The sequence below is a fragment of the Rhodanobacter humi genome, from assembly GCF_041107455.1.
Taxonomy (GTDB): Bacteria; Pseudomonadota; Gammaproteobacteria; order Xanthomonadales; family Rhodanobacteraceae; genus Rhodanobacter_A.
Genome location: NZ_JBGBPY010000001.1, coordinates 1,646,517 through 1,759,545, shown reverse-complemented (window position 1 = coordinate 1,759,545; position 113,029 = coordinate 1,646,517). Strand labels below are relative to the sequence as shown.

The 113,029-nt window shown below is 68.7% G+C and carries 95 protein-coding genes and 1 other RNA gene (2 of these 96 only partly in view); 51 read left to right on the top strand and 45 right to left on the bottom strand.

All coding sequences use genetic code 11. From position 1 onward, the window contains the following. Both AB7878_RS07770 and AB7878_RS07765 read left to right on the top strand, forming a co-directional pair. Window positions 1-1,911, top strand: the 3' portion of a protein-coding gene (locus AB7878_RS07770; protein WP_369493810.1) for a TonB-dependent receptor. 285 nt of this gene lie to the left of the window's left edge; the window shows 1,911 of its 2,196 coding nt (coding positions 286-2,196); the start codon falls outside the window, past its left edge; its stop codon occupies window positions 1,909-1,911. A 160-nt stretch (window positions 1,912-2,071) separates the two neighbouring features. After that, window positions 2,072-3,265 (top strand): class I SAM-dependent methyltransferase, encoded by a 1,194-nt coding sequence (locus AB7878_RS07765; RefSeq protein ID WP_369493809.1) that lies wholly within the window; start codon window positions 2,072-2,074, stop codon window positions 3,263-3,265. A gap of 78 nt (window positions 3,266-3,343) precedes the next feature. On the opposite strand, the gene AB7878_RS07760 is transcribed toward AB7878_RS07765, so the two are convergent. The 4 genes from AB7878_RS07760 to AB7878_RS07745 form a co-directional block, all read right to left on the bottom strand. Next, complete coding sequence (locus AB7878_RS07760) at window positions 3,344-4,723, bottom strand: S41 family peptidase (RefSeq protein ID WP_369493808.1); 1,380 nt, start codon at window positions 4,721-4,723, stop codon at window positions 3,344-3,346. 122 nt (window positions 4,724-4,845) lie between these two features. After that, entirely contained in the window at window positions 4,846-6,066 is a 1,221-nt protein-coding gene (locus tag AB7878_RS07755) for a murein hydrolase activator EnvC family protein (protein ID WP_369493807.1), read from the bottom strand. Between the two features lie 68 nt (window positions 6,067-6,134). Further along, entirely contained in the window at window positions 6,135-6,839 is a 705-nt protein-coding gene (locus tag AB7878_RS07750; RefSeq protein ID WP_369493806.1) for an acid phosphatase, read from the bottom strand. Continuing rightward, window positions 6,839-9,076: a TonB-dependent receptor gene (locus AB7878_RS07745; protein ID WP_369493805.1), complete on the bottom strand. Its 2,238-nt coding sequence runs from the start codon at window positions 9,074-9,076 to the stop codon at window positions 6,839-6,841. Before AB7878_RS07745 ends, AB7878_RS07750 begins: the two co-directional genes overlap by 1 nt. Window positions 9,077-9,467: 391 nt before the next feature. On the opposite strand from AB7878_RS07745, the gene gltB reads away from it, so the two are divergent. After that, complete coding sequence (gene gltB / locus AB7878_RS07740; RefSeq protein ID WP_369493804.1) at window positions 9,468-13,910, top strand: glutamate synthase large subunit; 4,443 nt, start codon at window positions 9,468-9,470, stop codon at window positions 13,908-13,910. Window positions 13,911-14,478: 568 nt separating this feature from the next. Beyond that, window positions 14,479-15,924, top strand: coding sequence for an FAD-dependent oxidoreductase (locus tag AB7878_RS07735; RefSeq protein ID WP_369493803.1), 1,446 nt, complete (start codon window positions 14,479-14,481; stop codon window positions 15,922-15,924). Between the two features lie 10 nt (window positions 15,925-15,934). Here AB7878_RS07735 and AB7878_RS07730 read toward each other — a convergent pair whose 3' ends face one another. Beyond that, window positions 15,935-16,699 carry a class I SAM-dependent methyltransferase gene (locus AB7878_RS07730; protein WP_369493802.1) on the bottom strand — a complete coding sequence of 255 codons (765 nt, stop codon included), beginning with the start codon at window positions 16,697-16,699 and terminating at the stop codon, window positions 15,935-15,937. 76 nt (window positions 16,700-16,775) lie between these two features. Between AB7878_RS07730 and AB7878_RS07725 the strand changes: the two genes are divergently transcribed. The 3 genes from AB7878_RS07725 to AB7878_RS07715 all read left to right on the top strand — a co-directional run bounded on the left by AB7878_RS07725 (window position 16,776) and on the right by AB7878_RS07715 (window position 19,055). Next, window positions 16,776-17,585, top strand: a complete 810-nt coding sequence (locus AB7878_RS07725) for a helix-turn-helix transcriptional regulator (protein WP_369493801.1) — start codon at window positions 16,776-16,778, stop codon at window positions 17,583-17,585. A gap of 52 nt (window positions 17,586-17,637) precedes the next feature. After that, entirely contained in the window at window positions 17,638-18,522 is an 885-nt protein-coding gene (locus AB7878_RS07720; protein WP_369493800.1) for a methylglyoxal synthase, read from the top strand. Window positions 18,523-18,650: 128 nt separating this feature from the next. Continuing rightward, a complete protein-coding gene (locus tag AB7878_RS07715) occupies window positions 18,651-19,055 on the top strand; it encodes a GFA family protein (RefSeq protein WP_369493799.1) in 405 nt (134 codons plus the stop codon). Window positions 19,056-19,158: 103 nt separating this feature from the next. Here AB7878_RS07715 and AB7878_RS07710 read toward each other — a convergent pair whose 3' ends face one another. Together AB7878_RS07710 and AB7878_RS07705 are read right to left on the bottom strand one after the other, a co-directional pair. Further along, window positions 19,159-20,535: a DNA polymerase Y family protein gene (locus AB7878_RS07710; protein ID WP_369493798.1), complete on the bottom strand. Its 1,377-nt coding sequence runs from the start codon at window positions 20,533-20,535 to the stop codon at window positions 19,159-19,161. A 152-nt stretch (window positions 20,536-20,687) separates the two neighbouring features. Continuing rightward, entirely contained in the window at window positions 20,688-20,957 is a 270-nt protein-coding gene (locus tag AB7878_RS07705; protein WP_369493797.1) for a hypothetical protein, read from the bottom strand. Between AB7878_RS07705 and AB7878_RS07700 the strand changes: the two genes are divergently transcribed. Further along, window positions 20,926-21,258, top strand: coding sequence for an MGH1-like glycoside hydrolase domain-containing protein (locus tag AB7878_RS07700; RefSeq protein ID WP_439653775.1), 333 nt, complete (start codon window positions 20,926-20,928; stop codon window positions 21,256-21,258). The two genes, AB7878_RS07705 and AB7878_RS07700, sit on opposite strands and share 32 nt — an antisense overlap. A 291-nt stretch (window positions 21,259-21,549) precedes the next feature. On the opposite strand, the gene AB7878_RS07695 is transcribed toward AB7878_RS07700, so the two are convergent. The 12 genes from AB7878_RS07695 to AB7878_RS07640 form a co-directional block, all read right to left on the bottom strand. Further along, complete coding sequence (locus AB7878_RS07695) at window positions 21,550-24,753, bottom strand: TonB-dependent receptor (RefSeq protein ID WP_369493795.1); 3,204 nt, start codon at window positions 24,751-24,753, stop codon at window positions 21,550-21,552. Between the two features lie 612 nt (window positions 24,754-25,365). Continuing rightward, a complete protein-coding gene (locus AB7878_RS07690) occupies window positions 25,366-26,952 on the bottom strand; it encodes an alpha-N-arabinofuranosidase (RefSeq protein ID WP_369493794.1) in 1,587 nt (528 codons plus the stop codon). Window positions 26,953-26,961: 9 nt separating this feature from the next. Continuing rightward, window positions 26,962-29,814, bottom strand: coding sequence for a beta-galactosidase (locus AB7878_RS07685; protein WP_369493793.1), 2,853 nt, complete (start codon window positions 29,812-29,814; stop codon window positions 26,962-26,964). Between the two features lie 565 nt (window positions 29,815-30,379). Further along, entirely contained in the window at window positions 30,380-30,508 is a 129-nt protein-coding gene (locus AB7878_RS07680; protein ID WP_369493792.1) for a hypothetical protein, read from the bottom strand. A gap of 70 nt (window positions 30,509-30,578) precedes the next feature. After that, window positions 30,579-31,970: a sugar porter family MFS transporter gene (locus tag AB7878_RS07675; protein ID WP_369493791.1), complete on the bottom strand. Its 1,392-nt coding sequence runs from the start codon at window positions 31,968-31,970 to the stop codon at window positions 30,579-30,581. A 147-nt stretch (window positions 31,971-32,117) separates the two neighbouring features. After that, entirely contained in the window at window positions 32,118-33,032 is a 915-nt protein-coding gene (locus tag AB7878_RS07670; protein ID WP_369493790.1) for an SMP-30/gluconolactonase/LRE family protein, read from the bottom strand. Then, entirely contained in the window at window positions 33,029-33,796 is a 768-nt protein-coding gene (locus tag AB7878_RS07665) for an SDR family NAD(P)-dependent oxidoreductase (RefSeq protein WP_369493789.1), read from the bottom strand. Before AB7878_RS07665 ends, AB7878_RS07670 begins: the two co-directional genes overlap by 4 nt. A 5-nt stretch (window positions 33,797-33,801) precedes the next feature. Beyond that, window positions 33,802-34,950, bottom strand: a complete 1,149-nt coding sequence (gene dgoD, locus AB7878_RS07660) for a galactonate dehydratase (protein WP_369493788.1) — start codon at window positions 34,948-34,950, stop codon at window positions 33,802-33,804. Next, a complete protein-coding gene (locus AB7878_RS07655) occupies window positions 34,947-35,576 on the bottom strand; it encodes a 2-dehydro-3-deoxy-6-phosphogalactonate aldolase (protein WP_369493787.1) in 630 nt (209 codons plus the stop codon). Before AB7878_RS07655 ends, dgoD begins: the two co-directional genes overlap by 4 nt. Beyond that, entirely contained in the window at window positions 35,570-36,493 is a 924-nt protein-coding gene (locus AB7878_RS07650; RefSeq protein WP_369493786.1) for a 2-dehydro-3-deoxygalactonokinase, read from the bottom strand. The genes AB7878_RS07655 and AB7878_RS07650 overlap by 7 nt, the downstream gene beginning before the upstream one ends. 7 nt (window positions 36,494-36,500) lie before the next feature. Then, the gene (locus tag AB7878_RS07645) at window positions 36,501-37,205 is read right to left on the bottom strand and encodes a FadR/GntR family transcriptional regulator (protein ID WP_369493785.1); all 705 of its coding nucleotides are present in this window, start codon (window positions 37,203-37,205) and stop codon (window positions 36,501-36,503) included. Between the two features lie 270 nt (window positions 37,206-37,475). After that, window positions 37,476-38,675 (bottom strand): glycoside hydrolase family 27 protein, encoded by a 1,200-nt coding sequence (locus AB7878_RS07640; protein ID WP_369493784.1) that lies wholly within the window; start codon window positions 38,673-38,675, stop codon window positions 37,476-37,478. Between the two features lie 346 nt (window positions 38,676-39,021). Between AB7878_RS07640 and AB7878_RS07635 the strand changes: the two genes are divergently transcribed. From AB7878_RS07635 to AB7878_RS07620, 4 genes are all read left to right on the top strand, one after another. Further along, complete coding sequence (locus AB7878_RS07635) at window positions 39,022-40,938, top strand: chloride channel protein (RefSeq protein WP_369493783.1); 1,917 nt, start codon at window positions 39,022-39,024, stop codon at window positions 40,936-40,938. 253 nt (window positions 40,939-41,191) lie between these two features. Further along, on the top strand, window positions 41,192-44,137 hold the full coding sequence (locus AB7878_RS07630) for a TonB-dependent receptor (RefSeq protein WP_369493782.1): 2,946 nt from the start codon (window positions 41,192-41,194) through the stop codon (window positions 44,135-44,137). 267 nt (window positions 44,138-44,404) lie between these two features. Then, window positions 44,405-45,991: a glycoside hydrolase family 30 protein gene (locus tag AB7878_RS07625; protein ID WP_369493781.1), complete on the top strand. Its 1,587-nt coding sequence runs from the start codon at window positions 44,405-44,407 to the stop codon at window positions 45,989-45,991. Window positions 45,992-46,022: 31 nt separating this feature from the next. Then, window positions 46,023-47,387, top strand: coding sequence for an alkaline phosphatase family protein (locus tag AB7878_RS07620; RefSeq protein ID WP_369495740.1), 1,365 nt, complete (start codon window positions 46,023-46,025; stop codon window positions 47,385-47,387). A 132-nt stretch (window positions 47,388-47,519) separates the two neighbouring features. On the opposite strand, the gene rpiA is transcribed toward AB7878_RS07620, so the two are convergent. Continuing rightward, window positions 47,520-48,161, bottom strand: coding sequence for a ribose-5-phosphate isomerase RpiA (gene rpiA, locus AB7878_RS07615; protein WP_369493780.1), 642 nt, complete (start codon window positions 48,159-48,161; stop codon window positions 47,520-47,522). 128 nt (window positions 48,162-48,289) lie between these two features. Here rpiA and kch point away from each other — a divergent pair, with 128 nt between their 5' ends. After that, entirely contained in the window at window positions 48,290-49,498 is a 1,209-nt protein-coding gene (gene kch / locus AB7878_RS07610; protein ID WP_369493779.1) for a voltage-gated potassium channel protein, read from the top strand. A gap of 168 nt (window positions 49,499-49,666) precedes the next feature. Here the strand turns inward: kch and AB7878_RS07605 are convergent, their stop codons facing one another. The 5 genes from AB7878_RS07605 to AB7878_RS07585 all read right to left on the bottom strand — a co-directional run bounded on the left by AB7878_RS07605 (window position 49,667) and on the right by AB7878_RS07585 (window position 51,608). Further along, window positions 49,667-50,134 carry an EVE domain-containing protein gene (locus AB7878_RS07605; protein ID WP_369493778.1) on the bottom strand — a complete coding sequence of 156 codons (468 nt, stop codon included), beginning with the start codon at window positions 50,132-50,134 and terminating at the stop codon, window positions 49,667-49,669. Continuing rightward, window positions 50,131-50,751: a 5-formyltetrahydrofolate cyclo-ligase gene (locus tag AB7878_RS07600; RefSeq protein WP_369493777.1), complete on the bottom strand. Its 621-nt coding sequence runs from the start codon at window positions 50,749-50,751 to the stop codon at window positions 50,131-50,133. Before AB7878_RS07600 ends, AB7878_RS07605 begins: the two co-directional genes overlap by 4 nt. Before the next feature lie 63 nt (window positions 50,752-50,814). After that, window positions 50,815-51,001: non-coding RNA, 6S RNA (ssrS, locus tag AB7878_RS07595), on the bottom strand. Window positions 51,002-51,013: 12 nt separating this feature from the next. Further along, a complete protein-coding gene (locus tag AB7878_RS07590; protein ID WP_369493776.1) occupies window positions 51,014-51,364 on the bottom strand; it encodes a cell division protein ZapA in 351 nt (116 codons plus the stop codon). Between the two features lie 4 nt (window positions 51,365-51,368). Further along, entirely contained in the window at window positions 51,369-51,608 is a 240-nt protein-coding gene (locus AB7878_RS07585; protein ID WP_369493775.1) for a TIGR02449 family protein, read from the bottom strand. A 123-nt stretch (window positions 51,609-51,731) separates the two neighbouring features. Here AB7878_RS07585 and AB7878_RS07580 point away from each other — a divergent pair, with 123 nt between their 5' ends. Together AB7878_RS07580 and AB7878_RS07575 are read left to right on the top strand one after the other, a co-directional pair. Next, window positions 51,732-52,295: a UPF0149 family protein gene (locus AB7878_RS07580; RefSeq protein ID WP_369493774.1), complete on the top strand. Its 564-nt coding sequence runs from the start codon at window positions 51,732-51,734 to the stop codon at window positions 52,293-52,295. Continuing rightward, window positions 52,292-53,632, top strand: coding sequence for an aminopeptidase P N-terminal domain-containing protein (locus AB7878_RS07575; protein WP_369493773.1), 1,341 nt, complete (start codon window positions 52,292-52,294; stop codon window positions 53,630-53,632). Before AB7878_RS07580 ends, AB7878_RS07575 begins: the two co-directional genes overlap by 4 nt. A gap of 64 nt (window positions 53,633-53,696) precedes the next feature. On the opposite strand, the gene pepQ is transcribed toward AB7878_RS07575, so the two are convergent. From pepQ to hemW, 4 genes are all read right to left on the bottom strand, one after another. Further along, window positions 53,697-55,013: a Xaa-Pro dipeptidase gene (gene pepQ / locus AB7878_RS07570; protein WP_369493772.1), complete on the bottom strand. Its 1,317-nt coding sequence runs from the start codon at window positions 55,011-55,013 to the stop codon at window positions 53,697-53,699. Window positions 55,014-55,090: 77 nt separating this feature from the next. After that, window positions 55,091-55,420, bottom strand: a complete 330-nt coding sequence (locus AB7878_RS07565) for a PilZ domain-containing protein (RefSeq protein ID WP_369493771.1) — start codon at window positions 55,418-55,420, stop codon at window positions 55,091-55,093. Further along, on the bottom strand, window positions 55,417-57,837 hold the full coding sequence (locus AB7878_RS07560; protein ID WP_369493770.1) for a DUF1631 family protein: 2,421 nt from the start codon (window positions 57,835-57,837) through the stop codon (window positions 55,417-55,419). Before AB7878_RS07560 ends, AB7878_RS07565 begins: the two co-directional genes overlap by 4 nt. Window positions 57,838-57,910: 73 nt before the next feature. After that, complete coding sequence (hemW, locus tag AB7878_RS07555; protein WP_369493769.1) at window positions 57,911-59,092, bottom strand: radical SAM family heme chaperone HemW; 1,182 nt, start codon at window positions 59,090-59,092, stop codon at window positions 57,911-57,913. 63 nt (window positions 59,093-59,155) lie between these two features. Here hemW and AB7878_RS07550 point away from each other — a divergent pair, with 63 nt between their 5' ends. Together AB7878_RS07550 and AB7878_RS07545 are read left to right on the top strand one after the other, a co-directional pair. Beyond that, on the top strand, window positions 59,156-59,386 hold the full coding sequence (locus AB7878_RS07550; protein WP_369493768.1) for an AbrB/MazE/SpoVT family DNA-binding domain-containing protein: 231 nt from the start codon (window positions 59,156-59,158) through the stop codon (window positions 59,384-59,386). Window positions 59,387-59,389: 3 nt separating this feature from the next. After that, entirely contained in the window at window positions 59,390-59,851 is a 462-nt protein-coding gene (locus AB7878_RS07545) for a type II toxin-antitoxin system death-on-curing family toxin (RefSeq protein WP_369493767.1), read from the top strand. Here the strand turns inward: AB7878_RS07545 and rdgB are convergent. From rdgB to rph, 3 genes are read right to left on the bottom strand one after another with little or no spacing between them, the layout of a single operon-like run. Then, entirely contained in the window at window positions 59,838-60,428 is a 591-nt protein-coding gene (rdgB, locus tag AB7878_RS07540) for an RdgB/HAM1 family non-canonical purine NTP pyrophosphatase (protein WP_369493766.1), read from the bottom strand. The two genes, AB7878_RS07545 and rdgB, sit on opposite strands and share 14 nt — an antisense overlap. Continuing rightward, the gene (locus tag AB7878_RS07535; RefSeq protein ID WP_369493765.1) at window positions 60,425-60,814 is read right to left on the bottom strand and encodes a VOC family protein; all 390 of its coding nucleotides are present in this window, start codon (window positions 60,812-60,814) and stop codon (window positions 60,425-60,427) included. Before AB7878_RS07535 ends, rdgB begins: the two co-directional genes overlap by 4 nt. Window positions 60,815-60,836: 22 nt before the next feature. Beyond that, window positions 60,837-61,565 (bottom strand): ribonuclease PH, encoded by a 729-nt coding sequence (rph, locus tag AB7878_RS07530; RefSeq protein WP_369493764.1) that lies wholly within the window; start codon window positions 61,563-61,565, stop codon window positions 60,837-60,839. Window positions 61,566-61,636: 71 nt separating this feature from the next. Here rph and AB7878_RS07525 point away from each other — a divergent pair, with 71 nt between their 5' ends. The 7 genes from AB7878_RS07525 (at window position 61,637) to AB7878_RS07495 (ending at window position 66,766) form a co-directional block, all read left to right on the top strand. Next, window positions 61,637-62,497, top strand: a complete 861-nt coding sequence (locus tag AB7878_RS07525) for a YicC/YloC family endoribonuclease (protein ID WP_369493763.1) — start codon at window positions 61,637-61,639, stop codon at window positions 62,495-62,497. A gap of 78 nt (window positions 62,498-62,575) precedes the next feature. Beyond that, the gene (gene gmk / locus AB7878_RS07520; protein WP_369493762.1) at window positions 62,576-63,199 is read left to right on the top strand and encodes a guanylate kinase; all 624 of its coding nucleotides are present in this window, start codon (window positions 62,576-62,578) and stop codon (window positions 63,197-63,199) included. A gap of 58 nt (window positions 63,200-63,257) precedes the next feature. Continuing rightward, window positions 63,258-64,088, top strand: coding sequence for an ABC transporter ATP-binding protein (locus AB7878_RS07515; RefSeq protein ID WP_369493761.1), 831 nt, complete (start codon window positions 63,258-63,260; stop codon window positions 64,086-64,088). Next, a complete protein-coding gene (gene mlaE, locus AB7878_RS07510; protein ID WP_369493760.1) occupies window positions 64,085-64,858 on the top strand; it encodes a lipid asymmetry maintenance ABC transporter permease subunit MlaE in 774 nt (257 codons plus the stop codon). The genes AB7878_RS07515 and mlaE overlap by 4 nt, the downstream gene beginning before the upstream one ends. A 36-nt stretch (window positions 64,859-64,894) precedes the next feature. Next, the gene (mlaD, locus tag AB7878_RS07505; protein ID WP_077484984.1) at window positions 64,895-65,761 is read left to right on the top strand and encodes an outer membrane lipid asymmetry maintenance protein MlaD; all 867 of its coding nucleotides are present in this window, start codon (window positions 64,895-64,897) and stop codon (window positions 65,759-65,761) included. Window positions 65,762-65,790: 29 nt separating this feature from the next. After that, window positions 65,791-66,468, top strand: coding sequence for an MlaC/ttg2D family ABC transporter substrate-binding protein (locus AB7878_RS07500; RefSeq protein WP_369493759.1), 678 nt, complete (start codon window positions 65,791-65,793; stop codon window positions 66,466-66,468). Continuing rightward, complete coding sequence (locus tag AB7878_RS07495; protein WP_369493758.1) at window positions 66,458-66,766, top strand: STAS domain-containing protein; 309 nt, start codon at window positions 66,458-66,460, stop codon at window positions 66,764-66,766. Before AB7878_RS07500 ends, AB7878_RS07495 begins: the two co-directional genes overlap by 11 nt. Window positions 66,767-66,837: 71 nt before the next feature. On the opposite strand, the gene AB7878_RS07490 is transcribed toward AB7878_RS07495, so the two are convergent. Continuing rightward, entirely contained in the window at window positions 66,838-67,683 is an 846-nt protein-coding gene (locus tag AB7878_RS07490; protein ID WP_369493757.1) for an MlaA family lipoprotein, read from the bottom strand. Between the two features lie 208 nt (window positions 67,684-67,891). Here AB7878_RS07490 and rpoZ point away from each other — a divergent pair, with 208 nt between their 5' ends. The 7 genes from rpoZ to AB7878_RS07455 all read left to right on the top strand — a co-directional run bounded on the left by rpoZ (window position 67,892) and on the right by AB7878_RS07455 (window position 76,041). After that, window positions 67,892-68,182, top strand: a complete 291-nt coding sequence (rpoZ, locus tag AB7878_RS07485) for a DNA-directed RNA polymerase subunit omega (protein WP_077484992.1) — start codon at window positions 67,892-67,894, stop codon at window positions 68,180-68,182. A gap of 127 nt (window positions 68,183-68,309) precedes the next feature. Continuing rightward, the gene (locus AB7878_RS07480; RefSeq protein ID WP_369493756.1) at window positions 68,310-70,478 is read left to right on the top strand and encodes a RelA/SpoT family protein; all 2,169 of its coding nucleotides are present in this window, start codon (window positions 68,310-68,312) and stop codon (window positions 70,476-70,478) included. A 106-nt stretch (window positions 70,479-70,584) separates the two neighbouring features. After that, window positions 70,585-70,968, top strand: a complete 384-nt coding sequence (locus tag AB7878_RS07475) for a RidA family protein (protein ID WP_077484996.1) — start codon at window positions 70,585-70,587, stop codon at window positions 70,966-70,968. A gap of 16 nt (window positions 70,969-70,984) precedes the next feature. Continuing rightward, window positions 70,985-73,087, top strand: a complete 2,103-nt coding sequence (gene recG / locus AB7878_RS07470; RefSeq protein ID WP_369493755.1) for an ATP-dependent DNA helicase RecG — start codon at window positions 70,985-70,987, stop codon at window positions 73,085-73,087. Window positions 73,088-73,182: 95 nt separating this feature from the next. Then, window positions 73,183-74,115, top strand: coding sequence for a nucleoside hydrolase (locus tag AB7878_RS07465; RefSeq protein ID WP_369493754.1), 933 nt, complete (start codon window positions 73,183-73,185; stop codon window positions 74,113-74,115). A 73-nt stretch (window positions 74,116-74,188) separates the two neighbouring features. Then, the gene (locus AB7878_RS07460; protein ID WP_369493753.1) at window positions 74,189-74,434 is read left to right on the top strand and encodes a type B 50S ribosomal protein L31; all 246 of its coding nucleotides are present in this window, start codon (window positions 74,189-74,191) and stop codon (window positions 74,432-74,434) included. 311 nt (window positions 74,435-74,745) lie between these two features. Beyond that, the gene (locus AB7878_RS07455) at window positions 74,746-76,041 is read left to right on the top strand and encodes a citrate synthase (protein WP_369493752.1); all 1,296 of its coding nucleotides are present in this window, start codon (window positions 74,746-74,748) and stop codon (window positions 76,039-76,041) included. A 189-nt stretch (window positions 76,042-76,230) separates the two neighbouring features. Here AB7878_RS07455 and AB7878_RS07450 read toward each other — a convergent pair whose 3' ends face one another. Both AB7878_RS07450 and AB7878_RS07445 read right to left on the bottom strand, forming a co-directional pair. Beyond that, on the bottom strand, window positions 76,231-76,917 hold the full coding sequence (locus tag AB7878_RS07450) for a hypothetical protein (RefSeq protein ID WP_369493751.1): 687 nt from the start codon (window positions 76,915-76,917) through the stop codon (window positions 76,231-76,233). Between the two features lie 210 nt (window positions 76,918-77,127). After that, complete coding sequence (locus tag AB7878_RS07445) at window positions 77,128-79,656, bottom strand: penicillin-binding protein 1A (protein WP_369493750.1); 2,529 nt, start codon at window positions 79,654-79,656, stop codon at window positions 77,128-77,130. A 297-nt stretch (window positions 79,657-79,953) separates the two neighbouring features. Between AB7878_RS07445 and AB7878_RS07440 the strand changes: the two genes are divergently transcribed. The 10 genes from AB7878_RS07440 to AB7878_RS07395 all read left to right on the top strand — a co-directional run bounded on the left by AB7878_RS07440 (window position 79,954) and on the right by AB7878_RS07395 (window position 90,839). Next, the gene (locus AB7878_RS07440) at window positions 79,954-81,012 is read left to right on the top strand and encodes a pilus assembly protein PilM (RefSeq protein WP_077485010.1); all 1,059 of its coding nucleotides are present in this window, start codon (window positions 79,954-79,956) and stop codon (window positions 81,010-81,012) included. Next, a complete protein-coding gene (locus tag AB7878_RS07435; RefSeq protein ID WP_369493749.1) occupies window positions 81,012-81,743 on the top strand; it encodes a PilN domain-containing protein in 732 nt (243 codons plus the stop codon). The genes AB7878_RS07440 and AB7878_RS07435 overlap by 1 nt, the downstream gene beginning before the upstream one ends. Beyond that, window positions 81,740-82,402, top strand: a complete 663-nt coding sequence (locus AB7878_RS07430; protein WP_369493748.1) for a type IV pilus inner membrane component PilO — start codon at window positions 81,740-81,742, stop codon at window positions 82,400-82,402. Before AB7878_RS07435 ends, AB7878_RS07430 begins: the two co-directional genes overlap by 4 nt. Continuing rightward, window positions 82,402-82,938, top strand: coding sequence for a pilus assembly protein PilP (locus tag AB7878_RS07425; RefSeq protein ID WP_369493747.1), 537 nt, complete (start codon window positions 82,402-82,404; stop codon window positions 82,936-82,938). Before AB7878_RS07430 ends, AB7878_RS07425 begins: the two co-directional genes overlap by 1 nt. 56 nt (window positions 82,939-82,994) lie before the next feature. Next, window positions 82,995-85,268: a type IV pilus secretin PilQ gene (locus AB7878_RS07420; protein WP_369493746.1), complete on the top strand. Its 2,274-nt coding sequence runs from the start codon at window positions 82,995-82,997 to the stop codon at window positions 85,266-85,268. A 137-nt stretch (window positions 85,269-85,405) separates the two neighbouring features. After that, window positions 85,406-86,401: an AAA family ATPase gene (locus AB7878_RS07415; protein ID WP_369495739.1), complete on the top strand. Its 996-nt coding sequence runs from the start codon at window positions 85,406-85,408 to the stop codon at window positions 86,399-86,401. Further along, window positions 86,398-87,345: a DUF58 domain-containing protein gene (locus AB7878_RS07410; protein ID WP_369493745.1), complete on the top strand. Its 948-nt coding sequence runs from the start codon at window positions 86,398-86,400 to the stop codon at window positions 87,343-87,345. The genes AB7878_RS07415 and AB7878_RS07410 overlap by 4 nt, the downstream gene beginning before the upstream one ends. Next, a complete protein-coding gene (locus tag AB7878_RS07405) occupies window positions 87,342-87,872 on the top strand; it encodes a DUF4381 family protein (protein ID WP_369493744.1) in 531 nt (176 codons plus the stop codon). Before AB7878_RS07410 ends, AB7878_RS07405 begins: the two co-directional genes overlap by 4 nt. Then, window positions 87,865-88,845: a VWA domain-containing protein gene (locus AB7878_RS07400; protein WP_369493743.1), complete on the top strand. Its 981-nt coding sequence runs from the start codon at window positions 87,865-87,867 to the stop codon at window positions 88,843-88,845. The genes AB7878_RS07405 and AB7878_RS07400 overlap by 8 nt, the downstream gene beginning before the upstream one ends. Continuing rightward, entirely contained in the window at window positions 88,842-90,839 is a 1,998-nt protein-coding gene (locus AB7878_RS07395; RefSeq protein ID WP_369493742.1) for a tetratricopeptide repeat protein, read from the top strand. The genes AB7878_RS07400 and AB7878_RS07395 overlap by 4 nt, the downstream gene beginning before the upstream one ends. Before the next feature lie 67 nt (window positions 90,840-90,906). On the opposite strand, the gene AB7878_RS07390 is transcribed toward AB7878_RS07395, so the two are convergent. Next, a complete protein-coding gene (locus AB7878_RS07390) occupies window positions 90,907-91,125 on the bottom strand; it encodes a hypothetical protein (protein ID WP_369493741.1) in 219 nt (72 codons plus the stop codon). Between the two features lie 22 nt (window positions 91,126-91,147). On the opposite strand from AB7878_RS07390, the gene AB7878_RS07385 reads away from it, so the two are divergent. After that, window positions 91,148-92,845 (top strand): BatD family protein, encoded by a 1,698-nt coding sequence (locus tag AB7878_RS07385; RefSeq protein ID WP_369493740.1) that lies wholly within the window; start codon window positions 91,148-91,150, stop codon window positions 92,843-92,845. Window positions 92,846-92,947: 102 nt separating this feature from the next. On the opposite strand, the gene AB7878_RS07380 is transcribed toward AB7878_RS07385, so the two are convergent. Then, window positions 92,948-93,472 (bottom strand): O-acetyl-ADP-ribose deacetylase, encoded by a 525-nt coding sequence (locus AB7878_RS07380; protein ID WP_369493739.1) that lies wholly within the window; start codon window positions 93,470-93,472, stop codon window positions 92,948-92,950. Between the two features lie 56 nt (window positions 93,473-93,528). Here AB7878_RS07380 and AB7878_RS07375 point away from each other — a divergent pair, with 56 nt between their 5' ends. The 3 genes from AB7878_RS07375 to AB7878_RS07365 all read left to right on the top strand — a co-directional run bounded on the left by AB7878_RS07375 (window position 93,529) and on the right by AB7878_RS07365 (window position 98,676). Continuing rightward, window positions 93,529-93,993: a MarR family winged helix-turn-helix transcriptional regulator gene (locus tag AB7878_RS07375; RefSeq protein WP_369493738.1), complete on the top strand. Its 465-nt coding sequence runs from the start codon at window positions 93,529-93,531 to the stop codon at window positions 93,991-93,993. Between the two features lie 209 nt (window positions 93,994-94,202). After that, entirely contained in the window at window positions 94,203-95,330 is a 1,128-nt protein-coding gene (locus tag AB7878_RS07370; RefSeq protein ID WP_369493737.1) for an efflux RND transporter periplasmic adaptor subunit, read from the top strand. Between the two features lie 232 nt (window positions 95,331-95,562). Beyond that, window positions 95,563-98,676, top strand: a complete 3,114-nt coding sequence (locus tag AB7878_RS07365; RefSeq protein ID WP_500809104.1) for an efflux RND transporter permease subunit — start codon at window positions 95,563-95,565, stop codon at window positions 98,674-98,676. A gap of 54 nt (window positions 98,677-98,730) precedes the next feature. Here the strand turns inward: AB7878_RS07365 and AB7878_RS07360 are convergent, their stop codons facing one another. The 3 genes from AB7878_RS07360 to AB7878_RS07350 all read right to left on the bottom strand — a co-directional run bounded on the left by AB7878_RS07360 (window position 98,731) and on the right by AB7878_RS07350 (window position 101,643). After that, window positions 98,731-100,167 carry a M20/M25/M40 family metallo-hydrolase gene (locus AB7878_RS07360; protein WP_369493735.1) on the bottom strand — a complete coding sequence of 479 codons (1,437 nt, stop codon included), beginning with the start codon at window positions 100,165-100,167 and terminating at the stop codon, window positions 98,731-98,733. Window positions 100,168-100,296: 129 nt separating this feature from the next. Continuing rightward, window positions 100,297-100,707 carry a large-conductance mechanosensitive channel protein MscL gene (gene mscL, locus AB7878_RS07355; RefSeq protein ID WP_077485036.1) on the bottom strand — a complete coding sequence of 137 codons (411 nt, stop codon included), beginning with the start codon at window positions 100,705-100,707 and terminating at the stop codon, window positions 100,297-100,299. Between the two features lie 249 nt (window positions 100,708-100,956). After that, window positions 100,957-101,643 (bottom strand): fumarylacetoacetate hydrolase family protein, encoded by a 687-nt coding sequence (locus tag AB7878_RS07350; protein ID WP_369493734.1) that lies wholly within the window; start codon window positions 101,641-101,643, stop codon window positions 100,957-100,959. 243 nt (window positions 101,644-101,886) lie between these two features. On the opposite strand from AB7878_RS07350, the gene AB7878_RS07345 reads away from it, so the two are divergent. The 5 genes from AB7878_RS07345 to AB7878_RS07325 all read left to right on the top strand — a co-directional run bounded on the left by AB7878_RS07345 (window position 101,887) and on the right by AB7878_RS07325 (window position 107,069). Continuing rightward, a complete protein-coding gene (locus AB7878_RS07345; RefSeq protein ID WP_369493733.1) occupies window positions 101,887-102,309 on the top strand; it encodes a YciI family protein in 423 nt (140 codons plus the stop codon). Between the two features lie 198 nt (window positions 102,310-102,507). Beyond that, a complete protein-coding gene (locus tag AB7878_RS07340; protein ID WP_369493732.1) occupies window positions 102,508-103,755 on the top strand; it encodes an efflux RND transporter periplasmic adaptor subunit in 1,248 nt (415 codons plus the stop codon). 120 nt (window positions 103,756-103,875) lie between these two features. Further along, window positions 103,876-104,562 carry an ABC transporter ATP-binding protein gene (locus AB7878_RS07335; RefSeq protein WP_369493731.1) on the top strand — a complete coding sequence of 229 codons (687 nt, stop codon included), beginning with the start codon at window positions 103,876-103,878 and terminating at the stop codon, window positions 104,560-104,562. Window positions 104,563-104,572: 10 nt separating this feature from the next. After that, on the top strand, window positions 104,573-105,739 hold the full coding sequence (locus AB7878_RS07330) for an ABC transporter permease (protein WP_369493730.1): 1,167 nt from the start codon (window positions 104,573-104,575) through the stop codon (window positions 105,737-105,739). Window positions 105,740-105,749: 10 nt separating this feature from the next. Then, window positions 105,750-107,069 (top strand): ABC transporter permease, encoded by a 1,320-nt coding sequence (locus tag AB7878_RS07325; RefSeq protein ID WP_369493729.1) that lies wholly within the window; start codon window positions 105,750-105,752, stop codon window positions 107,067-107,069. A gap of 100 nt (window positions 107,070-107,169) precedes the next feature. Here AB7878_RS07325 and AB7878_RS07320 read toward each other — a convergent pair whose 3' ends face one another. From AB7878_RS07320 to AB7878_RS07305, 4 genes are all read right to left on the bottom strand, one after another. After that, window positions 107,170-108,561 carry a short-chain fatty acid transporter gene (locus AB7878_RS07320; protein ID WP_369495738.1) on the bottom strand — a complete coding sequence of 464 codons (1,392 nt, stop codon included), beginning with the start codon at window positions 108,559-108,561 and terminating at the stop codon, window positions 107,170-107,172. 212 nt (window positions 108,562-108,773) lie between these two features. Further along, window positions 108,774-109,694 (bottom strand): drug/metabolite exporter YedA, encoded by a 921-nt coding sequence (gene yedA / locus AB7878_RS07315; RefSeq protein WP_369493728.1) that lies wholly within the window; start codon window positions 109,692-109,694, stop codon window positions 108,774-108,776. Between the two features lie 272 nt (window positions 109,695-109,966). Then, window positions 109,967-110,827, bottom strand: coding sequence for a methylated-DNA--[protein]-cysteine S-methyltransferase (locus AB7878_RS07310; RefSeq protein ID WP_369493727.1), 861 nt, complete (start codon window positions 110,825-110,827; stop codon window positions 109,967-109,969). A gap of 82 nt (window positions 110,828-110,909) precedes the next feature. Next, window positions 110,910-111,185, bottom strand: coding sequence for a hypothetical protein (locus AB7878_RS07305; protein WP_369493726.1), 276 nt, complete (start codon window positions 111,183-111,185; stop codon window positions 110,910-110,912). Window positions 111,186-111,263: 78 nt separating this feature from the next. On the opposite strand from AB7878_RS07305, the gene AB7878_RS07300 reads away from it, so the two are divergent. Next, window positions 111,264-111,620, top strand: coding sequence for a Rieske (2Fe-2S) protein (locus tag AB7878_RS07300; RefSeq protein WP_369493725.1), 357 nt, complete (start codon window positions 111,264-111,266; stop codon window positions 111,618-111,620). Between the two features lie 45 nt (window positions 111,621-111,665). Here AB7878_RS07300 and AB7878_RS07295 read toward each other — a convergent pair whose 3' ends face one another. Further along, window positions 111,666-113,029: the 3' portion of an SLC13 family permease gene (locus AB7878_RS07295; RefSeq protein ID WP_369495737.1), read on the bottom strand. Its footprint extends 454 nt past the window's final position; 1,364 of the gene's 1,818 nt are visible here — the last part of the coding sequence; the start codon falls outside the window, past its right edge; its stop codon occupies window positions 111,666-111,668.

Genomic DNA, 113,029 nt, shown 5'->3' with positions numbered 1-113,029 from the left:
CCGCTGGGCGCGGCCACCCCGGTGAACCAGGTGATCCTGCAGGCGCCTGGCGTGGTGCAGGACTCCTACGGCGGCCTGCATGTGCGCGGCGATCACGCGAACCTGCAGTACCGCATCAACGGCGTGATCGTGCCGGAGTCGATCTCCGGCTTCGGCCAGACCCTGGACGCGCGCACGATCCAGAGCGTGAGCCTGCTCGACGGCGCGCTGCCTGCGCAGTACGGCCTGCGCACCGCCGCGGTGGTGGACATCACCACCAAGAGCGGCCACGACCTCGGCAACGGCGGCAGCGTGGGCGTCACCACCGGCTCGTTCGGCACGCTGAACCCGAATGCCTCGATCTGGGGCAGCAACGACCGCTGGAGCTGGTACCTCACCGGCAATTACCTCGAGAACGACACGGGCATCGAGAACCCCACGGCCAGCCGCACGCCGATCCACGACCACACCAACCAGGTGAAGGGCTTCGGCGACATCTCCTACCTGATCGACAACGACACGCGGCTCTCCTTCATGTTCGGCGTGGCGAACAACCGCTTCCAGGTTCCGAACCGGCCGGACGCCACGCCGGCATTCGGCTACCTCGGCATCACCGATTTCGATTCGGCCGACCTCAACGAGCAGCAGCGTGAAAACACCCGCTTCGGCGTGCTGTCGCTGCAGGGCAAGCTGGGTGCGACCGATTACCAGGTCTCGCTGGGCCAGCGCTACACCAGCGTGGCCTTCGCTCCGGACCTGGTCGGCGACCTGATGTTCAACGGCGTCGCCTCGGCGGTGAGCCGCAACAACCGCGCCAGCACCTTGCAGGCGGATTTCGCCACGCCGCTGGGCGACAGCAACACGCTGCGCTACGGCGTCTACGGCAGCTTCGAGCATGCCGGCAGCGGCAACGACGCGTGGGTGTTCCCGGCCGACGCCGCGGGCAACCAGACCAGCACCACGCCGATCAACATCGTCGACAACAACCGGCTCGTGGCCAGGACCTGGTCCGGCTACATCCAGGACGAGTGGAGCATCGGCCAGGACTGGACCGTCAACTACGGCCTGCGCGGCGACACCTACAGCCTGGCCGGCCATACCGAAAGCCAGCTCAGCCCGCGCCTCGGCGTGGTGTGGCAGGCCACCGGCAGCACCACGGTGCACGCCGGCTACTCGCGCTACTTCACGCCGCCGGCCACGGAGATGATCACCACCGCCAACATCGCGAAGTTCGACGGCACCACCAATGCGGTGTCCAACCCCGGCAACGCGACGCCGCTGGGCGAGCGCGCGAACTACTTCGACGTGGGCGTCTCGCAGAACATCGGCGATGCCTGGACGCTGGGCCTGGATACCTACTACCGCGAGGTGCAGCGCCTGCAGGACGAGGGCCAGTTCGGCGCCGCGCTGGTCTACTCGACCTTCAACTACGACCGCGGCCACATCGGCGGCGTGGAATTCACCGCCAACTACAGCGCCGGCCCGCTGTCGGCCTATTTCAACCTTGCCTACAACCGGGCGATGGGCAAGCAGGTGATCACCAGCCAGTACAACTTCGCGGTGGACGACCTGGCCTACATCGCCGACAACTACATCCATCTCGACCACGACCAGACCTACACCTCGTCGGGCGGCGTCAGCTACGCCCTGACCGGCAGCACCCGGGTCGGCGCCGACTACCTGTTCGGCAGCGGCCTGCGCAAGGACGGCGCGGTACCGAACGGCGCCCACCTGCCGGCCTACTTCCAGCTCAACCTCAACGTGTCGCACGACTTCGCGTTCGACCGCTTCGGCAAGCTGCACACCCAGCTGGCGCTGATCAATGCGCTGGACCGCACCTACGAGCTGCGCGACGGCACCGGCATCGGCGTGGGCGCCCCGCAGTTCGGCCCGCGCCGCGGCCTGTACCTCAGCCTGCAGAAGGATTTCTGAGCGAAATGCGGTTGCTGCAGGAGCGCACCTGTGCGCGATGGCTCTTCGCCACGTGACGGAAAGCATCGCGCACAGGGTGCGCTCCCGCACACTGCAATGTGGAATGCGGCGCTCGCCGCATCCGCTATGCTTGCCGCGCTTTTCACTACCGGCAAGCCCGATGGCCTCCCGACTCCCCGAACCTTCCGCCGACGAGCGCGCGCATTCCGACCGCCTGCTGCGCCAGTTGCGCGAGCAGATCGCCGTGCACGGGCCGATGCCGTTCGCGCAGTTCATGGAGCGCAGCCTGTACGCGCCGGGGCTGGGCTACTACAGCGCGGGCAAGACCAAGTTCGGCGAGGCGGGTGATTTCGTCACAGCGCCGGAGCTGGGCGAGCTGTTCGCGCGCTGCGTGGTGAATGCCGTCGCGCCCGTGCTGGGCACGCTGGGCGACGAGGCGGATTTCCTCGAACTGGGCGGCGGCAGCGGCGCGTTCGCCGAGGCGGCACTCAAGGCCTTTACCGCGTCCGGGGTGCTGCCGCGCCGTTACCTGATCCTCGAACCCAGCGCCGACTTGCGTGAGCGCCAGCGCGAGCGCCTCGCCGCCGCGCTGCCGGTTGAACTGCATGCGCGCGTCGAATGGCTGGATCGTCCGCCCGAGCAGGACTGGCGCGGCGTGCTGTTCGCGAACGAAGTGATCGACGCGCTGCCTGCCACGCGCATCGCGATGAAGGGCGGCGAGGTGTACGAGGAACACGTGGCGCTGGACGGCGAAGGCCGGCTGATGCGCGTGGATCGCCCCGCCGATGCGCTGGTGGCCGGCGCGGTGCGCCACGTCGAACGCGACCTCGGCGCGGATTTCGCCGACGGCTACCGCACCGAGATCCTGCCGCAGCTGCCGTACTGGCTGCAGGCGGTGGCCGGCTCATTGGAAGCCGGCGTGATGCTGTTCATCGACTATGGCTACGTGCGCCGCGAGTTCTACCAGCCCGAGCGCCGCGACGGCACGCTGATGGCGCATTACCGCCACCACGCGCACGCCGATCCGCTGTGGCTGCCCGGCCTCAACGACCTCACCGCCTCGGTGGATTTCACCGCGCTGGCCGAGGCCGGCAACAGCGCCGGCTTCGGCGTGGCCGCCTACCTGCCGCAGGCGCAGTTCCTGATCGCCAGCGGCCTGCAGGAGGCGTTCGAGGCCGCCCAGGCCGCGGCCACCGATGAGGTGACGCGCTACCGGCTGGCGCAGGAAGTGAGGCGGCTCACCTTGCCCGACCAGATGGGCGAGCGTTTCCAGGCGATGCTGTTCGCGCGCGGCCTTGAAGTGCTGCCGCTGCCGGCGGAATTGTTGGCCGCCGACCAGGGCGGAAGGCTGTAGGAGCGGCTTTAGCCGCGACATGCCGAGGGGGGAATCGCGGCTGAAGCCGCTCCTACCCGCGTCGTCGAGGATCGCTGCCTATTTCGCCGCCGGCGTCGCCGCTGCCCCGCGCCCCAGCGCCATGCCCTTGAGCACGTTGAGCGCCTGCGCCAGCGCGTAGTCGCTGGTGGCGAGCGTGCCCTCGGCGGCGCTGCCGTCGGCGTTGATGTTGCCGCCGGCCTTCGCGTTCTCATTGGCGAGATGGTTCGGCAGGTCGGCCTCGGAGCTGATCAGCTCGGGCGCCACGTCGGCCTTGCGCACGCTGAGGTCGGCGAGCGGGATGTCGGGCCGGATGCCTTCGGCCTGGATCGAGGTGCCGTTCGGCGTGTAGTAGCGCGCGGTGGTGATCTTCACCGCGTGATCGGCGTCCAGCGGCAGCACGGTCTGCACCACGCCCTTGCCGAAGGTGCGTTGGCCGATCAGCAGGGCGCGATGGTTGTCCTTCAGCGCGCCGGAGACGATCTCGGCGGCGGAGGCGGTACCGTGGTTCACCAGCACCACCAGCGGCGCGCCGTCGAGCAGGTCGCCCGGATGCGCGCTGAAGCTCATGTTGGCGTCGGCCAGGCGGCCACGGGTGGTGACGATGGTGCCGGAGTTCAGGAAGTCGTCGCTCACCGACACCGCGGCGGTGAGCAGGCCACCGGGGTTGTTGCGCAGGTCGAGCACGGCGCCTTTCGGCGCGCCGTCCTTGGCGATCAGCGCGGCCAGCTTGCGCTCGAGGTCGGCGGCGGTGTCGCTCTGGAACTGGGTGATACGGATGTAGTCGTAGCCGGGTTCGAGTTGGCGCACCTTGACGCTGGTGATCGCGATGTTCTCGCGCGTGAGGTGCATGTCCACCGGGTTGTCGCTGCCCTTGTGCAGGATGGTCAGCGTGATCTTGCTGCCGGGCTTGCCGCGCAGCTTCTTGAACATGTCGTCCACGTTCTGCGGGTCGACCAGGGTGCCGTCGATCTTCACGATGCTGTCGCCGGGCTTGATGCCGGCGCGCGAGGCGGGCGTGTCGTCGATCGGGGTGACGATCAAGAGGCCGCCGTCCTGCTGCAGCACCTCGATGCCGAGGCCGCTGTATTGGCCGGTGGTGTCCTCGTCGAGCTGGGCCAGGCCTTCCTTGTCGAGGTATTCGCTGTGCGGGTCGAGCCCGGCGAGCATGCCGGTGATCGCGTCCTTCATCAGCGCGTGGTTGCCCACCGGTTCCACGTAGGCCTGACGCACGATGTCGTAGACGCGGCTGAAGCGGCGGATGTCCTCGAGGTCGACCTGGTTGTCGGTGGCCTTGGCGGGCGCGTTGGCGCGCACGTGGGTAGGCGCCAGCTCGGTGGGTGGTTCAGGCGCGCTCGCGGCCGGCGCCGGTGCGTTCTGCGCATGCACGAACGGCGCCGCCAGCAGCAGGGCGCACAGGCTGTAGATGGGAAACCGCATGGAACGACTCCGGGGAAGGGGATGCACCCGCCGCGCGGCAGCGGGTTTCACGCCGCCAGCCTGCGACGACGGCGGGCGGCCGTCAACGGTGCTGGCTGAACGGCTGGCCGGGCCCGGTCGGCTCAATGGCGCTGGCCGAGCCAGCTGCGGGGGTCGACCGGCTGGCCGTCGCGGCGCAGCTCGAAGTACACGCCGGTGTTGATGCCGGTGGGCGGCGCGGCGGTGCCCACGGCCTGACCGGCGGTGACCGCATCGCCCACGTTGTGCAGCAGCGCCTCGTTGTTGCCGTACATGCTCATCCAGCCGTTGCCGTGGTTGAGGATCAGCAGCATGCCGTAGCCGCGCAGGAAGCCGGCGTAGACCACCCGGCCGTTCGCCACGGCGCGCACCTCGCTGCCGCCGCTGGCGCGGATCAGCACGCCGTTGCCGTAGCGGTGCACGTCGCCCGCCGCCGGCCAGGGCAGGTTGCCGCGGATGTTGGCGCCGGCACCACCCAGCGCGATCGGTGGCGGCGCCTTGCCGCCATGCTTTTTCGCCGCGGCCTGGCGCGCGGCCTCGCGGGCGGCGGCCTCGCGCAGCGCCTGGTCGATCTGCTTCTGCAGCTTGTCGACCAGGCTGTTGAGCGACTGTTCGTCCTGCTTCAGCGCGGCCAGGCGCTGGGCCTGGTCCTGGTAGGTGGCGTCGGTGGTGGCGGCCAGTTTCTGCTGCGCGGCGCGCTGCTTGCCCAGCTGCTGGTTCTGCTGCTCGCGCTGGGTGCGCTGGGCCTGCAGCGCTTGCTGCTCGGCGGTGATCTGGGCCTCCAGTGTCTGCAGCTGGGCCAGGCTGGCCATCAGCTGCTGCACCTTCTGCATGCGGTCCTGCTGGAAGTATTTCGAGTAGACCAGCGCCCGCGCGATGCGGCCCACGTCCTCGTTGTCCAGCAGCAGGCGCAGGTCCGAGCCGTGGCCCAGCGCATAGCTGGCGCGCAGCAGGTCGGCGATCGCGGCCTTCTGACCGGCCAGCTTCTGCTTCAGCTCAGCGCGCTGCTGCTGCAGCTGGTCGAGCTGCTGCTGCTTGGCGGCGATCGCGGCGTCGGTCTCGCGCAACGCGCGCGCGGCGGCGGCCAGCGCGGTGGTCTGCTTCGCGAGTTCCGCATTGAGCTGGTCGCGGCGGGCGGCCGTGGCGGCCTGCTGCCTGCCCAGCGCCTGCACTTCCTGATGCACGTTGCTCAGCTTCTGCTTCGCCGCGGCCTGCTCGGTCTGGCTCCTGTCCTGCCATGCCTGCGCGCTTGCCACGACGAGGGCGGCGCTCAATGCCACGACGGAGAGGGCGGGGAGGCGGGCGGCGCGGATGGGGCTGGGCATCGGCCGATTATCGCCGAGCCCGCGGACGGCGGCGAGCCGCCCGCGGGCCGGTCGTTCATGCGGACGCGTCAGCGGGCCGCGGCGATGGTCGGTGCGTCCGGCAACGCCAGCGCCTTGCGCAGCTCCGCGCGCGCCGCCGCGTAGTCCGCCTGCCAGGCGGGATCGTCCAGCAGCCGGCCGCCGAGCACGGTGCCGGCGAGCCGGCCGGCTTCCACGTCGCTGGGGTAGTGCACGCCCATCACGATGCGGTGATGGGCGTACAGGTCGGCGCGCGTGAAGATCGCGGCGCGCCGTTCCGGCACCATGTTCGCCAGCAGCACCGCCTCGGTGTAGCCCAGCGTGGAATGCCCGCTGGGGTAGCTCCAGTCGTCCGGCTGCTCCTGGCTCAGCGGATGCACCGCGTGCGACACCAGCACCGGGCGCGGGTGGTGCCAGAACGCCTTCACCGTCTTCACCTCGCCCTTGTCGTAGGCCACCACGCGGGCGAAGAACGCGGCCGTGCGCGGCAACTGCTGCGGCGTGAACGACGCGCCGAACACGTCGGCGTAGCGGAACACACTGTGCAGCCGGTCGGCCTGCGCCGCGGCGATTTCCGCGGGTGTGCGGTGCGCCTGCACGGCTAGCACGCCTTGCAGGTCGCGCCGTGCCGCGGGGGAACCGGCGGCGGGCGGCGGGGGCAGCAGCGCCGCGAGATCGACCGCGGGCCCGTTGCCGTCGGCCAGTGCGGGTTGGCCGATCAGCAGCGTCAACATCAGCAATGCAGTGCGTTTCATCAGAACAGGTCCGCCGTGATGGTGAAGTTGAAGTTGCGCGCCGGGATGGTGAAGTACAGCGGCGTGCCATCCGCGCCGGTGGTACCGGCCAGGGCGTTGATGTGGGTGTTGTCGAAGATGTTGTTGAGCTGCACGCCGATCTTCAGGTCCTTCACGTCGGCGAGGTGCGGATCGAAGCGGTAGCTGGCGGTGAAGTTGGTCACCGCATAGCCGCCGATCGGCGTGTCGTCTTCCGCGTTGGCCGTGTAGTAGGTCTTGCCGACGAACTTGTCGACCAGCGAGACGTAGGCGGGGCCGTTGCTGTAGATGAGGCCCAGCGCGGCGGTCTTGTGCGGCGTGTTCGCGTTCCACGCGTTGTCGGTGGTCTGGATTGCGCGGTTGAGCGAGCCGTTGGCGTAGACGCTGAATCCGCCGCCGACCATGTATGTGCCTTCCAGCTCGAGGCCGGTGTAGTGCACGCCGCCGCCGTTGTAGAACTCGGAGATGCCGCCGACGTTGTGCTTCTGCACGAAGTTGTTGAAGTCGATCTTGTAGACGTCGCCGGACAGCGTCAGGTTGTCGTTGGTCCAGGTCGTGCCGAGCTGCCAGTTGGTGGTCTTTTCCGGAGCCACGGCGCTGTCGGAAACCGCCGGGTTGGGCACGTACAGCAGGTTGAGGTTGGGTGCGAGATAGCCCTTGGCCCACTGCGCATAGGCCGTCCAGCTGGAGCTGAACGCGTAGTGGAACGAGGCCGACGGCAGGGTGGCGTTCCAGGTCTTGGAATAGGTCAGCGGGGTGCCCGTCTTCTGGTTCACCGGCGCATCGATGCTGCGCTTGAAGTCGTTGTACTTCACGCCGCCGATGAAATACGCGTTGTCGGTGAGGTTCCACTGGTATTCGAGGTACGGCTGGATCGTGACCAGGGTGTCGTTCATCCGGCGATCCGCCGCGGCCAGCTGCAACGTCGACGCACCGGGATTGACCACCGGATTCAGCTGGTTGGTCGTGTCGTCGAATTCATACAGCCAGCGGATGTCGTCCTGGTGGTCGTACCACAGGCCGGTGCGTACTTCGCCCGGGCCGAGTTCCTTGCCCAGGCGGAAGATGTCGCCCCACGAGCGGTTCGTGTTGCGCATGTGCTGGCCGGGCACGTCGGTGGCGCTGTAGAAGGTGCCGTTCGGCGTTTCGCCGTTCGGGTCTTCGCCGTTGAAGCCGAAGTGGTTGTAGCCGTAGGTGTAGGCCTTGTTGTCGATCGTCCAGCCGTCGAACGCCGAGTGCAGGCCGACGTAGCCGAGATTGGTGTTGATCTTGTCCTGGTTGTAGCGGTAGTAGGCCTGGCTGGTCGGATCGTTGTTGAGTCCGTAGTTCACGCCGTACTCGGCGATCTGCGCCTTGGTGGCGCCGAACGGCACGTACTGGTTGAGCTTGTTTGCCATCGCGGCGAAGGTCAGCGTGGTGTTGTCGCCCAGTGGTTGCACGACCTTGGCGAACACGCTCTGGCGTCGCTGGCCGGCATAGGTGAGGTAGCCGTCCGAATCGCTGTTCTGCAGGTTGATCACGGCGCTGGTGCCGCTGTTGGTGAAGCTGCCCGTGTCGATGCGGGCGCCTTCCACGGCCGTGCCCCAGCTGCCGAGGCTGAAGTACGGGCTGATGCCGAACTGCTTCCGTGGATTGATCGAATCCACCGTGATGGTGCCGCCGAACGTGGCGTTGCCCAGCGTGCTGGCCGTGCCCGGGCCGCGATCGACCGTGACGCTGCCGGTTTCCTGGTTGGTGAAGTACGAGGTGGAGTGGTGGGTGAAGTCGTTGGAGTCCATCCACGGAATGCCGTCGAACGTCACGTTGTACTGGCCGTCCTGGAAGCCGCGGATCGAGACGACTGCCGATTCCATCAAGCCGGAGCCGTTCGGCGTCACGGTGTACACGCTCGGCGAAATGGCCGCCGCGTCGGTGTAGTCGCCGGTCGGCGCGATGTTCTCCTGCAGGTACAGGCTGCCGATGACCGATTGCGGCTCGGTCGCCAGCATCGAGCCCTGCGTCGGTGCAATGGTGCTCGCGGTCGTGGCGGCGGTCACCTGGACGGCGCCGAGGTTCTTGGCGTCCTGTGGCGAGGCGGCGGAGCCTGTGCCAGCCGCTGTCGGCGCGGGCTGCGCGGGGTTCGTGTCATCCGCGCGGACCGGTGACGCCAGCACGGCGGCGATGGCAAGGGCGAGCAGGGCGGGGCCGCAGGAACGGAAGACGGGCGTGGGCTGGGGCATGGGCGGGTCCGGAGAGTGGAAGGCGGAATGCGGTCCGGCACGCTAGGGCCCGCGCATGACAGCCACGCAACAAAAGGAAGATGCGAATCCGGGCGGCCGATCGTGAGGATTTGCGATCTGGCGGCCAACGCCAGGCACGTGCCGCGCGAACCGGTGCCGAACGGGCGCGACGCGCCTCGCTTGGTGTGGGTGCCGCGTTGCGTCCATGCAGGCCTGCCGTCGCGAGCGGCCATGCCATGACAGATAGTTGCATTTGAAATTGCATTTGGACGTTTAGAAGTCTTTGACGCGACGCAGCAATTGTGTTGTAGTCGAATCGCAAACCCTGCATCCAGCCCGGCGCCTCGGCGCCGCTGGCCTTCTGTGCCCTGCCATCCAGCGAGTGAGCAAGATGAAGCAGTCCGGTGGAACCAGCCTGTACGACGCGTCCTTTGAACACGACAGCTGCGGCTTCGGCCTGGTGGCGCAGATCGACGGCCGCGCCAGCGCCTGGGTGGTCGATACCGCGTTCGAGGCGCTGGCGAAGCTTTCGCACCGCGGCGCGGTGAACGCGGACGGCGTGAGCGGCGACGGCTGCGGCGTGCTGATCCGTCGCCCGCAGGCGTGGTTGCGTGCACTGGCGGACGAGGCGGGCATCGCGCTGGGCGAGCGTTTCGCGGCGGGGCTGGTGTTCCTCGATCCCAAGGACGCCGCCGCGACGGGCGTGCTGGAGCGGCATCTCGCCGAGGAAGGCGTGCGCGTGGCGGGTTGGCGCGAGGTGGCGGTGAACGAGGAGGCTTGCGGCCCGCTGGCCGCCGCCGCGCGGCCGCGCGTGCGCCAGCTGTTCGTGGATGCGGGCGAAGGCATGGACGAGGAAGCGTTCGAGCGCGCGCTGTTCCGCGCGCGCCGCCGCGCCGAGACCGCGCTGGCTGACGATGCGGCGTTCTACGTGGTGACGCTGACGGCCGAGCTGATCGGCTACAAGGCGATGGCCGCGCCCGGACGCCTGCGCGAGGTGTTCGCCGATCTCGTGCATCCGGCCCTGGTCGCCGACGCGGTGGTGTTCCACCAGCGCTTTTCCACCAACACCACGCCGCAGTGGCGGCTGGCGCAGCCGTTCCGCCTGCTGGCGCACAACGGCGAGATCAACACTATCCGCGCGAACCGGCGCTGGATGCAGGCGCGCGCGTCGATCTGGCGCTCGCCGCGCGTGGAGCTGGGCGACCTCGGCCCGCTGGTGCGTCAGCAGGGTTCGGATTCGGAGAGCCTCGACAACGCGCTGGAGGTGCTGCTGGCCGGCGGTCTCGACCTGCTCGCCGCGATGCGCGTGCTGGTGCCGCCGGCGTTCGCCGCGCGCGAGAACATCGACGAGGATCTCGCGGCGTTCTACGAGTATTACGCGCTGCACAGCGAACCCTGGGACGGCCCCGCCGGCCTGGTGATGTGCGACGGCCGCTACGCCGCCTGCACGCTGGACCGCAATGGCCTGCGCCCCGCACGCTGGGCGCTGTCCGACGACAACCACTTCATCATCGCCTCCGAGGCAGGCCTGTGGGACATGCCTTCGGCGCGCGTGGTGGCCAAGGGCCGCCTCGCGCCGGGCGAAATGATCGCGGTGGATTTCCGCGAGCATCGCCTGCTGCGCGATGCCGACATCGACGCGATCAACCGCCGGCGCGCGCCCTACCGCGACTGGCTGCGCGCCGGCGTGAGCTACCTGGAGTCGGACCTGATCGATCCCTCGCTGGCCGCCGAACCGCTGCCGGTGGAGCAGCTGCGCTGCTACCAGAAGCTGTACGGCCTCTCGCGCGAGGAGCGCGAGACGGTGCTGAAGGTGATCGCGGAACTCGAGGCCGAGGCTACCGGCGCGATGGGCGACGACACGCCGATGGCGGCCCTGTCGCGCCAGGTACGGCCGCTGTTCGACCGCTTCCGCCAGGGCTTCGCCCAGGTCACCAACCCGCCGATCGATCCGCTGCGCGAGAAGCTGGTGATGTCGCTGGTCACCCAGATCGGCGCGGAAGGCAACGTGTTCGAGCTCAAGCCCGAGAACGCGAAGCAGGTGCTGATCAACTCGCCGATCCTGTCCCAGCGCAAGCTGCGCCAGCTGCTGGCGCTGCCGCAGTTCGTCGACACGCCGCGCTTCGACCTGATGTACGCGCCGGAGCTGGGCCTGGAAGCCGCGCTGCGCCGGCTGTGCGAGACGGTGGCGCAGTCGGTGCGCGAGGGCAACGCGCTGGTCTTCCTCAGCGACCGCTACCCCGAGCGCGAGCAGCTGCCGATTCACTCCCTGCTCGCCACCGGCGCGGTGCACGCGCACCTGATCGAGCAAGGCCTGCGCTGCCAGTGCAATCTCATCGTGGAGACTGCCACGCCGCGTGATTCGCACCAGTTCGCCTGCCTGCTCGGCTTCGGCGCCACCGCGATCTATCCGTGGCTGGCCTACCAGAGCCTGTTCGAGCTGGGCCGCGAGGGCCACATCGACGGCGACCGGCTGGAGATCGGCCGCAGCTACCGTCGCGGCATCCGCAAGGGTCTGCTGAAGATCCTCTCGAAGATGGGCATCTCCACCATCGCCGGCTACCGCGGCGCACAGCTGTTCGAGATCGTGGGACTGGCGCCGGAAGTCGTCGCGCTGTGCTTCCCCGGCACGCCCTCGCGCATCGACGGCGCCGGTTTCGCCGAACTCGAACACGAGCAGCAGCTGCTCGCCGCCGAGGCGTGGAACGCGGCGCAGCCGCTGCGCGCAGGCGGCATCTACAAGTACATGCACGGCGGCGAGTACCACATGTACAACCCGGAGGTGATCGACACGCTGCAGCACGCGGTGCGCACAGGCGACCCGGCGGACTATCGCGCCTACGCCGACCACGTCGACCGTCGCCCGGCCTCGGCATTGCGCGACCTGCTCGCGGTGCAGCCGCTGGGCGCGCCGGTGCCGCTGGACGAGGTCGAACCGGTCGAGGCGATCCTCAAGCGCTTCGATTCCGCCGGCATGTCGCTGGGCGCGCTGTCGCCCGAGGCGCACGAGGCGCTGGCCACCGCGATGAACCGGCTGGGCGCGCGCAGCAATTCCGGCGAAGGCGGCGAGGACCCGGCGCGCTACGGCACCGAGAAGATGTCGAAGATCAAGCAGGTCGCCTCCGGCCGCTTCGGCGTCACGCCGGCCTACCTGGTCAACGCCGAGGTGCTGCAGATCAAGATCGCGCAGGGCGCCAAGCCCGGCGAAGGCGGCCAGCTGCCCGGCCACAAGGTGGACGCCACCATCGCGCGACTACGCTACGCCAAGCCTGGTATCGGCCTGATCTCGCCGCCGCCGCACCACGACATCTATTCCATCGAGGACCTCGCCGAGCTGATCCACGACCTCAAGGAAGTGAATCCCGACGCGCTGGTCTCGGTGAAGCTGGTCAGCCACGCCGGCGTGGGCACGGTGGCCGCGGGCGTGGTGAAGGCGGGCGCCGACCTCATCACCGTGAGCGGCCATGACGGCGGCACCGGCGCCAGCCCGCTGACGTCCATCAAATATGCGGGCACGCCGTGGGAGCTGGGCCTGGCCGAGACGCAGCAGACCCTGCGCCGCAACACGCTGCGCGGCCGCGTGCGCCTGCAGACCGATGGCGGCCTGAAGACCGGCCTCGACGTGATCAAGGCCGCGCTGCTCGGCGCCGAGAGCTTCGGCTTCGGCACCGGCCCGATGGTGGCGCTGGGCTGCAAGTACCTGCGCATCTGCCACTTGAACAACTGCGCCACCGGCGTGGCCACCCAGCACCCGGTGCTGCGCAAGGAGCACTTCACCGGCCTGCCGGAGATGGTGATGAACTACTTCCAGTTCGTCGCCGCCGATGTGCGCGAACACCTTGCGCGGCTGGGCGCGCGTTCGCTTGCCGAGCTGGTCGGCCGCAGCGAGCTGCTGGCGCAGCGCGCCGACGCCACGCCGGTGCGCCACGGACTGAACCTCGCGCCGCTGCTGGACGGAGCCAGCCTCGGCGCGGCCAGCGACAGCGCCTGCGCGATGGCGCGCAACCCGATGCGCGACGCCGCGGCGCTGGCCACGCGCATCGCGGCGGATACCGCGCCGCTGGTGGAGCTGGGCGAGGGCGGGCATTTCAGCTACACGATCGCGAATACCGACCGCGCGATCGGCGCGCGCCTGTCCGGCGCCATCGCGCGCCGGCACGGCGACCACGGCATGGACGAGCGCCCCATCGTGCTGCAGCTGGAAGGCGCGGCGGGCCAGAGCCTGGGCGCGTGGAACGCCGGCGGCGTGCAGATCGAGCTCACCGGCGAGGCGAACGACGGCGTGGGCAAGGGCATGGCCGGCGGCCGCATCGTGGTGCGCCCGCCCGCTGATTCGCCGTTTGCCTCGCAGGACGCCTCGATCATCGGCAACACCTGCCTGTACGGCGCCACCGGCGGCGAGCTGTATGCGGCCGGCCGCGCGGGCGAGCGCTTCGCGGTGCGCAACTCCGGCGCGGTGGCGGTGGTGGAAGGCGCCGGTGACCACTGCTGCGAATACATGACCGGCGGCGTGGTGGCGGTGCTCGGCAAGGTCGGCCTCAACTTCGGCGCCGGCATGACCGGCGGCTTCGCCTACGTGCTCGACCTCGAGCGCGATTTCGTGGACTGCTACAACCACGAGCTGGTCGACATCCTGCGCATCTCGCCCGAGGGCATGGAGCACCACATGCAGCACCTGCGCGGCCTGGTGACGCGCCATGTGGAGCTCACCGGCAGCGACTGGGGGCGGCAGGTGCTGCGCGACTTCCGCGGGCTGCAATACAAGTTCTGGCTGGTGAAGCCGAAGGCGGCGAGCCTCGCGGTGCTCGCTGAGGAACTCAGGAGGGCGGCATGATGCGCGCGCTTCAGATCTTCCCCTCTCCCCTTCGGGGGCGAAGCCATGCTGCTTGCGAGCCACTGGCTCGCGCATGGCTGAGCGCCCGAGCGCTGGCGCGAGGGCCGGGGCTTGCTTGGCGAGGAACGAGCCTAGCAACGGGCAGGGTGAGGGGCGGGTGCTCGCGACATCCCATGTCTCCCCTCTCCCGCTTGCGGGAGAGGGGTTGGGGGAGAGGGCGCTCTAGCTCTTCGCGTGGTCGCAACGAACAAGGCGGTTCCGTCCGCCTGCCGGCGGCCGGGCTACTTCTCTTTGCTTGTCCAAAGAGAAGTAGCCAAGAGAAACGACACCCCGCGCCGGCGCGCGGCGGGCGTCCTGCCCGCCGCGTCCCCTGCGGTGCTCGCCGCTCACCGGCCGCCAGACAACTCGGCCGTCCATGGCCTCATACAGTCTGGCTTTCCCCGGCGATCGGCTCCGCTCCTCGGCGCCGTCGAGGGGCCCCGGTCAAAGGCGCGGCCATCCTGGCCGCTTTCGTGCAACGGCAAAAACAACTGCGACTGCAGCAGCACAACTTCGCCCGGAGGTTCGCATGAGCGAGCACAAGCTGTTCCAGTTCCTTGACGTGCCGCGGCAGACGCCGCGGACGGTGCCGGTGGCGATACGCGTGCTGGGCTACGGCGAGATCGCTGGGGATTTCGGTGAGGCGAATGCGGCTTCGCAGTCGGGGCGCTGCCTGGATTGCGGCAATCCGTATTGCGAGCATGCCTGCCCGGTGCACAACTACATCCCGAACTGGCTGAAGCTGGTGGAACAGGGCCGCATCCTCGAGGCGGCGACGCTGATGTACGAGACGAACCCGCTGCCGGAAATCTGTGGCCGCGTGTGTCCGCAGGATCGCCTGTGCGAAGGCGCCTGCACACTGGAGCAGACCGCGTTCGGTGCGGTGACGATTGGCAGCGTGGAGCGCTGGGTCACCGACGAGGCGCTGCGCCAGGGCTGGCGGCCGGATCTCTCCGCGGTGCAGGAAACCGGCAAGCGCGTGGCCATCGTCGGCGCGGGCCCGGCGGGCCTGGCCTGCGCGGATCGGCTGCGCCATGCCGGCATCGCCGCCGACGTGTACGACCGCCAGAGCGAGATCGGCGGCCTGCTCACCTTCGGCATCCCGCCGTTCAAGCTGGACAAGGCGGTGGTGCGCACGCGCCGCGCCTTCCTCGAACAGCTGGGCGTGCGTTTCCTGCTTGGCCGCGAAGTCGGTCGCGACATCGAGTTCGGCGAGCTGGTGGACGATTACGACGCGGTGTTCGTGGGCACCGGCGCCTACACCTATGTCGACGGCAAGCTGCCGGGCCGCGGCCTGCACGGCGTGCACGACGCGCTGCCGTTCCTGATCGCGAACACCGAGCGCCTGCTGCGCGACGAACCGCCCGCGCCCGCGTTCGACCTGCGCGGCAAGCACGTGGTGGTGCTGGGCGGCGGCGACACCGGCATGGACTGCAACCGCACCGCGATCCGCCTCGGCGCGGCCAGCGTCACCTGCGTGTATCGCCGCGACGAGGCCAGCATGCCCGGCTCGCGCCGCGAGGTGGGCTACAGCCGCGAAGAGGGCGTCAACTTCCTGTTCCATCGCCAGCCGCTGGAAATCCTCGGCGACGAACACGGCCGCGCGCGCGCGGTGCGCGTGGTGCGCACCGAACTGGTCGACGACGGCCACGGCCGCCCGCGTCCGCGCAACGTCGAGGGCAGCGAGAGCGAGCTGCGCGCCGACGTGGTGATCCAGGCCTTCGGCTTCCAGCCCAGCCCGCCGGACTGGCTGGTCTCGCACGGCGTGAAGCTCGCGCACTCCGGCCGCGTCGTCACCGGCGCCGACGGCGCGCTGCCGCAGCAGACCAGCCACCCGCGGATCTTCGCCGGCGGCGACAACGTGCGCGGCGCCGACCTGGTGGTGCGCGCGGTGCATGACGGGCGCGAGGCCGCCGCGTCGATCGCGCGCATGCTGGCGATGCAGGCGGTGGACGCGGTGGAGCGCGTGGCCTGAACCTGTGCCGTCAGGCGGCGCGCGCGACCAGGGTCGCCGTATCCAGCGTGAATCCGCCGTCCCCGTCGATGGCGAAGTGGCGGCGCACCGCCTCCGGCGCGACCTGCTGCAGGCTGCGGATCGCCGCCACCCGCTCGGTCGGGGCGCGTGTGCGCGCCGTCCATTCGCCGAAGTCGCGCAGCGGCAGCCGTCGCGGGGTCAGGCTGTCGATGGCGAAACCGGCGCGCGCCAACGCGGCGGTCCATTCGGACACGCGGTAGTTGCGCACGTGCGACACGTCGCGCAGCAATTCGATCGCCTGCAGCCAGCTGTCCAGCAGCGCCGGCTCGGGCGAGGTCACGTCGATGAACACCGCCAGCCCGCTCGGCGCCAGCACGCGGCGCGCTTCGCGCAGGCCGGCGTCGCGGTCCTGCCAGTGGTGCGTGGTGAAGCGCGCGACCACCGCGTCGAAGGCGCCGTCGGCGAACGGCAATCGCTCGGCGGCGGCGTGCTGCACGGCGATGTTGCCCAGGCCGCGTTCGCGTGCGGTGGCCTGTACCGCGTCGAGCATGCTCGGCGTCGGGTCGCAGGCGGTGACCGATGCCACCAGCGGCGCGGCGCGATAGCAGACGTGGCCGCCGCCGCAGCCGAGGTCGAGCAGCCGTGCCGGCCGCCGCTCGCGCAGCAGGGCTTCGACCTGGTCGAGGTCGGCGCCGCCGGCGTGCACCGCACTGGTCACGTAGTCGGCGGCGCGCGGCGCGTACTGGTCGACGACGAAGGAAGCGTTCGGGTCCATCGAGGGTCTCCGTGCGGTGGGTGGCGCGATTCTGCGCGCGCGTCGCGGCCGGTGTAAGTTGCGCACTTATCCCGGTATGAACGCCACCCCTCACGACATCGACAGCGAACTGCGCCAGCGCCTGGCGCGTTTCCTGCGTGCGCGCCGCGAGGCGATGCCGCCGCCGCGAGGCGCTGCCGGCCGGCGGCGCACGCCCGGCCTGCGCCGCGAAGAAGTGGCCCAGCACGCCGGCATCAGCACCGCCTGGTACACCTGGCTGGAACAGGGCCGCGACATCGCGCTGTCGGCCGAGGCGCTGGCGCGGCTGGCCGAGGTGCTGGCCTTGTCGCCGGCCGAGCGCCGCTACCTGTTCGAGCTGGCGCGGCGGCGTGATCCGCACCCACCTGACGATGCCGGACACGAGGCCGCGCCGCCCGCCTTGCTGGCCGTCGTGCAGGCGCTGCTGATGCCGGCCTACGTGCTGGATCGCCACTGGCGGCGGCTGGCCTGGAACGCGGCCGCCATGCAGCTGTTCGCGCCATGGGCGGACAGCGGCGAGCCTTGCCTGCTGCGCTACATGTTCCTCGACGCGTCGGCGCGGCGCTTCATCGTCGACTGGGATGCCCGCGCCGCGCGGCTGGTCGCCGAATTCCGCGCCGACACCGCGCTGCATCCGGGCGACGCCGGCCTGCTCGCGCTAGTGGAGCAGCTCTGCGGCGCCAGTGCGGACTTCGCCGCGCGCTGGCGCCGCCAGGACGTGCTGGGGCGCGAGGGCGGCCGCCGCGATTTCGCGCATCCCGCGTGGGGCGCGGTGGCCTATGAACAGCTCACCCTCGTACCCGCCGGCCATGCCGACCACAAACTGGTGATGCTGTTGCCGTGGCCGACCGGCGCCGGGGCATCATGAGCGGCCGCGGGCTCTCTGTTTCTTCGTCTTCGTCTATGCCAGGAGTGACGCGATGCGTATGGGCCTCGCCGCCAACCAGTTGCACCACAGCCACCCTGACGCGGCGCTGTTCCGCTGGCTGCACGCCTGCGAACGCGGTATCCGCGAACTCGGGCTCGGCCTGCACGCGGTAGGCCGCACCCACGACGCGATCGTGCGTGCCGGTTTGCTGGCCGACTACACGCCGCTGCGCCGTTATCCCTACGGCCGCGAAGGCGGCCTGATGAAGCTGGTGGCCGAGGTGGTGGGCATGGACGGCGCGGCACGCACGCTGGACGGCGCGATCTACCTGATCGACCCGGTCGATCCGTCCTCGGTGTTCCCCGAAGCGGTGGCGCTCAAGCGCCAGTGCGTGATCCACGCCAAGCCCTTCCTCTCCACCGTGGCCTCGGCGCGCGACTGGATCGAGCTGGAGCGCATGCACGCGGGACTGGCGCCCGATCCCGGCGCCGACGACCTGCATGCACCGGCATCGCAGACGCTGGCGCTGATCGCCCACGACGCGATGAAGCCCGCGATGCTGGCCTACGCGACACAGCACTTCGACACGCTGTCGCGCTTTGCTCGCCGCGTGGCCACCGGCACCACCGGGCAGCGCCTCAACGAACTGGCCTGGAGCCGCGGCTGGCCACAGGGGCAGCCGTGGGCGGACCGCTACCAGAGCGGCCCGATGGGCGGCGACGCGCAGATCGCCGATCTGGTGCTGGAACGCCGCTGCCAGCGCGCGATCTTCTTCGAGGACCCGCACGTGGCCCGCCAGCACGAAGCCGACATCCAGCTGCTGGAACGCGCGGTGACCACGGTCACCGACACGGCGGTGTGCATCACCACGCCCCGGCTGGCCGCGCGCTGGGCCGAGGCGGTGGAGTTGCGGCGCAGCCGGCGGGTAGATGGCTGATCGCGCGGCGATCTGAAAGTGAATCAGGTGCCATTCTTTGGATGGCGAGATAGCGCTGGATATTGGCGACGACTCGCGGCGCGTTCGTTGACGACAGGTTTTCGCTCGATCACCTCTGCGAGGTTCCCATGACAAGCCGGATCGCTGCATGCTGTTGCGGACAGTTGAGCATCGAGGTGCAGGGCGAGACCCTGGGCGCCGGCGTGTGCCATTGCCTGGCTTGCCAGCGGCGCACCGGTAGTGTTTTTGCTGCACTGGCCGGATATGCCGCGCCCTGGAAAGTGAACGGCACCGCGACCGAATATGTGCGCACGGGCGATGCGGGTGCGTCGTTCCGCTTCTGCTTCTGCCCGGTCTGCGGCAGCACGGTATTCCACACCGAGGAGGGCAACGACGGCTGCGTGATGGTGGCCGTGGGCGCGTTCGCCGATCCGGCTTTCCCGCCTCCGCAGGATTCGGTCTACGAGTGCCGCCGGCACGCATGGGTGCAACTGCCCGAAGGGATCGCGCGCTATGAGAGGGATCCGGACTGAGCGCCCAACCTTCCGGAAATTCTCCGTCCTCGTGCACGAAGCGGCTGACTTCGTGCATGTGTTGAATAACGGTTCCAGATTCACTTGCCTGGCGTGGCTGGTTTCAGCCGGACGGAGGCTTGCCCCCGCGCGCACCGCTTCGATCTCTCTCCCTCCGTCGATGCTCCCCTTCCGCCATCGCCTTGAATCGGTTGAGCGATTGCAGCCACAGCGCGTTGCCTTCGGCCTCGTGCTCGCTGGCGCCATCGGGGATGCGATTGAACGGGATGCGCATGGGGGCGGCGTCGTGGGCAAGCGCGGCTTGCATGCCGCCGAAGTAGACCTTGTTGATGCCGTATTTCGTGTTGATGCGGTCCACCACGGCGTCGATCTGGCGCGGGTCGGCGGTCGGCGCGAACAGCGAACCGCTGGTCTGCGCGCGGTCGGCGAGGCGCAGCAGGGTGACGCTGACCGACAGCGGCACGGCGCGCGCGGGGCCGGGCAGCAGGCGGCCGCGCACGCGGCCGGCGGCGAGCATGCCCGCCAGCAGGTGCAGCAGGCCGCGGCTGTCGTCGGTGGGTTCGAAGTTGATGGCGCCTTCCCAGCGTTCGTCGTAGCCGACGTAGCGGATGCGCACCGCCATCGCGCCGGCCAGCAACTGCTCGCGGCGCAGGCGCATCGCCGCCTTCACTAGCAGTTTCTTCAGCACCGCCATCGCGCCCTCGGGGTTGCGCAATTCGGGACCGAGCACGTGCGAGTGGCCCAGCGAGCCGCGCGTGCTCGCGGCGGCGGGTAGCCAGGCGCCGCGCAGCAGGCCCCACATGCGTTCGCCTTCGATGCTGCCCCAGGCACGGCGCAGCACCAGCTTCGAGGCCGCGGTGAACTGGGGGACGGTGAAGATGCCCTCGGCATTGAGGCGAACCTCCATCGAGGCGCCGATGCCGCACAGGTCGCGCAGCTTGAGGCCATGCAGCGCCTGCGGCAGGTCTGCCTGCTCGATCACCACCAGACCGTCGGGCTTCTGCATGTCGGTGGCGGTCTTGGCGAGGAAGTCGTTCGGTGCGATGCCGACCGAGCAGCGGATCGCGCCGCCGGGCGCGACTTTCGCGATCTCCTCCTTCACCTGCCGCGCGATGCGTTCGGCTTCCGTGCGCTGGCGCTGGCGACCGACCAGCTCGCAGGCCATCTCGTCGATGGAGCCGACATGGGCGATCGGAATGGCATGGTCGATCGCCTCGATCAGCACCTGGTGCCAGTGCACGTAGCGCTCCGGCCGCGCGGCGACGATGGCGATGCCGGGGCACAGCCGCCGCGCCTCGCGCACCATCGTGCCGGTGGTGACGCCGAAGGCCTTGGCCTCGTAGCTGGCGGCGATCAGGCTGGTGGTTTCCGCCGCCACCGGCGCCACGCCCACCGGCCGCCCGCGCAGCGCCGGCACCTCGTGCTGTTCCACCGAGGCGAAGTAGCTGTTGAAGTCGACGAACAGGCTGCGCAAGGTCATGACGCGGGTTCCGGGCGGGCCGGGAGGAATAGCATGCGCCGGTCGCGCGGTGCGAGACAGGGGCGGCGCGAATCGGCGACATCGGTGGAGCCGTGGTGCAGACTGGGCAGCCGTGCAGGCGCGGGCTCATGTGGAGACACGGTTCCATGCATTCACTCAGCAAGTTTCTGGTTTTCGCCGTGGCCGTGACCATGGCGTTCAGCGCGAAGGCGGTGTCGGTGAGCCAAGCGGGTGCCGCCAAGCCATATCAGGATCTGCTCGATTTCCGAGGTGCGCCAAGCACGCCGACGGACCGTGGCTTCAACATCTTCTTCGACGCCGGTGCGTGGCAGGGCTACAGCCTGCCGAGGGTTGGCGACGGCCACGCAGGCCGCCGCGGTCGAGAAGACGATGATGGACCCGCGCAAGTTCGCCACGTCCATGCCGTTTCCCACGCTGGCCGCGGACGATCCGCGCTTCTCGCCAGTGAGGGGCTACTGGCGCGGACCGGTGTGGCTGGACCAGTCGCTGTTCGGCGTCGAGGCCCTGCGGCGTTACGGCTACACCACGCAAGCCGATGCGATGGCGCGCCGGCTGGTGCTGGACGCGAAGGGGCAGGCGAACGGGCAGGCGACGTTCCGCGAGAACTACGATCCGCTGACCGGGCAGGGCGAGCAGTCGCAGAACTTCAGCTGGTCCGCGGCGAGCTATCTGCTGCTGTTGCGGGGACGCGCGGCGAATTGAGTGCGGGTCTCGGGATGCCGCTCAGCAGGAAAACCCGTTCGCGCTGAGCGTAGCTTGCGCCAGCAATCGATGTCGAAGCGGCCGGGGAGAGTGCCCTTCGACTTCGGCCCTGCGAGCCTGCGCTCAGCGCGAACGGTGGGGCAAAAGCTGAACTTGGTTGCCAACCAGGATTTGCCAGGGAATACCGGTTCTACCTTGCCTGGTTCCGCTGATGCCGTGAGGCGGTGCAGGTTGCGTGCCTGCGTCGCCTCACGGTGAGGGTGGTGCATACCGGGATGAATTTGCCAAGCCTCAGAAGTGGACGCGTGCACCAAGCATCACATACCGCTCGGAGAAGTTCGTCGAGACCAGCTGATCGGGCCAGGTGAGGTAGTACTTCTGTTTCTCGTTGGTCAGGTTTTGTCCCTGGGCATAGAGCTGCAGGTGCTTGTTCACCTTGTACGTCACGCTGGCGGCCAGGTACGTCTGCGGCATGGCGTATTCGTCGAAGCCCGTCACGCCAAGCCAATTGGTGCTGACCAACTCCTTGCTGCGGTAGTTCAAGGCCAGTCGCGCCTGCCAGTGATCGTCCTGGTACCAGACGATGAAGTTGCCCGATTTTTCCGAGTTGCCGGGGAAGGGCACCGAATTGCCCGCCAGATCCCGCTTGCCGGTCGTGCTCGGGCTGTAGGTGCCGTTGATCTCCACGCCGGTGTGCGACAGCAGCCCGGGCAGGAAAGTGAACGCCTGCTTGTAGTCCGCCTCGACGCCATGCAGTTGGGCGCCTTCGCCCTGCACCAGGGTGGATACCGGAACGCAGCGATCGCGGACGACACCGTCGGCATCCGGCAGATTGCATTGCACGGTGCCGCTGTTTTGCACGAAGCTTGCGATTCTCATGTTGAACAGGGCGAGGCTCACCATGCTGCCTTCGTTGAAGTAGTACTCCAGCGAGGTGTCGTAATTGGTGGATTGCCACGGCTTCAGGTCGGGGTTGCCGTTGGACGACGCGCCGCTGACGGGGAGCACGTGTTGGCCGTTCGGCAGCGTGATCGCCACCGCCTCGAAGCTCTCCGAAATGCCGCCGCCCCACTGGTCCAGGGTCAACGGCATCATGTTCTTGGACATGGCGAAACGCCACGTCAGGGAGGGTGTCATGTGTACCGCGAAATTCAATGCGGGCAGCCAATAGTCATGGCTGTTGTTTGACATGACCGAGCCGCCGGCCGGCGCCATCGCGCCGTACGCCGCCGCCGATCCCGACAGGTACTGGGTCACCCCCAGGTTCATGTGGACGTAACGCATGCCGAAGTTGCCGTCGAACGGCACGCCACCGAGAGTGCCGCCGAATGCCGCCTCACCGAATGCCTTGACCGTGTGGAGCGACACGTTCCAGTTCGCCGTGGGATCCGCGCCGTGCTGCAGGCCAGGCGCCAGCGAGTTGATGAAGGCGACGGGATCCGACATCGCGTGCGGGTCCAGTCCCACGATGGATACGCCGCCCAGGTTGTAAGTGTGCAGGTGATCGCTGATCGAGGCCGGCAGGTCGGAAAGAGTTGCGTTGCCCAGCGGATTGCCGTGGAAGTAACCGACGGCGTTGCCGGCGGTGCAGGCGCCGGGTACGCCACCGCCATCCAGAATCTGGTCCGCGTACACCCAGCGCACCAGGCAGCCATTCGGGTCGCTGGCCCCGTTGCCCGCATAGAGCGGAGTCAGACCGACCCAGGAGTCGTTGTTGGCGCTGCGCACGCTGTTGGAAACGCCGGCCTTGACGGTCAGATCCGGATTGAACTCGAACGCCCCGTCGAGCTGTGCGTAGAAGTTGCCTGCCGCCTGGTTGCCGCCACTGGAGTCGAAGCCCTTGTTGACGAAGGTACTGGGATCAGTGAGTCGCGCCGCCAACCCAGGCGAAACGGAGAGGGGCTGGTCGCTGCGCATGTTGATGCCGACCACCTCGGACCCCGGCACCATGCCGGCGGGGTTGAACGGGTAACTTCCGGTCGGGCCGGGATAGTAGCCGGGGGGCAGCGTCACGCCAGGCATCAGGTGGTTGCCCCACGCCGTTCCGTCGTCCTGGACGAACTGGATGTCCGCATAGGAGTTTTCGCTCGTCGCGGTGTTGTCAGCGAGAGCCAGATGCGCGGTGAACGGACCGCCGTTGTCGTACGTCAGCTTCGCGGTGAAATTGCGTGCTGTGGATGTCGTTTGTGTCGCCGTGGACGCGCTGCGGAAGCCGCCCAGGTAGTAGTCGAAACTCTGGACCGTGTAGAACTGCTGGTTCCAGTCGCCCGCCTGGGTGCCGGTCGGTCCCGTCGGGTTGATGAAGTCGATCCCGGTGCCGCGCGCCGCGGTCGGGATGAGCGTGGCCACGTTGTGGTTCAGCCCCTCCGGGACGGTGTTGACGTCGTAGGAGTCCTGCTTCTGGTGGGTGTAGAAGCCGTCCACGTTGAGCAGAAAGCTGTCGCCCAGGCTGGCGGCAAACGCCATATGCAGGCCCAGGCGCTTGCGCTGCATGCTCGCGTCGTTGGCGGTCATGGCGCCGTCGCCGGGTATCATGAACGCGGCATTCCTGATGCCGCCCACCTCCACGCTGCCGTCCGGCAATTGCACGATGCTCGGCGGCACCGGCACCGAACCCCAGCCGGAGATGAAGCCGTTGTTCGCCGTATTGTTTGCGTCGGAGGCGTTTTCGCCGCCGATGCGGCCACCATCGTAAAACCCGTTGGAACTGTTGTTTCGCGTGAGATCCGAATACGAGGCCGACAGCAGCGCGCCCCATATGCCGCCGTCGTTGAAATTGATGGTGGTGTCGACAGTGGGTCCGTTCTTCTTGGTGACGCTGCCGCGCGCGCCCTCGGCGGATGCCGTGACGGACCAGCCGGGATTGAAATCGAACGGTTGATACGTCCGCAGATTGACGGTGCCGGAGATGCCCGAATCAAGCATGCTCGCGGTGGGCGACTTGAACACGTCCACTCCACTGAACATGGCGGCGGGGAGCGTGCCGTAGTTGGGTTGGATGGAATCGATGTTGTCGGCGGTGATGAACGGCAGGCCGTTGAGGGTCGTGCCCACTTCCGGCAGGCCGCGCACGCTGAGGCTGGTGCCTTCGCCCGCCGAGCGGTCGATCTGTACGCCGGTCAGGCGCTGCAACGAGTCGGTGATCGATACATCCGGCAGTTCGCCGATGTTGACGGCCGTAATGCTGTCTTCGATGTTGGGGGCGTTCCGCTTGATGTCGATGGAGCGTTGTTGCGAAGCCTGGATGCCCGCTGACACCGTGACCCCCTGCAGTTGAACCGCGGCCTTTTTGTTCTCTTGCTTCTTTGCCATGGTGTCGTCTTGCGGTGTGGGCGTCGTTGCCGCCGGGCCACTGGTCGTGATGGCTGCGGGCACGGTGCCGCCGGTTGCCGCCGGCGTACCTGCGCAGGCCGCACCTGCGGCCAGAGCCAGCGTCGTTCCGACAACGGCAAGCAACGCATTGCGTACGGAGTACGCCAAGAACTTCTGCTGCATTTTCTCCCTCCCACGTGAATGTCATGGTTTGTTGCGGGGCTGCGTTACTGCTGCCGCGGACGAACCCCGCATTACGGCAAGAAGCCAGTCGCACCGGATCCATCCGTGCCATGCGCGCCATCCGTCCCCGCGGACAACGCCATCAATGACATCCACATGCAAAACGCGGCAAACCAACTCGGCGTCATGGCGTCAGCGCAGCTGTGAAGGTCATCTACACATATTGTAGTATATTACGTTTATACCTCTTTTGAGGGTATGTCAAGAACGCCCTGTGCGATTTCCTCAGGGCATCGAATGAATGAGGAAGCGCGTCCCGGTCCGCGATCGGGAGGTGCGCCGCCGGTGGCGGGGCCGGCTTGCATGCGGGTCGGCTGAACAGGTTCGTCGGCGGCACTTCTAGCCTGCGAATTGCTGGTCCATGGGGAGACGAGGCGCATGCCGTGACGACATGCGCGAAGCCGTGGTGACGAGGGCGGCATGACACCGAACGGTCAGGTCTCGAAGGATCACGGCGCGCCGCGCGTGCCCGGCATTACCGTGCCTGTGGCGAGCTGCAGCGCCATCCCATCGAGGTGCCGGCGTCGAGCCGGGCACACCTCGTTGCAATGGCTATGGCTCATCCACGGCGACGACCGCGATCGACTTGGCCGGCAATTCAAAAGCTAGGCTGCCGTGCTCTGCCTGGCCGGCATAGGCGACCGGATGAATCGTGTCCGGCGCCGCGAACGTGTTGTGGCTGTCCATCTTCGGTCCGCTCAGGATCTGACCGCTGGCGGTGCCGTTCAGCCCGGTCTCGACATGCGCGCCGCGATCTGGATCGAGGTTGACCAGCGCGAGATAGAGTCTGCCGTCGGTGCCGCGCGCGACCGATGCATCGACCATCGGCAGCCGGTGCTTGCCTTCCACGTAATCGGGCCCGCTGACCGTCGCCGGGTAGGGCGTGGCGCCCTGGAACGGCACGTACATGTGGAAGACGTGGTAGGTGGGCGTCAACAGCATCCTGTCGCCATCGGTGAGCACCATGGCCTGCAGCACGTTGACCATCTGCGCGATCGTCGCGAGCTTCACCCGGTCGGTATGGCGGAAGAAGACGTCCAGCGTCAGCGCCGCCACCTCGGCGTCGCGCAACGTGTTCTGCTGGTAGAGGAAGCCGGGATGGCTGCCGGGCGCCTGGTCGTACCAGGTGCCCCACTCGTCGACGTCGAGCGCGACTTTCTTGCCCGGGTCGTACTTGTCCATGATCGCCGAATGCTTGGCGATCAGTGTGTCGATGTAGCGCGCCTTGCTCAGCGTCGTCGCCCATTCGTCCTTGCTGAAGCCGGTCGCGGATCCCTTGTGCTCCCAGGAGGGGCCCGGGATGGTGTAGTAGTGCAGGCTGATGGCACCCATCTGCCTGGCCGCGCCGCGCATCATCGTGTCGGTCCAGGCGTAGTCGGCTTCGTTGGGGCCCGAGGCGATCTTGACGAAGTCGGGCGCGCCCGGCGCCGGGTTCACGAACGTGGCGTAGCGTTTGAACAGGCTGGCGGCGTAGTCGGCGGTCATGTTGCCGCCGCAGCCCCAAAGTTCGTTGCCGTAGCCGACATACTTCAGGTTGGTCCATGGCTTGTCGCGACCGTTGGTGCGCCGCTCCTGCGCGAGTGCGGAATCGCCGCCGGCGGTCATGTACTGCACCCACTGCCGTGCATCGTAAGCCGGTAGCGAGCCCAGGTTGAGCGAGACATAGGCGTCCGCGCCCAACGCCACGGAGTAGTCCATGAACTCGTTGGTGCCGAAGCTGTTGTCGTCGGTGACGCCGCCCCAGTTGGTGTTGATTCCCCTGGGCCGCCCGGCGTCCGGACCGACGCCGTCGCGCCAGTCGTAAGTGTCGGCGAAGCAGCCGCCGGGCCAGCGGATCACGGGCACGTGCAGCGCCTTCAGCGCATCCATCACGTCGGTGCGATAGCCGTTGCGGTTGGGGATCGACGAATGATGCCCGACCCAGATGCCGTCGTAGATGCCGCGGCCGAGGTTCTCGGCGAACTGGCCTTCGACTGCCGGCGCGATCACCGGGCCGGGGTGGTTCAGGTCGATGGTCAGCCTGACATTGGCCGGCGCGCGCTGCGCGACCGCCGACCCGCACAGGGCGACGGTCGCGAGCGCGGCTAGAAGCGCTCGTTGCGTGCTGTTGTTCGCCTTCAGAGACTGCGGTCGAGACATGTCATCCCTTTACCGGATCGCCCCGACATCGACCGGCGACGTGTACGAACCGAAATTGATGAGCGAGACGGTGCCGAGGCCACCGGGTGTGGCGTCGGTCTTCCAGACGGCGATGGTGATGTCGTTGTTGCCGTGCGGGTCGATCACGCCGTTGGGAATCGGGAAGCGATGCTGCGGGCCGAGCTCGGCCACGTAGTTGCCCATCTGCCAGCCGTTGACGAAGATCGTCGCGCGGTAATGCCGACCCGGCGGATCCGTGATCTCCAGTCCCAGCGACGTGTCCTGGCCCTTGGGCAGGCTGAGCTGGATGTTCGTGCGGTACCACGTCACGCCGGGCTGGGCGGAGTCCGACGGCAGGGTCGCGGACTGCCAGTCCGCGGCAGGGCCGGGCTTGAGCGGCCAGCCCTGACGCTCGCCATACAGACCACCGAAGTTGTACGGGCCGCGTTGCGGGCTCTCGTCGACGAGCGCGCCCTGCAGGCGCCAGGTGATCGCCTTGGCGTCGGCGCCGAGCGGCTCGGCCGAGACGATGCCGCGCGCGGTGCGGTTCTCGCCGGTGGAGTTGTAGTCCTCCTCGTGGCCCATGTCGACGGTCAGGACCGAGACGACGTTGTCGCCCGGCACCAGCATCGCGGAGGGGAAGCCGAACGCGCCGAGCTCGTTGCGTGTCACGCTGCCGAGGAAGTGCCCGTTGAACCACACCGAGAAGGCGCCCGCGACGCCGCCACTCTTCACCGCGAGCTTGAGGCCCGTGGGGGCGGTGTGAGTGGCATCGACGGTGAAGTGGCCGCGATACCAGGTGTTGCCAGTATGGAAACCGTAATCGTCGGCGAACAGTACCGGCAGCGTGCCGGGCTTGGTGACGCTGCTGGTGGTGGTGCGGTTGGCGACGCGCCATTGAGAGTCGTTGAAGCCACGGGCGATCTCCGGTGCGCCGGCGCGCTGCGTCCAGTGATCGAGCTGCGGTAGCGTGACCGGTTGCGGTACCGGCAGGCTCACGGCCAAGCTGCCCGAAGCAGTGTGTGCGGCGGCGAGCGGCTGGCCGTTCCAGGTCACCTTGGTCGCGTCGCCGGCGAACAATTCCGCGTTGGCATCGCTGTCGCCATCGCCGGTCAATGCCAGCGTGCCGTCGGTGTAGTGCGCGCTGCGCAGCAGGTGCGAGCCGAGCAGCAACACGGCACCCTGCGGTGTGTCCTGTCGCCAGACGCGTTGCGTGGCCTGGTCGTCGCCGATCAGCAGCAGCAGCGGCCGCTGGCCGCCGTCGACCAGCACGCGCGCCAGGCCGTCATGCCGGTAGTCCAGCCGCAGGCCGTCCTTGCCCCAATGCTGCGTCACGTTGCCGGACAGCACCGTCACCTTCGGCTTGGCGGCGTAGTCGAGCAGGGTTTCGCCGTCGCTGCCGTGGCGACCGTAAAGCACGGCGATGTCGCGGCCGCCTATCGCAGCGTTCGTCATCAGCTCGGAGGTCGAATAGTCCATGCGCGTTGTGCCAAGCATGTAGTCGGCCAGCAGCAACTTGCTGTCGCGCCCGTCGATGGCGATGGCGGTGCCGGGCTGCTGCGGGATGTCGAACTTGCCTTCCTTCAGCGCCAGCGAGAGATGCGTGGTTTCGACGGTCGACGCGGTGGTATCGCCGTGGCGGACGAGATGGAATTGCGTGCCCGTATCCGGATTGATCCGCGCGCGGTCGACGAGAACCGGGTTGTCGAGTCGGTCGGGCGCCAGCGCATCGGTCTTGGTGATCGGCGCGACCGCGTGGAGGAAATAGCCGATCCGCTTGTCCTCGTAGTACTTGGGGTCGAACTGGCGGGCTTCGGTGATCGCGGCGCCGTAATCGTAGGAGGTGTAGTTCTGCGGGATCGCCTGCCAGCCCCACGAGGTGCCGCCGAACAGCATGTAGAAGTTCTGCGCCGTCGCCCCCGCCGCGATGTTCTCCTTGTAGAACACGTTGGCGAAGCGGTCGTTGATCAGCTGCGCGCACTTGGGGTAGCCGGGGCCGCCCCAGGGATCGAATGCGCCACCTTGGAATTCGGCGGTGAACAGCGGTTCGCCGGCGAAGTGATTTGCGGCCAAGTCCGGGGCGGGCTTCCATTGCGTCGGATGCGAGCAGTCGAAGCCTTGCGGGTAATAATCCGAACCACTGACCTGCACCGCGCCCTTGCCGCTGACGAAGGTCGCGTCGTGGTTGCCAACCAGCGGGACGGTGATGCCGTCGGCGCGCGCCTTGTCCTCGAGGTGCTGCATGTAGTCGCGGCCTGCAGGCGAGCCGTTGTAGTACTCGTTCTCGACTTGGTAGGCGATCACCGTGCCGCGCCCGTTGGTGAGCTGGTGGCGGGCGAGGACGCGGTCGATCTGCGTCATCCACTGGTCGGCCAGCTTGAGGTAGGCGGGATCGGGGCTGCGGTTCTTGACTGGCTTTTCGGTCATCCACAACGGGAACCCGCCGCTGTCGACCTCGGCGTTGATGTAGGGGCCCGGGCGGGCGATCACGTAGATGCCGGCATCACGCGCGTCGTCGAGCAGCTTGTCGACGTTGCGGATGCCGCTGAAGTCGTACTGGCCGTCGCGCGGCGAGTGATAGCCCCAGGAGAAATAGATCGATGCGGTGTTGAACCCGGCCGCCTTCATCTTCTGGAAGACGTCCGGCCATAGATCGGGGCTGGGCAGGCGATAGGGGTGGACTTCACCCGACCAGATATAGGTGCGCTTGCCGTCGATGAGGAAGCTGTACTGGTCGAAGCTGATGCGGTGATCCGCCGGGGTGGATGCCGTGGTTTCGGCGCGCACGTCGGTGGGCATGGCGGCTGCGAACGTGAGGCCGCTAGCGGCCAGCAGGAGCTTGGCCCATGGACGATGATTCATTGCGATTCTCCCCATATCGTGATCAAAAAAGCCTGGCGTGCGCCGTCGTCCTTGCCCCTGGGGCCCGGCTTCCTGCAGGCTGCATCCCCCCTGGCGTGCGCCGATGGATGCGTGTGCGCGTCAACACATGCACAAGCGATGGGCGCCGACGCTGCATGCCGAAACGGTGCGTGTGCAGCCGCTCGTCGAACCTGCGGTCCAAGTCCACCATGCCGCCGAACGCCAGGCAGGCACCGGCAGCGAAGCAAATCGGTCCTCCGGCTGTCCCGTTGCGGCGGGTGGTTTCCATGGGCCGTCTGCTCGCCATTAAATATTATTTTATGATGTAAAACTTGAGCGACGACATGTCAAGTCGCAACGCAACGGCGCGTATCGCGGCCGCGTCACGATGCGCGGGCATGGCGCGCGATTGCATCGAATGGATCGGCAGCGGGAATGCTGCAAAGGGCGGACGTGGTTCCGGAGTGCACCACTCGCGGCATGAACTGGCGCAGTTGCGACGACATACACAATCCCGCGCGGCGCTGCCGGCCTCGTCTGCCTGGGCCGGCGGGATGTCGTCGAATCAGCAGTCGCCCAGCCAGGCGAGGTCGAAGCGGACGCAGTCCGGGTTGTCGTTGCCGTCTTCCCGCGGGGTGCCGAAGCGGTCGTCCGGCAGTGCCGCCATCACCGAGTGCATCGAGAGGATCGGCATTGGGCGCGCAGCCCGCGACCCCACGCTGGCGTGCCGTCGCAACAAGCGCGCGAGCCCGGCACCGGGCAATTCACTGCCCGATCCGCCGCAGCGGCTGGCCCGCCATCAGCTTGCGCTCGATCTGTTCCAGCGTGACGCCCTTGGTTTCCGGCACCAGCCAGATCGTGAACGCGATGAACACCACGTTGAACGCGGCGTACAGCCAGAACGTCTCGGCCTGGCCGATGCCGTTGAGCAGTGGCAGGAACGAAAGGCCCACCAGCCAGTTCGCCACCCAGTTGGTGAAGGTGGAGCAGCCGATGCCGAAGTCGCGGCCCTTGAGCGGCTGGATCTCCGAGCACAGCGTCCAGATCAGCGGGCCGGCCGACATCGCGAAGCCGACGATGAAGACCAGCAGCATGACCACGGTGAAGGTCTGTTCGCCGTGGCTGTGGATGCCCAGGTGCATCATCGTGCCGACCACGCCGAGGCCGATCGCCATCACCACGAAGCCGATGTACAGGATCGGCTTGCGGCCCAGTTTGTCGACCAGGCCGATCGCGATGAAGGTGGCCAGCACGTTGACCAGGCCCACTATCGCGGTGAACCACATCTGCGATTCGGTGTTGTAGCCCATGTCCTGGAAGATGCGCGGCGCGTAGTACATCACCACGTTCATGCCGGTGAGCTGCTGCATGATCTGCAGCAGCACACCCAAGCCCACCGAGCGGCGGAAGTTGCGGTTCTGCTGGAAGAGATGCCAGCCGCGTTGCGGCGTCTTCAGCTGTTCGCTGATCTCGCCGATTTCCTTGGCGATGGCGCCGCTGCTGCCGAGCAGCTTGCGCAGCACTTGCTCGGCCTCCGGCTGGCGACCCTTCATCATCAGCCAGCGCGGGCTTTCCGGCAGGAAGGCCACGCCGAGCAGGAACAGCGCGCCGGGGATCGCGATCACGCCCAGCATCCAGCGCCAGTTGCCCGAGTAGCTGAAGGCGGTGTCGGAGAGGAAGGCGACCAGGATGCCGATGGTGATCATCAGCTGGTACAGCGAGATCATCGCGCCGCGGATCGATTCCGGAGCGATCTCGGCCAGGTACAGCGGTGCGGTGAAGCTGGCGAGGCCGATCGCCAGGCCGAGCACGAGGCGGCCGACGATCAGCACGTGCGGTGTCCAGGCCAGGCCGCACAGCACCGAGCCGCCCACGAACAGCACGGCACCGAGGATCAGCGTGCGTTTGCGGCCCAGCTGGCTGGACAGCCAGCCCGCCACCAGCGCGCCCAGTGCGGCGCCCAGCATCATGATGCTGACGATCCATCCGAGCATGTCGTCGCCGATGCCGAAATCCTTCTGCAGGAATTGCTGCGCGCCGGAGATCACGCCGATGTCGAGGCCGAACATCAGGCCGGCCAGCGCGGCCAGGATGCAGGTGAACACGGCGGTGGCCTTGCCGTGCGTGGCGGCGGGTGGTGCGGTGGTGGCGCTCATGAGTCTCTCCCCGTGGAATGGCGTGCGTGCGGTGTTGCTGGATGGACAACCGTCGCGGCTGAAGCCGCTCCTACACCGTATCGGACCGTCGGAGCGGCTACAGCCGCGATACGTTTTCTCCAGACCCTCCATGGGCATCGACCGTGTTCATGGCGCACCGCCCGCAGGCGGCGTGCCGGCAAAGCGTGGCTCCGGCACGCCGCGCACCCCGACGCGCGTGCCGAACAGCGCGCCGGCCAGCGGCTCGCGCGCCAGTGTGGCAGCGTCGAGACCGTCGCGGGCGCTGGTGACGTAGAGCGTGTCCAGCGCGGCGCCGCCGAAGGCGGGGCGGGTGGGCTGGCTGGCCGGCACCGGCAGGATGCGGTCGATGCCACCGTCGGTGCGATAGCGCACCACGCGACCCGAACCCCATTGCGCATTCCACAGCCCGCCCTCGGCGTCGACGCAGGAGCCGTCCGGTTCGCCCGTCGCGTCGCGCAGGTCGGCGAACAGGCGCGAGGGGCCGAGCGTGTCGCCGTAGGTGCAACAGCGGATCGTGCGCGTCAGCGAATCGCAGTAGTACAGCGTGCTGCCATCGGGGCTGAAGGCGAGACTGTTGCTGATCGCCACGCCTTCCAGCGGCAGCTTCTCCAGCCGGAGCCCGGCGTCCAGGCGCCAGAAGCCGGCTATGGCCTGCTTCACGCCACCGTCGACGGGCTCGTGCAGGGTGCCGAACACGAAGCGGCCCTGGCGGTCGCAGGCGCCGTCGTTGCAGCGCGTGGGGAGTTCCGGTTCCACCTCGCACAATGTGTGCAGCGCGCCGTCGGCGAGCCTGAAGAACGCCAGTCGCGAGGCCAGCGCCAGCAGCAGCCAGCCGTCCGTTTCGCAGAGCGCAAACGAGGCGAGTCGCTCGGGCAATCGCCACTGTTTCGTTTCGCCGCTGACGGGCACGTGCCGCCACAGCGTGGCGGCATGGATGTCGGTCCAGTACAGCGCCTGCGCACGTTCACACCAGACGATGCCTTCGCCCAGCACGTTGCCCGCTTCCACGATGACCTGCATGGGAGCGGATGGCGCGTTCATACCCAGCCGCCGTCGACGATGAAATCCTGGCCGGTGCACATGCGGCTGTCGTCGGCGGCGAGGAACAGCGCCATGCGCGCCAGGTCCTCGGCCATCAGGTAGCCGGGCAGGCATTGCACGCGCGCGATCTCGGCCTCGCCTTCGGCGTCCAGCCACAGCGCGCGCTGCTTTTCTGTGATTACCCAGCCGGGTACCAGCGCGTTGATGCGGATGTGCTGCTGGCCCAGCTCACGCGCCATGCCGTTGACGAAGCCGTGCACCGCGGCCTTGGCCATCGCGTACAGCGGATAGCCGGCGTTCTTCTTCATCCAGCCCGTGGAGCCGAGGCAGATGATGGCGCCGCCGCCGAGCCGTTGCATGTCGGGAATCACCGCGCGGGTGGCGAACACCTGATGGCGCAGGTTCACCGCCACGTTGCGCTCGAATGCGGCGGCGTCCACGTCGGCCAGCGCGTGGCGCACGTCGTTGGCGGCGTTGTTGACCAGCACCGCGATGGGGCCGAGGTGTTCGCGTGCTTCGACGATCGCGCGTTGCAGCGCAGCCAGATCGGTGACGTCGCAGGGCAGGAAGTGCGGCGTATGTGCCACATCATTCAGCGTCGCCAGCAGCGCTTGCGCGCCAGCCTCGTCCACGTCGAGGAAGGCCACCTTCGCGCCTTGTCGCGCGAAGTGCTCGACGAAGGCGGCGCCGATGCCGGTGGCGCCGCCGCTGATCAGCACGCTGCGATCGCGCAGGCTGGGATAGCTGGCGTAGCGGTCGGCCATCGCGCTCACCATTCCGCCACGCTGCCGTCGTCGTGGCGCCAGACCGGGTTGTGCCACTGGTGGCCCACCTTGGCGCGCTCGGCCACGTAGGCCTCGTTCACCTCGATCCCAAGGCCCGGGCCCTTCGGCATCGCCACGTAGCCGTCGGCGTAGGCGAACACATTGCGGTCGGTGATGTAGTCGAGCAGGTCGTTGCCGGTGTTGTAGTGGATGCCCAGGCTCTGCTCCTGGATGAAGGCGTTGTGGCACACCGCGTCCAGCTGCAGGTTCGCGGCCAGCGCGATGGGCCCCAGCGGGCAGTGCAGCGCCAGCGCCACGTCGTAGGCTTCGGCCATCGCGGCAATCTTGCGCGTCTCGGTGATGCCGCCGGCGTGCGAGGGGTCGGGCTGGATGATGTCCACGCCGCCGGTCTGCAGCACGCGCTTGAAATCCCAGCGCGAGTACAGGCGTTCGCCCAGCGCGATCGGCGCCGGCGAGATCGCGGCGAGTTCCGGAATGCATTCCAGGTATTCGGACAGCACCGGTTCCTCGATGAACATCAGCTTGAACGGTGCCAGCTCACGCATCAGCACCTTGGCCATCGGCTTGTGCACGCGGCCGTGGAAGTCCACGCCGATGCCGATGTCCGGGCCCACCGCGTCGCGGATCGCTTGCACGTTTTCCAGTACGCGTTCGACCTTGGCGTGCGTGTCGACGTATTGCATTTCCTCGGTGGCGTTCATCTTCACCGCAGTGAAGCCGCGCGCCACCGCGTCCTGCGCCGCCTTGGCCGTGTCGGCGGGACGGTCGCCGCCGATCCACGAGTACACGCGGATGCGCTCGCGCACCGGCCCGCCCAGCAGCTCGTACACCGGCCGGCCGAGATCCTTGCCCTTGATGTCCCACAGCGCCTGGTCGATGCCGGCGATCGCGCTCATCAGCACCGGGCCGCCACGGTAGAAGCCGCCGCGGTAAAGCACGTTCCAGTGATCCTCGATATGGCGCGGGTCCTTGCCGACCAGGTAATCGGCCAGTTCATCGACGGCGGCGGCCACGGTGTGCGCGCGGCCTTCCACCACCGGCTCGCCCCAGCCCGTGATGCCGGCATCGGTGTCGATGCGCAGGAACAGCCAGCGCGGCGGCACCTTGTAGACGGTGAGCTTGGTGATCTTCATGCGTGTGTTTCCAAGTCATGCCAGGCCTGCGCGAAGGCGCGGGCTCGTTGAATCGTGTCGTCGAGACTGCGACCCGGCGCGAACAGTGCCGAGCCGATGCCGAAGCCGGCGGCGCCCGCGGCGACCCAAGGCGCCATGTTGTCGGGGCTGATGCCGCCCACCGGCATGACGGGCACCTCGCGCGGCAGCACCGCGCGCCAGGCCTTGAGCACGGCGGGTGCGGACTGCTCGGCGGGGAACAGCTTCAGCGCGTCGGCGCCGGCGTCCAGCGCGGCGAAGGCTTCGGTGGGTGTGGCCACGCCGGGCACGCAGAGCAGGCCGGCGGCCTTGGCGGCGCGGATCACCATGGTGTCGGCGTGCGGCATCACGATCAGCCGCCCGCCCGCATCGGCCACGGCGACGACATTGGCCGGCGTCATCACGGTGCCCGCGCCCACCAGCACGTCGGGACCCAGCGCCTTGGCGAGCCTGGCGATGCTGTCGATCGGCCGTGGCGAGTTCAGCGGCACTTCGAGCATGCGGAAGCCGGCCTCGACGATGGCGTGGCCGGTGGCCACCGCCTCGTCGGGCGTGAGGCCGCGCAGGATCGCCACCAGCGGCAGCGGCTTGAGCCAGGGGGTCAGCATGCGTGGATTTCCTCGGAGACGATGCCGGCCTGCACGGCGATCCGCCACAGGCCGCGGGCGGCGGCGTCCTGCACGGGCGGCGGCAGGTCGATATCGAACAGCGCGGCGGCGCGGCGGTAGCGTTCGCACAGCGCCGCGTCGCCGATCAGCTGCAGCGGCGTATCGCGGCGGGCGAGGCCGTCGGCCAGCGCGGCGCGGAATTCCTCGCCGACCAGCAGGCCGGAGAGGTAGTCGGACACGGACGCGGGCGCCAGGGCGCCGTCCAGCATCAGCGCGCGGGCGGAGAACAGCCGGCCCAGTGCGCCGGCCGCGCCGCTGTCGCGCGCCGCGGCGACGCCGCGTTCGAAGGCAGCGTCGTCGTCGTCGGCCTCGACGCCGGTGGCGCCGAGGATCGAGTGCTGGCGCAGCACCGCGAACAGTTCGCCGGTCATCCGGGTGCGGAAGCCGCACACGGCGCCGTCGCGTACCACGGCCCATTTGCTGTGCGTGCCGGGCAGGATGAAGGACGAGGCCGCGGCGAGTTCCGGTTGCAGCGCCAGCGCGCCGAGCAACTGGGTTTCCTCGCCGCGCATCACGTCGGGGCCGTCTGGGTCGCGCAGGCCGGGCACCAGATGGACGTCCATGCCGTCGGCGGCGCGCAGGCCGGCGAGCGCGTCACCGAGGCGCGCCACGTCGGCGGGCAGGTCGAGGTAGGGCGCCTCGCGCCAGCCGCCGCGGCTGCCGACCATGCCGCAGGCCAGCCGCGGCAGCGCCGGCCAGCCGGCGGTGATGTCGGCCAGCGCGGCGTCGTAACCGCCGGCCGGCAACTGGCGGATGCCCCAGGGACGTGCGCGCGTCTCCGCGATGCGGCCCGTGCCGTCGTAGCGGTAGGCGCGCAGGCTGCTGGTGCCCCAGTCGAGTCCGATCAGGCCGGCCATGGTTCCTTCAGGCCTTCCTCGTGTTGCGGCGGATGTTGCTGCGCGAATCGGCGATCATCTTCTGCATCGTCTGGCGCGCCACTTCCGGCTGGCGGCGACGGATCGCGTCGAGCACCTTCCGGTGGTGCGGCAGCGAGTAGCTGAAGTTGCCGGCGATGCTCGCCGACAGCTGGAAGTAGCCGCCCAGCGCGGTTTCGATCACCGAGAACAACGAGGTCATCAGCTCGTTGTTGGTGGCACGCAACACGGCCTCATGGAAGGCCAGATCCGCCGTGGACCAGGCTTCCAGGTCGGTCGCGGCGGCCATCGCCGCGTAGGCGGTCTCGATGCGCGCCAGCTGCCCGGCGTCGCGGCGGCGGGCGGCGGCGGCGGCGGCGGCGGGCTCGATCACCTCGCGCATCTCCACCAGCTTCTCGACGAAATCTTCGGTGGGCATCGAGGCGCAGCGCCAAGCCAGCACGTCCGCGTCGAGCTGGTTCCAGTGGATGGTGTCGCGCACCCGGGTGCCGGTCTTCTGGCGCGACTCGATCAGGCCCTTGGCGGACAGTACTTTCATCGCCTCGCGCAGGGCGGTGCGGCTGACCTTCATGCGTTCGGCCAGCAGCTCTTCGCGCGGCAGGTTTGCGCCGGGGGCGATTTCGCCGCCGACGATCTGCCGGCCCAGCTCCTGGACTACCTGGCCATGCAGGTTGCGCACGATGACGGGCTTCACTGTGTCTGTCCTCCTTGTTGCGCTGCGTGGCCCGGAGTTATCGGGTCAATTGTCATACTTTATAGCAATTTGCTTGCGTGGCGTTACCAGCTAATGACCGTGGCTGCATGACGACCGGGATGCGATCGAGTCTGGCGCATCGACGTGTGGCATGGGTGAATACCGGTCCTTGTGTGCGCCTGGCGAGAGCCTGTTTGCGATCGCGCCCCTCCCCCTGCCCGTTCGTTCCTGGACCCGTCCGGGGAAGAACGGGGGCTGGGCCGCCGATCCTCAGTCGTTGCTGATGCGGTACATCGCGGTGGCGTGCGCCGGCAATGTCACCTTGAGCGAGCCGTCGCCTTTCACCTGCGTATGCGCCCACAGGTCCCGCACCTCGTAGCTGGCGCCACCTTTCAGGCCCAGCTCGGCGGCGGCGACGACAGCGGGGCGGGTGGCGCCGGTTTCATTGAACACGGCCACGGCCCGGCTGCCGTCCTTGAGCGGCTTGACGATCACGTGGATGCCATTTGCATCGCTCACTTGCTTGCCCTGCACGCCAAGCGGGTCCTGGTCCACCGCGATGACTTCCTTGTTGAGCAGGATCTGCAGCGCGTCCGGCTTGATCGTGCGCAGGTCGGTGCCGATCAGCAGCGGGGCGGCCATGATGGCCCACAGGCTGAAATGGCTGCGGTATTCGGTGTCGGTCATGCCGCCGTTGCCGACTTCGAGCATGTCCGGATCGTTCCAGTGGCCCGGGCTGGCATAGGCATCCAGCACCACGTTCTCCTTGAAGATCTTCAGCATGGAGGCGTAGTTGTCGCTGATGTCCCCGGTGGTACGCCAGGAGCCGGCGTCGACCGGCGGTTTGCCTGCCCACAGCCACGGCTTGTTCTCGCCCCATTCGCACACGGCGAAGAAGATGGGCCGGCCCGTGGCGCGCAGGGCCTCGGCCATGGCCGCGTAGCGCTTGCGGGCGTCGATCTTCTGGTTGTTGCAGTTGTCGTACTTCAGGTAGTCCACGCCCCACGAGGCGAATGTCGCCGCATCCTGCTTTTCATGGCCGAGGCCGCCCGGAAAGCCACGATTCTCTTCGAGTGGCTCGCAGGTCGAGGTGCCGGCACTGGAATACAGGCCGAACTTGAGGCCGCGCTGGTGGATGTAGTCGGCCAGCGCCTTGATGCCGCTGGGGAAGCGCTTGGGATTGGCTTGCAGGCGGCCGTCCTTGCCGCGCTTCCAGTAGGCCCAGCAGTCGTCGATGTTGACGTATTGGTAGCCGGCGTCCTTCAGGCCCAAACTGATGAATTTGTCGGCGACGCCGCGGATCATGGCCTCGTTGAATTCGTCGCGGCAGTGCGTGGAATTCCAGTTGTTGAAGCCCATCTGCGGCAATGCCGGTGCGGCCTGGTCCGCATGGGCGACGCCGACCGAAGCGGCAAGCATGAAGGCGAGCGGCGCCGCGGCATGCAGCAAACGTCCAAGTGAACGGTTCATCAGTTTCTCTCCTCTGGATGGAGCGGGGCTGGACGGCGCGGAAACGGCCAGTGCCTGCTGGCGGGCGACGGGAGCGACATGGGTCAAGGTACGGTCACACGGGTCAATACGCCTCTTTGCATCAAATTGTACGACAATATATCCATGATGGGCCATTTGGTTGCGTCACACATGACCCCTGCCTTGCAGGGCGGATGCGGTGCACTGGCGCCGGTTCACCGGCGTGCCGCCATGCGAGTCCTGCGTTTGGCCGTCTGAACGGGATGGGCGGCGCAAGAACGTGCGCCTTCGGTTCGCGCGGACGACGGCGTAGAATTTCCGCCTTTGAGTCGCGACGGACCCTTTCATGACTTCCCCCGCTGACAACACCCCCGGCCACGCCGACGTGCGCACCGAGGGCAGCACCGACGCGCTGCCGTTTTCGCCCGCGCTGGGCACGACGCTGGACGCGGCGAAGATGCCGCGCCGCTCCACCCTGGTCGATCGCCGCGTGCTGCGCATCACCGCGGTGTCGGTGGTGCTGGGCATCGGCGCGGCGCTGATCGCGAAGATCCTCACCATGCTGATCGGCCTGATCACCAACCTGGTGTTCTACGGCCGCGTCTCCGCCGCGTTCTCCTCGCCCGCCGACGCGGTGCCGCACCTGGGCTGGTGGGTGGTGCTGATTCCCGCGCTGGGCGGCGTGGTCGTGGGCTTCATGGCGCGCTGGGGCTCGCGCGCGATCCGCGGCCACGGCATTCCCGAGGCGATGGAGCAGGTGCTGCTCAACGAATCGAAGATCCCGCCGCGCATCACCTTCCTGAAGCCGATCTCCTCGGCGATCGCGATCGGCACCGGTGGCCCGTTCGGCGCGGAAGGCCCGATCATCGCCACCGGCGGCGCGCTGGGTTCCTTCATCGGCCAGGTGATGAAGGTCACCGGCAGCGAGCGCAAGGTGCTGCTGGCGGCCGGCGCGGCGGCGGGCATGTCGGCGATCTTCTCCGCGCCGATCGCCTCGGTCGTGCTGGCGGTGGAACTGCTGCTGTTCGAGCTGCGCCCGCGCTCGCTGATCCCGGTGGCGCTGGCCTGCGTGGCCGCCACCGGCATGCGTTACGTGCTGATGGGCACCACGCCGGTGTTCCAGATGCCGGTGCTGGCCTCGCCCGGCGGCTGGGCGCTGGCCACCTACGTGCTGATCGGCGCGGTGGTCGGCCTGCTCAGCGTGTGGACCACGCGCATCGTCTATGGCATCGAGGACTGGTTCGAGAAGCTGTCGATCCACTGGATGTGGTGGCCGGCGATCGGCGGCGTGGTGGTCGGCGTGGTCGGCTACTTCGCGCCGCTGACCCTGGGCGTGGGCTACACCAACATCGAGGACATCGTGAATGGCCGGCTGACGCTGGCGGCGCTGGCCTTCCTGTGCGTGATGAAGTTCCTGTCCTGGTCGATCTCGCTGGGCAGCGGCACGTCCGGCGGCACGCTGGCGCCGTTGTTCACGATCGGCGGCGCGCTGGGCGCGATGATGGGCATCGGCGTGGCCGCGCTGGCGCCGCACTTCGGCATCGATCCGCGCATCGCCGCGCTGGTGGGCATGGCGGCGATCTTCGCCGGCGCCTCGCGCGCGCTGCTCACCGCGGTGGTGTTCGCGTTCGAGACCACGGCGCAGCCCGCCGGCCTGCTGCCGCTGCTGGGCGGCTGCACCGCGGCCTACCTGATCTCCGCGCTGATGATGCGCAACACCATCATGACCGAGAAGATCGCCCGCCGCGGCGTGCGCGTGCCCGCCGAGTACGCGGCCGACTACCTCGATCAGGTCGTGGTGGGCGACGCCTGCGCGCGCGACGTGGTGACGCTGAAAACCACCCAGGCGCTGGCCGAGGTGCGCCGCTGGCTCATCGACGGTACGCCGGAATCGCAGCACCAGGGCTTCCCGGTGGTGGACGAGCGCGGCCACGTGCAGGGGGTGCTGACCCGCCGCAGCCTGCTCGATCCGCAGTGGCATTACACGCTGACCCTGGGCGAGCTGGTGACGCGGCCGCCGATCGCGGTGAACGAGGGCCACTCGCTGCGCGAGGCGGCCGACCACATGGTGGCCGAGAGCGTGGGCCGGCTGGTCGTGGTGAGCAAGGACGACCCGCACAAGCTGGTCGGCATCCTCACCCGCGGCGACATCCTCGCCGCGCACGGGCGGCGCCTGCGCGAGGCGCGCCACTCTTCGCGCTACCTGCGCTTCCGCGATGGCCTCAAGCCGCGACCGGAAGAGGCCGTGGCCTCGCGCCACTGAGGGGCCGCGATTTCGGCCTCTCGGCCCTGATCGCAAGGCACGACGACCGACGGCCCGCGAGGGCCGTTTTTCGTGATGCGCGCGACATGACGCGGCCGCTCGTTTGCGCATGCGGGCAAAGATCGGGGATGCTTGCGCGCGACGACGCGTGGGCTGCGGCCGGCAGGGGCGGGCCGTTTCCTTCACATGGCGTCGTGCAGGGTGCAAGACAGGGGATGACAACGACAGTAATCACTTTGGGGAGGCAAAGCGGATGAATCGTCGACAGAATCGGGCATGGGTCGGGAATGGCGTCGCGTTGCGGCGACGCCGGCTGGTTGTGGCGTGCGCCGCCGCGTGGCTGTTCGTCGCGCCGGGCGTCGCGGCGCTGGCGAAGGACGCATCGGGCCAGACATCGTCGGACCAGACACGGCCGAATCCAGCCGCGCAAAAGAACGCGAAACCGGAATCCAACACCGAAAAGCAGAAGAAGGTCGAGGCCAGCAACCTCAACGCGGTGATCGTCACCGGCATCGCCGGCAGTATCGAGAATTCGCTGAGGACCAAGAAGAATTCCAATGAAATCGTCGAGGCGATTTCCGCCGAGGACATCGGCAAGTTGCCCGACGCCAGCATTGCCGAGAGCCTTTCGCGTCTGCCCGGCCTGGCCACCCAGCGCCTGGATGGTCGCGCCAACATGATCTCGATCCGCGGCTTCTCGCCGGACTTCTCCGGCACGCTGCTGAACGGCCGCGAGCAGGCCACCGTGGGCGAGAACCGCGGCGTGGACTTCGACCAGTATCCCTCCGAGCTGATCAGCGGCGCGGTTGTCTACAAGACCCCCGATGCCACACTGGTCGGCCAAGGCTTGTCGGGCACGATGGACCTGCACACGATCAGGCCGCTGGATCAGCCTGGCCGGGTGATCACCGCCAACCTGCGCGGCGAATACACCACCAACGGCGATCTCAACCCTGGCGCCGACGTGGGCACACTGGGCCACCGCGCCAGCATTTCCTACGTCGACCAGTTCCTCGACCACACCCTGGGCCTCGCGGTGGGCTTCGCCCAGCTCGATTCGCCGATCCAGGACAAGCAGTACAACTACTGGTGGTGGGGCGCGGACAACGGCAGCGCCGGCATGAACCAGAACTGGGGCGCGCCGACCACGCCGGGCCTGCCCGACAACGTGATCAACCAGCAAGGCATGGAACTGGACGCGGAGTCGCAAACGCAGAGGCGCAACGGCCTGATGGCGGTGCTGGAGTGGGCGCCCGACGAGCACACCCACTCCACGCTGGACATGTACTACTCCACGTTCGACAACAAGAAGTACACCAACGACGCGCAGTGGTCGAACAACCCGTGGGACAACGTGGCGTACAGCGGCGTGGGCATTACCCCCGCACAGCCCTATCCCATCGTCACCTCGGGCACGATCAGCGGCATCAAGCCGATCCTGCAGAACAAATACAACCACGAGCACGACAAGCTGTTCTCCATGGGTTGGAACACCCAGTTCTTCTTCGACAACGGCTGGACCGCAACCACCGACCTGTCCTACTCCAGCGCCCGCAACAAGCTGCGTGACATCCAGCTCTACATGGGCCTGCCACCGGGCACCACGGCTTCGGTCAACTTCAATACCCCCACCGGCTTCGACTACCCGAGCCTCTCCCCCAGCGTGAATCTCGCCGACCCGAGCACGGTCGGGTTCACCGATCCGGGAGGCTACGGCCGCAACGGTCGCCAGGAGTTCGACGCGCAGACCGATACCATCCGCGCGGTGCGCTTCGAGGTCAGTCATCCGCTGGGCTGGATCTTCAGCGACTTCATGCTGGGCGCGAACTACTCCGAACGCGTCAAGCGCAAGACCGCCGATGTGTTTTACGCCTGGTTGAACGGCAACGGCTCCTCCAGCACCTCGACCCCGCCGTATGACCAGAACTTCTTCGCGCCGATCACCGGCTTCGTGGGCCAGCCCACGCGGCTGGGTTACGGCGGCATTCCCGGCATCCTGTACTACAACGTGGCGGACGCGCTGCAAAACCAGTTCTACCTCACCGAGGCAAACGGCACCGGCGACTGGAGCCGCAACTATTCGATCACCGAGCGCGTGCCGGTCGGCTACGTGAAGCTCAACATCGATACCAGCGTCGGCAATGTGCCGGTGACCGGCAACGTCGGCGTGCAGGTGGTGCACACCAACCAGAGCTCGCAGGCGCTGCAGACCGACAACAACGGCAATGCCATCGGCAAGCTCAACGGCGGCACCAGCTACACCAACTGGCTGCCCAGCCTGAACCTGGTGTTCCACCTCACCGACCGCCAGGACATCCGCTTCGGCTTCGCCAAGACGCTGGCGCGCGGACGCATCGACGACGAGAAGGTGTCCAGCTACGCCGGCGTGGCCAAGATGACGCAAGGCCCTGCCGCCGGCCAGGTACTGTGGTCGGGCAGCGGCGGCAACCCGAAGCTCAAGCCCTACGTGGCCGTGGGCACCGACCTGTCCTACGAGTTCTACTTCGGCAAATCCAGCTACTTCGCGGCGGCCGTGTTCAACAAGAACCTGCTCAACTACATCTACACGCAGACCGAGTTGAACCACGACTTCACGGGCTACATCAACAACGACCCCACGCTGACGCCTACCAGCAACATCGGCTCCTATACCACGCCGATGAACGGCAGCGGCGGCAAGATGCAGGGTCTGGAGTTGTCCGGCTCGCTGGAAGGCGGACTGCTGACGCCGGCGCTGGACGGCTTCGGCGTGCAGGCCAACTTCTCGCTGACCAACAGCACCGTGTCGCAGAAGGTCATTGGCGCCATCCCGGGCGGCGCCGGATCCCCGCCGACCACCCTGCCCGGCCTGTCGCGCAAGGTGGCCAACCTCACGCTGTTCTACGAAAAGTACGGCTGGTCGGTACGCATCGCCGAGCGCTACCGCTCCTCGTTCACCGGCGAGATCCTGCCGAATTTCAACCAGATCTCCTATACGAGGATCATCCCCAACAAGCAGACCGACCTGCAGCTGAGCTACGCGTTCGACGCCGGGAAATGGAAGGGGCTGGCCCTGCTGTTCCAGGTCAGCAACCTCACCAACTCGCCTGACGCGAAGGTGCAGGTCTCCGGTCTGGCCGACGGCGAGCAGTTGACCATGCCGCAGTACTACGACACCTGGGGTCGCACCGTGATGCTGGGTGCGAGCTACAAGCTGTAGGTGCCGGGGCGTCGGGCGGCCACTCGCCGCGGCCCGGCGCCATTCTCCTGCAGGGTGGGTGCATCAACGCGACGAGGTTTCCCGTGACTCGTATCCGAAACCTTTGCTGGCTGCCGGCCGCACTGGCGACAGTCGTTCGTGCGGCCGGCACGCAGGCCGCCGGGCGGATCGCGGCGCCGGCCGGTTGCCACGACCTGTCCTGCGCGAGCGTGGGGGTGCGATGAGCGCGACCCGGCTGCCGGCGCCCCGCGGCGGTGAGCGCCGCGCATGAAGGAAGGGCAGGGCACATCCGGCCGGATCGCGATTGCGATGGTGACCCTGCTCAGCGTGTGCGCGCTGGCCGCGCTGCGCGTGCCCTTGCGCCTGCCGGCCGCGCCGGTGCTGCAGCTGCCGCTGGCGATGCCCACCGGGCCGGCGGTGGAGCTGTGGCTGAGTACGCAGGATCGCCGGCTGCGCCTGGCGCGGCAACCGGACATCCCGATCAGCGTGTCGCCGGCGACCGGGGCAGCCGACATCGTCATCGACACCAGCCGGACCTTCCAGAGCATCGTGGGTTTCGGCGCGGCGATGACCGATTCCTCCGCGTGGCTGATCCGCAACCGGCTCAACAGCTGGCAGCGCATGGCGTTCCTGCGCGAGATGTTCGGCCCACCGCCGGGCCTCAACCTGAACCTGCTGCGGGTGACCATCGGCGCTTCGGATTTCTCGCTCCAGCCGTACACGCTGGACGACCTCCCTGCCGGCCAGGTCGATGCCGGACTGGCGCATTTCAACCTCGCGGCCAATCTCGAGTACCTGATACCGACCCTGCGCGAGGTGCTGGCGGTCAATCCCGAGCTGCGCCTGATCGCCACGCCGTGGAGCGCGCCGGCATGGATGAAGAACAACGGCAGCCTGATCGGCGGCACGCTGCTGGCGCAGTACGAGTCGGTCTACGCGCAGTACCTGGTCAAGTACGTCGACGCCATGCGTGGCCAGGGCATCGCGATCTGGGCGCTGACCGTGCAGAACGAACCGGCCTTCCAGCCGCTGACTTATCCGGGCATGGCGCTGCCCGCCGACGCGCGCGCGCGGATCATCGGGCAATACCTCGGCCCGGCCCTGGCGAACCGCAGCACGCGGCCGCTGATCCTCGGCTGGGACCACAACTGGGACGACCCGGCGCAGCCCCTGGCCGTGCTGGGCGACGCCGACGCCCGGAGCTATCTCGACGGCATCGCCTGGCATTGCTATGTGGGCGACCCGGCCGCGCAGAGCCGTGTGCATCGCGCCTGGCCGCGCAAGGACGCCTACGTCACCGAGTGCTCGGGCGGCGACTGGGAATCCGCGAAGAACGGCGAACTGCTGTGGTTCGCGCGCGACCTGCTACTGGGCAGCCTGCGCAACTGGGCGCGCGGCGTGGTGTACTGGAACCTCGCGCTCGACGAGAACCACGACCCACACTACGGCGGCTGCGACAACTGCAAGGGCATGGTCACGATCGACTCGCACAGCGGCGCGGTGAGCCGCAACGACGAGTACTACGCGTTCGCCCACTACAGCTGCTTCGTGTTGCCCGGCGCGGTGCGGGTGTGGTCCACCGACACCGGCCCGGACCTCCACAATGTGGCGTTCCGCAATGCCGAAGACGGCTCGCTGGTGCTGGTGGTGACGAACGGCGCGAAGGCCGCGCACGCGGTCGGCGTCGAGCAGGGCCAGCTGCATTTCCGGTACACGATGCCGCCCGAGAGCGTGGCCACCTTCACCTGGAATCCGGACTACGCCACGGAAACCTGGGAGCAGCGGGCGCGCCGGCTGCTCGAACACGCGCTGCACCCCGCCGGCCCCGATGCGGCGCGAGATGGCGAGCCATGACTGACCAGTTTGTCCGACGGAGGATCGCGTGATGGTCTCAAGCAGCAAGCGGTGGCGGCACCTGTTGGCCGCGGCGGGTCTCCTGGCCGGCCTCGTCGCGCTGATGCCCGGCGCACAGGCGACAACGACTACGCCACGGCCGAAGGTGATCGTGATCAGCCTCGACGCGTTCGGCGCCGAGAGCCTGAAAGAGCCCGAGCTGCCCGCGCCCACGCTGCGCGCGCTGATGCAGCAGGGCGTGCATGCGGTGTCGATGCAGCCGATCAACCCCACCATCACCTGGCCCAACCACACCAGCATGGTCACCGGTGTCGACGCCAGCCGACACCACGTGCTGGTCAACGGGCTGATCGTCAACCAGCGCGAGGCCACGCCGCCGCGGATCGACATGGATGCGCCGAAGTCGCAGCTGGTTGCCGTACCCACCGTCTACGACGCCGCGCACGCGGCGGGACTCGTCACCGCCGAGGTGGACTGGGTCGCGATCATGCACGCGCCGAGCATAGCCTGGCGCTTTCCCGAACACCCCGATCCGGATGGCGCGGTCGAGCAGGAGCTGGTGCGAGAGGGCGTGGTCACGCGCGACGAACTGGTGCATTTCGGCCGGCCCTCGCAGGCCTGGCGCGACCGCATCTACACCCGCGCCGCGGTCGACATCATCCGCAAGCACCATCCCGACCTGCTGCTGCTGCACCTGCTGGCATTGGACAGCATCGAGCACGCGACCGGCTACGGCAACGATGCGGGACGCAACACCATCGCCTTCCTCGACGACCGCGTGAAGGAGGTCGTCGACGCGGTGCGCGCCGAAGGCGAACTGGCCAACACCACCTTCATCATCGTCTCCGACCACGGCCAGCAAAGCGTGCACCACCTGCTGAATCCCAACGTGCCGCTGCGCGAGGCCGGGTTGCAGGGCGCTACCGCCAGGCAGCCCGCGTTCGCGCTCCCCGAAGGCGGCTTCGCCCTAGTCTTCCAGAAGAATGCCACCGATGCCTCGCGACAGGAGTTGAAAAAGCTGTTCGCGGGCAAGCCTGGCATCCGCGCCGCGCTGACCCCGGACGAGGCCGCGAAACTGGGCTGGCCAATTCCGGCGCAAAGCAATCAGGCGCCCGACCTGCTGCTCTACGCGGCCGACGACTACGAATTCCCCGACAAGGACACGCCGCGCTACGAGACGCCCACCGTGGAAATCGGCGCCCACGGCTACCCCAACACCGCCCCGCTGATGCAGGCGATCTTCATCGCCGCGGGAGCAGGCATCCGGCCCGCAGGCGAGATCCCGGCGTTCCCCGACGTGGACGTCGCGCCGACCATCGCGCATCTGCTGCACATCAAATTCGGCGACGACGTGCAGGGCAAGCCGCTGACGAAGATCCTCGCGCCGGGTGAGTGATGGCGTGGAAGCCCCTCTCCCGTGCACGGGAGAGGGGTTGGGGAGAGGGTGCTTTACGCCGTCGTGCCTCACCTCGACTGAGCCCTCCCGCCTGCGCGGGCCTGGCGTCGTGAAGCGGTTGGCGTCCCCAACTCACATCACCTTGTCACCCACCAGCACCACATCCGCCGGGCGCTGCGCGAATAGGCCCACGGTGACCACGCCGGCGAGCTGGTTGAGCTGCTGCTCCAGCGCTACCGGGTCGGCGATCTGCCAGCCGTGCACGTCGATGATCCAGTTGCCGTTGTCGGTGGTCACGCCGTCGCGCCACACCGGCTGGCCGCCCAGCTTCACGATCTCGCGGCTGACCAGGCTGCGCGCCATCGGGATCACCTCGATCGGCAGCGGGAACTTGCCCAGCACGTCCACCCGCTTGCTGGAGTCGATGATGCAGACGAACTTCCTCGCCGCCGCCGCCACGATCTTCTCGCGGGTGAGCGCCGCGCCGCCGCCCTTGATCAGGCGCTTGAACGGATCGCATTCGTCGGCGCCGTCGATGTAGAGGTCGAGCGGGCCGGTGGCGTTGAGGTCGAACACCTCGATGCCGTGCTTCTTCAGCTGCGCGGTGGACTGCTCCGAGCTGGACACCACGCCCTTGATGCGGTCCTTCATCGTGGCCAGCGCGTCGATGAAGTACGCCACCGTGCTGCCGGTGCCCACGCCCACGATGGCGCCGTCCTCGACGTAGCGCAGCGCGGCTTCGCCGGCGAGTTTCTTTTCGTTGACCTGGTTCATGGCGGCACCGTGAGCTGGAAAGGGCGCCATGATCCCCGATTTGCGCGGGCGCCGCACGCGGCGATTTGGCAGCATGCGCCGCAGTTGCTACGGTGAACGCCGGTCCGGAACCCGGGAATCAATGCATCGTGTGGCTGAGGACGACACGGCAACGCTGGCGTGCGCTCTGGCACCGCGTGCAGCAGCTGCTGCATACCAGCTACTGGTTCCCGCACGTCCCGCTGGCGCTGCTGCTGGGGCTGGGCGCGCTGGCGCTGCTGCGGCTGGACCTGGGCGCGGACTGGCAGCACTACCTCGCGCGCCTCGCTGGCGGCCAGTTCGACCTCCGGCCCAGCGTGCTGCCGCCGCTGCTGATCGGGCTGGGCCTGCTCACCATGGCGATCGGCCTGCTGCTGCGTTCGCGGCTGGCCTGGACGATGGCGTTGCTGCTCGCGTTCACCGCGCTGGTGAACTTGCTCGCGGGCGCGCACCACGCGCACGTGCTGCTCGTCTACTTCGTGCTGCTGCTGGTGGCGCTGCTCACGGCATGGCGGCATTTCAGCCGTTCCAGCGTGGCCGCCAGCACGCTGTTCGCGCTGACCTCGGTGGCGATGCTGGTGATGTACGCCACCTTCGGCAGCTATTACCTCGGCGCCGACTTCCGGCCCGCGATTACCGACCTCACGACCGCGCTGTACTACGCGATGGTCACCATGAGCACGGTGGGCTACGGCGACATCGTGCCGGTGACGCCCGAGGCGAAACTGTTCGCGGTGTCGGTGATCGTGCTCGGCGTGGCGGTGTTCGCGACCTCGCTGACCGCGGTGATCGCGCCGATGGTCAGCCGCAGCCTGCAACGCATCGTCAACCGCAAGGGTTCGGACATGAAACGGGAAAACCACTTCGTGGTGATCGGCAATACCTCGCTGGCGATCAACACCTGGCGTGAACTGGCGCGGCGCGGCCGCCCGGTCACCCGCCTGCTGCGCGAGGCGCCCGCCGACGGCGAGCTGGTCGGCGTCGACGTGGCTGTAGGCGACCCAAGCAACCTCGACGTGCTGCGCCAGGCCGGCGCGCACAAGGCCGAGGCCGTGCTGGCGATGCTCGCCGACGACTCCGAGAACGCGTTCGTGGTGCTCGCGGTGAAGGAACTCGCCGGCAACGCGCGCACCGTCGCCGCGGTGAACGACGCCAGCCACCTCAGCCGCGTCAAGCTGGTGCAGCCCGACGTGGTGATCGCGCCGCAGGTGCTGGGTGGCGAGCTGATGGCGATGCTGCTGTCGGGGGAGGAAGTCACCGGGGACTTCGTGTTGCAGCGGGTGTTCCAACAGGCACCGGTGGCGCCGCCCAAGGGCTGAGCGCTCACACGATTTTCCCTCTCCCGCTTGCGGGAGAGGGGAGAGATGCTTCTGCCTCTGCGCGTTCGCCGCTTTGTCATGCATACAATGAGCGAGCAAAAGCACCCCGCTCCAGCCCTCCCCTGCAAGCAGGAGAGGGAGCAACGCACCGCGCATATCGCCCGGCCATCACTCCAGCGCGAGGATGTGCTCCCAGTGCCCCGCGTCCACCGGCTGCACCGACAGCCGGCTGCCCTTGCGGACCAGCACCATGCCGTCCAGCGCCGCGTCGGCCTGCAGTTCCTTCAGCGTGATGGTGCGCTTGAGTTTCTTCGCGAACTTCACGTCGACCAGCAGCCAGCGCGGGTTGTCGCGCGAGCTGCCGGGGTCGAAGTATTTGCTCTTGGGGTCGAACTGGCTGGGGTCGGGGTAGGCGTCGGTGGCCACGGTGGCGATGCCGACGATGCCGGGTTCGGCGCAGTTGGAGTGGTAGAAGAACACCTTGTCGCCCACGCGCATGCCGTCGCGCATGTAGTTGCGCGCCTGGTAGTTGCGTACGCCGTCCCACGCCTCCTGCTTCTTGCGTTTGAGGTCGTCGATGGAGAACGCGTCGGGTTCCGATTTCATCAGCCAGTAATGGCGCTCGCGGGGGCTCATGCGTGGGCGGCTCCGTCTTGTCCGGTGGTGTTGCAGGCGATCAGTTCGCGGTCGGTGGCGACGTAGTCCAGCGGCACGTCCCAGGCTTCCACGTCGAGTTGCTCGACTTCCTGGAACGCGTAGGCGACGCCCACCAGCAGCGGTTCAGTGGGGCGCGCCTGGTCTTTCAGGAAGGCGAAGCTGCGGTCGTAGTAGCCGCCGCCGTGGCCGAGGCGGTGGCCGCGGCGGTCGAAGGCGAGCAGCGGCACCAGCACCAGGTCGAGCTGGAACGGCGCGAACCATTCGCGCGGCGCCACCGGCTCGGGGATGCCGTAGCGGTTCGGCGCGATCGGGTCGCCGTCGCGCCAGGGCGCGAAGTGCAGTTCCTTGCCCTTGGCCAGCAGCGGCAGCAGGAAGCGTTGGCCGCGCGCGGCCAGCGGCGGGATCACCAGGTTCAGCGGCAGTTCGCCGCCGCTGGCCCAGTAGCCGGCCACGCGCAGGTCGGTGAGGTATTCGGGCAGCTGTTCCAGCGTGCGGCGCAGGCCTTGCGCGGCGGCCATGCGCGCCGGCGGCGGCAACGCGCGGCGGCGTTCGGCCATCTGCTCCCGCAGGCTCTGGCGCTGGGCGGTGGCGTCCACGGGGCTGTCTCCATCGAAAAACGCCCCGTCCATCAGCTTGACGAACGGGGCGTGGAAGAGGTGGCGTCAACCGCGATGCCGCTGCCCACCGAACGACCTTGATCCACGATGGATCAGGTGGGAGGGCCACATGGTCTCAAGGCTTTCCGCACGCGGCGGACATGCACAACGACCGATGAAAAGCCGACCCGGGGCCGTATTTAGGAACAAGGCAAATGTAAGAGTGTGCCGGCGCACATCGCAGAAAACGCCGAGGTCGATTCTAGGCTTTCGGCAGCAAATCCGCCACCGGTTCGCCCTGGCGCGCCACGGCGCTTTCCAGCGCGATATCCAGCCGTTGCCGCAGTGTCGCGAGGCGCTGCGCGGTCTGCTGGTCGTGGCCGCCCTGTTGCTTGCGCAGCGCCAGCAGCTCGTGGGTCATGCTCACGGCGGCGAGCACGGCGAGGCGCTCGAAGCTGGGTGCGCGGGCGTTGGCGCGCAGCTCGCGCATCTTGCGGTCGAGCAGGGCGGCGGCCTCGACGAGGCCATCGCGCTCTTCCGGCGCGCAGGCGATCAGGAATTCGCGGTCGATCAGTCGCAGCGCGACCGGATCGTTGCTGGTTGGTGCGTTCATCGGTTCAACCATTGCCTTCGAGCGACTTCAGTCGCTGGATCATCGCCTCGACCCGGCTGCGCGCCTGTTCGTTGCGCGCGAGCAGGTTGGCGCGTTCGCCCGACAGCTGCTCCTGGCTGTGCCGCAGGCTGCGATTTTCCTCGCTGAGCCGGCGCACGGTGTCGAGCAGGCGGTCGACCTGGCGGCCGAGCGCCTCCAGCTCCAGCTGGACGGGGTCAGGCGGAAGGGTGTCGGCAGGGTTCATGCGCGGAACTATAGCAGCACGGCGCGCGGGGACAGCGGGCGGTTCGGCGTCTCGCAGTGCTGCCGGAAACGGCGCTGTGGCGGGCCTGGCGTAGAATGAGCGGCCGTCCCCGAGGAGCTTCCCATGCCGGCCACCGAACCGCTCAGCCACGACGATCTGGACGCGCTGATCGTGCGCCTGCGCCTGGGCGTGGACGCCAGCGAACTGCACGGCTCGCTGTGCGGCTATCTCGCCGGCGGCGCCACGCCGCAGGGCGGCAACCTGCTCGCCGCGTTGCAGCTGGATGGCGAGGAAGTGGCGCCGTCGCCGGCCGACCAGGCGAAGCTGGATACCTTGCTGCGGCAATGCCGCGACGCGCTGGCCGATCCCGAGCTGGGCTTCGAGCCGATGCTGCCGGAAGACGACCGCCCGCTGGCCGAACGCGCCGAGGCGGTGGCGGAATGGTGCCGCGGCTTCCTCGGCGGCTTCGGCCTCGCCGGCACCGATGCGCATGCGCAGCTGTCGGACGACGCGCAGGAAGTGTTGCGCGACTTCGGCACGATCGCCGCCGCGTCCTTCGACTTCGGCGACGCCACCGAGGACGAGGACGCACTGATCGAGGTGCAGGAATTCCTGCGCGTGGGCGCGCTGCTGCTGTACACCGAGTCCGCCGGCCGCGGCCAGTCCGGCAGCGACCGCCTGCATTGAGCGCCTTATCCGATCGCGCCGGCGCGCCGGCGATCGCGGGCGAGGAGTTCGCCCGCCGCCGCCGCCAGCTGATGCAGATGGCCGGCGAGGACGCCGTGCTGCTGGTCGCCGCCGCGCCCGAGCGCCTGCGCAACGCCGATGCGGCCTGGCCGTACCGACAGGATTCGGACTTCCATTACCTCGCCGGCTTCCCCGAGCCCGATGCGGTGCTGGCGCTGTTGCCCGGCCGCCTGCATGGCGAGGTGGTGCTGTTCTGCCGCGAGCGCGATGCCGAGCAGGCGCGCTGGCACGGCCGCTCGATCGGCACCGAACGCGCGGTGGCCGACTACGGCATGGACGACGCGTTCCCGATCGACGACATCGACGACATCCTGCCCGGCATGATCGAGGGCCGGGCGCGCGTGTACTGCCACTTCGGCCGCGAGCCCGCGTTCGACGCGCAACTGCTGGGCTGGATGCGCCGCCTGCGCCAGTTGCGCGGCGGCGGCGTGGTGCCGAAGGAATTCGTGGCGCTGGGGCACCTGCTGCACGACCTGCGCCTGTACAAGTCGCGTGCCGAGCTGAAGCTGATGCGCGCCGCCGCCGGCATCGCCGCCGAGGCGCATCTCGCCGCGTGGCGCAGCGCGCTGCCGGGCCGGCACGAGTACGAAGTGGAAGCCGAGCTGCTGCACGCGTTGCGCAGTCGTGGTGCGGTACCCGCGTTCACTCCCATCGTCGCCGCCGGCAGCAACGCCTGCACGATGCACTACCAGCACAATCGCGCGCGGCTGGACGCCGGCGACCTGCTGCTGATCGACGCCGGCGCCGAGCTGGACTGCTACGCCTCCGACATCAGCCGCAGCATCCCGATCAACGGCCGCTACAACCGCGAACAGCGTGCGCTGTACGAGGTGGTGCTGGCCGCCCAGCTTGCCGCGATCGACGAGGTGCGTCCGGGCCAGCCGTTCGACGCCGCCCACCACGCCGCGGTGCGGGTGATCGCCGAAGGCCTGTGCGCGCTGGGATTGATTCATGGCGATGCCGACACGGCGATCGCCGAGGGCAGCTACCAGCGTTTCTTCCCCGCCAAGACCGGCCACTGGCTGGGTCTCGACGTGCACGACGTGGGCGACTACCGCATCGACGGCGCCTCGCGCGTGCTGGAGCCCGGCATGGTGGTGACGGTGGAGCCGGGCATCTACGTGCCGCCCGACGAGGCCGGCGTGGACGAACGCTGGCGCGGCATCGGCATCCGCATCGAGGACGACGTGGCGGTGACCCGCGACGGCCACGAGGTGCTCAGCGCCGCGGTGCCGAAAGAGGCCGAGGAGATCGAGGCGCTGCTGGCCGGGCGGTAGCAGCGGCTTCAGCCGCGACCAGTCGCAGGGGAAATCGCGGCTGAAGCCGCTCCTACAGTGGCGTTTAGGCCTGCGCGAACGCGTCGCGCGTGAGGTTCTCCGGCTCGCCCTCGGTGCAGACCACGTCGTCCTCGATGCGGATGCCGCCGTACTTTCGGAACGCGTCCACCTTCGCCCAGTCGATGTCGGCGGCGGCCGGTTTCTCGCGCAGCTCGGCCAGCAGCATGTCGATGAAGTACAGGCCCGGTTCGATGGTCACCACCATGCCGGGCTCCAGCACGCGGGTCATGCGCAGGTAGGGGTGGCCGGCGGGGCGCGGGATGCTGCCGCCGCGCTCGCTCTGCTGGAAGCCGGCGACGTCGTGCACCTGCAGGCCGATCGGGTGGCCGAGGCCGTGCGGGAAGAACGCCGAAGTCACGCCCGACTCCACCGCGCTTTCCGCACTCATGCGGATGAAGCCGTGTTCGCGCAGCACGCCGGCCAGCACGCGGTGGGCGTGCAGGTGCAGCTCGGGGTAGCTCTGGCCTGCGCGCACCTGCGACGCGTAGCCCTGCTGGGCGGCGTCCATGCTGGCGACCAGCGCCTGGAATTCGCCGTGGCCGGCGGCGGCATGGGTGCGGGTGATGTCGCTGGCGTAGCCCGCGCAACTGGCGCCGGCGTCGATCAGGAAGGAGCGGTGCTCGGCGGGCGGCGTGCGGTCGAAGTGCGTGTAGTGCAGCACCGCGCCGTGCTCGTTGAGGCCGACGATGCTGGCGTAGGGCAGTTCCACGTCGATCTGTCGTGCCGCCGCGAGATACATCATGTGGATGCCGAATTCGCTGCGTCCGGCGTGGAACGCCGCCTCGGCGGCGCGGTGCGCGCGCGCGCCGATGCGGTTGGCCTCGCGCATCAGCGCCAGTTCGTACGGCGTCTTGTACGAGCGATGCCAGTGCAGGTAATCGAGCACGGCTTGCGGATTGTTCACCGTCACGCCGTCGATGGCCGGGCAGGCTGGCGCCAGCACCGCGCTGCGCCCCTGCGGCAGCTGCGCCGCTGCTTCCGCCGCGCTGCGCACGGTGACGATGTCGAAGTGCTCCACCCAGTAGCCGTGTGGCGCCTCCGGCACCACGTGCCAGTAGTCGCGCGGTTGCACGAACACCAGCTTCGGCTTGCTGCCCGGCGTGTAGGCGATCCAGCTGCCGGGCGCATCGGTGAGCGGCAGCCAATGCTTGAAATGCGGGTTCACGACGAAGGGGTAGTCCTGGTCGTCGAGGAACTTGCCTAGCGGCGTGCTCGCGGCGACCAGCAGATGGTCGAAGCCGCCCAGCGCCAGCGCCTGGTCGGCGCGCGCGCGCAGGGTGGCGAGGTGTGCGGGGTAGAGCGAGGCGAGCGGCGCGTTCATGCGGGTTCCGGGCGGGGGACGTCGGCCTGCCAGTGTAGCGCGCGGCGGCGGGCGGTCCCGGCGGATCCGCGTGGCGCTCAGCCTTGCCGCAGCCACCGTTCGAGCAACTCGCCGTGGTCGTTGCCAATCGCGATGATGCGGTAGCCGGCCCAGTACTGGCCGGGGCTGGCGGCCGGCTCGTGCCACTGTTCCTGCAGGCCGAGCTCGATGCTGCCGCCGGCGTCCGGCAGTGGCATGCGCACCTGGTAGATGCCTTCGCTGCGCGGCGCATGGCCGCCGATCAGCATCAGGCCGCTGGCGGAGAGGTTGCACAGGTGGCCGAGCGGTTGCTCGGCGATCGTGTCGATCGCCACGATGCCGGCGTCGACCGGCTTGCGCGGCGCGCGGCGTTGCTCGCGGGTGCTCATGGGCGGGCTCCGGGCGCGGACGTGACGGTGGTGCGCAGGTTGCCGGTGAGCGCGTGCCAGGCGCGGTCGAGAAGGCCATCGCGTTGCGGCGGCAGCTCGCGCACCTGGCCGGCGGCCATCGCGCGGGCCAGCTCGCGCAGGTTCAGCTCCTCGCCGCGCTGGCCACGCCGGGTGACGAACAGGCTGTTGCCGGTGATCGGCGAGAACCAGGCCAGCTTGCGCCGGGTGACTTCGCCCGAGGCCGGGTCGGTGAATTCGAACCAGCTGCCGTAGGGCAGCTGGCGCAGGCGGTTGTGGATGCGCGCCTCCTGCGGGCCCAGCGGTGGCTCATGGATGGTGGTCGCTGTCGTTGCCTTCGCATGCTGCGATTCGCCCAGCCGCTGGCGTTGCTTCAGGCGCAGCGCGAGGTCGGTGGCGCTGGGCAGGTCGTGGACGGCTGGCTTCGTGGCGGGCGTGGGTGGCGGGGTGCTCGCGGCGACCACGGGGACCGGCGCCGGCGTGGCGGGACGGTCGTCCGGGGCGTGGGCAACGGCAACGGCCGCTGCGGGGGGGCGAGGCCTGGCGGCGGCGGGCGCAGGTGCGATCCTTCCAGGCGCCTCCGCGGGTGGCACCGGCAGCGGCGCCACGGTGGCGGGCATGGGCGGGGCCGCTTCCTCGCCGACCAGACGCAGCGCTACCTGGCCGGCTTCCTCGGCGTGCATGCCGATCTGCTGCAGGCCGGCCTGCACCTCGCGGCGCAGCAGGTCGGCATCGTCCACCGGCAGGCGGCCCAGCAGCTGGTCGGTGACGCGCAGGCGCTGGGTGACCGCGGGGCTGTCCTCGCCGTGCTGCAGCAGGGTGAGCGCCAGCACGTCGGCCCAGGCGCGGTCGAGCAAGGCACGCAGCAGGCCGCGCGGCGGGCTGGCGTTGAAGCGTTCGGCCAGCAGTTCGCCGGCGCGGTGGCGCGCCAGGTCCAGCTTTTCGCGGCCCTGCATCGCCTCGACATGGCGGCGTTCGGAGGCCTGGGCGCGGCGGCTCAGCTGGCCGAGGTGGTGCTCGATGTCGGCCAGCAGGCTGGTGTAGAGGCCGGCGCTGGGCGGCTCGCGCCTCGCGCGTTCGACCAACTGGTTGAGTCGCGAGGTGAGCTGCTGGTCGGCTTCGCCGTCGGGGCCGTCCAGCCAGTCGTCGGCGGCCTCGGCCACGGCACCGAGCAGGCGCCGCGCGGGGTGTTCCTGCTGTTCGAAGAAGTCGCGGTCGGTGACGGCGAGGCGCAGCATCGGCAGTTGCAGGTCGTCGAGCAGGGAACGCGCGTGCGGGCCGTGGTGCAGCTGCCGCCCGATCTGCTCGAACAGCATCGCCACCAGTTCCACCGTGTCGTCCTGCTCGGCGCTGAGCCGGGTCGGCACGGCGCCGGGCGGCTTGTCGGCGTTGAGCTGCAGCAGCAGCTCGTCGCGCAGGCGCTGGGCACTGCGCAGTTCGCGGCTGGCCTGGTCGGTGACTTGGGCCAAGTGCTGCTGCAGGGCGCCGAGCGCGGTCTGCAGCTCATCGGCGGTGGCCGCGCGCCCCGTGGCCGCGGTGCCGCTCACGCCGACACGGCGCTGGGCGAGCAGGTCGCGCAGGTTTTCCAGCACCGTGATCGGCGCCTGCGGTGCGCCGGCGGTCGCGGCAGTTTCGGGCGTCGTCGCGGCGGTGGCCGGAGCCTCGTTCGCGGGCGCGCCGCGCGCGGCAGGCGCGGCGCGTGGTGGCGCATACGGACGCAGCTGCGGCAACAGGCCATCGTCCCGCAACTGCGTGTTGACGATCTCGTAGAGCGGGCCGGCCGCCGCGATCACCGTCTGCTCGAAACTCTGCAACAGCAGCAGCCGGTGTTCCAGCGGCAGATCCAGGCTGGCGATCGCGGTGCGCAGGGCGTCGGTGAGACCGGCCGGCGCGATTGGCAGCGCCGTGCCCTCCAGTGGCGCGGCGCCGACCAGCACGGCGAAGCGGTAGGCGAGTTCGGTGAGCACCGGGCCGTGATGTGCCTCGCCGCGCGCGGCGAGCTTGTCCAGCGTGGCGGTCAACTCGTGTTCGCCGCGTTCGAGCAGGCTCAACGGCTGATGCGCGAGCGCTTCGTCCGCGCCCTCGTCGACCTCGCCCAGCTGCGCGAAACCCTTGCGCAGGTGGTCGGCATAGGCTTGCATGAAAGCCGGGCGCTGCAGCTGCAGCTGTGCACGGCTGTCGAAGCAGTACTGCTGTTCGAGATGGCTGCGCGAGCGTTCGGCCTGCAGGTACAGCTCGTGGTCGAAGCGGTCCAGGCAGGCTTGCAGCGCCGGTTCCAGCCACTGCCCGCACAGCGGGCCGATCACGTTGAGCAGGCGCTGCGTGCGCGCGGGCCAGCGGCCGCGTGCGCGGCCACCTGCGGCGGTGGTCGAGTATCGGTGCAGATGCTCGGCATCCATGACGCGTTTCCGTCGATTCCCCTGCCGAAGTGTAGGCTGGTTGCCGCAGGGCCGCCATGGGCGGCGACGTTGCTCAGGCAAGAAAACTTGCGATCACGTCGTTGAGGAAGCGCTGGCCCAGCGCGGTGGTCTGCAGGCGCTGCAGATCCTCGGTCAGCCAGCCGCGCCGACGGCCTTCGGCCAGCGGCGCGGCGATGCGTTCCGGCGGCAGGCCGGTGCGCTCGGCGAAGTCGGCCAGCGGCACGCCGTCGACCAGGCGCAGCGCGTTGAGCATGTACTCGAACGGCAGTTCGTCGGCGCCCACCACGTTGTCGCCGCCGATGCGGGCGGGTCCCGCGGCAGCTTCCATGTACGCGCGCGGGTGGCGGGTCTTCCAGCGCCGGTGCACGCTGCCGGCGGTCGCGTCGCTGAGCTTGCCATGGGCGCCGGCGCCGATGCCGAGGTAGTCGCCGAATTGCCAGTAGTTCAGGTTGTGCGTGCAGCGCCGGCCCGGCTGCGCATAGGCGGAGATCTCGTACTGGCCGTAACCGGCGTCGGCCAGTCGCGCCTCGCAGGCTTCCTGCATTGCCCAGGCGTGGTCGTCGTCGGGCAGCGGCGGCGGGTTGGCGGCGAACGCGGTGTTCGGTTCCAGCGTGAGCTGGTAGTGCGAGAGGTGCGTGGGGGCGAGCGCGACCGCGCGTTCCACGTCGGCCAGCGCGCCGTCCAGGGTCTGCTCCGGCAACGCATACATCAGATCGAGGTTGAGGTTCGCGTAGCCGGCATCCTGCGCCGATTTCACCGCGGCCTCGGCCTCGGCGGCGGAGTGGATGCGACCGAGCCGGCGCAGCTTGTCGTCGTCGAAGCTCTGGATGCCGAAGGACAGCCGGTTCACGCCGGCGGCGAGATAGCCGTCGAAGCGGCCGTGCTCGACCGTGCCGGGATTCGTCTCCAGCGTGATCTCGCAATCGGTGGCGAACGGCAGCCGCGCGCGGGCGCCGTCGAGGAAGCGCGCAACCAGCTCCGGTGCGAACAGGCTGGGCGTGCCGCCGCCGAAGAAAATGCTGATCAAAGGCCGGCTGACGATCTCGTGGTCACGGACGGCCGCGCCGAAGTCGGCGAGGTCGGCGTCCAGGTCGGCCAGCAGCAGCTCCACGTACTCCGCGTAAGGTGGCGGCGCACTGCGCAGGCCGTGCGAGTTGAAGTCGCAGTACGGGCACTTCTTCACGCACCAGGGCATGTGCACGTAGAGCGACAGGGGCGGGGCGATGAGGGACATCCAGCGATTGTAACGAGCCCCTTGTTGTAATAACGTTGGTTATAACTTCGACGAGGGTGCGCCATGAACACCAAGCTCAAGATCACCAGCATCGGCAATTCAGCGGGCGTGGTGCTGCCGCGCGAGCTGCTGGCGCGCCTGCGGGTGGAGAAGGGCGACACGCTCTACGTCACCGAGCTGCCCGACGGCATCAAGCTGGCCGCGTTCGATCCGGAGTTCGCGGCGAGGATGGAGGTGGCGGAGGGCATCATGCGCGAGGATCGCGATGTGCTGCGCCGGCTTGCCGCGAGCTGAGTGATGGGTGCGTTTGCCTGGATCGACCACGCACTGGTGCTGGCCATCCATGATCGGCAGTTGGCCGAGCATGGTGGGGCGGAAGGCGTGCGCGACGATGGCTTGCTGGAATCCGCACTGGCGCGGCCGCAACAGATGCTGGCCTGCGCCGGGCCGGCACCTGATCTGGCTGACCTTGCTGCTGCCTTGGCACATGGCTTGGCACGCAATCATCCGTTTGTCGATGGCAACAAGCGCACGGCTTACGTCGTGTGCCGCACCTTCCCTGCGTTGAATGGTGCGAGCCTGGCCGCCGATGCCGAGGACAAGTACCAGACCTTCCTCGCCCTCGCCGACGGCCGCCTGAGTGCGGAAGCCTTCGCCGCCTGGCTGCGCGAGCACCTGCGCACGCAACACGTGCACGAGGCGCCGGCGCATTACCAAGGCAAGACGAAGGGCCGGGCGAAGACGGTCAGGACGCGCTGAGCAGGGCGTGCAGTCTGGCCAGCGCCAGCGCGCGGTGGCTGAGCGTGTTCTTCAGCACCGGATCGAGTTCGGCGGCGGAAAGCGTCTGGCCCTGCGGCAGGAACAGCGGGTCGTAGCCGAAGCCCTGCATGCCGCGCGATGCGTGCAGCACGTGACCGTGCCAGCGACCCTCCGCGATCAGCGGCGCCGGGTCCTCGGCGTGGCGCAGCAGCACCAGCACGCAGATGAAGAAGGCGCTGCGTTGCGCGTCCGGTACGCCTTCCAGTGCGCGCAGCAGCTTGGCGTTGTTGGCCGCGGCGTCGCCATGGTTGCCGCTGTAGCGCGCGGAATACAGGCCGGGCGCGCCGCCGAGATGGTCCACGCACAGGCCGGAGTCGTCCGCCAACGCGGGCAGGCCGCTGGCGCGTGCGGCGTGGCGGGCCTTGAGCAGGGCATTCTCGACGAAGCTGAGCCCAGTTTCCTCGGCGTCGTCCACGCCGAGACTGACCTGCGGCACGACCTCGAAACCGCTGTCGGCGAGCAGTGCACTGAATTCCTTGAGCTTGCCGGGGTTGCCGCTGGCGAGAACCAGTTTCATGGCTTCAGTTCCAGCAGATCCCAGCGATTGCCGTAGATATCCTCGAAGACCGCAACGGTTCCGTAATCTTCGTGGCGCGGCGCTTCGGCAAAACGCACGCCGCGCGCTTTCATCGCGGCGAAGTCATGGTCGAAATCGTCGGTATGGAGGAAGAACCCTACGCGCCCGCCGGTCTGGTTGCCGATGCGCGTGCTTTGGGCGTCATTCGCCGCTTTGGCCAGCAGGATGCCGGTTGCAGCGCCAGGTGGGGCCACGAGCACCCAGCGCTTGCCGTCTTCGAGCGGCGAATCCTCGCGCAACTCGAAACCGAGTACCTGCGTGTAATACGCGATCGCCTCATCGTAATCCGCCACGACGAGCGCGAAACTGGCGATGTATTGGGCCATGGGCGCGGGATCGTGTGGACGGTCAGGTCGTCAGCGCCGCGTGCTGCGCGGCGACCAGCTCGGCTATGCCCTTCTCGGCCAGCGCCAGCAGTGCATCCATCTCGTCGCGGCGGAACGCATGGCCTTCGGCGGTGCCCTGCACCTCGATGAAGCCGCCACCGTCGTTCATCACCACGTTCATGTCGGTGTCGCAGTCGGAGTCCTCGGCATAGTCGAGGTCGAGCACGGGCTGGCCCTTGTAGATGCCGACGGACACCGCGGCCACCGCGCCGATGATCGGGTTGCGCTTGAGGTTCTCGCGTTGCATCAGCGCGTTCACCGCATCGACCAGGGCCACGTAGGCGCCGGTGATCGCCGCGGTGCGGGTGCCGCCGTCGGCCTGGATCACGTCGCAATCCAGCGTGATCACGCGCTCGCCCAGCGCCTGCCGGTTCACGCAGGCGCGCAGGCTGCGGCCGATCAGGCGCTGGATCTCCATGGTGCGGCCGCCCTGGCCGCCGCGCGCGGCTTCGCGCTGCATGCGAGTGTGGGTGGCGCGCGGCAGCATGCCGTATTCGGCGGTGACCCAGCCTTCGCCCTTGCCGCGCAGCCACGGCGGCACGCGGTCCTCCACGCTGGCGGTGCACAGCACCCGGGTGTCGCCGAAGCTCACCAGCACCGAGCCTTCGGCGTGGCGGGTGTAATGGCGTTCGATGGCGACGGCGCGCAACTGGTCGCTGGCGCGGCCGCTGGGGCGTGCGGACTGGTTCATGGAGGTCGATTGGGCAAGGCTGGGCGGGAAAGTTTACCATTGCGGCCTTTCCCGCCCACCGCAGGCCGCCAATGATCCGCAGCATGACCGCCTATGCCTCCGCCGAAACCGGCGGCGCCGCCGGCACGCTGAGCTGCGAGTTGCGTACGGTCAATCACCGTTACCTGGAACTCTCGCCGCGCCTGCCGGACGAGCTGCGCAGCCTGGAATCCCAGTTGCGCGAGCGCATCGCGGCGCGGCTCTCGCGCGGCAAGGTGGACGTCACCGTGCGCAGCACCAGCGATTCGCAACGCGAATCGCTGCAAATCAACAATGAGCTTCTGAATCAGTTGTCCAAGCTGAACTTGCAGTTGATCCCGGCATTCCCCGGCATGCAAGTGCAGTTCACCGAGTTGCTGCGTTTCCCGGGCGTGCTGCAGCAGGACGCGGCCGACCCCGAGGCACGCCAGGCCGCGCTGTTCGAGGTGCTGGACCGCGCGCTGGACGCGCTCACCGCCACCCGCGAACGCGAGGGCGCCAAGCTGGGCGGGATCCTGCGCGAGCGGCTGGACGCGATCGAGCGCATCGTGGCCCAGGTGCGCGAGTGGATGCCGGAGATCCGCGCCGCGCTGCGCACCCGACTGGAAGCTCGGCTGGCCGACCTGAAGCAGCCTGCCGATCCCGGCCGACTGGAGCAGGAGCTGGTGCTGCAGATCACCCGCAGCGACGTGGACGAGGAACTGGATCGCCTCAGCACGCATATCACCGAGACGCGCCGCGTGCTGGGCCTGAAGGAGCCGGTGGGGCGTCGCCTCGATTTCCTGATGCAGGAATTCAACCGCGAGGCGAACACGCTGGGCTCCAAGTCGGTGGATGCGCGCAGCACGAATGCCGCGGTGGAGCTCAAGGTGCTGATCGAGCAGATGCGCGAGCAGGTGCAGAACATTGAATGAGCGTGTCTGGCAAGTCCCGACCCCTCACCCCAACCCTCTCCCCGGCGGGGAGAGGGCGCGAACGTGCTGCGCGCTTTCATGAAAATTGAAGCTCAGGGCACGCTGTTTGTCGTCGCCGCCCCCTCGGGCGCGGGCAAGTCCACCCTGGTCAACGCGCTCTTGGAGCGTGAGCCGGCGATCTCGCTGTCGGTGTCGCACACCACGCGGCCGCCGCGACCGGGCGAGCAGTACGGGCGGCACTACTACTTCGTCGAACGAGCGGAGTTCGAACGCGAAGCTGCCGAGGGCATCTTCCTCGAACATGCCGAGGTGCACGGCAACCTGTACGGCACCTCGCGCGACAAGGTGCAGGCGCTGCTGGCGCAGGGTCGCGACGTGCTGCTGGAGATCGACTGGCAGGGCGCGGCACAGATCCGCAAGGGCAAGCCCGACTGCGTCGGCGTGTTCATCCTGCCGCCCTCGCGCACCGAGCTGGAGCGCCGCCTGCGCGGCCGCGGCTCGGATGCGCCGGAAGTGATCGAGCGCCGCCTCGCCAATTCGCGCGGTGAGATCGCCCACGCCCACGAGTTCGACTACATCATCGTCAACGACCGCTTCGAGGATGCGCTGGACGAGCTGCAGGCCATCGTGCGTGCGGTGCGCCTGCGCAGTTCGCTGCAATGCCGGCGGCACGAGACGCTGATTGCCGAGCTGCTGGCCTGAATGCCGCCGCGCGCCCCGGCTTGGCGCTGTATCGCCGCTCCGCTAACGTAGCCCGCCTATGAATGCCGCCGCCGCCCCCTCCGACGACACGCTGATCCGCATCCGCGGCCTCACTACCGTGCTCAACGGCAAGAAGGTCTTCGACGCGCTGGACATGGACATCCCGCGCGGCAAGGTCACCGCGATCATGGGGCCCAGCGGCACGGGCAAGACCACCCTGCTCAAGCACATCACCGGACAGATGCGCGGCGACGCGGGACAGGTCCTGGTGGACGCGAAGAACGTGCCGGAACTGAGCCGCGAGGCGCTGTACGCGCTACGCGAGAAGATCGGCTACCTGTTCCAGAACTCGGCCCTGCTCACCGATTTCGACGTGTTCGAGAACGTGGCCTTCCCGCTGCGCCAGCACACGAAGCTGCCGGAAGTGCTGATCCGCAACATCGTGCTGACCAAGCTGCAGGCGGTGGGCCTGCGCGGTGCGGCGGCGCTGCAGCCGAGCGAGCTGTCCGGCGGCATGGCGCGGCGCGTGGCGCTGGCGCGCGCGATCGTGTTCGACCCGATGCTGATCCTGTACGACGAGCCGTTCGTGGGCCTGGACCCGATCGCGCTGAACCAGGTGCTGAAGCTGATCCGCACGCTCAACCAGACGCTGGGCATCACCAGCGTGCTGGTGGCGCACGAGTTGGACGCGATCAAGCAGGTGGCCGACCACATCTACCTGATCGCGAACGGCAAGGTGGTGGCGCAGGGCGATCCGCAGACCATCGCCGACGACGGCTCGCCGTGGACGCGGCAGTTCTTCGGTGGCGAGGCGGACGGCCCGGTGCCGTTCCAGTATCCGGCCGGCGACTACGCCGAGGCGCTGGGCTTTCCGCGAGGTGAGGCATGAACGCACGCATCGGACGCGACAACATCGTGACCCAGTCGCTGGGCCAGATCGGCAATTGCGGCCTGTTCCTGCTGCAGATCCTCGCGGCGATCCCGCGCAGCCTGCGCCATGCACGCGAGACGGTGCGCCAGTTGTGGTTCGTGGGCGCGATGAGCCTCACCATCATCATGGTCTGCGGCCTGTTCGTGGGCATGGTGCTGTCGCTGCAGCTGTACCATGTGCTGTCGATCTTCGGCGGCACCGCGGCCACCGGCACGGTGGTGGCGATCTCGATCTACCGCGAGCTGGGGCCGGTGGTCACCGCGCTGCTGTTCGCCGGCCGCGCCGGCACCGCGATCACCGCCGAGATCGGCCTGATGCGCGCCACCGACCAGATCGCCGCGATGGAGCTGATGGCGGTCGATCCCTTGGCCTACGTAGTGGCGCCGCGCTTCCTCGCCGGGCTGATCGCGATGCCGCTGCTGTGCTGCGTGTTCTGCGCGCTGGGCATCTTCGGCGGTCATCTCGTGGGCGTCTCCTGGCTGGGCATCGACAACGGCACGTTCTGGTCGAACATGACCGCCACCGTCGACGTGTGGCAGGACATCATCAACGGCGTGATCTGGAAGAGCCTGGCGTTCGGCGCCGTGGTGGCGCTGATCGCGGTGTACCAGGGCTATACCGCGCCGCCCACCAGCGAGGGCGTGGCCTATGCCACCACTCGCACCGTGGTCGCCTCGTCCATCGCGATCCTGGCGCTGGACTTCGTGCTGACCGCCTTCCTGATGTGACCCCATGAACAAGCGTATTTCTTTGAGGATGTCGCCGTGAGCCAGAGAAAATCCTATGCCGTCGGCACCGGCCTGTTCATCGTGCTCGGCTTCGCCGCGCTGGCCTATCTCGCCACCCAGACCAGCTCGGTGGCGAACCGTCACCAGGGCGCCAGCTACACGGTGGATGCGCAGTTCGAGAACATCGGCCAGCTGAAGGAGCGCGCCCCGGTGAAGATCGCCGGCGTGCGCGTGGGCCAGGTCGAGTCGATCGCGTTGGAGCCGGGCAAGTCGGTGGCCGACGTGAAGCTGGCCATCGACAAGCAGTACGCCACGATCCCCGCGGATTCGGTGGCGACGATCTTCACCAGCGGCCTGCTCGGCGACCAGTACGTGGGCATCGAGTACGGCCACGCGAAGCAGTACGTCGCCGCCGGCGGCAAGCTGGGCCTGACCCGTTCCAGCCAGCCACTGGAGGAGATGCTCGGCAAGTTCTTCGGCGCCGGCGGTTCGGCCGACGCGATCGGCGGCAGCTACGAGGTCACCGCGCATTTCAGCAACGTGGGTTCGCTGTCGGCGGGTTCGCCGGTGAAGATGGCGGGCGTGGCGATCGGCCGGGTGCTGTCCGTGCAGGCCGAGCCGACCAAGCTGGATGCCGTGGTGACCCTGGCGATCGACAATCGCTACAACCAGATCCCCGACGATTCCGCCGCCGCGGTGTTCACCAGCGGTTTGATCGGCAGCCAGTACGTTGCGATCCAGCCCGGCGGTTCGCCGGACATGCTGAAGAACGGCGACGAGATGATCCTGACCCAGTCGGCGATGCAGCTGGAAGACCTGATCGGCAAGTTCTTGGTCAACGGTTCCGGCGACGGCGCGAAAAAGGATGCCGGCTCGTCCACCACCCCCGCCGGCAAGCACTGAGCCGGTTCCCCGCACACAGGAGTTTTCGCATGATGCGTCATCTGGCTTTCGCCATTGCCGTGGCCTGCGGCGGCATGCTCGCTGCCCCGGCCTTCACGCAGCAGGCAGCCCCACAGGCCGCCGCCCAGCAGACCCCGGAACAGGTGGTGCAGGAGATCGCCCACCAGCTCGACACCGCCGTGGCCGGCCACAAGGCCGAACTGCAGCAGAACAAGGAAAAGCTGGTCGGCATCATCAACCAGGTGTTCCTGCCGCACTTCGACGTGGACTACGCGGCGATCCTGGTGCTCGGCCAGCATGCCCGCGAGGCCACGCCCGACCAGCGCGCGCGGTTCGCCAAGGTGTTCTACAACTCGATCACCCACCGCTACGCCGAGGGTCTGCTCAGCTACACCAATGGTGCGGTGAAGGTGCTGCCGTTTGCCGGCGACCTCAACGCCAAGCGCAGCCTGGTGCGCACCCAGGTCGCCACCGGCGACGGCAAGACGGTGTCGGTGGACTTCGCGTTCCGCAAGACCGCCAGCGGCGAGTGGAAGGCCTACGACGTGGTGATCGAGGGCATTTCCTACATCACCAACTACCGCAACCAGGTCGATGCGGAGATCCGCAAGGTCGGCCTCGACCAGCTGATCAAGAACCTGCAGACCCAGGGCGACCAGGCGCTGAAGGCGATGGAGCAGCAAGGCGGCAAGGCCCATGGCGGCTGATTCCGCGTTGCGGCTGGACCGTGGCACGCCGGGCACGCTGGTGCTGTCCGGTGCGCTGAGCTTCGCGACCGCCGCCGCGGCGCTGCAGGCGCTGGACGAGGCCTTGCGGCCGGGCGATCGCGCAAGGCTCGACCTGGCCGGGGTGAGCAGCTGCGACAGCGCGGGGCTGGCCTGCCTGCTGGCCGTGCTGGCCGAGGCGCGTGGCCGTGGCCAGGCGCTGAGCCTGCAGCACGTGCCGGACGGATTGCGCACGCTGGCCAGGGTCAGCGGCGTGGAAGCCTTGCTGGCACCGGCCTGAGGCAGCCAACCGGACGTGGACACGAAAACGGGGCCGCTGGCCCCGTTTTCGTGTCCACCTGTGCAGCCGGCTCAGTTCTTCGTCGGCGCGGGCTTCGAGGTGGCGTGCTGCTGTTCCCACTGCTTCTGCTGCTGCAGCAGTTCGTCGGGATCGAAGCCCGGCTGGTCGACGCCCTGCATCTTCTCGATCACGTCGGCCGGCGGGTCGCCGTCGTACAGCTTGTACAAACGGCGCTGGCGGTAGGCGTCGCGCAGGAAGGCGTAGGGGTCGTAGGCCGACTGCAGGAAGCCTTCCGCGTCGATCAGCTGCGAGCGCATCGACACCACGTACAGCACCTGCGGCAGGTAGTACTGGCCGTAGCTGAAGGCTTGGTTCTTCGCGATCAGGCTCAACGGGTCGAAGAAGTAGCCGTCCACCGGGTAGTGCCAGACGTCGCGCACCGTGCTGGGGCCGAGCAAGGGCAGCATCAGGAAGTCGCCTTCGGGTACGCCCCAGCGCGCCAGGGTGATGCCGAAGTCGGTGGTCTCCAGCGGCAAGCCCAGCCTGGTGGCCGGATCGAAGATGCCGCCCACGCCGACGGTGAGGTTGATCAGGAAACGCCCGGTGTTACCCAGCGCTTCGGAAGGCCGCGCCTGCAGCAGGTTGTTGGCGATCGTGATCGGCAACTCGATGTTGGTGAAGAAGTTGTTGACCGAGCGCCGCACCGGCGGGTTGGTCACCTTGCGATAGCCCACCGCAGCCGGGCGCAGCACCGCCTTGTCCAGCGTGTCGTTGAACGCATAGACCTTGCGGTTGACCTTCTGCAGCGGGTCGTCGGTGCGCGGCGGCGCGATCGCGCAGCCGGCCAGCAGCACTACGGCGAGCAGGGCGAGGCCGCGGCGCAGCAGGGAGGAATGAAGCAGGGAGTGCGTCGGCATGGGGTTGCGGCCAGGATGGGGACGTGGCTGGAAACGCTGGAGCTTCAATAGTGTACTGTCTGGTTTTATATCCTGCACGCGTTTCGCCCTGCTTTCGTGGGCCGGCGGCGAAAACCGCTTATGGTACGCACGACTCGCATTGCCAGGCCAGCGCCGGCTGCTCTACACTGGCGACCTGTATAAGTCTCTATTTTTTTGAGGATTTGGCATGGCACGCATTACCGTGGAGGACTGCCTCGAGGTGGTCGACAACCGATTCGAGCTGGTGCTGATGGCGACCAAGCGCGCCCGTCAGCTCGCCAAGGGTGCCGAACCGGCGGTCAATCCCGACAATGACAAGCCCTCCGTGCTGGCGCTGCGCGAGATCGCCGGTCGCCGCATCGACCAGGCCACCATCGACGAGATCGACAAGGCCGAACGCGAGCGCGCCGAACGCGAGGCGCTGGAATGGGCCGCCGCCGAGGTGGACGACGATCTGTCCAAGGTCGGCGACGATTGATGGAGGGCGGCTGTAGACCGCGCACGCATCGCATCGGGGCGGCCGATGTGCTTGCACGCGCGGCCGGCCGCGTTCCACCCAGCTGCATGACCGCGCCGTCGGCGCGACCCCGTCGGCGCGTCCAGCCATGACCGCCGCCAGCACGCCAACCGTCATCGACCCCGCTGCGCTGCCGCCCTACGTGCAGGCGCTGAAGGACCAGCTCGGCTATCTGCCGGCGCCGCAACTTGAGCGCGTGCTGCGCGCATTCCAGGTCGGCGCGCAGGCGCACGAAGGCCAGACCCGCAAGAGCGGCGAGCCCTACATCACCCACCCGGTCGCCGTGGCCGGCATCCTCGCCGAGCTGGGCATGGATGCCGAGACCATCATCGCGGCGATTCTGCACGACACCCTGGAAGACACCGCGCTCAGCCGCAGCGCGCTGGCCGGCGAGTTCGGCGAGACCGTGGCCGAACTGGTCGACGGCGTCACCAAGCTGGACAAGATGCGCTTCGGCAGCCGCCAGGAGGCCGATGCGGAGAGCTTCCGCAAGATGCTGCTGGCGATGGCACGCGACCTGCGCGTGATCCTGATCAAGCTCGCCGACCGCCTGCACAACATGCGCACGCTGGGTGCGAAGGACCCGCCCTCGCGCCGCCGCATCGCGCGCGAGACGCTGGAGATCTACGCGCCGATCGCCCAGCGCCTGGGCATGAACAAGATCAAGGCCGAGCTGCAGGACCTCGGCTTCCGCGCGTTGCACCCGGACCGCTACCGCGTCATCAGCGAGCGCATCCGCGCGGCGCTGGGCAACCGCCGCGAGGCAATGGGCCGGATCGAGACCGCGCTGTCGCAGCGGCTGGCCGCCGAGCACCTGCCGGCGCGCGTGGTGGGGCGCATCAAGTCGCCGTGGAGCATCTATTCGAAGATGCACAGCGAGCACAAGAGTTTCGCCCAGCTGATGGACGTGTACGGCTTCCGCGTGGTGGTCGAGAGCGCGATGAATTGCTACATGGCGCTGGGCGTGGTGCACGGGCTGTACAAGCCGGTCGACCGCCGCTTCAAGGACTTCATCGCGATCCCGAAGGCGAACGGCTACCAGTCGCTGCATACCGTGCTGCTGGGGCCGTTCGGCGCGCCGATCGAGGTGCAGATTCGCACCGCCGAGATGGATTCGGTGGCCGAGCGCGGCGTGGCCGCGCATTGGGCGTACAAGACCGATTCCGGTCCGGCCAACAGCGCGCAGGCGCGTGCCCGCGAGTGGCTGTCCTCGCTGGCCGACAGCCAGGTCAACACCGCCTCGTCGGACGAGTTCATCGAGAACGTCAAGATCGACCTGTTCCCCGACGAGGTCTACCTGTTCACCCCGCGCGGCGACATCCTCTCGCTGCCGCGCAACGCCACCGCGCTGGATTTCGCCTACGCCGTGCACACCGACGTGGGCGACCACGCGGTGGCCGCGCGCGTGGACAAGAAGCTGCTGCCACTGCGCACGCGGCTGGAATCCGGCCAGCTGGTGGAGATCATCACCGCGCCGTCGGCGGTGCCGAACCCGGCCTGGCTGGAGTCGGTGGTCACCGGCAAGGCGCGCACCGCGATCCGCCAGTACCTGAAGCACCTGCAGCACGAGGACGCGGTGGACTTCGGCCATCGCATGCTCGACCGCGCGCTGGAGGCGCGCAGCAGTAGCCTCGACGCGATTCCGACCGAAGTGCTGGACCGTTTCCTGCACGAGATCCGGCTGAAGCGGCTGGAGGAACTGCTGGCCGAGATCGCGCTGGGCAACCGCATGCCCGACGTGGTGGCGCGCCACCTGCTTGCGCTGCGCGACGGCCAGTCCGACGACGCGGCGCCCGGCGCCAGCCCGGTGCACGAGAAGATCCGCATCACCGGCGCCGAGCGCGGCGTGCTCAGCTTCGCGAACTGCTGCCATCCGCTGCCGGGCGATCCGATCATGGGCTACCTGTCGCCGGGCAAGGGCATCGTGGTGCACCGCGAGGAATGCCCGAACGTGGCCGAGCTGCGCAAGTCGCCGGAGCGCTGCGTGGCAATCGAGTGGGACCACGACGTGCAGGGCGACTACCGTGCCGAGCTGCGCATCGAGGTGATCAACCGCCCCGGCGTGCTCGCCACCATCGCCGCGGCGATCGCGGCGGCCGACTCCAACATCGACAACGTGGAATACGCCGAGCGCGACCTCGCCGCCGCCACCCTGCTGTTCGCGATCGAGGTGAAGAACCGCAAGCATCTCGCCGACGTGATCCGCCGAGTGCGCCGCACCGGCGTGGTGAGCGGGGTGTATCGATATCCCTTGTAGCCGGGAATAGGGAATGGGAAACAGGGCGTCGGCTGGCGAGCCCGCACTCGCGCGCGCTACGCTTGGGCCTTTCCGATACCCCAATCCCTGACCCTGAGGAAAACCCATGTCCCGCCAGATCATCGCCACCACGGAAGCTCCCGCTGCCATCGGCCCCTATTCGCAGGCCGTGCGTGCCGGCGACACCGTGTATTTCTCCGGCCAGATCCCGCTCGATCCGGCCACCGGCAACGTGGTCGAGGGTGACATCACGGCGCAGACGCGCCGCGTGTTCGACAACCTGGTGGCGGTGGCGCAGGCCGCCGGCGGCTCGCTGGCGCAGTTCGTGCGCGTGGGCATCTACGTCACCGATCTGGCGAACTTCGCCGCGGTGAACGCGGTGATGGCCGAGTACTTCCAGGCGCCGTACCCCGCGCGCGCCACCATCGAGGTCTCCGCGCTGCCCAAGGGGGTGCAGGTGGAAGTGGACGCGATCATGGTGCTGGGCTGATCCGTTCCGCGTGGCGATGAACGTCGCCGCCGCTGCAACGGACGCGGGCGCGCAACCCGTGTCGTCGCTGCCAGGCGTGGGTCCGGCGCTCGCGGCCCTGCTGCACAAGCTCGGGCTGGAACGCGTGCAGGACCTGTGGTTCCACTTGCCGCTGCGCTACGAAGACCGCACCCGCGTCACCGCCATCGCCGACCTGCGCCCCGGCCAGAGCGCGCAGGTGGTGGGCACGGTCGAGGCGGTGGAGCGCGGCTTCCGCTACCGCCCGCAACTGAAGGTGGCGATCGCCGACGACTCGCGGCAGACCCTGCAGCTGCGCTTCTTCCACTTCAATCGCGCGCAGGCCGAGCAACTCGCGCCGGGCACGCGCCTGCTGTGCTTCGGCGAGGCGCGCTTTGCCGCGCAAGGCCTGGAGATGGTGCACCCGCAGTATCGTCGGCTGGCCGCCGGCGAGGCCGTGGCGGTGGAGGACCGGTTGAGCCCGGTCTATCCCACGACCGAAGGCCTGGGCCAGAAACGACTGGCCGGCGTGATCGCCAAGGCGCTGGCGCTGCTGCCGCCGGAACCGGTGCTGGAGCTGATCCCGCATGAACTGTGCGCGGCGCACGGCCTCGCCTCGCTGCGCGAGGCGCTGCTCACCGTGCACCGGCCGCCGCCCGATGCGCGGCTCGACCTCTTGCTGCACGGTCGCCACCCCGCGCAGCAGCGCCTTGCCTTCGAGGAACTGCTGACCCAGCACCTGAGCCTGAAGCGGATGCGCGCCGCGATGCAGCGGCGTCGCGCACCGTCGCTCGCCGTCGCCGGTGCATTGCGCCGGCAATTGCTCGCCGCGCTGCCGTTCGCGCTCACCGCCGCGCAGCAGCGCGTGGACGCGGAAGTGCGCCGCGATCTCGCGCAAGCGAGCCCGATGCTGCGGCTGGTGCAGGGCGACGTGGGCTCGGGCAAGACCGTGGTCGCCGCACTGGCCGCGCTGGCCGCGGTGGAATCGGGCCGCCAGGTGGCGCTGATGGCGCCCACCGAGCTGCTGGCCGAACAGCACCTGCGCAACTTCCGCCACTGGCTGACGCCACTGGGCGTGGAGGTGGAGTGGCTGGCCGGCAAGCAGCAGGGCAAGGCGCGGCAGGCGGCGATGCATCGCGTGGCCGCGGGTGCGCCGGTGACGGTGGGCACGCATGCATTGATGCAGGAAGACGTGGCCTTCGCGCGGCTGGGCCTGGTGATCGTGGACGAGCAGCACCGCTTCGGCGTGCAGCAACGCCTCGCGCTGCACGACAAGGGCGTCGACCGCGCGCGTGGCGAGGTGCCGCACCAGTTGGTACTCACCGCGACCCCGATCCCGCGCACGCTGGCGATGAGCGCCTATGCCGACCTTGACGTCTCCGCGATCGACGAACTGCCGCCCGGCCGAACGCCGGTGCAGACCGTGGCGGTGTCCAACGCGCGCCGTGCCGAAGTGATCGAGCGCATCCGCGTGGCGTGTGCCGAGGGGCGACAGGCCTACTGGGTGTGCACCCTGATCGAGGAATCCGAGCAGCTGCGCGCACAGGCCGCCGAGGTGGCGCATGCGGAGCTTTCCGCCGCGCTCGCCGGCTGCAAGGTGGGCCTGATCCACGGTCGCCTGAAGCCCAAAGACAAGCAGGCGGTGATGGATGCGTTCAAGGCCGGCGAGCTGGCCGTGCTGGTCGCCACCACGGTGATCGAGGTGGGCGTGGACGTGCCCAACGCCAGCCTGATGGTGATCGAGAACAGCGAGCGGCTGGGCCTGGCCCAGCTGCACCAGTTGCGCGGACGGGTGGGGCGCGGTGCGGTGGCTTCGAACTGCGTGCTGCTGTACCAGCCGCCGCTGGGCCAGCTGGCGCGCGAACGGCTGGCGGTGATGCGCGAGACCAACGACGGCTTCCGCATCGCCGAAAAGGACCTGGAATTGCGCGGCCCCGGCGAAGTGCTGGGCACGCGACAGACCGGCCAGCTCAGCTTCCGCATCGCCGACCTGTCGCGCGACGCCCATCTGCTGCCCGCGGTGCAGCAGGTGGGCGAGCGCCTGCTGGCCGCGCACCCGCGCGAGGCGGATCGGCTGATCGCGCGCTGGATCGGCGGTGCGGCGCGCTATGCGCGGGCGTAGCGTGGGTATTGTGCGAGCGCGGGGCAGTGGTAGCTGCAGAATTGCCTGGAGCATGCTGAGTTAGACTTGCCGACTTTTCCGAGGAAAAGTCGGCCATGACCATACCGCAACTGCTGATCGACACCGACCCCGGCGTGGACGACGCGCTGGCCATCATGATGGCGCACGCGCATGCCGACATCGCGGCGCTGAGCGTGGCCGCCGGCAACGTGGGCCTGGGCCATACCGTGCGCAACGCACGCACCTTGCGCGACCTGCTGGGCGCGACGTTCCCGGTGTTCGCCGGCTGCGCCACGCCGCTGGTGCGCGCGCCGGACGAAGATGCTGCCTTCGTGCACGGCATGGACGGTCTCGGCGACGTGGGCTTTCCCGAGCCGAAGGCTGCGGCAGAAGGCGAGGTGGCTGCGCTGGCGCTGCTCAGGCTCACCCGCGAACGTCCCGGCGAACTGACCCTGGTGGCGCTGGCGCCGCTGACCAATCTCGCGCTGGCGTTGCGGCTCGATCCGACCTTGCCGCAGCGGGTCAAACGGTTGGTGGTGATGGGTGGTGCTGTGACCGGCCATGGCAACACCGGCAGGATTCCTGCGGAGTTCAACATCGGCTTCGACCCCGAAGCCGCACACGTGGTGTTCGAGGCGTTTTCCCGGTTCGACCTGGTCGACTGGGAGGCCACCCTGCGCCACGGCTTCGACGACGCCGAATTCGATGCCTGGCTGGCGACGGGCGACCAGCGCGCGGCGTTTTTCGGCAAGGTGTTCCGCACCGCGCGCGACTACAACGCCAAGCACGACCGCAGCGGCGTGGTCGCCGCCGATGCGCTGGCGATGGCGGTGGCGATCGATCCCTCCATCGTCACGCGCAGCGAGATCCGGGCGGTGGCGGTGGAGCTGGACGGTCGGCTCACCCGTGGCGCCACCGTGGTGGACTGGGCGAACCGGCTGGGTCGGCCCGCGCAGGCGCGCATCGTGCTGGAGGTGGACCAGGCCCGGTTCGCGGCGATGGTGCGCAAGGCGCTGGGGGTGGCGTGACGGCCGCGGTGGTTGACGCAACGCCGCACGGCTGGGTAAACTTGTCCTCTTTTCACGTTGCATTGAGCCCGTCATGAAGCCCGATATCCATCCGAATTACCGCCCGGTGGTGTTCCAGGATCTGTCGTCCGACTTCGCGTTCCTGACGCGTTCGACGATCAGCGCCAAGGACACCGTCAAGTGGCAGGACGGCAACGAGTACCCGCTGATCAAGGTGGATATCTCCAGCCATTCGCACCCGTTCTACACCGGCAAGCAGAAGACGCTGGACGTCGGTGGCCGCGTGGACAAGTTCCGCAAGCGTTACGCGCAGAAGTAAGCGCGCGCCGCCGCATCGCGGCGACCGCTGGATGCATTCGCGCACGGGGCAGGCATGGCCTGCCCCGTGCGTTTTTGCGCCCGCCATCCGTGGCAGGCGCCCTTCGGGCCATCGTTGGCGCGATGTCAAAAATCGCTCCAGGCGATTTTTTGCGTCCCGCGTACGACCATCCGCGGACGCATGTCTGGTCGATCGATATGCGATAATGCCCGGATCGCATCGATGCTTTCCCCGGCACGATGCCCGTTCCCCCGCCGGTTGGTGCTGCCCCGTGGCTCCGGTCGACGACGACCCATGCTAAGGAGGTTCCCGTGTCCGATCCCAAGACTGTCAAGCTGGTGGATGAGTCGACTCAGCGCAGCAGCACGTTGCCGCTGGTCACCGGCACCCTCGGTCCGGCTTGCATCGACATCGGCACGCTGTACAAGGACACCGGCCACTTCACCTACGACGTGGGCTACGGCTCGACCGCCAGCACCAAGAGCGCGATCACCTACATCGACGGCGACCAGGGCGTGCTGCTGTACCGCGGCTACCCGATCGAGCAGCTGGCCGAGAAGTCCAGTTTCCTCGAGGTGGCCTACCTGCTGCTCAACGGCGAGTTGCCGAAGCCGGCCGAGTTCGCCGGCTTCGAGCACGACGTCGCGCATCACACGATGATGCACGAGTCGCTGAAGAACTTCTTCCAGGGCTTCCACCACGACGCGCATCCGATGGCCATGCTGGCTGCCGCGGTGGCCTCGCTGTCGGCGTTCTACCACGACGATCTCGACGTCGAGAACCCGGCCGACCGCAAGCTCGCCGCGATCCGTCTGATCGCGAAGATGCCGACGATCGCCGCCGCCTGCTACCGCTATTCGATCGGCTGGCCGTTCCGCTATCCGCGCAACAACCTCGAGTACGTCGACCGCTTCCTGCACATGATGTTCGAGGTGCCGAGCGAGCCGCTGCAGATGAGTCCGGTGGCGGCCAGGGCGCTGGACCTGCTGTTCATCCTGCACGCCGACCACGAGCAGAACGCGTCGACCTCGACCGTGCGCCTGGTCGGCTCCACCGGTGCCAACCCGTACGCCTCGATTGCCGCGGGCATCACCGCGCTGTGGGGTCCCGCGCACGGCGGCGCCAACGAGGCGGTGCTCAAGCAGCTCAAGGAAATCGGCACGCCGGACAACGTCGAGTCGGCGATCCTGCGCGCGAAGGACAAGAACGACAGCTTCCGCCTGATGGGCTTCGGCCACCGGGTGTACAAGAACTTCGACCCGCGCGCGAAGATCATCCGCGAGATGTGCCACAAGGTGCTCGCCGAGCTGGGCGTCAGCGACCCGCTGCTGGACGTGGCGATGAAGCTGGAGGAGGCCGCGTTGAAGGATGAGTACTTCGTCGAGCGCAAGCTGTATCCGAACGTGGACTTCTACTCGGGCATCATCTACAAGGCGCTGGGCATCCCCACCGAGATGTTCACCGTGATGTTCGCGATCGCCCGCACCGCTGGCTGGATCGCGCACTGGATCGAGCAGCACGAAACCCCCGGCGCCCGCATCGGCCGTCCGCGCCAGATCTACACCGGCCACGACGTGCGCGACTACGTGGCGTCGGACAAGCGCTGATCCGCAGCTTGCCAGCCCGACGAAACGCCCGGCATGCCGGGCGTTTTTTTGCACGGGTGATCGTGGGTTTTTGAAAAGTGCGGCCATGGATGGCCGCCCGTTTGATTCTGCGACCACCATCCTTGACGGTCGCCCTTCGGGCCATCGCTGGCGCGATGTCAAAAATCGCTCCGGGCGATTTTTTCGCGATCAGGGACGATTGCAACACTGAGCCCGCGCCAGCATGCGCTCCAGCTCGTCCGTGTCGCCGTCCTCGGCCAGCAGGGCCTCCACCGCGGCCAGCCCGGCGCGGTGCATCGGCTTCTCGTCCACGCGGTCCAGCGGCGCCTGGCGCAACGCGTCGCGCGGCAGCACGGTGAGGTCGAACGGCAGCGCGTCGGCGGCGAACAACAGCACCGGGAATTCGGCCTGCTCGTCGCGGCTGGTGCGCAGGCGGCGCGTCTGCGTCTCGTACGGCACGCCGTGCTCGTGCAGGTAGCGGTGCACCGCGTCGGGATCGTCGCTGAACACGTGCAGGCAGATCGCCGAATGCGCGTCGGCGGTGCCGTCCAGTACGGCGCCGACCAAGCGCGGCTCGAAGCGGGCGAGGAAGCGCATCGCCTCCAGCGCCGCCTCGCGGCGCGCGCGCAGCAGCTGCGGCTGGCTGTCGGCGAGGAACAGGCGCTGGTGCTCGCGCAACGCCTGCTCGATCTCCTGGTTGCGCGGCAGCGCCTGGGTATCGAGGATGCCCAGCCGCTCGGCGGCCTTGAGCTTGGCGCGGTGGAAGTCGCGGATGCCGTGCTCGCTCATCAGGCGGGCCGCTTCCTGCGCCACGCGCCGCCGGTTGCGCTGCTGGCGGTCGCTTGCATGGATGCGGTGATGTTCGCCTCGGGCCATGTCGATTCCTCCGCCGCTTGCGCGTCCAGACTAGCGCAAGCGGTGGAATGCGGGAACAGCCTGCTACCCCTGGCTGCCCTGCGGCACAGGGATGTGCCGCGCGCGATCAAGCACGTACGTGCTTGATCGGCGGAAGCGAGTCCGGACATGTGCCGGGCTCGCTGACTCGAGCAACTGTCGGGACGGCGGTTGTTCGAGGCCCCGTACGGATCAGAAGATGTTGTACGGGTTCTGCTGTTCCTGCTGCTGCTGGGTGGCCTGGCTGCGCAGGCGGTCCACGTCCTCGACCTTGAAGAATTCGTTCATGCTGTCCGGATCGTCCGACGTGGTCGGCAGGCCGCTGGAACGGTCGATCAGCACGGTGGCGATGCCCGGCGGCATCGGCAGCGAGTTCTCCGGCACGTCCTTGAGCGCCGTGCCCATGTAGTCCATCCAGATCGGCAGCGCGGCCTTGGCGCCGAACTCGCCACGGCCCAGCGAGCCGTAATTGTCGAAGCCCACCCACACCGAAGTGGAGATGTTGCCGTCGAAGCCCACGAACCAGGCGTCGCGGTGGTCGTTGGTGGAGCCGGTCTTGCCGGCGAGGTCGGGGCGATCCAGCGCCTTGGCGGCGGCGCCGGTGCCGCGCAGGATCACGTCCTTCATCAGCGAGGTGATCAGGAAGTCGGTGCGCGGGCCGAGCACGTGCGGCGCCAGCACCGGCGGATGCGCGCCGGTGCCGTGGGCGTCGGCCGGCAGGGTCTCCACGCCGGAGTCGTCGACGCTGGCGGCGCTGGCCGGCGCCGCGGCGCTGGAAGTCTCCGCGAGGCTGTTGGCCGGGCGCTTGCCCATGTCCGCCGGCGGCGGTCCGGGCGGCGTGTTTTCCAGCAGGCGTTCCTGGCATTCGCGGCAGGCGCGCGCGGGGTTGGCGAGGTAGACCGGCTTGCCGCTGCGGTCGTCGATCTCGCTGATGAAGTAGGGCGTGACCAGGTAGCCGCCGTTGGCGAACACCGCGTAACCGCGCGCCATGTTCATCGGCGACACCGAGGCGGTGCCCAGCGCCATCGACAGGTTCGCCGGCAGCGCGTCGAGCGGGAAGCCGAAGCGGGTGATGAACTCGCGCGCGTAGCGCACGCCGATCGCGTCGAGCAGGCGGACCGAGACCAGGTTCTTCGACTGCACCAGCGCCTCGCGCAGGCGCATCGGGCCGGCGAACTTGTCGTCGTCGTTGTTCGGCGTCCACAGGCCGCCGGGGCGCGAGGGGTCGGGCAGCGCGATCGGCGCGTCGTTGATGATCGACGCGGGCGTGAAGCCGTGGTCGAACGCCGCCGAGTACAGATAGGGCTTGAAGCTGGAGCCGGGCTGGCGCGCCGCCATCACCGCGCGGTTGAACTTGCTGCGGGTGAAGCTGAAACCGCCCACCAGCGCCTCGACCGCGCCGTCCTCCGGTCGGATCGAGGCCAGCGCACCTTGCACGGCGGGAATCTGCGTCAGTTGCCAGGCGCCCTTGGCGTCCTGCGCCACGCGCACGATGTCGCCGCGCTTGAGCACCGCGTCCACCCGCGTCGGCGCGGGACCGGTGCGACTGTCGTTGACGTACGGCCGTGCCCACGCCAGCGTGGCGAGGTCGAGCCGGATGTTCTGGCCCGAGGGCAGGAACAGCGTGGCCGCGTCGGCGGTGCTGGCGACGACCAGTGCCGGGTCGAGGCCGGAGATGTCGGTGTAGCCGGCGAGCGCATGCTGGTAGTCCTGCGCGCCGGCGTCGGCGGCCAGGTCCTGGTGCGCCTCCGGGCCGCGCCAGCCGTGGCGCTGGTCGTAGTCGATCAGGCCCTTGCGCACCGCTTCCACCGCGGCCTGCTGACGCGCGCTCTGGATCGTGGTCTTCACCACGTAGCCCTCGGTGAGCGCGTCGTTGCCGAGGCGGTCCAGCACCTGCCGGCGCACCATCTCGGCGAGGTAGGGCGCATCCACCTGGATCGGCGCCTCGTGCGGCGCCGCGTCGTTCGGCTCGGCGATCGCGGCCTGGTATTGCGCCTCGGTGATGTAGCGGTGCTTGAACATCTCGCCCAGCACCCAGTTGCGCCGCGCCAGCAGGCGCGGCGGGCTGTTCAGCGGATTCACCACCGAGGGCAGCTGGAAGGTGGAGGCGATCGCCGCGCACTGCGCGATCGTGAGCTGGTCCAGCGTCTTGCCGTAGTAGTACGAGGCCGCCGCGGCCACGCCGTAGGAGCGGTGGCCTAGGAACATCTTGTTGAGGTAGAGCTCGAGGATCTGATCCTTCGAGAGCTCATGCTCGATGCGCAACGCGATGAAGATTTCGGTGAGCTTGCGCGAGTACAGCTTCTCCGGGCTCAGGAAGAAATTCCGCGCGACCTGCTGGGTGATGGTGGAACCGCCGGGACCCTTGTCGCCGCCGGTGATGAGCACGTGCCAGCCTGCGCGCGCGATACCGCGCCAGTCGACGCCGGGGTGGTGGTAGAAATCGGCATCTTCGGCCGACAGCACCGCGTGTTTGAGGTTGGCCGGCACCCCGGCGATCGCCACCGGGATGCGCCGGGTCTCGCCGAAGCTGGCGATCAGCTTGCCGTCGGCGCTTTCCACGCGCAGCGGCACCTGCATGTGGTAATCCTTCAGCACCGCCACCGAGGGCAGCCGCGGCGCCACCAGCCAGTACGCCACCCCGACCGCGAGAACTGCCAGCAGAAAACCCGAGAACGCCAGGATCAGAGCCCAGCGCAGCAGACGCTTGAGAATACGCATGTGTGGGGAATGGCCCGTATCGAAACCCGACAGAGTATAGGGGTTGTGCCGCAGACCACCTTGGAGGGGTATATCTGCGGTAGCAGACCCGCCTTGGCCGCAAAATCGTGCGTCGAGACCGAAACGAGGCCTCCGTCACGCTGTGCGAAGGCGGTAGCCCAAATGTGGGGGCCATCACGGGAAACACTTGAGAAAACTGCGGCAGGCCATTGCAGGGACGTTAAATTTTCTATCTAATGCCAGCGCACATCGGTCGGAAATCCGGCCGCTGGCGCCAGGGGCAAAGGGGGAAACACCGTGGGGCTCTTCACACCCAAGAAGCCGGCGCTGATCGGCGTCGACATCAGCTCGACCGCCGTCAAGCTGCTGCAGCTCAGCCAGGCGGGCGGGCGCTACCGCGTCGAGCATTACGCGGTCGAGCCGCTGCCGCCGAACGCCGTGGTCGAGAAGAACATCGTCGAAGTCGAGGCGGTGGGCGAGGCGATCCGCCGCGCGCTGGCGCGCTCCGGCTCCAAGCTCAAGCATGCCTCCGCCGCCGTGGCCGGCTCGGCGGTGATCACCCGCATCATCCCGATGCCGAGCGAGCTCTCCGAGGAAGACCTGGAAGGCCAGATCCAGGTCGAGGCGAACCAATACATCCCCTACCCGATCGACGAGGTGAGCCTCGACTTCGAGGTGCTGGGTCCGGTGCGCGACAACCCCGAGATGAACAGCATCCTGCTCGCTGCTTCGCGCACCGAGAACGTGGACATGCGCGTGGCCGCGCTGGAACTCGGCGGCCTCACCGCCAAGGTGGTCGACGTGGAGGCGTTCGCGATGGAGAACGCGTTCGCCCTGCTCACCGACCAGCTCAACGTGGGACGTGACGCACTGGTCGCGGTGGTCGACGTGGGCGCGACCATGACCACGCTGTCGGTGCTGCGCAACCAGCGCACGATCTACTCGCGCGAACAGGTGTTCGGCGGCAAGCAGCTCACCGACGAGATCATGCGCCGCTACGGGCTCTCCTACGAGGAAGCCGGTCGCGCCAAGCGCAAGGGCGGCCTCCCCGAGTCCTACCACAGCGAGGCACTGGAACCGTTCAAGGAATCGCTGGTGCAGCAGGTCAGCCGCCTGCTGCAGTTCTTCTTCGCTGGCAGCGAATACAGCAAGGTCGACCAGGTGGTGCTGGCCGGCGGCTGCGCCACCATCGACGGCATCGCCGCGATGCTCGAGGAACACGTCGGCGTGCCCTGCGTGGTGGCCAATCCGCTGGCGCGCATGTCGATGTCGCCGAAGGTGCAGGGACAGTCGCTGTCCCAGGATGCGCCGGCGCTGATGATCGCGGTCGGCCTCGCCCTGAGGAGTTTCGACTGATGGCCCACGTCAACCTCCTTCCCTGGCGTGCGGAGCGGCGCAAGCTGCGCGAACGCGAGTTCTACGGCCAGCTCGGCGGCGCCTTCGTGGCCGGGCTGGGCTTCGTGCTGCTGTGGGCGATCTGGATGAGCGCGCGCGTCGACAACCAGAACGACCGCAACGCGATCCTGCAGGGCGAGATCAAGCAGCTCGACGTCAAGATCGACAAGATCAAGGATCTGGAGAAGGTGCGCGAGCACCTGCTGGCGCGCAAGCAGATCATCGAGCAGCTGCAGTCCGACCGCTCGAAGATGGTGCACCTGTTCGACGAGCTGGTGAAGACGATTCCCTCCAGCGTGCGCCTCACCTCGCTCAAGCAGGCCGGCGACACCATGTCGCTGGACGGCGTGGCGCAATCCAACGCCAGCGTGGCCGAATACATGCGCAACATCGAGGTGTCGCCGTGGATGGGCCACGTCGACCTGCGCAGCACGATCAACAACCACGATGCCTCGCGCATGCCCTACGGCTTCGGCGTGAGCGTGAAGCTGAGCAAGCCGAAGCCGGACGATGCCGGCGCCGCTGGCGCGCCGGCCGAAGCGGGGTCGGCGGCGGCATCGGCACATGCCGCCAGCGTCCCCGACTCCCTGCCGCCCGCGCATGCCGTCGCGCCTGCCGTCAAGCCGGCGGCCGCGCCGGCGCCTGAAAACAAACCGGCCGCCGCAGCCGTCAAGGGAGGAGCCAAGGCATGAAACTCCTCGACGATCTGCGCGGTCTCGACCGCAACAACATCGGTGGCTGGCCGCAGTCGGTCAAGATCTTCTTCAGCGTGCTGCTGTTCGGGCTGGTGGTGCTGCTCGGCTGGTACTTCTACGTCAGCAGCCAGCAGGACGATCTGGCCTCGCTGGCGGGCAAGGAGACCCAGCTCAGGCAGGAGTTCACCACCAAGCAGGCCAAGGCGGTGAACCTCGACGCGCTGCAGCAGCAGCTTGACGAGATGAAGGACATGCTGCGCCAGCTGCTGCGCCAGCTGCCCAGCAAGACCGAGATGCCCGAGCTGCTGATCGACATCTCGCAGACCGCGCTGTCGGCCGGCCTGCAGGTCGACTCCTTCGTGCCGCAGCCCGAGGTGCCGAAGGACTTCTACGCCGAGAAGCCGATCCAACTGAAGATGGTGGGCTCCTACCACCAGTTCGGCACCTTCATCAGCGGCGTCGCCTCGCTGCCGCGCGTGGTGATCCTGACCATGCACGACGTGTCGCTGACGCCTGAACACGCAAGCAAGGACGGCACCTCCACCGATGGCCAGCTGGTGCTGCAGGGCACGGTGAAGACCTATCGCTATCTGGACGAGGACGAGGCCGCCGCCGAGGCGAAGAAGAATCCGGCCAAGGCAGGGGGGCGCAAGTGATGAAGCTGTCCACTGCCATCAAGCCATCCGTGCTGGCGCGTGTCGCCCTGCTGCTGCTCGTCGCGCTGATGCTGGGGGGCTGCACCCGCGGCACCTCGGACCTGCGCGAATGGATCGCCCAGCAGAAGGCGAAGAAGGGTGCGCCGATCCCGCCGCTGCCGGTGATCAAGACCTTCGAGACCTTCACCTACGCGGACCAGGATCTTCGCGATCCGTTCGGTCCCAGCGCTGCGGAACAGTCGGTCGCCACCAGCGGGCCGCGACCGGACCAGAACCGGCCCAAGCAGCCGCTGGAGATGTTCGCGCTGGACAGCCTGAAGATGGTCGGCACGATCGGCACCGGTCCGGGCATCGAGGCACTTATCAAGGATCCCAGTGGCGTGATCCACCCGGTGCACCGCGGCGAATACATGGGCCAGAACTACGGCCGCATCAACGCCATCAGCGATGACCACATCGATCTGACCGAACTGGTATCCAACGGCAATGGTGGCTGGATGGAACGTCCGGCCAGCATCGCACTCGGCGAGAAATAGGGGACACAGGGGCTGATGCAATGAGCAACCACATTCAATCTGTCCGGGGCCGGGTCATGCGCCACACCATTCGCTGTCTCCTGTCGTTGCTGCTGCTCGCCGGTGCGGGCTTCAGCCAGACCGTGCTGGCTGCCTCCAGCAGCACGCTGAAGGACATCAGCTACACCACGCTGCCCGGCGGCAGCGTGCAGCTGCACCTGAACTTCGCCGGTGCGGTGCCGCAGCCGCGCATCTTCACCACCGACAGCCCGGCGCGCATCGCGATCGATTTCGCCGACACCGGCACCACCGCGCAGCGGCATACGGACATCGGCCAGGGCGCCACCTCCGGCGTCTCGGCAGTGTCGGCCGGCAACCGCACCCGGGTCATCGTGGAGCTGATGCGTCCGGCGTCGTACCAGTCGGCGGTCGAAGGCAATAGTCTGGTGATCACCGTGGCCAACGGCAGTGCGCCGCAGACCGCCGCCGCCCCGGCGCCGGTGCAGCGCAGCGTCACTACCGCGGCGAACATCGATCCGTCCAAGCACCTGCCGGCGACCGCCTCCGGCGGCCTCAGCGTCACCGCCGTCGACTTCCGCCGCGGCGCGAACGGCCAGGGCCGCGTGCTGGTCAGCTTCAGCGGTCCGGGTGCCGATGCACAGATGCGCACGATCGGCGACAAGGTCGAGGTCAGCATTCCCAATGTCAGCGTGCCGGCGAACCTCGCGCAGCGGCTGGATACGCTGGACTTCGCCACCCCGGTGCAATCGATCAACACCCGCACCGGCGCCGCCGGCGGCGTGCAGATGACGATTACCACCAAGGGCGTGGTGGATACCTCGGCGTACCAGGAAGGCAACCAGTACGTGGTCGAGGTGGCGGCCAAGAAGGGCGAGAGCACCGCAGCCGGCGGCCGGCTGGCGCCGGACCAGCACGCGGCCTACAGCGGCACGCGCGCCACCTTCAACTTCCAGGACATCCCGGTGCGCTCGGTGCTGCAGCTGATCGCCGATACCTCGCACCTCAACATCGTGGCGGCCGACAGCGTCACCGGCAGCATCACGCTGCGTCTGGTGAACGTGCCCTGGGACCAGGCGCTGGACGTGATCCTGCGCGCCAAGGGCCTGGACAAGCGGCGCGACGGCAACGTGATCTGGGTGGCGCCGCAGCAGGAGCTGGCGAAGTATGAGGAAGACCTTGCCGCGGCCCGCATGAAGGCCGAGGACAACGCGCCGCTGGTCACCACCTATATCCCGATCAGCTACGGCAAGGCGGCCGATATCGCCAAGCTGCTCACCACCGACAGCAAGCAGAGCACTGGCGGTGGTGGTGCGAGCGCCGGCGGCGCCGGTGTCTCGCGCGGCTTCCTGTCGGCACGCGGCAGCGTCTCCTACGACGAGCGCACCAACACCCTGCTGCTCAACGACACCGCCGAGAAGACCGAGCAGATCCGCCAGCTGGTCGCGGTGCTGGACAAGCCGGTGCAGCAGGTGCTGATCGAGTCGCGCGTGGTGATTGCCAGCGACGACTTCACCCGCGAGCTGGGCGTGAAGTGGGGTGCGAACGGCCAGCGCACCAATCCCAGCGGCCAGGTGCTGCAGATCGGCGGCGCCAACGGCAGCGCGCTGGGCAACAACGGCACCACGCCCCCCACCGTCTCGTACAACAATCCTGGCGGTGGTACCACCCTCAATAACTCCGGGAGCTCAGCCGCCAATACCACCCTGGGCGGCGGCACCGGCCTCAACGTGAACCTGCCGGTGACGAATTCGGCGGCCTCGGGAGTACTGGGCCTGGCCATCCTCGGCAAGAACTACGCACTGGACCTGGAGCTGTCGGCGGCGCAGACCGAGGGCCGTGGCGAGGTGATCTCCAGCCCGCGCGTGGTCACCGCGAACCAGCAGGAGGCAGTGATCCGCCAAGGCCAGGAGATCGGCTACGTCACCTACCAGGGCGGCATCGGCGGCACCGCCGCACCCACGGCCTCGGTGCAATTCAAGGATGCGGTGCTGGAGCTCAAGGTCACGCCGACGATCACCGCGGACAACCGCGTCTACCTCGCGATCAACGTGAAGAAGGACTCGTTGGCGAAGTTCCTCTCCACGCCGAACGGCACGGTGCCGCAGATCAACACCCAGTCGGTGAACACCTCGGTACTGGTGGACAACGGCCAGACCGTGGTGCTGGGCGGCATCTACGAGATCAACAAGAACAACACGGTCACCAAGGTGCCGGGTCTCGGCGACATCCCGGGCATCGGCTACCTGTTCCGCAACACCTACCGCAACAACACCAAGGCGGAACTGCTGATCTTCGTGACGCCGCGCATCCTCAACGATTCGCTGCAATAAGCGTCGCGTTCGCGCAACGCAAAGAGGCGGCTTCGGCCGCCTCTTTGCGTTGCGCACCTGAATGCGCGGGTGCCGTCGACTAAACTTCCGGGCTCCGCTGCGGTCGATAGCGGCGACCTGACGCCGGAATCCCCATGATGGACATGCCCGAAACACCGCCCCGCAGCAGCCTGCAGCAAGCCTTCGCGCGGCTGCGCGACGAGCTGCAGGCCTGCATCATCGGCCAGCCGAAGCTGGTCGACTGCCTGCTGGTGGCGCTGCTCGCCGACGGCCACCTGCTGGTGGAGGGCGCGCCGGGCCTGGCCAAGACCACCGCGGTGAAGGCGCTGGCCGCGCGCATCGAGGCGGATTTTCACCGCGTGCAGTTCACGCCCGACCTGCTGCCCGCCGATCTCACCGGCACCGATGTGTTCCGCCCGCAGAGCGGCAGCTTCGAGTTCGAGCGCGGCCCGCTGTTCCACAACATCGTGCTGGCCGACGAGATCAACCGCGCGCCAGCCAAGGTGCAGTCGGCGCTGCTGGAAGCGATGGCCGAGCACCAGATCACCGTGGGCCGCAGCACCCGGCCGCTGCCGGACCTGTTCATGGTGATGGCGACGCAGAACCCGATCGAGCAGGAGGGCACGTTCGCGCTGCCCGAGGCGCAGCTCGATCGTTTCCTGCTGCACGTCACCATCGGCTATCCGGATGCCGCGTCGGAGCTGGCGATCCTCAGGCTCGCCCGCGAGCAGGCCAGCCGGCGCGCGCATCCGGCGCCCGCGCCGGCGGCCGTGCTCGGCCAGGCCGAGGTGTTCGCCGCGCGCGATGCCGCGATGGCGGTGCACATGGCCCCGGCGCTGGAGGAATACGTCGTCCAGCTGGTGCTGGCCACGCGCGACGCCGGCCGCTACGGGTCGGAGCTGAAGCGCTGGATCGCCTGGGGCGCCAGCCCGCGCGCCACCATCGCGCTGGACCGTTGCGCCCGCGCGCAGGCCTGGCTGGCCGGGCGCGACTACGTGCTGCCTGAGGACGTACACGCGATCGTGCACGAGGCGCTGCGTCATCGCGTGCTGCTCAGCTACGAGGCCGAGGCCGAAGGCGTGCGCAGCGACCAGGTGATCGCCCGGCTGCTGGATCTCGTGCCGCTGCCGTGATTGCAGCAGCGGACGCCACCTTGCCGGATCGCGTCGACGGCGACGGCCGCACGCGCGTATCGCTGGCCGAGCTGATCGCGCTGGGCGCGCGCGCCGGTCGCGCGAAACTGGCTTCCGTGCAAAGCCGCTCGGAACGCAGCGGCCAGCAGTCCAGTCGCCTGTACGGCCGCGGCATGGACTATGCCGAGTCGCGTGCCTACCAGCCCGGCGACGACGTGCGACGGATGGATTGGCGGCTCACCGCGCGCAGCGGCAAGCTGCACACCAAGCTGTACCAGGAGGAACGCGAGGGGCGCCTGCTGATCCTGCTGGACACCCACGCCAGCCTGCGCTTCGGCACCCGCACCCGCTTCAAGTCGGTGCAGGCCGCGCGCGCCGCCGCCATCGCCGCGTGGCTGGCGGTACGCGCCGGCGAACGCGTGGGCCTGATGGCTTTCGGCGGGCACGATCGCCTGCTGCGCCCGCAGGGCGGTGCGCACAGCGCACTGGCGGTGTGCGGCGCGCTGGCGGAATGGGATGCGCTGCCACCCGCGGAGCGTGCCGAGCCGCTGTCCGCCGCCTTGCTGCGCGCGCGCCGGCTGCAGCATGGCGCCAGCCGCGTGCTGCTGCTCAGTGATGGCTTCAGCGCGGATGTCGAGGCGCGGCAGCACTTGCTTGATCTCAAGACGCGTGCCGGCGTCGGCGTGCTGGTGCTGGCCGACGCGCTGGAGCGCGCGCCGCCACCGGCGGGCCGCTATCCGCTGGAGCATGACGGCGAGCGCCGCGACGTGCTGCTGCTGGGCGAACGCCAACGGCGCGAGTTCCAGCAGGCGCTGGGCGTGGGGCCGGCGCGGCTGGAGACGCTGGCGCGCGCCACGGGCCTGCGTTGCCGCGTACTCGACACGCGCGACGATCCGCTGCCGGCGGCAGGTGAACTGCTGGGCGCGACGAGGACGCGGCGATGATGCCGTCACCGCCAGCGCCACCGCCAGCGTCGACCGGCCCGGTGCTGCGCGACATCCACCTGCCGCCCGCGCCGCCGTGGTGGCCGCCTGCGCCGGGCTGGTGGCTGCTGGCGGCACTGGTCTTGCTGGGCTGCATCGCGCTGGCGTGGCTGTGGCGGCGTCAACGCCGCCTGCAGCAACGGCGCCGGCAATGGCTGGACGAACTGGAGCATCATGCGCAGCGGCATGTGCGCGATGGCGACGATGCCGAGCTGGCGGCTGCGCTGCAGCAACTGCTGCGCCGGGTGGCGCGCATCCATGACGGCGCGGCGACGCAGCAGCGCGGCGCAGCGTGGCACGCCACGCTGGCGCGGGTGCCGGTGCAGCCCGCAACGCTCACCCGGCTTGTTGCGCTGGAATCGGCGATGTACCGCCCGCGCGGCGCGCTCGACGCGCCGGCTGTCCTCGCTGCCGCGCGCGCGTGGCTGCACGCCGCCGCCAGGCCGCGCGCGTGGAAGCGCGTGGCGTCGGAGCCGGAGCATGTTTGAGTTCGCCTGGCCCTGGCTGTTCTTGCTGCTGCCGTTGCCCTGGCTGCTGCGGCGCGTGCTGCCGCCCGTCACGCCGGGGCAGGCGCTGCATCTGCCGCAGCCGGGCCTGCGCCTTGCCGACGCCGCTGGTGGCACGGTGCGCAGCTTCACGCCTTGGCTGCTGGCGCTGGCCTGGCTGTGCCTGGCGGCCGCGGCGGCGCGTCCGCAGTGGGTGGGACCGCCGCAGGCGCAGCAGCGCAGCGGTCGTGCCTTGTTCCTCGCGGTGGATCTCTCCGGCAGCATGCGCACGCCGGATATGGAATTGGCCGGCCAGTCGGTGAGCCGCTTCGGCGCGGTGAAGGCGATCGCCGGCAACTTCATCGACCGCCGCCGCGGCGACGAGATGGGCCTGATCCTGTTCGGCAGCCAGGCCTTTCTGGTGACACCGCTCACCTGGGATCTCGATGCGGTACGCGCGCAGCTGCAGGGCGCGGCGGTGGGCCTGGCCGGCAGCGAGACGGCGATCGGCGACGCGATCGCGATCGCGGTGAAGCGATTGTCCGCGTTGCCCGAGCAGGCGCGGGTGCTGGTGTTGCTCACCGACGGCGTCAACAACGCGGGCAGCATCACGCCGCTGGAAGCCGCGCGCGCCGCCAAGGCGGCCGGCGTGCGCATCTACACCGTGGGCATCGGCGCCACCCGCATGCGCGTGCCGGGCTTCTTCGGCAGCCAGATCGTCAATCCCTCCGCCGATCTCGACGCCGGGATGCTGACGAAGATCGCCGACGAGACCGGCGGCCGCTTCTTCCGCGCCACCGACAGCGACCAGCTCGCCGATGCCTACCGCGCCATCGATGCGCTGGAACCGATGCCGCAGCACGGTCCGACCCTGCGGCCGCGCCAGGAGTGGTTCACCTGGCCGCTCGCCGCCGCGCTGCTGCTGTGGCTGCTGGCCGCGCTGCCGCGCTGGCGGGCGGCGGAGGCGGCGGCATGAGCGCGGCGCTGGCCCAGTTCCATTTCCTCCGGCCCTGGTGGCTGTGCGCGTTGGTCGTGCTGCCGTGGCTGCTGTGGCAAGCGTCCCGTCGCAGCCGCGGCCTGCAGGCCTTGTCGCGGCTGGTCGATGCGGAACTGCTGTCGTCGCTGTTGCAGGGACGATCCGCGCGGCAACGCCTGCCGCTGGGTCTGCTCGCGCTGGCCTGGCTGCTGGCCGTGCTGGCGCTGGCAGGACCCGCGTGGAGTCGCGTCGAACAGCCGCTTTACGCGCGCCGCGCCGCCCAGGTGGTGGCGATCTCGCTGTCGCAGCGCATGCTGTCGCATGACGTGGCGCCCAGCCGCATCGATCGCGCACGCTTCAAGGCGCACGACCTGCTGACGGCGAACCGTGACGGCCTCAACGCGCTGGTGGGCTACGCCGGCGAGGCCTTCGTGGTGGCGCCGCTCACTTCCGACGTGCACAGCCTCGGCACCCTGCTCGACGCGATGGCACCGGACACCATGCCGGCGGACGGCGACAACGCGGCGGCGGCGATCGCGCGCGGCGCCGCACTGATCCGCGACGCCAAGGTCGGTGGCGGTTCGCTGGTGCTGATCGCCGACACCGCGGGCACGGCGGCGCAGGCTGCCGCGCGCCAGGCGCGCAGCGAAGGCGTGCGTGTCTCCGTGCTCGGCGTGGGCACGCTGCACGGCGCGCCGGTGCCGCTGCCGGGCGGCGGCTTCCTGCACGATGCAAAGGGTGATCTGCAGCTGGCCGCTCGCGACGATGCGGCGCTGGCTGCCGTGGCCGCGGCGGGCGGCGGCCGCTACGTGGCGATGAGCGCGGACGATGGCGACGTCGCCGCGCTGAAGGGCGAGCTGCGCGCAGGTTCCACGCAAGCGGCGCAGGGCCAGGTTGGCGACGAATGGCAGGACCGCGGTCCCTGGCTGCTGCTGCTCCTGCTGCCGCTGGCGGCGCTGGCGTTCCGCCGCGGCTGGCTGCTGCTGTTGCCGCTGGTGCTGCTGCCGATGCTGCCGGGCACCGCGCATGCGACGACGTGGCGCGACCTGTGGCAACGCCGCGACCAGCAGGCGGCGCAGGCGCTGAAGCGGGATGACGCGAAACAGGCGATGCAGCTGGCGAAGGACCCGGCGTGGCGTGGCGCGGCAGCCTACCGCGCGGGCGACTATGCCGCCGCCGCGCGGGCGCTGCATGAAGCGCCGGGCGGCGACGCCGCCTACAACCTCGGCAATGCGCTGGCGCGCGAAGGTAGGTACGAGGATGCGATCAAGGCCTACGACCACGCGCTGCAGCTCGATCCCGCGAACGCCGACGCGCAGGCGAACCGGCAGGCGGTCGAGGACTGGCTGCGCAAGCAGCCGCCGCAGAAGCAGTCGTCGCCGCAGCAGCAGAAGCAAGGCGGCTCGTCTTCGTCGCAGGGGCAGGGAAGCGACAGCGGGCAGGGCAAGGACCAGCCGGGCCGGAACGGCCAGGACAAAAACGGCCAGGACAAGAACGACCGGGACAAGAACGGACAGGACAAGAACGGACAGGACGGGAACGGCGGCGAGTCCGGCCAGTCTTCGCCACAAGACAACAATCCGGCGCAGTCGCAGAAGCCGCAGGACTCGTCGGACGGTGCGGGCCAATCGCCGCAAGACCCGTCGAAGCCGACCGAAGGGAAATCTTCGGACCGGTCCGCCACGTCACCGGACCAGTCGCAGTCCACGCCCGAACAACAGGCCGCGCAACAGGCGCAGACCGCGAAGGCGCAGCAGGCGCTGAAGCAGCAGCTGGACAAGGAGCTGGGCGCTGCCGGCCCATCGACGACGAAACAGCCGCCCACGCACCAGCTCGGCGCGGACGGCGCCGACGATCCGCAGTCGAAACTGCCAGCCGACCTGCGCCAGGCCTTGCAGCGCGTGCCCGACGATCCGGGCGCGCTGCTGCGCCGCAAGTTCGAGCTGGAATACCAGCGCCGCCACGGCGGCATACCCGACGAGGATGGGCCGTGATGTTTTTATTTTTGCGCTCGTCCATGATCGCGAAGATCAAATGGGCGGCCATCCCTGGCCGCACTCTTCAAGTTTTGCGTTCGTCCCCGACCGCGGAGATCAAACGGGCGGTCATCCCTGGCTGTTTGTTTTTGCGCTCGTCCATGAGCGCGAGGATCAAACGGGCGGCCATCCTTGGCTGTTTGTTTTTGCGTTCGTCCATGATCGCGAAAGTCAAACGGGCGGCCATCCATGGCGGTGCGCTAGTGCGTTCGTCCATGAGCGCGAAGATCAAATGGGCGGCCATCCCTGGCCGCACTCTTCAATGCTTGTGCTTGCTGCTTTGCCTGGTCGTGCCGGTGCTGGCGCACGCCGCCGGCGTGCAGGCCACGCTGGATCGCAGCAGCATGCAGCTGGGCGAGACGGTGACGCTGAACCTGCATGTCGACGGCGGCGGCAACGTGGCGATGCCTGATCTCGGCCCGCTGCAGCAGGACTTCGACATCCTCGGCCGCTCGCAGAGCAGCAGCCTCAGCATCGTCAATGGCAAGCGCAGCGCCGAGCTGGTGATCGGCGTGGTGCTGCGGCCGAAGCATGCGGGCACGCTCACGATTCCCTCGCTCACGGTGGGCGGTGCGCAGACCGCGCCGCTCATACTCGAGGTCGATGCGCCGGATCCGGCCGCGGCCGCCGCCATGCACAAGAGCCTGTTCATGGAGGCCGAGATCACGCCGCAGCGGGCCTGGGTGGGCCAGCAGCTCAGCTACGTGGTGCGGCTCTATTACAGCGGCAACATCAGCAGCGGTTCGCTGGACACACCGCAGATCGATGGCGTGCAGCTCAGCCAGGTCGGCGGCGACCTGCGTTACGACGCGGTGCGCGGCGGCCGCCAGTACCACGTGATCGAGCGGCGCTACGCGCTGGTGCCGCAGCATGCCGGCACGCTGCAGATTCCCGCGCTGGGCTTCCAGGGCGAGGCGCTGGACCCGAGCGATCCGGACAGTTTCTTCGGCGCGGGCACGCCGGTATCGGCCAGCGCGCCCGCGCTCGCGGTGCCGGTGCAGGCGGCGCCGGCGGACTGGGGCAAGTCGGCGTGGCTGCCGGCGCGTGCGCTCAGCCTCACGCTTTCCGGCTGGCCCGATGCGAACACGCCGGTGCGCGTGGGCCAGCCGATCAACCTCGTGATGAAGCTCAGCGCCACCGGCCTGCCGTCCGAGACGCTGCCGACGCTGAGCCTGCCGACGCTGCAGGGCGCCACGGTATATCCGGACCAGCCGGCGACCGCCACCGCCAACGATGGTCCGTGGCTGGTCGGCAGCCGCCAGCGCGCATTCGCGGTGGTGCCCGAGCGGGCCGGCACGTTGACCCTTCCTGCCACCACACTGCGCTGGTTCGACGTGGACACGGGGCAGGAACAGACCGCCGAGATTCCCGCGCACAGCATCACCGTGCTGCCGGCAGTCGGTGCGGCGGCCGTGTCGCCCGCCGCGGTCGGCACGAGTGCGCCGCCCGCCGCTTCGTCGACACCAGCTGCGGCGGAACCGGTTGCTGCGGTACCGGTGAGCACCATGTCGCACGATGCGGCGTGGCGCTGGATCGCGCTGGCCAGCCTGCTGCTGTGGTTGCTCAGCGTGCTGGCATGGTGGCTGTGGCGTCGGCGTGCGGCGCACGGCCCCGCCGCCGTTGCAGCGGGCAGCGGGGCTGCCGAATCCGTGCGCCGCGCGCGCCAGGCTTTCCTGGCCGCCGCGCGCGGCAGCGATGCGGGGGCGCAGTTGCGCAGCCTGCTGGCGTGGGCGCAGGCGGAGCGGCCGGCGATCCAGCATCCCGGCGCGCTGCACACCGCGCTGGCGGACGAGGCGCAGCGACGCGCGCTGGCCGAATTGCAGCATCGCTGCTATGGCGCCGCTGCGTCGACGGCCGCAGGCGGCGATGATCTCGCCGAGGTTTTCAAGCGCGGCTTCGCGTGGCACGAGGCCGGCAAGATCGATGCCGACGCCTTGCCGCCGCTGTATCCGTTCAAGCTGTAGGAATGGTTGCAATTGGAGCAGCTGCAGGAGCGGCCGTAGGAGCGGCTGTAGGAGCGGCTTCAGCCGCGATTCCCTAGCCGCCAGTCGCGGCTGAAGCCGCTCCTACGCCACCTCGTCAAGCGCCGCCTGGAACACTGCGCGCATCGGTTCACCGAAGCAGCACAGAATGAGCTCGAAATCCGGATGCGTGGCCAATTCCTCGCGCAGCGTGCCCAGCGCGACCCTGGCCGCCAGTGGTGCGGGGTAACCGTACACGCCGCAGCTGATCGCGGGGAACGCGATGCGGCGCAGGCCGCGTTCGCGTGCGAGGCGCAGCACGTTGCGATGGCAGCTTGCCAGCAGGTCCGCCTCGCCGCCGCCGCCGCCGTGCCAGACCGGGCCCACGGTGTGGATCACCCAGCGCGCCGGCAGCGCGAAGCCGGGCGTGATGCGCGCCTCGCCGGTGGGGCAGCGCACGCCGGGCGCGACGGGCGGCAACGCCCGGCAAGCTTCCAGCAGCGCGGGGCCGGCGGCGCGGTGGATCGCGCCGTCGACTCCGCCGCCACCCAACAGGGTTTCGTTCGCCGCATTGACGATGGCGTCCACGGCGAGTGTGGTGATATCGGCGGCGATGACTGAGATCAGCATGGCGACGGGCGCTTCGGCTTATGCTTGAGGCATGTGACGGCGAGGTTGCAACCATCATGGCGAAAACGGAAGAGCTTTCCTTCGGCTACCTGCTGAACGACGTGACCTTGCTGTTCCGCAAGCATTTCGACCGGCGCGCGGTGAAGTTTGGCCTCACTCGCGCGCAGTGGCGCGCCACCAAGATGCTGTACTACCGCGAGGGCATGCGCCAGAACGAGCTGGCCGAGTCGCTGGAGATGGAGCCGATCGCGGTGGGCCGGGTGATCGACCGCCTGCAGGCGGCCGGCTTCGTGGAGCGCCGGCCGGATCCGAGGGACCGCCGTGCGTGGCGGTTGTACGTCACCGCGCAGGCGCATGACGTGGTGGACGACATGGAGCGGATCGCGCGCGTGCTGCGCGGCGAGGCCACCCGGGGCATCGAGTACGACGAGCTGAAGCAGGCGCTGGAAGTGATCGGCCGGATCAAGGAGAACCTGCAGGCGCTGGACGCGACCGAGCCGCCGCCGGCCGGCCAGCCGTAGGCGCGCCGCATTCGCCGCAACCGGCGTCGCGGGCAAGTGCCGGTCGTCGTGGCCGACGCGGCGCCGGTTCGGCGCAAAATATGTCGCGACAGTCAACGCCTCGTTGCATGACGCGTTGATTCCCTGTTTGGTTCCTGCCGATTTCCCGGCGCTTGACGCCGCGGATCCCCGGTCGACGGGAAAGCTCGCATTCCATCAGCGGAGACCCCATGCCGCAGCGCATCTCCTGGAAGAAACCCGTGGCGCTGCTGGTCGTGGTGGTGCTGGCTGCGCTGGTCGCGCACGCCTGGTCGAACCGCGACAAGGCAGCGCCGGGCAAGCCGGCGGCCGCGCAGGCGGTGCCGGTGAAGGTGACGCGGGCCGAGCGCGGCGATCTCGATCTCTCGCTGAAGGTGAACGGCTACGCCGAGGCGTATTCCACCGTGACCGTGCAGTCGCGCGTCAATGGCCAGCTGCAGGCGGTCGCGTTCACGCCGGGCGGGCGCGTGCACCAGGGCGAGGTGATCGCGCGCATCGATCCCAGCCTGCTGCAGGCGCAGCTGGACCAGGCGCGCGGCAATCTCGCCAAGGACCAGGCCCAGCTTGCGAATGCCGAACAGGTGTTGCGCCGCTACACGCCGATGCTGGCCAAGGGCTACGTATCGAAGACCGACTACGACGGCTACCGCGCGAACGTCGGCATCTACGCCGCCTCGGTGAAGGCGGACCAGGCCGCGGTGGAGATGGCGCAGACCCAGCTCGGCTACGCGCAGATCAAGGCGCCGGTGGACAGCATCGCCGGCGCGCCGCTGGTGTATCCCGGCGCGCAGGTGAGCGCGAACAGCACCAACCTCGTGGTGCTCAACCAGGTCCGGCCGATCCACCTGACGTTCTCCGTGCCGGAATCGGCGCTGGACGGCATCAAGGCGGCGGCCGCGCGCGGCAGCTTGGCGGTGAGCGTGCAGGTGCCGGGCGCGACGACCGCACCGATACCGGCCACGCTGGACTTCATCAACAACGCGGTGGACAGCGGCACCGGCACGATCCAGCTGAAGGCGAGCTATGCCAACGGCGACGACCGCCTCACCCCCGGCCAGTTCGTGCAGGTGACCCTGCCCACCGCACGCCTGCACGACGTGGTCACGGTGCCGGTGACGGCGCTGCAGAACTCGCCTAACGGCAGCTTCGTGTTCGTGGTGGACGCGGACGGCACGGCGCAGCAGCGCATGGTCACCGCGGGCACCAGCAACGGCGGCCGCATCGTGATCGAGAAGGGCCTCGCCGGCGGCGAGCAGGTGGTCACTGACGGACAGATGCTGCTGACCAACGGCACGCGGGTGCAGGTGGTGGCGGGGTGAGCGCCGCGATGCTTCGCTGTAGGAGCGCACCCTGTGCGCGATTGGCTTTGCGCCATTTCGTGCAAAGAGCGTTCGCGCACAGGGTGCGCTCCTACGGCGCTTCGATGGGGGCTGTGGCGAGCGCAGTCCCTCACCCCAACCCCCTCCCCTTCGGGGCGAGGGGGCGAACGTGCCGTGCGGGTTCGCTCGCTTGGCGGCACGTAGGCCGTGAAGCGCGGTGCTCGCGCAGAGGATGGGCTCTTTGAATCTCCCGGCACTCTGCATACGCCGACCCGTCATGACGGCGCTGCTGATGATCGCGCTGATCGTGTTCGGCGTGGCCGCGTATCCGAAGCTGCCGGTGAACGAGCTGCCGAACGTGGACTTTCCTACCATCTCGGTGAGCGCGAGCCTGCCGGGCGCCTCGCCGGAGACCATGGCCACCGCGGTGGCCACACCGCTGGAGAACCAGTTCTCCACCATCGCCGGCATCAGCCAGATGACCTCGACCAGCGCGCTGGGCTCGACCTCGATCACGCTGACCTTCGACCTCAGCCGCAACATCGACGGCGCCGCGCAGGACGTGCAGGCGGCGATCTCGGCGGCGCAGCGCCAGCTGCCCACGAACATGCCCACGCCGCCCACCTTCCGCAAGGTGAATCCGGCGGACAAGGCGATCCTCTACCTCGCGCTCAGCTCCGACACGCTGCCGCTGTCCACCGTGGACGAATACGGCGAGACGCGGCTGGCGCAGGAGCTGTCGATGGTGGAGGGCGTGGCCCAGGTCAGCGTGTTCGGCTCACAGAAGTACGCCGTGCGCATCAGCGTCGACCCCGCGAAGCTCGCCGCGAACGGCATCGGCATCGACACGCTGCAGCAGGCAATCGCGGACGCCAACGTCAACCTCGCCACCGGTTCGCTCAACGGCGAGCGCCAGCTGCTGCAGGTGAGCTCGAACGGCCAGTTGCAGGAGGCGGCGCCGTACAACGACATCATCGTGGCCTGGCGCAACGGCGCGCCGGTCACGCTGTCGCAGCTCGGCCATGCCGCAGACGGCGTGCAGAACGACCAGGTGGCGAGCTGGTTCAACGGCAAGCGCGCGGTGGTGTTGGCGATCGACCGCCAGCCCGGTTCCAACACCGTGGCCACGATCGACCGCATCCGTGCGGTGCTGCCGCAGTTCCAGGCCACGCTGCCGCCATCGATCCAGCTGCAGACGCTGTACGACCGTTCCGATTCGATCCGCTCCTCGGTGGACGACGTGCAGTACACGTTGCTGCTGGCCGGCGTGCTGGTGATCCTGGTGATCTACCTGTTCCTCGGCAACGCCTCGGCCACGCTGATCCCCGCACTGGCGCTGCCGGTGTCGGTGATCGGCACCTTCGGCGTGATGTACGCGCTGGGCTACAGCCTCGACAACCTCTCGCTGCTCGCGCTGACCCTGGTGGTCGGCTTCGTGGTGGACGACGCGATCGTGATGCTGGAGAACATCGTGCGCCACGTCGAGGCCGGCATGGACCCCTACGAGGCCTCGATCAAGGGCTCTGCCGAGATCGGCTTCACGATCTTCTCGATGACGCTGTCACTGGTGGCGGTGTTCCTGCCGGTGATGTTCATGGGCGGCATCGTGGGCCGGCTGTTCCGCGAGTTCGCGGTGGTGATCTCCACCGCGATCCTGATCTCCGGCTTCGTCTCGATCACGCTCACGCCGATGCTGTGCAGCCGCTTCGTGAAGCACGCTGAGCACGAAAAGAAATCGCGCGTGGCGTTGTGGTTCGATGCCGGCTTCAACCACGTGCGCGACGGCTACAACCGCTCGCTGGGATGGGCGGTGGCGCATCCGCGCACGGTGCTGGGCGTGTTCTTCGCGAGCCTCGTCGCCACCGCCGTGCTGTTCGTGGTGGTGAACAAGGACTTCATTCCCGCGGGGGACACCGGCCAGCTGTTCGTCAACACCGAAGGCCCCGACGACATCTCCATCGCCGGCATGAGCGCGCGCCAGCAGCAGCTGGCGGCGATCGTGGGCAAGGATCCGAACATCGCCGCCTACATGTCCTCGGTGGGTTCGGGCGGCTCGCGCACCACCACCAACAACGGTTCGATCTTCATGCGGCTGAAGCCGGCGAACGAGCGCCCGCTCGATCCCGATCAGATCATGCAGGAGCTGCGGGCGAAGTTCGCCAAGGTGCCGGGCATCCGCGCCTACGTGCAGAACCCGCCGGCGATCCAGGTGGGTGGGCGCGCGTCGAAGGCGCAGTACCAGTACACGCTGCAGTCCACGGACCTCGACGCGCTGTACGCCGAGTCGGGCAAGGTGCTCGCCGCGTTTGCGCAGCTGCCGGGTTTCCAGGACGTCACCAGCGACCTCGACCTCAACGGCCCGGCGATCGACGTCAAGGTGGATCGCTCCAAGCTGGCGCCGCTGGGCCTCAGCATGCGCCAGGTGCAGAACGCGCTGGGCACCGCGTTCGGCGAGGGCCAGGTGTCGACGATCTACGGCGCGGCCACGCAGTACTGGGTGATCCTGCAGGTGAAGTACGCGCTGCAGAACGACCCGGCGATCCTGTCGCAGCTCTACGTCACCTCGAACACCGGCACCCTGGTGCCGCTCAGCACGGTCGCCAGTTTCGAGCGCAAGGCGCAGCCGCTCACCGTCAACCATCAGGGCGAGCTGCCCGCGGTGACCATCTCGTTCAACCTCGCGCCGGGCGTAAGCCTCAGCCAGGCGGTGGGCGAGATCGACGGCGCGATGCGCAAGCTCGGTCTGCCCGCCTCGATCACCGGCAGCGTGCAGGGCACCGCGCAGGCCTTCGAGCAGTCGATGCAGGGCATGGGCCTCTTGCTGGTGCTGGCGTTGTTCGTGATCTACCTGGTGCTGGGCATCCTGTACGAGAGCTTCATCCACCCGCTGACCATCCTCTCCGGCCTGCCCGCGGCGGGCGTGGGCGCGCTGCTCACGCTGATGCTGTTCCATGCGCCGCTGGACCTGTTCTCCTTCGTCGGCATCGTGATGCTGATCGGCATCGTGAAGAAGAACGCGATCATGCTGATCGACTTCGCGCTGGAGCGGCAGCGCGTGGAAGGCATGTCGCCCGCCGAGGCCATCGTCGAGGCCTGCCACGTGCGCTTCCGCCCGATCATGATGACGACGATGGCTGCGTTCGCCGGCACCTTGCCGATCGCGCTGGGCATCGGCGCCGGCGCCTCCTCGCGCCGCCCGCTGGGCCTCGCCGTGGTGGGTGGCCTGGTGGTGTCGCAGGTGCTCACCCTGTACCTGACGCCGGTGATCTACCTGTACATGGATCGGTTGCAGCAGCGGTTCGGGAGCAAGCGCAAGCCGGCGGCGGAAAGCTTGCCGGCGCCATGATGAAAAAGGCGGCCCGCGGGCCGCCTCTTTCGTTTCCGCGTGCCGTCGCCGATGTCATTCCTCGGCGCCGTCGCTCTTGAACGCCCCGGGCGCGGAGCCGAAATCGCCGTCGGCCTGCGCGGTCATGTACGTCCACGCCGCGTACACCGCCACGTTCTGCGCCAGTTCTTTGGGATCGACCTTGTCCAGCGTGTCGTTCGGCGTGTGGTGCCAGTCGAAGTAGTGGGTGGCGTCCTGGTTCAGGGTGAGCGCGGCCATGCCCTTGGCGTGCATGGCGCCGAGGTCGGAGCCGCCGCCGCCCGGCCGGCTGGCGTCGTATGCCACGCCCAGTGGCTTCAGCACGTCGGCGATCTGCGCCATGGCTGGCCGCGCGTAAGGCGCCACGCTGGCGCTCATGCGGTAGACCTTGCCGGCGCCGAGGTCGGAGTCGGTGCCGAGCATGAACTTCGACACTTCCTTCGCGTGCTTGTCGGCGTAGGCGCGCGCGCCCCACAAGCCCATCTCCTCGTTCGCGAAGGCGATCACGCGGATGGTGCGGTCGGGGCGCTGCGGCAGGTCGTGGATCAGCTTGGCGGCGGCCATCGAGATGGCGATGCCGGCGCCGTCGTCGATCGCGCCGGTGCCCGGGTCCCAGGAATCCAGGTGGCCGCCGATGGCGACGACCTGGTCGGGATGCTTGCGGCCGGTGATCTCGCCGATCACGTTGGCGCCGGTGTAGTCGCCGTCGAAACCGCAGTCGAGATCGAGCTTCACCGTCACCGGCTTGCCGTAGGCCAGCGCGCGTTCGAGCTGGTCGGCGTCGGGGTTGGAGAGCGCGGCGGCGGGGATCGCCTTGTCACCGGGCTTGAAGCCGGTGACGCCGGTGTGGGCGATGCGCTGGTGCGCGTCGGTGCCGGCCGAGCGCAACAGGTAGCCGGCGGCACCCTTCGCGGCGGCGATCACCGGGCCGGCCACGCGCACCATCGAGCCCATGCCGTAGTCATGGCCGTCCTGGTGGCGCTGCATGCGGAAGCCCACGTAGACGATCTTGCCCTGGATCGCGGCCGGGTCGGCGGCCTTCAGCGCGGCGAGGCTGTCGAAGCCGACCACCTGCGCGGTGAGCCCGCCCGCGGGCGTGCCCGGCGAATAGCCCAGCGCGGTGAGCACGAAGGGCTGCGGGAACGGCGCCACGATGGCACCGCTCTCGTGGCGGCGCACCCACTTGGGATAGGTCACTGGCTCGACATAGACCTTGTCGAAACCCAGCGCCTTGAACTTCGCCACCGCCCAGTCGCGGGCGCGCTGGTCGGCCTCGCTGCCGGCCAGGCGCGGACCCACCTCGGTGGTCAGCGACTTCAGCACGGCATAGGCGGTGCCGTCGGCTAGCGCCCGGTCGCGCAGCTGTTCGGCCGTCTTTACGGCCGTGGCGGGGATGGCGGTATCGGCGGCGCTGGCGGTGCCGGCCGCGAGCAGCAGGCTGGCGGCGAGCAGGGTGAGCGGAAGACGGCGCATGCGGAGACTCCTGACGGCGGGTTCCCGATTATGCAGCGGCGTCCCCGGGTCGCACAGGCCGGAAGTCATGCCATGCAGAAACGCGAAGGCCGGGCGCCGCGCGGCGCCCGGCCTTCGCGCTTCCATGCGTCAGGGCTTGTTCTTCAGCAGGTCGCGGATCTCGGTGAGCAGGGCCACGTCGGCCGGCGGCGCGGCAGGTGCTTCCTCCTGCTTCTTCTGCATCCGGTTCATCAGCTTGATGACCATGAAGATTGCGAACGCGATGATGATGAAGGTGATGATGGTATTGATGAAGGTGCCGTAGTTGATCGCCACCTCGGCGATCTTGTGCTTGGGGTCGCTGTCGTCGCCGGGTTTGAGCACCCATTTCATGGCGGAGAAGTCGATGCCGCCGGTGATCACGCCGATCGGCGGCATGATCACGTCGCTGACCAGCGAGCTGACGATCTTGCCGAACGCGCCGCCGATCACGATACCGACGGCCATGTCCATCACGTTGCCGCGCATGGCGAACGCCTTGAACTCCTGCATCATGCCCATGGATCTTCTCCCCGATTGGTATGCCGGATGGCGAGAGGACTCTAGCGCAGCATTTGCAGTCGCGGAATGAACGCAGGCGGCAGAATCTTGCGACGGCTCAGAGCCTGTGGAAAATTCCACATCCTGTGGAATTTTCCATCGGCGCGTCCGGCGCATGTCCGTACGCGCCTCCGCGAATCAGTCACTTGCGTGACAGACTCGCGTCCGGCCATCCATGGCCGGGCTGAGAGGCTGAAAAATCATAGCCTCTCAGGCGATGCGGCCATCCAGCGTGGCGATACCGGCCAGCTCGGCATGGAAGCGGTCGCCGCGCTGCAGCGCGGCCACCCCGGCGGGGGTGCCGGTGAACACCAGGTCGCCCGGCTTCAGCTCGAACAGGGTGGACAGCGCGGCGAGGAGGTGCGGCACGTCGTGGATCATCTCGCCCAGCCGCGCCTGCTGGCGCAACTCGCCGTTCACCGTCAGGCGCAAGCCGGTGCCGGGGCCTGGCAGGGCGCCGTCCAGCTGGTGCAGCGCCGAGACCGGCGCGGAGTGGTCGAAGGCCTTGGCCACGTCCCAAGGGTGGCCCTTGGCCTTGGCCTGCGCCTGCAGGTCGCGGCGGGTGAGGTCCAGCCCCACGCCCACGCCCCAGACCAGCGCAGCGGCGCGTTCCGCCGGCACGTCGCGCCCGCCCGCGCCCAGCGCCAGCACCATCTCCACCTCGTGGTGCAGCTCGGCCGTGGCGGAGGGGTAGGGCACGTCGGCGCCGTCGGCCACTACCGCGTCAGCCGGCTTGCAGAAGAACATCGGCCGGCCGGTTTCCACGGCGGCGCCCATTTCCTTCGCGTGTTCGGCGTAGTTGCGGCCGATGCAGAAGATGCGGCGTACCGGGAAGCGCAGCGCGCTGCCGAGGAACGGCAGGCTGGGCACGGGAGGCGGGGCGATGGCGTAGTCCATGCGCGGCAGTGTAGCTGCCGCGTGGCCCCGGAGTCCGCTCGATGTCTCCGCGCAGCCCGCAGGCTTGCCTTCGCGCGATCCGGCACGTTCCGGCAAACGCCGGACATCCCGCGGGTGCCGACCACGGGCGGCTGGCCTGCTTCTGCCCGCCGTTGAAAATGCGCAGGAGCGTGTCGATTTTCGAAGGCTCCGTTCGTCGTTTCCGTAAAGGCCGGGCGACCGGCTCCGGCAAGGAGACTGGCGATGCGCGTGATGGTGATGGGGAAGGCGACCGACGGCACTGAAAAAGGCGCGAGCATCGATCCCGCGGCGCTTGAGGCGATGAGCAAATTCAACGAGGAGTTGATCGACGCCGGCGTCCTGGTCGCGCTCGGCGGCCTGACGCCTTCCTCGAACGGCAAGCGCATCGTGTCCGATGGCGCCCACCGTATCGTCGTCGACGGGCCTTTCGCCGAGACCAAGGAGCTGGTCGCCGGCTTCATGATCCTGGAAGTCGAAGACATGGAAGAGGCGATGGCCTGGGTGATGCGTGCACCGGACGGCGTGCTGGGGCCAGGCGGGGCCGAAATCCGCCCGCTGATAGGGATGGCTGAATTCGAGGCGGTCCAGACGCCGGAGACCAAGGTGATCCGCGACCGGAACCGCGCAAAGCTCCATGGCACTTGAGTCCGCCGACCACAGCGGGCTTGCCCGCCGATGGTTGTGGCCGACACGGCGACAAGGCCAATCTTGCCGGCACGGACAAGGCCATTGCCGCCGATTGCACGGGCGGGATGACATCTGTCATCGTCGATGGCTGATAACCGCCCGTGGCCGCGCCGGCCCGGGAGCCGCTACGGTGTCGTGCATCACGGAGTCGCGGGGATGACGGTGAGCCAGGCCGAGTTGCTGAAGGAATTGCGCATCGAGAAGCACCAGCGCGACGACCACCGCGGTGGGCCGGCGCGCTGGCCGTGGATCGTGCTTGCCGTCGCGCTGCTGCTGGCGCTGGTCGGCAGCGCCGTGTGGTGGGCGACGAGCCATCGCGCGATCGCGGTGCAGACCGCCACCGCGGTGTCGCCGGCCAGCGATCCGGGCGCCGGCGCGGTGCTGCAGGCCACCGGCTACGTCACCGCGCGGCGGCAGGCCACGGTGTCGGCGCAGATCACCGGCACGCTCACCGCGGTGCTGATCGAGGAAGGCGACCGCGTGAAGAAGGGCCAGGTGCTGGCCCGGCTGGACGACAGCGCGTACAAGGCCGCACTGGACGCCGTCAAGGCGCAGGCCGCTGCCGCGCATGCGCTGGTGGCGCAATACCAGGCGCAGCTGGCACAGAACGAGCGCGATGCGACGCGCCAGCAGTCGCTGGCCGCACGGGGACTGGTGCCGAAACAGACGGCGGAACAGGCACGCACCCTGGTCGACAGCACGCGCGCGCAGCTGGTGTCGCAGCAGAAGCAGGTGGCCGCGGCCGATGCGCAAGTGGTCGAGGCGCAGGTCAACTTCGACTACTGCGTGATCCGTGCGCCGTTCGACGGCGTGATCACCACCAAGGACGCCCAAGTGGGCGAGATCGTCTCGCCGTTCTCCGCCGGCGGCGGCTTCACCCGCACCGGCATCGGCACGATCGTCGACATGGAGTCGCTGGAAGTGGACGTGGACGTGAACGAGGCCTACATCGGCCGCGTCAAGCCGGACATGCCCGCCGAGGCGGTGCTCGACGCCTACCCGGACTGGAAGATTCCCGCCCACGTGATCGCCATCGTGCCCGCCGCCGACCGCGGCAAGGCCACGGTGAAGGTGCGCGTGGCGCTGGAAAAGAAGGACGCGCGCATCGTGCCCGACATGGGCGTGCGGGTGTCCTTCCTCGAACAGAAAACCACGAACGTGGCGCAGGCGCCGAAGGGCGTGCTGGTGCCGGCCAAGGCGATCGCGCAGCGCGACGGCCGCAGCGTGGTGTTCGTGGTCGCCGGCGGCAAGGCGCAGCTGCGCACGGTGCAGCCGACGGCGCAGAACTACGGCGACATGAAGCTGATCCCGGACGCGCTGCAGGCCGGCGACGCGGTGGTGTTGTCGCCGCCGGCCGCGCTGCGCGACGGCGCGGATGTACAGACGGAAACAGCGAAACCGTGATTGTTGTAGGAGCGCACCCTGTGCGCGATGGCGCTGGCGATTGATCGGAGCAAAAGCTGTCGCGCACAGGGTGCGCTCCTACCGGCTCGCAAAATACAGACACACATCGGAGAAACAGCAATGGACACACTGATCCAGATCCGCGACCTCTCCAAGGTCTACGAGCGCGGCAAGCAGAAGGTCGAGGTGCTGCACCACATCAACCTCGATATCGCCGAGGGCGATTTCCTCGCGTTGATGGGGCCGTCGGGCTCGGGCAAGACCACCTTGCTCAACCTGATCGGCGGCCTCGACTCGCCCACCGCCGGCAGCATCGGCGTGGGCGGCCAGCGCATCGACCAGCTCGGCGGCGGCGCGCTGGCGAAGTGGCGCGCGTCCAACGTGGGCTTCGTGTTCCAGTTCTACAACCTGATGCCGATGCTCTCCGCGCAGCGCAACGTGGAACTGCCGCTGCTGCTGACCAAACTCTCCGGTGCGCAGCGCAAGAAGAACGCGGCCATCGCGCTGCAACTGGTGGGGCTGGCGGACCGCGCCTCGCACAAGCCCAGCGAGCTGTCCGGCGGCCAGCAACAGCGCGTGGCGATCGCCCGCGCGATCGTCTCCGATCCCACCCTGCTGGTGTGCGACGAGCCCACCGGCGACCTCGACCGCCAGAGCGCCGAGGACGTGCTGGGCCTCTTGCGCACGCTCAACCGCGAGCACGGAAAGACCATCGTGATGGTTACCCACGACCCCAAGGCCGCCGAGTACGCGAACCACACCCTGCATCTGGACAAGGGCACCCTCGTCGAACAAGCGACGGCCTGAGGACAGCGCCATGAAATACTTCCACCTCATCTGGGCCGCGCTGTTCCGGCGCAAGACCCGCACCATCCTCACCCTGGTGTCGATCGTCGCGGCGTTCCTGCTGTTCGGCATGCTGGACGCGGTGCGCACCTCGTTCGACCAGGCCGGGCAGAGCGCGAACGGCGCCGAGCGCCTGCAGACCGGCTCGAGACTCTCCTTCATCCAGACCTTGCCGCAGGCGCTGGAGACGCAGATCGCCAAGGTGCCGGGCGTGAAGATGGTGACCTACGCGAACTGGTTCGGTGGTGCCTACCAGGATCCGCACAACCAGGTCTTCAGCTTCGCGGTGGCGCCGAACTACCTGGATGCCTACCCCGAGATCGAGGTGGACCCGGCCCAGCGCAAGGCGTTCGACGACACGCGCACCGGCGCGCTGGTCGGCGAGACGCTGGCGCAGCGCTTCCACTGGAAGGTGGGCGACAAGATCCCGCTGCAGTCCACCATCTTCCCGGACAAGAGCGGCAACAAGACCTGGACCTTCGACATCGTCGGCATCATGCACGCGAAGGACAAGAAGTCCGCGGGCTTCTACGACCAGATGTTCCTGCTGCACTGGAAGTACTTCGACGAGACCACGCCGTACAACCGCGGCACCGTGGGCTGGTACGTCACCCGCGTGGCCGACGTGAACCAGGCCGACCGCGTGGCGCGGGCGATCGATGCGCTGTCGGCGAACTCCGATCACGAGACGCGCACGCAGACCGAGCAGGCCGCCACCGCGAACTGGATGAAGCAGCTGGCCGACATCGGCCTGATCGTGGGCTCGATCATGGGCGCGGTGTTCTTCACCCTGCTGCTGCTGTCGGGCAACACCATGATGCAGGCGGTGCGCGAGCGCACCTCGGAGCTGGCGGTGCTGAAGACGATCGGCTTCTCCAGCCGCAGCGTGCTGGCGATGGTGCTGGCCGAATCGGTGCTGCTGCTCTTGATCGGCGGCGTGCTCGGGCTGGGGTTGGCCGCCGTGCTGATCCCCGGCGTCAGCGCGCACAGCGGCGGCATGCTCAACCTGCCCACGGTGGGTGCCGGCAGCTGGGTGCTGGGCCTGGTACTGATGGTGCTGATCGGCCTGCTGGTGGGCGCGCTGCCGGCAGTGCGCGCGATGCGACTCAACATCGTCGATGCGCTGGCCGGGCGCTGAGGAGAACACCATGAAAAGGTTTTTCATCAATCTTGGCCTGCTGATCGCGCTGGCCGTGGCGCTGGCGATCTGGGTGAGGCTGCAGTGGCCGGTCGTGCTGGCGCTGGTGGTGCTGGGTGCGCTGTGGATGGCGTTCACCCGCCACGGCCGGCAGGCCGCCTCGGTCACCGGCGTGGGCATCAGCACGCTGCGCCAGCGGCTGGGTTCGTCCGCGGTGATCGTGATCGGCATCGCCGGCGTGGTCGGCGTGCTGGTGGCGCTGCTGGCGATGGGCGAGGGCTACAGCGAGACGCTGCGCAAGACCGGCAACGTCGACACCGCCATCGTGATGCGCGGCGCCTCGGCCTCCGAGGTGATGTCGGTGCTCGACCACGACAGCATCGTGCAGATCGTGCAGACGCCGGGCATCGCGCGCGACGCCAAGGGCCAGCCGCTGGCCTCGCCGGAACTGGTGGTCGCCGCCAACCTGCCGATGAAGGGCGGCAGCGCCGACGACGAGGGCAGCGTGCAGCTGCGCGGCGTGGGCGACGAGGCCTGGGCGGTGCGGCCGCAGGTGAAGATCATCGAGGGACGCAGGTTCAATCCGGGCATGCGCGAGCTGGACGTGGGCAAGGGCGCGGCGCAGCAGTTCGCCGGCCTGGTGCCCGGCCACCAGGTGCGTCTGGGCAGCCAGCTGTGGACCGTGGTCGGCGTGTTCGCCTCCGGCGACGCGATGGATTCGGAAGTGTGGGGCGACGCCAACGTGGTGTCCGACACCTACCGCCGCGGCAGCAGCCGCGCCTCGGTCGTGGCGAAACTCGCGAACCCGCAGGCGTTCGACGCGTTCAAGGCCGCGCTGGCCGCGAACCCGCAGCTGAAGGTGGACACCGACACCACGCTTGCCTACTACGCGAAGCAGTCCGAGGGCATGAGCACGGTGATCCGCATCATGGGCATCACGGTGGGCCTGATCATGGCGATCGGCGCGATGTTCGGCGCGCTCAACACCATGTTCGCCGCGGTGGCCACGCGCGCCCGCGAGATCGCCACGCTGCGCGCGATCGGCTTCCGCGGTCTGCCGGTGGTGGTGGCGGTGATGCTGGAGACCATGTTGCTGGCCCTGCTCGGCGGCGTCATCGGCGGCGCGCTGGCCTGGCTGGTCTTCAACGGCTATGGCGCCTCCACCCTCGCCGCCGGCACGGTAGGCAAGCTCAGCTTCGAACTGGCGGTGACATCCGCGCTGCTGTGGACCGGCCTGAAGTGGGCGCTGGCGATCGGTTTCGTCGGCGGCCTGTTCCCCGCCGTGCGCGCCGCGCGCTTGCCGGTGACCACGGCGCTGCGCGAGCTTTGATCGGACGTCGACTGTAGGAGCGCACCCCCGGATCAAGTCCGGGGCAGGCTCTGTGCGCGAATGGCTCTTGACGAAGAGCGTTCGCGCACAGGGTGCGCTCCTACGGCATCACCGGCGCCACGTAAGTCAGCGTGAGGCCCAACAGCCACAACAACCCCAGCACCAGCGGCACGTGCACCAGCAGCTGCACGAAGGTGTAGCCCACCACGTCGCGCGCCTTCAGGCCCAGCACGCCGAGCAGAGGCAGCATCCAGAACGGGTTGATGAGATTCGGCAGCGCCTCGGCAGCGTTGTACACCTGCACCGCCCAGCCCAGGTGCACGTGCAGGTCGTTCGCCGCCTGCATCACGTAGGGCGCCTCGACCAGCCACTTGCCGCCGCCGGAAGGCACGAAGAAGCCGAGTATCGCCGAGTACGCGCCCATCACCGCGGGGAAGCTGTCGGTGCTGGCCACGTGCACGAAGAGCTGCGACAGGCGATGCGCCAGCGTGGCGCCGTCCGCACCCTGCGCGTGGGTGAGCAGGAAGGCGATGCCGCCGTACAGCGGAAACTGGATCAGCACGCCCGCGGTGCTCGGCACCGCGCGCGCCACCGCGTCGAGGAAGCTGCGCGGACGCCAGTGCAGCAGCAGACCCACGGTGAGGAACAGGAAGTTGTAGGTGTTGAGATTGGCGATCGCGCTCACCGCTTCCTTGGTGGCGAATTCATGCGCGAGCCAGCCCAGGCCCAGCAGGCCGATCAGCACCGACAGCAGCGGGCTGTATTCCAGCCACTCGCCGGGGCGCGTGCGCGGCGGCAGTTCCGGCACGGCGGCGGCTTCGGTGACGCCGAAATCCTCCGCGGTGCGCGCGTTCCGTTCCGTTGGCGCGGTGAACCAGCACACCAGCAGCGAGGCCACGATCAGGCAGGCGGTGAGCGCCAGCGATTGCCACAGAAAGAGGGTGCTGGTGAACGGCAGCACGCCGGTGATCGCCAAGAGGCCCGGAGGCATGCTGGCCGGGTTCGCCTGCAACTGCGCGGCGGAGGACGACAGGCCCATCGCCCAGATCGCGCCCAGGCCGAGGTAGGCCGCCGCGCCGGCCGCGCGGTAATCCATGCGCAGGTCGGTGCGCCGCGCCAGCGCGCGCACCAGCAGGCCGCCGAATACCAGCGAGAAGCCCCACGACAGCAGCGAGGCCAGCATGCTCACCAGCGCCACGTAGCAGATCGCGCCGCGACCGCTCTTCGGCACCCGCGCCAGCAGGTCGATGAAGCGCGCCACCACCGGCGCGGTGGCCACCACGTAGCCGCCGATCACCACGAAGGCCATCTGCATGGTGAACGGGATCAGGCTCCAGAAGCCGTCGCCGAACGCATTCATCGTGGCCACCGGCGTCGAGCCGAAGGCCAGCGCGGCGAGCGCCACGATCACGACGCCCAACGCGGCGAACACCCAGGCGTCGGGATACCAGCGCTCCGACCACGCCGCGCTGCGTAGCGCCAGGCGTGCCATCCGGCCTTCGTTCGTCGCGTTCATGCCCCGGCTTCCTCTCATGCGATGCCGCGGGCATGGTGGCGCGCGGCCGGCGCGCGGGGCAAGCCGACCAAGGTCGAGGCACAGCTACGTGTAGGAGCGCACCCCAGGATCAAGTCCGGGGCAGGCTCTGTGCGCGAATGCTCTGGCGCTTCGATCAGCGTCGAAACATTCGCGCACGGGGTGCGCCCCTACGCCGCCCGCTTCTGCCGCGCCAGCGTGATCGTCGCGACGCCAAGCAGGATGATCGCCATGCCGGCGATTTCCACCGGCCCGACGTGCTCGCCCGCCAGCAACATGCCGAACAGCACCGCCACCGGCGGGTTCACGTAGGCGTAGCTGGTGGCAAGCACGGGGCGCGCGTGCTTGAGCACGTAGAGGTAGGCGCTGAAACCGATCAGCGAGCCGAACACCACCAGATAAGCCAGCGCGAGGTTCGCATGCAGCGTGGGGTGCGCAGGCAGCTGCTCGCCGCTGACTAAGCCCATCAGCAGCAACGCCACACCGCCGCACAGCATCTGCGCGGCGGTGTTCATCGGACCGGCCGGCATGTCCTGCTGCTTGCTCCACACCGAACCGAACGCCCACGCGGCAGCGGCCACCAGCAGCGCCAGCGCGGCGATGCGCGAGCCGGAGAGGTCGCCGCCGAGATTGAGCACGATCACGCCGGCGAAGCCGACCAGCAGCCCCAGCGTCTCGCGCCGGTTCGGCCGGTGCCCGTACCAACTGCCGAACAGCGCGGCGAACAGCGGCATGCTGGCCACCGCCACCGCGGCGATGCCCGAGCTCACGCGCTCCTCGGCAAAGCACACCAGGCCATTGCCGAGGCCGAGCAGCAACACACCGACCACCGCCGCGTTGCGCCACTGCCGCCACGTGGGCGGCGCCACGCCGCGCAGGCGCAGAAAGCCGAACAACAGCGTGCCGGCGATCAGGAAGCGCACGCCGGCGAGCAGGAACGGCGGCCAGCTTGCCAGCGCGAAACGGATGCCCAGATAGGTCGAGCCCCAGATCACGTACAACGCCAGCAGACCCAGCGGCACCAGCAGGCGGGAGCGGTCGACGGCGGCGTTTCCCGCGCCGGCGGCGGCGAGGGTGGTGGCATCGTTCATGACGGGACTCGGCAGAGGGGTGTTGCGCGCGGCGCAGTCTACAGGCAAGGAGCCATCCGGGACTTCGACCGACGCCGCGCATCGCCGCGGGGGAACGGCGACAGCGTGGATGATGCAGGAGGCGCCGGCCGTGAGGTAGCGAGTCTTCCGCAAGGCAGGCTTGAGGCGGCGTCAAGGCGGGAGCCGTGTAGGAGCGCACCCTGTGCGCGAATGCTCTGACGTTGATCGAAGCAAAAGCATTCGCGCACAGGGTGCGCTCCTACAGGTGTCTGCTAGCGTTTCGCGCCGCGCCGCTCGCGCGCCAGCAACTCGCGCTTGCGCTCCACGCCCCAGCGCCAGCCGCCTGGCGTACCGTCCTCGCGCACCACGCGGTGGCAGGGCACGATCAGGGCGAGCCGGTTGTTGCCGCAGGCGTTGCCTACCGCGCGGGCGGCCTTCGGCGCGCCGATCGCGGCGGCCAGTTCGCCGTAGCTGCGCGTCTGGCCGGCGGGGATCTTCGTCAGCGCATCCCACACCCGCCACTGGAACGCGGTGGCGGCCACGTCCAGCGGCGGCAGCGCGGGCGCGGCGGCCCCGCTCCAGCCCAGTTCGCAGGCGATGCGGGCGATCACCGCGTCCAGCCATTCCTCGCGGCCCGCGTCCACGCGCTCGCGCGCGGCCTGCGGGAATTCGGCAGCGAGCCGCGCCGCGAGTTCGGCGTCGTCCGCGCCCAGGGTCACCGCGCAGATGCCGCGCGCGGTGGCCGCCACCAGCAAGCGACCCAGCGGCGTGGCCGTGGTGGTGTAGCGGATGCTGGCGCCCGCACCGCCGGCGCGGTAGCTGGCCGGGGTCATGCCGAGCAAGCGGTCGCTGTGCTCGTAGACGCGGCTGCCGGAGCCGAAGCCGGCCTCGTACACCGCGTCGGTGACCGCCGCGCCGCCTTGCAGCGCGGCCTTGAACTGGCCGAAGCGGCGGGCGCGATGGTATTCGGCCGGACTCACGCCATAGCGGCGGCGGAACGCGCGCTGCAGATGGCCTGGACTCAGTTGCGCGAACTGCGCCAATGCATCGAGCGTGGGCGCCGCGTCGGCGCGCTCGATGCGGGCGCGCACGCGTTCGAGGGTATCGGCGAGGGGAGCGGGGCGGGCGTTCATGGCGTCATCCGATGGTGCGTGCCGCCATGTTGTGCCGAGGCGACACTGGGCACCATCCGGATCCTGCGCTGGAGCAGGTTCTTCAGTGCGCGACCGGGCGACCCTGGCGGATCACCACGAACTCGCCTTCCAGCACGTCCGGCGCAGGCTTGTTCGGCGTGTTCGCTGCAGCCCGCGGCATGCGGGCCTGCTTCCACTGCCGCCATGCCAGCAGGATGGCGCCACCGATCAGCAACACGCCGGCCACGGCCAGGCCGAACACCAGCAGCACACCCAGCACGACGACGCCGATCAGCAGCGACAGGGCGCGCACCAGCGGGTGGCGGGAACGACGGGGCGAGGGCAGATGAAGGCGCATGTGTTAAAAATCCGTGTGCTAAAATCAATGAGTTACGCGCGACACCATGAGGCCATCCGGCCTGCGAGACAAGTGCCGATGGATACCGTTTTCCCCACCTCCCTGCTGTGCCGGCTGGACGCGATTCCCGACGGCGGCGCCACTGCGATCGAGAGCGTGGCTGCGCTAGCCGGCGAGAGCGTGATCGTCGATCGCCGTGGCGACGCCGTGCGCGCCTGGCTCAACGTCTGCCCCCACGCCGGCCGTCGGCTGGACTACGCGCCGGGCCAGTTCCTGCTCAAGGACGAATTGCTGATCTGCGCCGTGCACGGCGCCAGCTTCGACCGCCGCGATGGTGTCTGCGTGGCCGGCCCCTGCCGCGGCGAACACCTGCGCGTGCTGGCCGTGGAGTTGCGCGATGGCGAAGTGTGGCTTGTCCCTTGCGATCGTCCTTGATCGCAGAATCAAATGGGCGGCCATCCTTGGCCGCACTCTTCAAATTCAGCGAAACAGCAGGTTGATCGACACCAGGGTGACGATCAGCATCGCGAGCGTCAGCGGCGCGCCCACGCGCAGGAAGTCCCGGCCCTTGTAGCCGCCGGGGCCGGTGACCATCATCAGCGCGGGGTGGCCGGAGCTGAGCAGGAAGGTGTTGGACGAGGACACCGCCACGATCAGCGCGTAGGCGGAGGGGTTGCCGCCGGTGGCCACCGCCACCGAGATCGCGATCGGCACCATCATCACCGTGGCGCCCACGTTGGACATCACCTGCGAGAACAGCAGGGTGAGCACGGCCAGCGTGCCCTGCAGCACCCACGGCGAGGCGTGGCCGAGGTAGTGCAGCACGTATTGCGCCAGCCACGCGGCGGTGCCGGTGGCGTCCATCGACCAGCCCAGCGGAATGAGGCACGCCGTCACGAAAATCGTCTTCCAGTTGATCGCCTTGTAGGCCTCGTCCATGTTCAGCACGCCGGACAGCAGCATGCCGATGGCGCCGCACATCATCGCGACGGAAAGGTCCAGGTTGGTGAACAGCGCCAGGCACTTCGCCAGCACGAAGAAGCCCACCGCCTGCCAGATCTTGCCGGGGCGCTGCTCCTCCTTCGGGATGTCGGTGACCACCACCAGGTCGCGGTCTTCCGAGGCCAGCGAGAGGTCGCGCCAGGTGCTGTGCACCACCACGGTGTCGCCGGCGCGCAGCGTCACCGCGCGCACGTCGTCGCGCAACACCTGCTCGCCGCGGTTCACCGCCAGCACCGAGATGCCGAAGCGCTTGCGCAGGCGCAGCTCGCCGATGGTGTGCTTGATGAAGCGTGACACCGGCGGGATCACCACCTCGGAAATGCCCGCGCGGGTGGGGTTGAACAGCTCGGTCAGCTGGCGCATGCGGGTGGACAGCCGGCACAGCTGGTTGTTGGCGAAGCGGTTGAGCTGCTCGCGCGGCCCCAGCACGCCGAGCACCGAACCCACCCAGATCACATGGTCGGCCGGCGGCGCCATGCGCGCCTCGTTGCCGCTCTTGATCGCCAGGATCATCGGCGAGTCATGCAACTGCTCGGCCTCGCCGATGCTCATGCCCACCAGCGGGCTTTCGGCGGTGACGGTGAGCTCGGCGGTCTCGCCCACGATGCCGTAGGTGTCGGCGAAATAGCTCTCGGTGCGGCCGGGCGTCACCTTCAGGCGCTCGTCCTCGTGGCCGGGCAGCAGCTTGCGGCCGAAGAAATAGAAGTACGCCACGCCCACCGCGGCCAGCGCGAGGCCGGCCGGGGTGACGCTGAACAGGCCGAACTTCGGGATGGTGTGTGCGCCCGGCAGCAGGTTCGCGTTCGCGCTGGCGATCAGGTCGTTCAGCACGATCAGCGGCG

What these genes read in the sequence shown, in the direction of transcription:
- AB7878_RS07370 (WP_369493737.1), top strand. Translation starts at nt 94,203, where the DNA reads ATGCCGCAGCGCATCTCCTGGAAGAAACCCGTGGCGCTGCTGGTCGTG.
- AB7878_RS07450 (WP_369493751.1), bottom strand. Translation starts at nt 76,917, where the DNA reads ATGGCCCGAGGCGAACATCACCGCATCCATGCAAGCGACCGCCAGCAG.
- AB7878_RS07375 (WP_369493738.1), top strand. Translation starts at nt 93,529, where the DNA reads ATGGCGAAAACGGAAGAGCTTTCCTTCGGCTACCTGCTGAACGACGTG.
- AB7878_RS07525 (WP_369493763.1), top strand. Translation starts at nt 61,637, where the DNA reads ATGATCCGCAGCATGACCGCCTATGCCTCCGCCGAAACCGGCGGCGCC.
- rdgB (WP_369493766.1), bottom strand. Translation starts at nt 60,428, where the DNA reads ATGAAACTGGTTCTCGCCAGCGGCAACCCCGGCAAGCTCAAGGAATTC.
- mlaE (WP_369493760.1), top strand. Translation starts at nt 64,085, where the DNA reads ATGAACGCACGCATCGGACGCGACAACATCGTGACCCAGTCGCTGGGC.
- AB7878_RS07665 (WP_369493789.1), bottom strand. Translation starts at nt 33,796, where the DNA reads ATGGCCGACCGCTACGCCAGCTATCCCAGCCTGCGCGATCGCAGCGTG.
- AB7878_RS07620 (WP_369495740.1), top strand. Translation starts at nt 46,023, where the DNA reads ATGGTCTCAAGCAGCAAGCGGTGGCGGCACCTGTTGGCCGCGGCGGGT.
- AB7878_RS07480 (WP_369493756.1), top strand. Translation starts at nt 68,310, where the DNA reads ATGACCGCCGCCAGCACGCCAACCGTCATCGACCCCGCTGCGCTGCCG.
- AB7878_RS07395 (WP_369493742.1), top strand. Translation starts at nt 88,842, where the DNA reads ATGAGCGCGGCGCTGGCCCAGTTCCATTTCCTCCGGCCCTGGTGGCTG.
- AB7878_RS07465 (WP_369493754.1), top strand. Translation starts at nt 73,183, where the DNA reads ATGACCATACCGCAACTGCTGATCGACACCGACCCCGGCGTGGACGAC.
- AB7878_RS07335 (WP_369493731.1), top strand. Translation starts at nt 103,876, where the DNA reads ATGGACACACTGATCCAGATCCGCGACCTCTCCAAGGTCTACGAGCGC.
- AB7878_RS07725 (WP_369493801.1), top strand. Translation starts at nt 16,776, where the DNA reads ATGAACGCCACCCCTCACGACATCGACAGCGAACTGCGCCAGCGCCTG.
- AB7878_RS07755 (WP_369493807.1), bottom strand. Translation starts at nt 6,066, where the DNA reads ATGCCCAGCCCCATCCGCGCCGCCCGCCTCCCCGCCCTCTCCGTCGTG.
- hemW (WP_369493769.1), bottom strand. Translation starts at nt 59,092, where the DNA reads ATGTCCCTCATCGCCCCGCCCCTGTCGCTCTACGTGCACATGCCCTGG.
- AB7878_RS07580 (WP_369493774.1), top strand. Translation starts at nt 51,732, where the DNA reads ATGCCGGCCACCGAACCGCTCAGCCACGACGATCTGGACGCGCTGATC.
- AB7878_RS07545 (WP_369493767.1), top strand. Translation starts at nt 59,390, where the DNA reads ATGGGTGCGTTTGCCTGGATCGACCACGCACTGGTGCTGGCCATCCAT.
- AB7878_RS07675 (WP_369493791.1), bottom strand. Translation starts at nt 31,970, where the DNA reads ATGAGCGCCACCACCGCACCACCCGCCGCCACGCACGGCAAGGCCACC.
- AB7878_RS07705 (WP_369493797.1), bottom strand. Translation starts at nt 20,957, where the DNA reads ATGGACGTGGCGAACTTGCGCGGGTCCATCATCGTCTTCTCGACCGCG.
- rph (WP_369493764.1), bottom strand. Translation starts at nt 61,565, where the DNA reads ATGAACCAGTCCGCACGCCCCAGCGGCCGCGCCAGCGACCAGTTGCGC.
- AB7878_RS07735 (WP_369493803.1), top strand. Translation starts at nt 14,479, where the DNA reads ATGAGCGAGCACAAGCTGTTCCAGTTCCTTGACGTGCCGCGGCAGACG.
- AB7878_RS07305 (WP_369493726.1), bottom strand. Translation starts at nt 111,185, where the DNA reads ATGCGCCTTCATCTGCCCTCGCCCCGTCGTTCCCGCCACCCGCTGGTG.
- recG (WP_369493755.1), top strand. Translation starts at nt 70,985, where the DNA reads ATGAACGTCGCCGCCGCTGCAACGGACGCGGGCGCGCAACCCGTGTCG.
- AB7878_RS07460 (WP_369493753.1), top strand. Translation starts at nt 74,189, where the DNA reads ATGAAGCCCGATATCCATCCGAATTACCGCCCGGTGGTGTTCCAGGAT.
- AB7878_RS07390 (WP_369493741.1), bottom strand. Translation starts at nt 91,125, where the DNA reads ATGGCCGCCCATTTGATCTTCGCGCTCATGGACGAACGCACTAGCGCA.
- AB7878_RS07500 (WP_369493759.1), top strand. Translation starts at nt 65,791, where the DNA reads ATGATGCGTCATCTGGCTTTCGCCATTGCCGTGGCCTGCGGCGGCATG.
- AB7878_RS07710 (WP_369493798.1), bottom strand. Translation starts at nt 20,535, where the DNA reads ATGACCTTGCGCAGCCTGTTCGTCGACTTCAACAGCTACTTCGCCTCG.
- AB7878_RS07365 (WP_500809104.1), top strand. Translation starts at nt 95,563, where the DNA reads ATGGGCTCTTTGAATCTCCCGGCACTCTGCATACGCCGACCCGTCATG.
- AB7878_RS07425 (WP_369493747.1), top strand. Translation starts at nt 82,402, where the DNA reads ATGAAGCTGTCCACTGCCATCAAGCCATCCGTGCTGGCGCGTGTCGCC.
- AB7878_RS07350 (WP_369493734.1), bottom strand. Translation starts at nt 101,643, where the DNA reads ATGGACTACGCCATCGCCCCGCCTCCCGTGCCCAGCCTGCCGTTCCTC.
- AB7878_RS07655 (WP_369493787.1), bottom strand. Translation starts at nt 35,576, where the DNA reads ATGCTGACCCCCTGGCTCAAGCCGCTGCCGCTGGTGGCGATCCTGCGC.
- AB7878_RS07435 (WP_369493749.1), top strand. Translation starts at nt 81,012, where the DNA reads ATGGCCCACGTCAACCTCCTTCCCTGGCGTGCGGAGCGGCGCAAGCTG.
- AB7878_RS07310 (WP_369493727.1), bottom strand. Translation starts at nt 110,827, where the DNA reads ATGAACGCCCGCCCCGCTCCCCTCGCCGATACCCTCGAACGCGTGCGC.
- AB7878_RS07630 (WP_369493782.1), top strand. Translation starts at nt 41,192, where the DNA reads ATGAATCGTCGACAGAATCGGGCATGGGTCGGGAATGGCGTCGCGTTG.
- yedA (WP_369493728.1), bottom strand. Translation starts at nt 109,694, where the DNA reads ATGAACGATGCCACCACCCTCGCCGCCGCCGGCGCGGGAAACGCCGCC.
- AB7878_RS07625 (WP_369493781.1), top strand. Translation starts at nt 44,405, where the DNA reads ATGAAGGAAGGGCAGGGCACATCCGGCCGGATCGCGATTGCGATGGTG.
- AB7878_RS07400 (WP_369493743.1), top strand. Translation starts at nt 87,865, where the DNA reads ATGTTTGAGTTCGCCTGGCCCTGGCTGTTCTTGCTGCTGCCGTTGCCC.
- dgoD (WP_369493788.1), bottom strand. Translation starts at nt 34,950, where the DNA reads ATGAAGATCACCAAGCTCACCGTCTACAAGGTGCCGCCGCGCTGGCTG.
- AB7878_RS07700 (WP_439653775.1), top strand. Translation starts at nt 20,926, where the DNA reads ATGATGGACCCGCGCAAGTTCGCCACGTCCATGCCGTTTCCCACGCTG.
- AB7878_RS07360 (WP_369493735.1), bottom strand. Translation starts at nt 100,167, where the DNA reads ATGCGCCGTCTTCCGCTCACCCTGCTCGCCGCCAGCCTGCTGCTCGCG.
- AB7878_RS07565 (WP_369493771.1), bottom strand. Translation starts at nt 55,420, where the DNA reads ATGAGCACCCGCGAGCAACGCCGCGCGCCGCGCAAGCCGGTCGACGCC.
- AB7878_RS07475 (WP_077484996.1), top strand. Translation starts at nt 70,585, where the DNA reads ATGTCCCGCCAGATCATCGCCACCACGGAAGCTCCCGCTGCCATCGGC.
- AB7878_RS07760 (WP_369493808.1), bottom strand. Translation starts at nt 4,723, where the DNA reads ATGCGGTTTCCCATCTACAGCCTGTGCGCCCTGCTGCTGGCGGCGCCG.
- AB7878_RS07670 (WP_369493790.1), bottom strand. Translation starts at nt 33,032, where the DNA reads ATGAACGCGCCATCCGCTCCCATGCAGGTCATCGTGGAAGCGGGCAAC.
- AB7878_RS07640 (WP_369493784.1), bottom strand. Translation starts at nt 38,675, where the DNA reads ATGAACCGTTCACTTGGACGTTTGCTGCATGCCGCGGCGCCGCTCGCC.
- AB7878_RS07405 (WP_369493744.1), top strand. Translation starts at nt 87,342, where the DNA reads ATGATGCCGTCACCGCCAGCGCCACCGCCAGCGTCGACCGGCCCGGTG.
- AB7878_RS07320 (WP_369495738.1), bottom strand. Translation starts at nt 108,561, where the DNA reads ATGGCACGCCTGGCGCTACGCAGCGCGGCGTGGTCGGAGCGCTGGTAT.
- pepQ (WP_369493772.1), bottom strand. Translation starts at nt 55,013, where the DNA reads ATGAACGCGCCGCTCGCCTCGCTCTACCCCGCACACCTCGCCACCCTG.
- AB7878_RS07750 (WP_369493806.1), bottom strand. Translation starts at nt 6,839, where the DNA reads ATGAAACGCACTGCATTGCTGATGTTGACGCTGCTGATCGGCCAACCC.
- AB7878_RS07325 (WP_369493729.1), top strand. Translation starts at nt 105,750, where the DNA reads ATGAAAAGGTTTTTCATCAATCTTGGCCTGCTGATCGCGCTGGCCGTG.
- gmk (WP_369493762.1), top strand. Translation starts at nt 62,576, where the DNA reads ATGAAAATTGAAGCTCAGGGCACGCTGTTTGTCGTCGCCGCCCCCTCG.
- AB7878_RS07730 (WP_369493802.1), bottom strand. Translation starts at nt 16,699, where the DNA reads ATGGACCCGAACGCTTCCTTCGTCGTCGACCAGTACGCGCCGCGCGCC.
- AB7878_RS07420 (WP_369493746.1), top strand. Translation starts at nt 82,995, where the DNA reads ATGCGCCACACCATTCGCTGTCTCCTGTCGTTGCTGCTGCTCGCCGGT.
- AB7878_RS07560 (WP_369493770.1), bottom strand. Translation starts at nt 57,837, where the DNA reads ATGGATGCCGAGCATCTGCACCGATACTCGACCACCGCCGCAGGTGGC.
- AB7878_RS07550 (WP_369493768.1), top strand. Translation starts at nt 59,156, where the DNA reads ATGAACACCAAGCTCAAGATCACCAGCATCGGCAATTCAGCGGGCGTG.
- AB7878_RS07415 (WP_369495739.1), top strand. Translation starts at nt 85,406, where the DNA reads ATGGACATGCCCGAAACACCGCCCCGCAGCAGCCTGCAGCAAGCCTTC.
- AB7878_RS07515 (WP_369493761.1), top strand. Translation starts at nt 63,258, where the DNA reads ATGAATGCCGCCGCCGCCCCCTCCGACGACACGCTGATCCGCATCCGC.
- AB7878_RS07340 (WP_369493732.1), top strand. Translation starts at nt 102,508, where the DNA reads ATGACGGTGAGCCAGGCCGAGTTGCTGAAGGAATTGCGCATCGAGAAG.
- rpoZ (WP_077484992.1), top strand. Translation starts at nt 67,892, where the DNA reads ATGGCACGCATTACCGTGGAGGACTGCCTCGAGGTGGTCGACAACCGA.
- AB7878_RS07330 (WP_369493730.1), top strand. Translation starts at nt 104,573, where the DNA reads ATGAAATACTTCCACCTCATCTGGGCCGCGCTGTTCCGGCGCAAGACC.
- AB7878_RS07690 (WP_369493794.1), bottom strand. Translation starts at nt 26,952, where the DNA reads ATGTCTCGACCGCAGTCTCTGAAGGCGAACAACAGCACGCAACGAGCG.
- AB7878_RS07745 (WP_369493805.1), bottom strand. Translation starts at nt 9,076, where the DNA reads ATGCCCCAGCCCACGCCCGTCTTCCGTTCCTGCGGCCCCGCCCTGCTC.
- AB7878_RS07680 (WP_369493792.1), bottom strand. Translation starts at nt 30,508, where the DNA reads ATGCCGATCCTCTCGATGCACTCGGTGATGGCGGCACTGCCGGACGAC.
- AB7878_RS07380 (WP_369493739.1), bottom strand. Translation starts at nt 93,472, where the DNA reads ATGCTGATCTCAGTCATCGCCGCCGATATCACCACACTCGCCGTGGAC.
- AB7878_RS07490 (WP_369493757.1), bottom strand. Translation starts at nt 67,683, where the DNA reads ATGCCGACGCACTCCCTGCTTCATTCCTCCCTGCTGCGCCGCGGCCTC.
- rpiA (WP_369493780.1), bottom strand. Translation starts at nt 48,161, where the DNA reads ATGAACCAGGTCAACGAAAAGAAACTCGCCGGCGAAGCCGCGCTGCGC.
- AB7878_RS07635 (WP_369493783.1), top strand. Translation starts at nt 39,022, where the DNA reads ATGACTTCCCCCGCTGACAACACCCCCGGCCACGCCGACGTGCGCACC.
- AB7878_RS07590 (WP_369493776.1), bottom strand. Translation starts at nt 51,364, where the DNA reads ATGAACGCACCAACCAGCAACGATCCGGTCGCGCTGCGACTGATCGAC.
- AB7878_RS07715 (WP_369493799.1), top strand. Translation starts at nt 18,651, where the DNA reads ATGACAAGCCGGATCGCTGCATGCTGTTGCGGACAGTTGAGCATCGAG.
- AB7878_RS07765 (WP_369493809.1), top strand. Translation starts at nt 2,072, where the DNA reads ATGGCCTCCCGACTCCCCGAACCTTCCGCCGACGAGCGCGCGCATTCC.
- AB7878_RS07650 (WP_369493786.1), bottom strand. Translation starts at nt 36,493, where the DNA reads ATGGCCGGCCTGATCGGACTCGACTGGGGCACCAGCAGCCTGCGCGCC.
- gltB (WP_369493804.1), top strand. Translation starts at nt 9,468, where the DNA reads ATGAAGCAGTCCGGTGGAACCAGCCTGTACGACGCGTCCTTTGAACAC.
- AB7878_RS07495 (WP_369493758.1), top strand. Translation starts at nt 66,458, where the DNA reads ATGGCGGCTGATTCCGCGTTGCGGCTGGACCGTGGCACGCCGGGCACG.
- AB7878_RS07535 (WP_369493765.1), bottom strand. Translation starts at nt 60,814, where the DNA reads ATGGCCCAATACATCGCCAGTTTCGCGCTCGTCGTGGCGGATTACGAT.
- AB7878_RS07605 (WP_369493778.1), bottom strand. Translation starts at nt 50,134, where the DNA reads ATGAGCCCCCGCGAGCGCCATTACTGGCTGATGAAATCGGAACCCGAC.
- AB7878_RS07345 (WP_369493733.1), top strand. Translation starts at nt 101,887, where the DNA reads ATGCGCGTGATGGTGATGGGGAAGGCGACCGACGGCACTGAAAAAGGC.
- AB7878_RS07300 (WP_369493725.1), top strand. Translation starts at nt 111,264, where the DNA reads ATGGATACCGTTTTCCCCACCTCCCTGCTGTGCCGGCTGGACGCGATT.
- AB7878_RS07685 (WP_369493793.1), bottom strand. Translation starts at nt 29,814, where the DNA reads ATGAATCATCGTCCATGGGCCAAGCTCCTGCTGGCCGCTAGCGGCCTC.
- mscL (WP_077485036.1), bottom strand. Translation starts at nt 100,707, where the DNA reads ATGGGCATGATGCAGGAGTTCAAGGCGTTCGCCATGCGCGGCAACGTG.
- AB7878_RS07430 (WP_369493748.1), top strand. Translation starts at nt 81,740, where the DNA reads ATGAAACTCCTCGACGATCTGCGCGGTCTCGACCGCAACAACATCGGT.
- AB7878_RS07445 (WP_369493750.1), bottom strand. Translation starts at nt 79,656, where the DNA reads ATGCGTATTCTCAAGCGTCTGCTGCGCTGGGCTCTGATCCTGGCGTTC.
- AB7878_RS07695 (WP_369493795.1), bottom strand. Translation starts at nt 24,753, where the DNA reads ATGCAGCAGAAGTTCTTGGCGTACTCCGTACGCAATGCGTTGCTTGCC.
- AB7878_RS07720 (WP_369493800.1), top strand. Translation starts at nt 17,638, where the DNA reads ATGCGTATGGGCCTCGCCGCCAACCAGTTGCACCACAGCCACCCTGAC.
- AB7878_RS07585 (WP_369493775.1), bottom strand. Translation starts at nt 51,608, where the DNA reads ATGAACCCTGCCGACACCCTTCCGCCTGACCCCGTCCAGCTGGAGCTG.